The sequence below is a fragment of the Streptomyces sp. NPDC048436 genome, assembly GCF_043200355.1.
Classification (GTDB): domain Bacteria; phylum Actinomycetota; class Actinomycetes; order Streptomycetales; family Streptomycetaceae; genus Streptomyces.
In genome coordinates this window covers 412,515-525,054 of the sequence record NZ_JBICXP010000001.1, presented here as the reverse complement: position 1 = coordinate 525,054, position 112,540 = coordinate 412,515, and the positions used below count along the sequence as shown (strand labels likewise).

The 112,540-nt window shown below is 70.5% G+C and carries 104 protein-coding genes and 2 riboswitches (2 of these 106 only partly in view); of the genes, 56 read left to right on the top strand and 48 right to left on the bottom strand.

The annotated features are described in order from the left end of the window. The 3 genes from ACGFX9_RS02460 to ACGFX9_RS02450 form a co-directional block, all read right to left on the bottom strand. A protein-coding gene (locus ACGFX9_RS02460; protein WP_393463482.1) for a DUF1996 domain-containing protein crosses the window boundary here: on the bottom strand, positions 1–863 show its 5' portion. The gene continues 643 nt to the left of window position 1, outside the view; only the first 863 of its 1,506 coding nucleotides appear in the window; its start codon is at positions 861–863; its stop codon lies off the left edge, out of view. Positions 864–928: 65 nt separating this feature from the next. After that, entirely contained in the window at positions 929–1,579 is a 651-nt protein-coding gene (locus tag ACGFX9_RS02455; RefSeq protein WP_393463480.1) for a LuxR C-terminal-related transcriptional regulator, read from the bottom strand. Beyond that, positions 1,564–2,835, bottom strand: coding sequence for a sensor histidine kinase (locus tag ACGFX9_RS02450; protein WP_393463479.1), 1,272 nt, complete (start codon positions 2,833–2,835; stop codon positions 1,564–1,566). The genes ACGFX9_RS02455 and ACGFX9_RS02450 overlap by 16 nt, the downstream gene beginning before the upstream one ends. A 232-nt stretch (positions 2,836–3,067) precedes the next feature. On the opposite strand from ACGFX9_RS02450, the gene ACGFX9_RS02445 reads away from it, so the two are divergent. Beyond that, complete coding sequence (locus ACGFX9_RS02445; RefSeq protein WP_393463477.1) at positions 3,068–5,251, top strand: MMPL family transporter; 2,184 nt, start codon at positions 3,068–3,070, stop codon at positions 5,249–5,251. A gap of 103 nt (positions 5,252–5,354) precedes the next feature. On the opposite strand, the gene ACGFX9_RS02440 is transcribed toward ACGFX9_RS02445, so the two are convergent. The 4 genes from ACGFX9_RS02440 to ACGFX9_RS02425 all read right to left on the bottom strand — a co-directional run bounded on the left by ACGFX9_RS02440 (position 5,355) and on the right by ACGFX9_RS02425 (position 8,926). Further along, complete coding sequence (locus tag ACGFX9_RS02440; protein ID WP_393463475.1) at positions 5,355–6,359, bottom strand: NAD-dependent epimerase/dehydratase family protein; 1,005 nt, start codon at positions 6,357–6,359, stop codon at positions 5,355–5,357. A gap of 85 nt (positions 6,360–6,444) precedes the next feature. Next, positions 6,445–7,032, bottom strand: a complete 588-nt coding sequence (locus ACGFX9_RS02435; RefSeq protein ID WP_393463473.1) for a winged helix-turn-helix domain-containing protein — start codon at positions 7,030–7,032, stop codon at positions 6,445–6,447. A gap of 328 nt (positions 7,033–7,360) precedes the next feature. After that, positions 7,361–8,380, bottom strand: coding sequence for a glutamine synthetase (gene glnII / locus ACGFX9_RS02430; protein WP_393463471.1), 1,020 nt, complete (start codon positions 8,378–8,380; stop codon positions 7,361–7,363). Positions 8,381–8,551: 171 nt separating this feature from the next. Further along, on the bottom strand, positions 8,552–8,926 hold the full coding sequence (locus ACGFX9_RS02425) for an arsenate reductase family protein (protein ID WP_393463469.1): 375 nt from the start codon (positions 8,924–8,926) through the stop codon (positions 8,552–8,554). A 143-nt stretch (positions 8,927–9,069) separates the two neighbouring features. Between ACGFX9_RS02425 and ACGFX9_RS02420 the strand changes: the two genes are divergently transcribed. From ACGFX9_RS02420 to ACGFX9_RS02410, 3 genes are all read left to right on the top strand, one after another. Next, positions 9,070–9,375: a hypothetical protein gene (locus tag ACGFX9_RS02420; RefSeq protein ID WP_393463467.1), complete on the top strand. Its 306-nt coding sequence runs from the start codon at positions 9,070–9,072 to the stop codon at positions 9,373–9,375. 70 nt (positions 9,376–9,445) lie between these two features. Next, a complete protein-coding gene (locus tag ACGFX9_RS02415) occupies positions 9,446–10,366 on the top strand; it encodes an alpha/beta fold hydrolase (RefSeq protein ID WP_393463465.1) in 921 nt (306 codons plus the stop codon). 361 nt (positions 10,367–10,727) lie between these two features. Continuing rightward, positions 10,728–12,083, top strand: a complete 1,356-nt coding sequence (locus ACGFX9_RS02410) for a DUF2252 domain-containing protein (protein WP_393465556.1) — start codon at positions 10,728–10,730, stop codon at positions 12,081–12,083. A 37-nt stretch (positions 12,084–12,120) separates the two neighbouring features. On the opposite strand, the gene ACGFX9_RS02405 is transcribed toward ACGFX9_RS02410, so the two are convergent. After that, positions 12,121–13,263 (bottom strand): haloacid dehalogenase-like hydrolase, encoded by a 1,143-nt coding sequence (locus ACGFX9_RS02405; RefSeq protein WP_393463463.1) that lies wholly within the window; start codon positions 13,261–13,263, stop codon positions 12,121–12,123. Positions 13,264–13,451: 188 nt separating this feature from the next. On the opposite strand from ACGFX9_RS02405, the gene ACGFX9_RS02400 reads away from it, so the two are divergent. From ACGFX9_RS02400 to ACGFX9_RS02375, 6 genes are all read left to right on the top strand, one after another. Next, on the top strand, positions 13,452–14,312 hold the full coding sequence (locus tag ACGFX9_RS02400) for a helix-turn-helix domain-containing protein (RefSeq protein WP_393463462.1): 861 nt from the start codon (positions 13,452–13,454) through the stop codon (positions 14,310–14,312). Between the two features lie 5 nt (positions 14,313–14,317). Beyond that, positions 14,318–14,782, top strand: coding sequence for a VOC family protein (locus tag ACGFX9_RS02395; protein ID WP_393463461.1), 465 nt, complete (start codon positions 14,318–14,320; stop codon positions 14,780–14,782). A gap of 41 nt (positions 14,783–14,823) precedes the next feature. Further along, positions 14,824–15,011, top strand: a riboswitch (cobalamin riboswitch). Positions 15,012–15,103: 92 nt separating this feature from the next. Continuing rightward, complete coding sequence (locus ACGFX9_RS02390) at positions 15,104–16,120, top strand: ABC transporter substrate-binding protein (protein WP_393463460.1); 1,017 nt, start codon at positions 15,104–15,106, stop codon at positions 16,118–16,120. After that, a complete protein-coding gene (locus ACGFX9_RS02385) occupies positions 16,117–17,148 on the top strand; it encodes a FecCD family ABC transporter permease (protein WP_393463458.1) in 1,032 nt (343 codons plus the stop codon). The genes ACGFX9_RS02390 and ACGFX9_RS02385 overlap by 4 nt, the downstream gene beginning before the upstream one ends. Beyond that, a complete protein-coding gene (locus ACGFX9_RS02380; protein WP_393463457.1) occupies positions 17,145–17,930 on the top strand; it encodes an ABC transporter ATP-binding protein in 786 nt (261 codons plus the stop codon). Before ACGFX9_RS02385 ends, ACGFX9_RS02380 begins: the two co-directional genes overlap by 4 nt. Positions 17,931–18,085: 155 nt before the next feature. Continuing rightward, entirely contained in the window at positions 18,086–18,853 is a 768-nt protein-coding gene (locus tag ACGFX9_RS02375; RefSeq protein ID WP_393465553.1) for a GNAT family N-acetyltransferase, read from the top strand. A gap of 267 nt (positions 18,854–19,120) precedes the next feature. On the opposite strand, the gene ACGFX9_RS02370 is transcribed toward ACGFX9_RS02375, so the two are convergent. Further along, complete coding sequence (locus ACGFX9_RS02370; RefSeq protein ID WP_393463455.1) at positions 19,121–19,939, bottom strand: MBL fold metallo-hydrolase; 819 nt, start codon at positions 19,937–19,939, stop codon at positions 19,121–19,123. Positions 19,940–20,123: 184 nt separating this feature from the next. On the opposite strand from ACGFX9_RS02370, the gene ACGFX9_RS02365 reads away from it, so the two are divergent. Further along, positions 20,124–20,747, top strand: coding sequence for a CGNR zinc finger domain-containing protein (locus ACGFX9_RS02365; protein ID WP_393465550.1), 624 nt, complete (start codon positions 20,124–20,126; stop codon positions 20,745–20,747). Between the two features lie 118 nt (positions 20,748–20,865). On the opposite strand, the gene glnA is transcribed toward ACGFX9_RS02365, so the two are convergent. Continuing rightward, positions 20,866–22,275: a type I glutamate--ammonia ligase gene (gene glnA / locus ACGFX9_RS02360; protein WP_393463453.1), complete on the bottom strand. Its 1,410-nt coding sequence runs from the start codon at positions 22,273–22,275 to the stop codon at positions 20,866–20,868. Positions 22,276–22,535: 260 nt separating this feature from the next. On the opposite strand from glnA, the gene ACGFX9_RS02355 reads away from it, so the two are divergent. Continuing rightward, positions 22,536–23,003: an RDD family protein gene (locus ACGFX9_RS02355; protein WP_393463451.1), complete on the top strand. Its 468-nt coding sequence runs from the start codon at positions 22,536–22,538 to the stop codon at positions 23,001–23,003. Between the two features lie 146 nt (positions 23,004–23,149). On the opposite strand, the gene ACGFX9_RS02350 is transcribed toward ACGFX9_RS02355, so the two are convergent. From ACGFX9_RS02350 to lipB, 4 genes are all read right to left on the bottom strand, one after another. Next, complete coding sequence (locus ACGFX9_RS02350) at positions 23,150–23,854, bottom strand: DUF4191 domain-containing protein (protein ID WP_393463449.1); 705 nt, start codon at positions 23,852–23,854, stop codon at positions 23,150–23,152. Positions 23,855–23,884: 30 nt separating this feature from the next. Then, on the bottom strand, positions 23,885–24,088 hold the full coding sequence (locus ACGFX9_RS02345) for a hypothetical protein (RefSeq protein ID WP_160504648.1): 204 nt from the start codon (positions 24,086–24,088) through the stop codon (positions 23,885–23,887). A 281-nt stretch (positions 24,089–24,369) separates the two neighbouring features. Then, on the bottom strand, positions 24,370–25,335 hold the full coding sequence (locus tag ACGFX9_RS02340) for a lipoyl synthase (protein WP_160504647.1): 966 nt from the start codon (positions 25,333–25,335) through the stop codon (positions 24,370–24,372). Between the two features lie 160 nt (positions 25,336–25,495). Beyond that, positions 25,496–26,341: a lipoyl(octanoyl) transferase LipB gene (gene lipB / locus ACGFX9_RS02335; protein ID WP_393463448.1), complete on the bottom strand. Its 846-nt coding sequence runs from the start codon at positions 26,339–26,341 to the stop codon at positions 25,496–25,498. Between the two features lie 220 nt (positions 26,342–26,561). On the opposite strand from lipB, the gene ACGFX9_RS02330 reads away from it, so the two are divergent. Then, the gene (locus ACGFX9_RS02330; protein WP_393463446.1) at positions 26,562–28,007 is read left to right on the top strand and encodes a regulator; all 1,446 of its coding nucleotides are present in this window, start codon (positions 26,562–26,564) and stop codon (positions 28,005–28,007) included. Positions 28,008–28,084: 77 nt separating this feature from the next. On the opposite strand, the gene ACGFX9_RS02325 is transcribed toward ACGFX9_RS02330, so the two are convergent. The 3 genes from ACGFX9_RS02325 to ACGFX9_RS02315 all read right to left on the bottom strand — a co-directional run bounded on the left by ACGFX9_RS02325 (position 28,085) and on the right by ACGFX9_RS02315 (position 33,084). Then, the gene (locus ACGFX9_RS02325; RefSeq protein WP_393463444.1) at positions 28,085–30,265 is read right to left on the bottom strand and encodes a family 20 glycosylhydrolase; all 2,181 of its coding nucleotides are present in this window, start codon (positions 30,263–30,265) and stop codon (positions 28,085–28,087) included. A 255-nt stretch (positions 30,266–30,520) separates the two neighbouring features. After that, the gene (locus ACGFX9_RS02320; RefSeq protein ID WP_393463442.1) at positions 30,521–31,861 is read right to left on the bottom strand and encodes an NAD(P)/FAD-dependent oxidoreductase; all 1,341 of its coding nucleotides are present in this window, start codon (positions 31,859–31,861) and stop codon (positions 30,521–30,523) included. 287 nt (positions 31,862–32,148) lie between these two features. Then, positions 32,149–33,084 carry a TIGR01777 family oxidoreductase gene (locus ACGFX9_RS02315; protein ID WP_393463440.1) on the bottom strand — a complete coding sequence of 312 codons (936 nt, stop codon included), beginning with the start codon at positions 33,082–33,084 and terminating at the stop codon, positions 32,149–32,151. 62 nt (positions 33,085–33,146) lie between these two features. Between ACGFX9_RS02315 and ACGFX9_RS02310 the strand changes: the two genes are divergently transcribed. Both ACGFX9_RS02310 and ACGFX9_RS02305 read left to right on the top strand, forming a co-directional pair. After that, on the top strand, positions 33,147–33,635 hold the full coding sequence (locus tag ACGFX9_RS02310; RefSeq protein ID WP_393463438.1) for a GNAT family N-acetyltransferase: 489 nt from the start codon (positions 33,147–33,149) through the stop codon (positions 33,633–33,635). A gap of 107 nt (positions 33,636–33,742) precedes the next feature. Further along, positions 33,743–34,870: a PP2C family protein-serine/threonine phosphatase gene (locus ACGFX9_RS02305; RefSeq protein ID WP_393463436.1), complete on the top strand. Its 1,128-nt coding sequence runs from the start codon at positions 33,743–33,745 to the stop codon at positions 34,868–34,870. A gap of 8 nt (positions 34,871–34,878) precedes the next feature. On the opposite strand, the gene ACGFX9_RS02300 is transcribed toward ACGFX9_RS02305, so the two are convergent. Next, positions 34,879–35,562 (bottom strand): TetR family transcriptional regulator, encoded by a 684-nt coding sequence (locus ACGFX9_RS02300; RefSeq protein WP_393463434.1) that lies wholly within the window; start codon positions 35,560–35,562, stop codon positions 34,879–34,881. 145 nt (positions 35,563–35,707) lie between these two features. Here ACGFX9_RS02300 and ACGFX9_RS02295 point away from each other — a divergent pair, with 145 nt between their 5' ends. The 3 genes from ACGFX9_RS02295 to ACGFX9_RS02285 all read left to right on the top strand — a co-directional run bounded on the left by ACGFX9_RS02295 (position 35,708) and on the right by ACGFX9_RS02285 (position 38,130). Beyond that, on the top strand, positions 35,708–36,493 hold the full coding sequence (locus tag ACGFX9_RS02295) for an SDR family NAD(P)-dependent oxidoreductase (RefSeq protein WP_393463432.1): 786 nt from the start codon (positions 35,708–35,710) through the stop codon (positions 36,491–36,493). 222 nt (positions 36,494–36,715) lie between these two features. Further along, positions 36,716–37,045, top strand: a complete 330-nt coding sequence (locus ACGFX9_RS02290) for a hypothetical protein (RefSeq protein ID WP_393463430.1) — start codon at positions 36,716–36,718, stop codon at positions 37,043–37,045. A 308-nt stretch (positions 37,046–37,353) separates the two neighbouring features. Then, positions 37,354–38,130 (top strand): peptidoglycan recognition protein, encoded by a 777-nt coding sequence (locus ACGFX9_RS02285; protein WP_393463428.1) that lies wholly within the window; start codon positions 37,354–37,356, stop codon positions 38,128–38,130. 49 nt (positions 38,131–38,179) lie between these two features. On the opposite strand, the gene ACGFX9_RS02280 is transcribed toward ACGFX9_RS02285, so the two are convergent. Further along, positions 38,180–38,704 (bottom strand): DUF4240 domain-containing protein, encoded by a 525-nt coding sequence (locus ACGFX9_RS02280; RefSeq protein ID WP_393465548.1) that lies wholly within the window; start codon positions 38,702–38,704, stop codon positions 38,180–38,182. Between the two features lie 133 nt (positions 38,705–38,837). Here ACGFX9_RS02280 and ACGFX9_RS02275 point away from each other — a divergent pair, with 133 nt between their 5' ends. Together ACGFX9_RS02275 and ACGFX9_RS02270 are read left to right on the top strand one after the other, a co-directional pair. Further along, positions 38,838–39,833, top strand: a complete 996-nt coding sequence (locus ACGFX9_RS02275) for an SDR family oxidoreductase (protein WP_393463426.1) — start codon at positions 38,838–38,840, stop codon at positions 39,831–39,833. Positions 39,834–39,870: 37 nt separating this feature from the next. After that, positions 39,871–40,851 (top strand): helix-turn-helix transcriptional regulator, encoded by a 981-nt coding sequence (locus tag ACGFX9_RS02270; protein ID WP_393463425.1) that lies wholly within the window; start codon positions 39,871–39,873, stop codon positions 40,849–40,851. Between the two features lie 124 nt (positions 40,852–40,975). On the opposite strand, the gene aceE is transcribed toward ACGFX9_RS02270, so the two are convergent. From aceE to ACGFX9_RS02240, 6 genes are all read right to left on the bottom strand, one after another. Then, entirely contained in the window at positions 40,976–43,681 is a 2,706-nt protein-coding gene (gene aceE / locus ACGFX9_RS02265; RefSeq protein WP_393463423.1) for a pyruvate dehydrogenase (acetyl-transferring), homodimeric type, read from the bottom strand. A gap of 314 nt (positions 43,682–43,995) precedes the next feature. Further along, positions 43,996–44,619, bottom strand: a complete 624-nt coding sequence (locus ACGFX9_RS02260; protein WP_393463421.1) for a GntR family transcriptional regulator — start codon at positions 44,617–44,619, stop codon at positions 43,996–43,998. A 138-nt stretch (positions 44,620–44,757) separates the two neighbouring features. Further along, positions 44,758–46,548 (bottom strand): 2-oxoglutarate dehydrogenase, E2 component, dihydrolipoamide succinyltransferase, encoded by a 1,791-nt coding sequence (sucB, locus tag ACGFX9_RS02255; RefSeq protein ID WP_393463420.1) that lies wholly within the window; start codon positions 46,546–46,548, stop codon positions 44,758–44,760. A gap of 61 nt (positions 46,549–46,609) precedes the next feature. Continuing rightward, positions 46,610–47,998, bottom strand: coding sequence for a dihydrolipoyl dehydrogenase (gene lpdA, locus ACGFX9_RS02250; protein ID WP_393463418.1), 1,389 nt, complete (start codon positions 47,996–47,998; stop codon positions 46,610–46,612). Positions 47,999–48,312: 314 nt separating this feature from the next. Next, entirely contained in the window at positions 48,313–49,854 is a 1,542-nt protein-coding gene (locus ACGFX9_RS02245) for a leucyl aminopeptidase (protein WP_393463416.1), read from the bottom strand. A gap of 189 nt (positions 49,855–50,043) precedes the next feature. Continuing rightward, positions 50,044–50,826: an adenosylcobinamide-GDP ribazoletransferase gene (locus tag ACGFX9_RS02240; protein ID WP_393463414.1), complete on the bottom strand. Its 783-nt coding sequence runs from the start codon at positions 50,824–50,826 to the stop codon at positions 50,044–50,046. 76 nt (positions 50,827–50,902) lie between these two features. On the opposite strand from ACGFX9_RS02240, the gene ACGFX9_RS02235 reads away from it, so the two are divergent. Then, a complete protein-coding gene (locus tag ACGFX9_RS02235; protein ID WP_393463412.1) occupies positions 50,903–51,667 on the top strand; it encodes a hypothetical protein in 765 nt (254 codons plus the stop codon). On the opposite strand, the gene ACGFX9_RS02230 is transcribed toward ACGFX9_RS02235, so the two are convergent. Genes ACGFX9_RS02230 through cobT form a run of 3 tightly spaced genes read right to left on the bottom strand, consistent with a single transcriptional unit; the run spans position 51,607 to position 55,295 of the window. Beyond that, positions 51,607–52,329 carry a hypothetical protein gene (locus ACGFX9_RS02230; protein WP_393463410.1) on the bottom strand — a complete coding sequence of 241 codons (723 nt, stop codon included), beginning with the start codon at positions 52,327–52,329 and terminating at the stop codon, positions 51,607–51,609. The genes ACGFX9_RS02235 and ACGFX9_RS02230 overlap by 61 nt on opposite strands. Beyond that, entirely contained in the window at positions 52,326–54,074 is a 1,749-nt protein-coding gene (locus ACGFX9_RS02225; protein WP_393463408.1) for a phosphatidylglycerol lysyltransferase domain-containing protein, read from the bottom strand. The genes ACGFX9_RS02230 and ACGFX9_RS02225 overlap by 4 nt, the downstream gene beginning before the upstream one ends. Before the next feature lie 57 nt (positions 54,075–54,131). Continuing rightward, entirely contained in the window at positions 54,132–55,295 is a 1,164-nt protein-coding gene (gene cobT / locus ACGFX9_RS02220) for a nicotinate-nucleotide--dimethylbenzimidazole phosphoribosyltransferase (protein WP_393463406.1), read from the bottom strand. 202 nt (positions 55,296–55,497) lie between these two features. On the opposite strand from cobT, the gene ACGFX9_RS02215 reads away from it, so the two are divergent. Further along, entirely contained in the window at positions 55,498–56,256 is a 759-nt protein-coding gene (locus tag ACGFX9_RS02215; RefSeq protein WP_393463404.1) for a class I SAM-dependent methyltransferase, read from the top strand. A gap of 22 nt (positions 56,257–56,278) precedes the next feature. Here ACGFX9_RS02215 and ACGFX9_RS02210 read toward each other — a convergent pair whose 3' ends face one another. After that, positions 56,279–57,478, bottom strand: coding sequence for a bifunctional adenosylcobinamide kinase/adenosylcobinamide-phosphate guanylyltransferase (locus ACGFX9_RS02210; protein WP_393463402.1), 1,200 nt, complete (start codon positions 57,476–57,478; stop codon positions 56,279–56,281). A 90-nt stretch (positions 57,479–57,568) separates the two neighbouring features. Between ACGFX9_RS02210 and ACGFX9_RS02205 the strand changes: the two genes are divergently transcribed. Continuing rightward, positions 57,569–57,790: a hypothetical protein gene (locus ACGFX9_RS02205; protein WP_393463400.1), complete on the top strand. Its 222-nt coding sequence runs from the start codon at positions 57,569–57,571 to the stop codon at positions 57,788–57,790. 63 nt (positions 57,791–57,853) lie between these two features. Here ACGFX9_RS02205 and ACGFX9_RS02200 read toward each other — a convergent pair whose 3' ends face one another. The 3 genes from ACGFX9_RS02200 to ACGFX9_RS02190 all read right to left on the bottom strand — a co-directional run bounded on the left by ACGFX9_RS02200 (position 57,854) and on the right by ACGFX9_RS02190 (position 60,392). Next, positions 57,854–58,906, bottom strand: a complete 1,053-nt coding sequence (locus tag ACGFX9_RS02200; RefSeq protein WP_393463398.1) for a S1C family serine protease — start codon at positions 58,904–58,906, stop codon at positions 57,854–57,856. 113 nt (positions 58,907–59,019) lie between these two features. After that, on the bottom strand, positions 59,020–59,727 hold the full coding sequence (locus ACGFX9_RS02195) for a class I SAM-dependent methyltransferase (RefSeq protein WP_393465545.1): 708 nt from the start codon (positions 59,725–59,727) through the stop codon (positions 59,020–59,022). A 38-nt stretch (positions 59,728–59,765) separates the two neighbouring features. Further along, on the bottom strand, positions 59,766–60,392 hold the full coding sequence (locus tag ACGFX9_RS02190) for a DUF3043 domain-containing protein (protein WP_393463396.1): 627 nt from the start codon (positions 60,390–60,392) through the stop codon (positions 59,766–59,768). Between the two features lie 267 nt (positions 60,393–60,659). Here ACGFX9_RS02190 and ACGFX9_RS02185 point away from each other — a divergent pair, with 267 nt between their 5' ends. The 5 genes from ACGFX9_RS02185 (at position 60,660) to ACGFX9_RS02165 (ending at position 67,133) form a co-directional block, all read left to right on the top strand. Next, complete coding sequence (locus ACGFX9_RS02185; protein WP_393463394.1) at positions 60,660–61,451, top strand: PspA/IM30 family protein; 792 nt, start codon at positions 60,660–60,662, stop codon at positions 61,449–61,451. Between the two features lie 28 nt (positions 61,452–61,479). Next, a complete protein-coding gene (locus tag ACGFX9_RS02180; RefSeq protein WP_393463392.1) occupies positions 61,480–61,758 on the top strand; it encodes a hypothetical protein in 279 nt (92 codons plus the stop codon). A 161-nt stretch (positions 61,759–61,919) separates the two neighbouring features. Then, positions 61,920–63,164 carry a sensor histidine kinase gene (locus ACGFX9_RS02175; protein WP_393463389.1) on the top strand — a complete coding sequence of 415 codons (1,245 nt, stop codon included), beginning with the start codon at positions 61,920–61,922 and terminating at the stop codon, positions 63,162–63,164. Beyond that, positions 63,161–63,841, top strand: coding sequence for a response regulator (locus ACGFX9_RS02170; protein ID WP_393463387.1), 681 nt, complete (start codon positions 63,161–63,163; stop codon positions 63,839–63,841). The genes ACGFX9_RS02175 and ACGFX9_RS02170 overlap by 4 nt, the downstream gene beginning before the upstream one ends. Before the next feature lie 151 nt (positions 63,842–63,992). Next, positions 63,993–67,133, top strand: coding sequence for an efflux RND transporter permease subunit (locus tag ACGFX9_RS02165; protein WP_393463385.1), 3,141 nt, complete (start codon positions 63,993–63,995; stop codon positions 67,131–67,133). 70 nt (positions 67,134–67,203) lie between these two features. Here ACGFX9_RS02165 and nadA read toward each other — a convergent pair whose 3' ends face one another. Then, a complete protein-coding gene (gene nadA / locus ACGFX9_RS02160) occupies positions 67,204–68,400 on the bottom strand; it encodes a quinolinate synthase NadA (protein WP_393463384.1) in 1,197 nt (398 codons plus the stop codon). A 241-nt stretch (positions 68,401–68,641) separates the two neighbouring features. On the opposite strand from nadA, the gene ACGFX9_RS02155 reads away from it, so the two are divergent. After that, positions 68,642–68,998, top strand: coding sequence for an iron-sulfur cluster assembly accessory protein (locus tag ACGFX9_RS02155; protein WP_249590357.1), 357 nt, complete (start codon positions 68,642–68,644; stop codon positions 68,996–68,998). 71 nt (positions 68,999–69,069) lie between these two features. Here the strand turns inward: ACGFX9_RS02155 and ACGFX9_RS02150 are convergent, their stop codons facing one another. Next, positions 69,070–70,599 carry a hypothetical protein gene (locus ACGFX9_RS02150; protein WP_393463382.1) on the bottom strand — a complete coding sequence of 510 codons (1,530 nt, stop codon included), beginning with the start codon at positions 70,597–70,599 and terminating at the stop codon, positions 69,070–69,072. Positions 70,600–70,765: 166 nt separating this feature from the next. Continuing rightward, the gene (locus tag ACGFX9_RS02145) at positions 70,766–70,993 is read right to left on the bottom strand and encodes a hypothetical protein (RefSeq protein ID WP_393465708.1); all 228 of its coding nucleotides are present in this window, start codon (positions 70,991–70,993) and stop codon (positions 70,766–70,768) included. Positions 70,994–71,128: 135 nt separating this feature from the next. Here ACGFX9_RS02145 and ACGFX9_RS02140 point away from each other — a divergent pair, with 135 nt between their 5' ends. Then, positions 71,129–72,103 (top strand): carbohydrate kinase family protein, encoded by a 975-nt coding sequence (locus tag ACGFX9_RS02140; RefSeq protein WP_393463380.1) that lies wholly within the window; start codon positions 71,129–71,131, stop codon positions 72,101–72,103. A gap of 16 nt (positions 72,104–72,119) precedes the next feature. Here the strand turns inward: ACGFX9_RS02140 and ACGFX9_RS02135 are convergent, their stop codons facing one another. Beyond that, the gene (locus tag ACGFX9_RS02135; RefSeq protein ID WP_393463378.1) at positions 72,120–73,499 is read right to left on the bottom strand and encodes a cysteine desulfurase/sulfurtransferase TusA family protein; all 1,380 of its coding nucleotides are present in this window, start codon (positions 73,497–73,499) and stop codon (positions 72,120–72,122) included. A gap of 314 nt (positions 73,500–73,813) precedes the next feature. Between ACGFX9_RS02135 and coxB the strand changes: the two genes are divergently transcribed. From coxB to ACGFX9_RS02115, 4 genes are all read left to right on the top strand, one after another. Beyond that, positions 73,814–74,776, top strand: a complete 963-nt coding sequence (gene coxB / locus ACGFX9_RS02130) for a cytochrome c oxidase subunit II (RefSeq protein WP_393463376.1) — start codon at positions 73,814–73,816, stop codon at positions 74,774–74,776. Then, positions 74,773–76,512: a cytochrome c oxidase subunit I gene (gene ctaD, locus ACGFX9_RS02125; RefSeq protein WP_393463374.1), complete on the top strand. Its 1,740-nt coding sequence runs from the start codon at positions 74,773–74,775 to the stop codon at positions 76,510–76,512. Before coxB ends, ctaD begins: the two co-directional genes overlap by 4 nt. Next, positions 76,509–76,907, top strand: coding sequence for a cytochrome c oxidase subunit 4 (locus tag ACGFX9_RS02120; RefSeq protein ID WP_393463372.1), 399 nt, complete (start codon positions 76,509–76,511; stop codon positions 76,905–76,907). Before ctaD ends, ACGFX9_RS02120 begins: the two co-directional genes overlap by 4 nt. Before the next feature lie 133 nt (positions 76,908–77,040). Then, positions 77,041–78,288: an Ig-like domain-containing protein gene (locus ACGFX9_RS02115; RefSeq protein WP_393463370.1), complete on the top strand. Its 1,248-nt coding sequence runs from the start codon at positions 77,041–77,043 to the stop codon at positions 78,286–78,288. Between the two features lie 79 nt (positions 78,289–78,367). On the opposite strand, the gene ACGFX9_RS02110 is transcribed toward ACGFX9_RS02115, so the two are convergent. Beyond that, the gene (locus ACGFX9_RS02110; protein ID WP_393463368.1) at positions 78,368–78,769 is read right to left on the bottom strand and encodes a hypothetical protein; all 402 of its coding nucleotides are present in this window, start codon (positions 78,767–78,769) and stop codon (positions 78,368–78,370) included. A gap of 178 nt (positions 78,770–78,947) precedes the next feature. Between ACGFX9_RS02110 and ACGFX9_RS02105 the strand changes: the two genes are divergently transcribed. The 6 genes from ACGFX9_RS02105 (at position 78,948) to ACGFX9_RS02080 (ending at position 86,154) form a co-directional block, all read left to right on the top strand. Next, the gene (locus ACGFX9_RS02105) at positions 78,948–79,568 is read left to right on the top strand and encodes a heme-copper oxidase subunit III (RefSeq protein ID WP_393463366.1); all 621 of its coding nucleotides are present in this window, start codon (positions 78,948–78,950) and stop codon (positions 79,566–79,568) included. An 83-nt stretch (positions 79,569–79,651) separates the two neighbouring features. Continuing rightward, the gene (locus ACGFX9_RS02100) at positions 79,652–80,461 is read left to right on the top strand and encodes a c-type cytochrome (protein ID WP_393463364.1); all 810 of its coding nucleotides are present in this window, start codon (positions 79,652–79,654) and stop codon (positions 80,459–80,461) included. Continuing rightward, positions 80,458–81,513, top strand: a complete 1,056-nt coding sequence (locus tag ACGFX9_RS02095) for a Rieske 2Fe-2S domain-containing protein (RefSeq protein ID WP_393463363.1) — start codon at positions 80,458–80,460, stop codon at positions 81,511–81,513. The genes ACGFX9_RS02100 and ACGFX9_RS02095 overlap by 4 nt, the downstream gene beginning before the upstream one ends. After that, complete coding sequence (locus ACGFX9_RS02090; RefSeq protein WP_393463361.1) at positions 81,510–83,141, top strand: cytochrome bc complex cytochrome b subunit; 1,632 nt, start codon at positions 81,510–81,512, stop codon at positions 83,139–83,141. Before ACGFX9_RS02095 ends, ACGFX9_RS02090 begins: the two co-directional genes overlap by 4 nt. A 145-nt stretch (positions 83,142–83,286) precedes the next feature. Continuing rightward, on the top strand, positions 83,287–84,351 hold the full coding sequence (gene trpD, locus ACGFX9_RS02085; RefSeq protein WP_393463359.1) for an anthranilate phosphoribosyltransferase: 1,065 nt from the start codon (positions 83,287–83,289) through the stop codon (positions 84,349–84,351). An 85-nt stretch (positions 84,352–84,436) separates the two neighbouring features. Continuing rightward, a riboswitch (SAM riboswitch) is annotated at positions 84,437–84,553 on the top strand. 182 nt (positions 84,554–84,735) lie between these two features. Continuing rightward, positions 84,736–86,154 carry an aminotransferase class V-fold PLP-dependent enzyme gene (locus tag ACGFX9_RS02080; RefSeq protein WP_393463357.1) on the top strand — a complete coding sequence of 473 codons (1,419 nt, stop codon included), beginning with the start codon at positions 84,736–84,738 and terminating at the stop codon, positions 86,152–86,154. Here ACGFX9_RS02080 and ACGFX9_RS02075 read toward each other — a convergent pair. From ACGFX9_RS02075 to ACGFX9_RS02045, 7 genes are all read right to left on the bottom strand, one after another. Beyond that, positions 86,106–87,314: a glycerate kinase gene (locus tag ACGFX9_RS02075; protein ID WP_393463356.1), complete on the bottom strand. Its 1,209-nt coding sequence runs from the start codon at positions 87,312–87,314 to the stop codon at positions 86,106–86,108. The two genes, ACGFX9_RS02080 and ACGFX9_RS02075, sit on opposite strands and share 49 nt — an antisense overlap. 31 nt (positions 87,315–87,345) lie before the next feature. Then, a complete protein-coding gene (locus ACGFX9_RS02070) occupies positions 87,346–88,752 on the bottom strand; it encodes an SLC13 family permease (protein ID WP_393465542.1) in 1,407 nt (468 codons plus the stop codon). Between the two features lie 83 nt (positions 88,753–88,835). Further along, on the bottom strand, positions 88,836–89,498 hold the full coding sequence (locus ACGFX9_RS02065) for a response regulator transcription factor (RefSeq protein ID WP_393463354.1): 663 nt from the start codon (positions 89,496–89,498) through the stop codon (positions 88,836–88,838). Beyond that, the gene (locus tag ACGFX9_RS02060; RefSeq protein WP_393463352.1) at positions 89,495–90,988 is read right to left on the bottom strand and encodes an ATP-binding protein; all 1,494 of its coding nucleotides are present in this window, start codon (positions 90,986–90,988) and stop codon (positions 89,495–89,497) included. Before ACGFX9_RS02060 ends, ACGFX9_RS02065 begins: the two co-directional genes overlap by 4 nt. After that, positions 90,927–91,217, bottom strand: a complete 291-nt coding sequence (locus ACGFX9_RS02055) for a small secreted hydrophilic protein (protein WP_393463350.1) — start codon at positions 91,215–91,217, stop codon at positions 90,927–90,929. The genes ACGFX9_RS02060 and ACGFX9_RS02055 overlap by 62 nt, the downstream gene beginning before the upstream one ends. Positions 91,218–91,305: 88 nt before the next feature. Then, positions 91,306–91,587 (bottom strand): Lrp/AsnC family transcriptional regulator, encoded by a 282-nt coding sequence (locus tag ACGFX9_RS02050; protein ID WP_393463349.1) that lies wholly within the window; start codon positions 91,585–91,587, stop codon positions 91,306–91,308. Beyond that, a complete protein-coding gene (locus ACGFX9_RS02045) occupies positions 91,584–92,315 on the bottom strand; it encodes a rhomboid family intramembrane serine protease (RefSeq protein WP_393463347.1) in 732 nt (243 codons plus the stop codon). Before ACGFX9_RS02045 ends, ACGFX9_RS02050 begins: the two co-directional genes overlap by 4 nt. A 138-nt stretch (positions 92,316–92,453) precedes the next feature. Here ACGFX9_RS02045 and ACGFX9_RS02040 point away from each other — a divergent pair, with 138 nt between their 5' ends. From ACGFX9_RS02040 to ACGFX9_RS02020, 5 genes are all read left to right on the top strand, one after another. Continuing rightward, a complete protein-coding gene (locus tag ACGFX9_RS02040) occupies positions 92,454–92,693 on the top strand; it encodes a hypothetical protein (protein ID WP_190081342.1) in 240 nt (79 codons plus the stop codon). A gap of 34 nt (positions 92,694–92,727) precedes the next feature. After that, positions 92,728–94,077 carry an NYN domain-containing protein gene (locus ACGFX9_RS02035; protein WP_393463345.1) on the top strand — a complete coding sequence of 450 codons (1,350 nt, stop codon included), beginning with the start codon at positions 92,728–92,730 and terminating at the stop codon, positions 94,075–94,077. 293 nt (positions 94,078–94,370) lie between these two features. Next, positions 94,371–95,402: a C40 family peptidase gene (locus ACGFX9_RS02030; protein ID WP_393463343.1), complete on the top strand. Its 1,032-nt coding sequence runs from the start codon at positions 94,371–94,373 to the stop codon at positions 95,400–95,402. Between the two features lie 228 nt (positions 95,403–95,630). After that, positions 95,631–96,665, top strand: a complete 1,035-nt coding sequence (locus ACGFX9_RS02025) for an NlpC/P60 family protein (protein WP_393463341.1) — start codon at positions 95,631–95,633, stop codon at positions 96,663–96,665. Positions 96,666–96,703: 38 nt separating this feature from the next. Next, positions 96,704–97,900: a hypothetical protein gene (locus ACGFX9_RS02020; protein WP_393463339.1), complete on the top strand. Its 1,197-nt coding sequence runs from the start codon at positions 96,704–96,706 to the stop codon at positions 97,898–97,900. On the opposite strand, the gene ACGFX9_RS02015 is transcribed toward ACGFX9_RS02020, so the two are convergent. After that, the gene (locus ACGFX9_RS02015; RefSeq protein ID WP_393465539.1) at positions 97,857–99,095 is read right to left on the bottom strand and encodes a glycosyltransferase 87 family protein; all 1,239 of its coding nucleotides are present in this window, start codon (positions 99,093–99,095) and stop codon (positions 97,857–97,859) included. The two genes, ACGFX9_RS02020 and ACGFX9_RS02015, sit on opposite strands and share 44 nt — an antisense overlap. Before the next feature lie 144 nt (positions 99,096–99,239). Between ACGFX9_RS02015 and ACGFX9_RS02010 the strand changes: the two genes are divergently transcribed. Continuing rightward, on the top strand, positions 99,240–100,382 hold the full coding sequence (locus tag ACGFX9_RS02010) for a glycosyltransferase family 4 protein (protein ID WP_393463337.1): 1,143 nt from the start codon (positions 99,240–99,242) through the stop codon (positions 100,380–100,382). Between the two features lie 171 nt (positions 100,383–100,553). On the opposite strand, the gene ACGFX9_RS02005 is transcribed toward ACGFX9_RS02010, so the two are convergent. Then, positions 100,554–102,350: an AMP-dependent synthetase/ligase gene (locus tag ACGFX9_RS02005; RefSeq protein WP_393463335.1), complete on the bottom strand. Its 1,797-nt coding sequence runs from the start codon at positions 102,348–102,350 to the stop codon at positions 100,554–100,556. A gap of 330 nt (positions 102,351–102,680) precedes the next feature. On the opposite strand from ACGFX9_RS02005, the gene ACGFX9_RS02000 reads away from it, so the two are divergent. The 6 genes from ACGFX9_RS02000 (at position 102,681) to ACGFX9_RS01975 (ending at position 107,492) form a co-directional block, all read left to right on the top strand. Continuing rightward, positions 102,681–103,430, top strand: coding sequence for a metallophosphoesterase (locus tag ACGFX9_RS02000; RefSeq protein ID WP_393465535.1), 750 nt, complete (start codon positions 102,681–102,683; stop codon positions 103,428–103,430). A gap of 90 nt (positions 103,431–103,520) precedes the next feature. Next, on the top strand, positions 103,521–103,964 hold the full coding sequence (locus ACGFX9_RS01995) for an SRPBCC family protein (RefSeq protein WP_393463333.1): 444 nt from the start codon (positions 103,521–103,523) through the stop codon (positions 103,962–103,964). A 5-nt stretch (positions 103,965–103,969) separates the two neighbouring features. Further along, positions 103,970–105,106, top strand: coding sequence for an ArsA family ATPase (locus tag ACGFX9_RS01990; RefSeq protein ID WP_393463331.1), 1,137 nt, complete (start codon positions 103,970–103,972; stop codon positions 105,104–105,106). 71 nt (positions 105,107–105,177) lie between these two features. Further along, positions 105,178–105,642 (top strand): DUF5304 domain-containing protein, encoded by a 465-nt coding sequence (locus ACGFX9_RS01985; RefSeq protein ID WP_393463329.1) that lies wholly within the window; start codon positions 105,178–105,180, stop codon positions 105,640–105,642. A 54-nt stretch (positions 105,643–105,696) separates the two neighbouring features. After that, positions 105,697–106,638 (top strand): ROK family glucokinase, encoded by a 942-nt coding sequence (locus ACGFX9_RS01980; protein WP_393463327.1) that lies wholly within the window; start codon positions 105,697–105,699, stop codon positions 106,636–106,638. Between the two features lie 101 nt (positions 106,639–106,739). Further along, a complete protein-coding gene (locus ACGFX9_RS01975; protein ID WP_393463325.1) occupies positions 106,740–107,492 on the top strand; it encodes an endonuclease/exonuclease/phosphatase family protein in 753 nt (250 codons plus the stop codon). A gap of 11 nt (positions 107,493–107,503) precedes the next feature. Here ACGFX9_RS01975 and ACGFX9_RS01970 read toward each other — a convergent pair whose 3' ends face one another. Next, positions 107,504–108,172, bottom strand: a complete 669-nt coding sequence (locus ACGFX9_RS01970) for a hypothetical protein (protein WP_393463323.1) — start codon at positions 108,170–108,172, stop codon at positions 107,504–107,506. After that, positions 108,165–108,944 carry an alpha/beta hydrolase gene (locus ACGFX9_RS01965; RefSeq protein WP_393463321.1) on the bottom strand — a complete coding sequence of 260 codons (780 nt, stop codon included), beginning with the start codon at positions 108,942–108,944 and terminating at the stop codon, positions 108,165–108,167. Before ACGFX9_RS01965 ends, ACGFX9_RS01970 begins: the two co-directional genes overlap by 8 nt. Positions 108,945–109,124: 180 nt before the next feature. Here ACGFX9_RS01965 and ACGFX9_RS01960 point away from each other — a divergent pair, with 180 nt between their 5' ends. The 4 genes from ACGFX9_RS01960 to ACGFX9_RS01945 all read left to right on the top strand — a co-directional run. After that, a complete protein-coding gene (locus ACGFX9_RS01960; protein ID WP_393465531.1) occupies positions 109,125–109,871 on the top strand; it encodes a lysophospholipid acyltransferase family protein in 747 nt (248 codons plus the stop codon). Positions 109,872–109,935: 64 nt separating this feature from the next. Further along, positions 109,936–111,192 (top strand): MacS family sensor histidine kinase, encoded by a 1,257-nt coding sequence (gene macS, locus ACGFX9_RS01955; RefSeq protein WP_393463319.1) that lies wholly within the window; start codon positions 109,936–109,938, stop codon positions 111,190–111,192. Next, the gene (locus ACGFX9_RS01950) at positions 111,189–111,887 is read left to right on the top strand and encodes a response regulator (RefSeq protein WP_393463317.1); all 699 of its coding nucleotides are present in this window, start codon (positions 111,189–111,191) and stop codon (positions 111,885–111,887) included. Before macS ends, ACGFX9_RS01950 begins: the two co-directional genes overlap by 4 nt. A 145-nt stretch (positions 111,888–112,032) precedes the next feature. After that, positions 112,033–112,540: the 5' portion of a 6-phosphofructokinase gene (locus tag ACGFX9_RS01945; protein WP_393463315.1), read on the top strand. The gene runs 521 nt beyond the window's last position; only the first 508 of its 1,029 coding nucleotides appear in the window; it begins with the start codon at positions 112,033–112,035; the stop codon falls past the right edge of the window.

Genomic DNA, 112,540 nt, shown 5'->3' with positions numbered 1-112,540 from the left:
TTCGCGAGATCGTCATCACTGGCGAAGGCGTCATTGGCCTGATTTCCGACGTAGTCGTGCATATGGTGGGCGCCATTGCTCACACCGGGCGCGACAATGACATTGTCCGGATTGAACTTGCCGTTCTTGTTCGTCCCGCATTTCGTGGTGAAGGTCCCGCGCGACGCGCCGCGCTGCTTGGCGGGGCGGTTGACGTTGGGCTGGACGGAATTGATGTCGACGAAGTCGCTCGCGTCGGGCCCATTGCCGTTCTGCTGGTCCGGCGGCTGCTCGGCGCCGCCGTCCGGCGGCTGCTCACCCCCGTCGTCCGGCGGCTGTTCGCCGTCCTGCGGAGGCTGCTGGGCGCCGTCCGCCGGAGGCTGCTGACCGGCCGAGTCGTCGGCCCGCATGGTGCAGGGTGCCATGCCGTCGAGCCCCTGGGGCGGCTGGCCGCCCGCCTGGTCGATCGCGGAGCCGATGCCGTCGATGGTCGGCCGCCGCTGCTCCTCCAGCGGGTCGAGCACGGCCTCGGCCTGCCCGGCGTCCTTGGCCTCGGCGAACTTCTCGTACGCGGCCGTGATCTGAGTGTCCAGCTCCGCCAATTGCCGGTCGACGTCCGCGCGGGCGCCGTCCGGCACGTCCGGCAGCTGATTGCCGACGTCGGGGCAGCTGATGGTCGCGAGCCCCTGCCCGGCACCCTGGTCGCCGGACTGCCGGCCGGACTGGGTCGTGGCGGACGGCGAACCGTTGCTTTCCTCGGCGTTCGCGTAGACATTCACCGCGACCATTCCGCCGCCGCCCAGGATGAGCGCGGCCGACGCGGCGATCGCGCGCCCGGCCAGCTTTGATCGTTTTCGTGATGTGCGTCGTGGTGTGCGTCCCATGGGACTACGTACGCAACAGGAGTCCGGCCCGTTCAATCACGCGCGGAATTCCTCACGCGGAACCCTCAGCGTTCTTGATCCAGATAGGCGAGTACGGCGAGAACCCGCCGGTTGTCGTCGTCGGAGACCGAAAGGTCCAGCTTCCCGAAGATATTCGAGGTGTGCTTGGCGATCGCCCGTTCCGTGACGACGAGTTCCCCCGCGATCGCCGCGTTCGACCGTCCCTGCGCCATGAGTTCGAGCACCTCGCGCTCGCGCGGCGTCAGCTTGCCGAGCGGCTCCTCCGCCGAGCGCCGCGACAGGAGCTGCTGGATCACCTGCGGGTCCATCGCGGTACCGCCCGCCGCGACCCGGCGTACGGCGTCGATGAACTGTTCGGCGTCGAAGACCCGGTCCTTCAGGAGATAGCCCACCCCGCCGTTCCCGTCGGCCAGCAACTCGCGCGCGTACAACTGCTCCACGTGCTGGGAGAGCACGAGGACCGGAAGGCCCGGCCGTGCCCGCCGCGCGGCGAGCGCGCACTGCAGTCCCTCGTCCGTGTGGGACGGCGGAAGCCGGACGTCCACGACAGCGACGTCCGGCTCCAACTCCGCCAGGGCCTTGGTGAGTTCGGGCCCGGTCTCGACAGCGGCGGCGATCTCGAAGTCGAATGCCTCAAGCATCCGGACCAGACCGTCACGCAGCAGGAAGAGATCTTCGGCTAGGACAACTCGCAAGGGATCTCCATGGTCACCATGGTCGGGCCGCCCGCGGGACTGCTGACGGCCAGTACGCCGTCGAATGTACCGAGTCGGCGTTCGATCCCGCTCAGCCCCGACCCCGCCCCGATGGAGGCGCCGCCCTTGCCGTTGTCGGTGACCGCGATCCGCAGCATGCCGCCCGCGTGGTGCACGTCCACCCAGACACGGTCCGCGCCCGCGTGCTTGATGGTGTTCGTCAGGGCCTCACTCACCGCGAAGTACGCGGCCGACTCGACCGGGGCATCGGGCCGGCCGTAGAGCTCCACGTCGACCTCGGTCTGCACCGGGAGGCGCAGCGCCAGCGCCTTCACCGCGTCACCGAAGCCGCGCTCGGCGAGCACCGGCGGGTGGATGCCGCGCACCAGGTCACGCAGTTCGGTCAGCGCCTCACCGGAGTTCTGCCGGGCCTTGGAGATCAGCTGCTTGGCCTTGGCCGGGTCCTTCTCGATCATGGCTTCGATGGTGCCGAGGTCCATGCCCATCGCGACCAGGCGGGCCTGCGCCCCGTCGTGCAGATCCCGCTCGATGCGGCGCAGTTCGGCGGCGGAGGAGTCCACCGCGTCATGCCGGGTCTCGGTCAACCGGTCGACACGCTGGGCGAGTTCACGTTCCCGCATGGAGGAGGTGGGGGCGAGCATCGTCCTGGCCAGGAGGAAGTGGCCGCGCAGGATCGAGGGACTGGCGAAGACGCCGACGACGCCGAGGGCGGTGCCGAGCAGGGCCGCCAGGTTGGCGTCGGTCTGCGAGGTGACGTGGATGAAGCCGTACCACTCGCCGCCGCCCGCGCTGTAGATCGGCCGCCAGACGCCGAGGGCCAGGACATAGCCGTACAGCGGGTAGAGGAGCAGGGCCGGGGCGAAGATCACCGTGACGTAACCGGCGGTCATGTCGACGAGCAGCCACTGCAGATCACGCCAGGTCGCCGGGTCCTTCAGCATCAGGGTGGTGCGCTCCACCTGCCCGGTGATGCCGCCGCGCAGGTCCGCCGGGAAGGGGCGGTAGGGACGCGGGATGTGTACGTCCGACCACGCGGCGCCCTGGGCGCGGCGCAGGTCGGCCCACTTGCGTACGGCGGTCAGCAGCAGCGGCGTCGTGAAGACGCCGATCCCCAGCGTGATGAAGGCGATGGACAGGACCGACAGCACGAAGAGGGTGATCGAACCGGCGAGCATGATGACCGAAAGGAAGAGCCCCCTGGCCCCCGCGATCACTGCTTCACGAACCCTCGTCATTTTCTGATCCCCATCTCTTCCAGCGGCATGGACACATTCTCGTCGCACACATCGCCGCCGGTCACTGGGTTTCGCACCCGAGCAGGGGGTGTACCTGACGACACCCCCATAGGTCGCCCTGTGCTTCTGACAGTGGGGTGTTCGGCGGCTGGGTGGGACGCCCCCGGATTTCTAGCGTTGTCCTCGTCATCAGCACGGCTTATCCGACGCTTATTTATGGGGGCGAAACGCCATGAGGCCAAACCTCGCGGCACGACTCGGTGTGTGGAGCGCACACCATCGCAAGACGGCCATCCTCGGCTGGCTGCTCTTCGTCGTGCTTGCCACGACCATCGGCGGGGCCTCGGGCATGGTCACCGCGTCCGACGAGGAGATGGAGGTCGGCGACTCGGCACGGGCCGCGGTGATCCTCAAGGACGCGGGCGTCGTAGAGCCCGCCGGCGAGCTCGTCATGGTCAGCTCGAAGACGCCGGACGGCTGGCGGGACGCGGCGAGCGACCTCTCCAAGGCGCTGACCGCGACCGGCGAGACCCGCGCCATCCAGGCGCCGCTGCCCTCCGAGGACGGCAGGGACGCGCTGCTGCGCTTCAAGATGAAGGGCGCGTCCGACGACGCCGCCGACCGCGTCCAGCCGGTGCTCGACGCCGTGCAGAAGGCGAAGGACGACGGCGCGCACAACGGCATAGCCGTCTACCAGTTCGGCGACGCCAGCTCCGAGAAGCACCTCGGCGACCTGCTCGCGGACGACCTCACCAGGGCCGAGTTCACCGCCGTACCACTCGCGCTCGGCATTCTCCTGGTCGCCTTCGGTGCCGTGGTCGCGGCGCTGCTCCCGGTCGGCCTCGCGCTGACCGCGTGCGTGGGCGCCTTCGGACTGCTCTCGCTCGCCAGCCATCAGCTGCACCTCTTCGAGACGACGTACTCGGTGATGTTCCTGATGGGCCTCGCGGTCGGCGTCGACTACTGCCTCTTCTACCTGCGGCGCGAGCGGGACGAGAGGGCGGCGGGACGTGACGCCGAGACCGCGCTGCGGATCGCGGCGGCCACCAGCGGGCGGGCCGTGCTGGTCTCCGGGCTCACCGTGATGGTCGCGATGGCGGGCATGTTCCTGTCCGGGCTCCTGCTCTTCAAGGGCTTCGCCATGGCCACGATCCTGGTGGTGTGCGTGGCGATGCTGGGATCGGTGACCGTGCTGCCCGCGCTGCTCTCCGCGCTCGGCGACCGGATCAACGCGGGACGCATCCCCTTCCTCAGCCGCAAGGGCAAGAAGGGCGCGCACGTCAGCGGCGGCATCGCGGGCAAGCTGCTGCGCCCCGTACTCGCCAAGCCGAAGCTCTTCGCCATCGGCTCCGCGGTCCTGCTCCTCGCGCTTGCCGCGCCCGCACTCGGCATGAAGACCGAACAGCTGGGCCTGGAGAAGCAGTTCGGCTCCGACGCGCCCCTTTCGGTCTCCTTCCGGAAGATCACCGAGGAGTTCCCGGGCGGCCCCGCGCCGGCCCAGGTGGTCGTCAAGGCCGACGACATCGAGTCGAAGCAGATCAAGGACGCGCTGGCCGCGGTGGTGCGGGACGCGGGCAAGGGCGCCGAACTCACCGTCCACAAGAAGGCGGGCGTAGCCGAGATCGACATACCGCTGCCCGGTGACGGCAGTGACGCGAAGTCGAAGAAGGCGCTCGACGAGCTGCGGGACGACGTGGTCCCCGCGGCCTTCGACGGCCTGGACGCCGATGCGTACGTGGGCGGCGACCTCGCCTCGTCACAGGACTTCAGCGCCCAGCTCAGCAAGGGCATCGTGCCGGTGTTCGCCTTCATCGCGGCGGTGACGTTCCTGCTGATGCTGTTCAGCTTCCGCTCGGTGGTGATCGCGGTGACGTCCATCGCGCTCAACCTGCTCTCGGTGGGCGCCGCCTACGGCGTGATGACCGCGGTCTTCCAGCACGGCTGGGGCGCGGAACTCATCGGCTCGGAGAAGGTGGGCGCGATCGAGAACTGGATGCCGCTGTTCGTCCTCGTGGTCCTGTTCGGCCTGTCGATGGACTACCACGTCTTCGTCGTCTCGCGGATCCGCGAGGCACGCGACCGGGGCCTGGACAACCGCGCGGCGATCCGCGAGGGCATCACGCGGACCGCGGGCGCGGTGACCGGAGCGGCCGTGATCATGGTGGCGGTCTTCGGTGTGTTCGGCACGCTGTCCATGCAGGACATGCAGCAGATGGGCGTGGGCCTCGGGGTGGCGGTCCTGTTGGACGCGACCGTGGTGCGGATGGTCCTTCTGCCCTCGCTGATGTCGCTCCTGGGGGAGCGGAACTGGCGTACGCCGCGGTTCCTCTCGTGGCTGCCGGAGATCTCGCACAGCGAGGAGCGGGTAGCGCCTGCCGCGCGGCCGGTGCCGAGTGCTCCGCAGGGGGTGGGGTGATCGCTCTGCGGGCCGGTGGGGGCTGGTCGCGCAGCTCCCCGCGCCCCTGACGGGGCGGCGGCCTGGCTGGAGACTCCAGCCAGGCCGCCGCCCCGTTCCCCCGTCACAGGCCGAGGGCGCCCACCACCTTCGCCTCACGCTCGGGGTCGAGCCCCTTGGCCCCCCGGTCGGGGCGCTGCGGGGCCACCCCGCCGAGGGACTGGAGCCAGGCCCACGTGTCCGCGACCGTCTCCGCGACGGGGCGGGCCCGCAACCCGGCGGCCGCCGCCTTCTCCGTGGAGGTGCGGTGCATGGTGTCGTGCAGCTCGCCCGGCGGGAGCCACACCGGCAGCTCCGACCACGGTTCGATGCCGTGCTCGGCGATCACCGAGGGGTCGGTCCAGCGGAGTTCGGTGTCGGGCGCCCCCGCCGCGGACACGCACGCCGTGAGGAACTCCTCCGTCGTGGTGTGCGCGACGGGGGAGATGATGTTGTACGGGCCGTGCAGCCCCGCGGAGGCCGCGTCGAGGGCCCACTCCGCGAGGTCCCGCACGTCGATGTACTGAAGGTCCAACTCCCGTGGTCCCGGGGCCAGTACGGGCCCGCCGCGAGCGACCCGGTTGAGCCACCACGGCAGCCGCCCGACGTTCTCGTACGGTCCGAGGATCAGCCCCGCGCGGGCGAGCACCGTACGCTCCGCCCCGAACTCAGCGACGGCGGCGAGTTCCCCGCCCCGCTTGTCCTCCGCGTACGCCACCGAATCCGCGTCGGGATCCCCCTCGACCAGGGGAAAGTCCTCGTCGGAGCCCGCGACACCCGGATACCGGTACACCGACACACTCGACACATACACGTACCGCTCCGCCCGCCCCGCGAGCAGCCGGGCCGCCTCACGCACGACACGCGGCGCCCCGGACCACGTGTCCACGACGAAGTCCCAGCTCTCATCGGACTCGGCGAGCGCGGCGAGGCCGCCCTCGGCCGTGCGGTCACCGAGCAGCGACACCACACCCTCGGGCGCCTCACTCCGCCCGCGGTGGAAGACCGTCACTTCCCAGCCACGCGCAAGCGCCGCCTCGACGACGGCCCGCCCCACGAACTGCGTACCACCCAGCATCAGAAGTCTCATGCCGACGACTCTGCACGCTCACCTCCGGCAGGGGAACCGGGTTCTGCTGGTGGCAGAGCCCGGTCCCGCCCGGAGAAGCCCGAGGTCAGCGAGTCGCGGGCGGCGCGTACTTGTAGCCCACCCGCCGCACCGTCTGGATCGTCCGGCGGTGCTCGGCCCCCAGCTTGCGCCGCAGGCGCGCGATGTGGACGTCGACGGTGCGCCCGTCGCCCACGTGTCCGTAGCCCCACACCGTGGTCACCAACTGGTCGCGCGTGTGCACCCGGTGGGGATGGGCGACGAGATGCGCGAGCAGCTCGAACTCCAGATAGGTGAGGTCGAGCTGCCGGCCGTCGACCTGCGCGGCACGCTGCACGGTGTCGATCCACACGGGCCCCTTGGACGCCGACGGAGACGACGACACCTGCGGCCGCGGCTCGGGCTCAACGGCTACGGGCTCCTGCCCGGCCGGTACGAGCACCAGGTAGCCGATCATCGGCGGCTGCCCCGGCAGGGTGGGCAGCGTGTGCTGGGGTGCGGGCAGCCAGGTCGCGCCCGGCGGAAGGAAGTCGGTGATCTGCACCACTTCGTCCGGGGCGACGGCCCGCAGGCGGCCCCGGCCGGGGCCGGTCGGCGGCGCGGTGGCGGCGGCGGTGGAAGCGGTGGACGCCGAGAAGGAACGGGAGTTCGCCATGAGGTCAGCTCTTTCGCGCGAAGGAGAGGTAAGTCGTCGAGGACGTACGTACGTCGTGCGCGTCAGGCGAAGGCCGGGTGAACGGCTTTAGAGGGCCCGCGCGTTCATCGCGCGGCAACACACCCGGTCGAAGTCATGGTGCTGACGGGAAGGCCAGAACGGCTCAAGGTCGTGATGACGACCTGTCGCGGTGTTCCCGTAGCTGCCCATGGACCCATTGAATCAGATGGCAGATGGGAGCGGCAGCGGTCTCCCATGCCGAAGGGGGCGCCCACCGTTTCGGCGGGCGCCCCCTTCAGGAACGTACGAAATCATTCCAGGACCGGGATCAGACCTGCCCGGCCTTCTCCAGGGCGGTGCAGCACGTGTCGACGATCAGGCGCGTCACGACGTACGGGTCGACGTTCGCGTTCGGGCGGCGGTCCTCGATGTAGCCCTTCTGCTCCACCTCGACCTGCCACGGGATGCGGACCGAGGCGCCGCGGTCGGAGACGCCGTAGCTGTACTCGTTCCACGGGGCGGTCTCGTGCAGGCCGGTGAGGCGGTCGTCGATGCCCGCGCCGTAGTTCTTGACGTGGTCCATCGGCTTGGAGCCCTCGCCGAGGGACTCGGCGGCGGTGATGATCGCCTCGTAGCCCTCGCGCATCGCCTTCGTCGAGAAGTTCGTGTGCGCGCCCGCGCCGTTCCAGTCGCCCTTCACCGGCTTCGGGTCGAGCGTGGCCGACACCTTGAAGTCCTCGGCGGTGCGGTAGAGCAGCCAGCGGGCGACCCAGAGCTGGTCGGAGACCTCCAGCGGCGCGAGCGGGCCGACCTGGAACTCCCACTGGCCCGGCATGACCTCGGCGTTGATGCCGGAGATGCCGAGGCCCGCCTTCAGACAGTTCTCCAGGTGCGCCTCGACGACGTCACGGCCGAAGATCTCGTCGGCGCCGACGCCGCAGTAGTAGCCGCCCTGCGCGGCGGGGAAGCCGCCGACGGGGAAGCCGAGCGGGCGGTCGCCCTCGAAGAAGGTGTACTCCTGCTCGATGCCGAAGATCGGCTCCTGCGAGCCGAAGCGCTCCTCGACCTCGGCGAGCGCGGCACGGGTGTTGGACTCGTGCGGCGTCATGTCCGTGTTCAGGACCTCGCACATGACGAGTACGTCGTCGCCGCCACGGATCGGGTCCGGGCAGGTGAAGACGGGCTTCAGTACGCGGTCGGAGGCGTGACCCTTGGCCTGGTTGGTGCTGGATCCGTCGAAGCCCCAGTTGGGGAGCTCCGCGCCGTCCGCCATTATCTTCGTCTTCGAGCGGAGCTTGGCGGTCGGCTCGGTGCCGTCGATCCAGATGTACTCAGCCTTGAAGGTCACGGGGTCATCCTTTAAACGCTCGGTACGGCGCAGAACGTGCGGGTGCTGCGGAGCCGTGGTGATGCGGGGCAGCCTGCCAACGGGCGATTTCCCGGCCATTGCTCGAATGTGAACCCCGTGTTACCGGCGGTGGATGTGGCCCACTTCACGCCGGAGCGCCATGGGTTGCCGCTACCGCTGCCGGGACAGCGCGTCGCGTACCGCCTCCTCCGTGCGGGCCACCACCGCCGTGCCGTCGTCGGCGGTGATGATCGGCCGCTGGATGAGCTTCGGATGCTCGGCGAGCGCCTTGATCCAGCGGTCGCGTCCGGAGGCGTCGCGCGGCCAGGCCTCGCGGTCCTTCAGGTTCAGGTCCTTGGCGTCCTGCTCCCCGGTCCGCGTGATGTCCCACGGCTCCAGACCGAGCCGCCCGAGCACGGCGCGGATCTCGTCCTCGGTGGGTACGTCGTCGAGGTAGCGGCGGACGGTGTAGTCGGCGCCCTCCGCGTCGAGCAGCGTCAGCGCGCCACGGCACTTCGAGCACGCGGGATTGATCCAGATCTCCATGCCGCACAGGCTACCCGCGACACTCCCGTCACACCCCCTCAAAGCCCGTCTGGCCAGCGGCGATTGTCAGTGCCGAGCAGTAAACTAGAAGCAGTGTTCGAGGGTTCCCGACGGGGGGTCCTGACCGCGACAGGAGGATGCCTGTGCCCGCTGCCGCTCTCACATCGAAGTCGAAGCGCAACGCTTCCCGGCCCGTGCTGATCGACGTGACATACGCACCACTGGAGAAGCGGCCACTCCCGGCCGGACGGCCGCGTGAGTGGTACATCACGCACAACCGGCGCCTGAAGGCCATGCGCCTGGCGATAGCCCTCCTTGACTCGGGCGTCTATCTGCCGAACCAAGCGAACAACACCAGGATCCGGAGCATGGCGGAGGACGTGGGAATCCATCCGCCGTCGGACATCACCTGCCATATGGTGCGCGCGCTGATGCGGTACAGCCGCTGAGGCCTCGCACGATTGTGTACGGGCGGGGGCCACGCGGCTCCCGCCCGTACGCGTGGTCCATGCTGACCGCATGACTCAGCAGGAATCCGCCCCCGTCCAGGAGCCCGTCGGCGAGCTGCCGCTGCTCACCACCGCTCAACTCCCGGACGGGGCACGGTTTCCGGTCCGTGCGCTGCGTACGGCGAACGGGGCCGACGCGACCCCCGCGCCGGCCGTCCTGATCCTCCCCGCCATGGGGACCCCCGCCCGCTACTACCGCGCGTTCGCCCGCCAGTTGCACGCCGAGGGGCTGACCGCCCTGACCGTGGACCTGCGGGGGCAGGGGGAGAGCACCCCGCTGGTGACGGACCCCGGCGCGGGTGACCACGGCTACCGCACGATCGTGGAGCAGGACCTCGTGGCGGTCATCGAAGCCGTACGCGCCGAACTGGGGCCGGAGCCCGCCCTGTACCTCCTCGGGCACAGCCTCGGCGGTCAACTGGGCCTTGTGTACGCCGCGTTGAGGATCGGGCCCGGCGTGGACGGGGTCGCGCTTGTGGCCGCCGGTTCCGTGTGGTTTCGCGCGTACGGTCCCCTGCGCGGTCCCCTGCTGCTCCTCTTCGAGGTGTTCGCCGCGGCGACGTCGACGCTGCTCGGCCGCTGGCCGGGCGTCCGGCTGGGCTTCGGCGGCAACCAGTCCAAGGGCGTCATGCGCGACTGGGCGCGCCAGGGCCGCACGGGCCGCTACTCCGCCAAGGGCTCCGCCCACGACTACGAGTCCGCCCTGCGCACCCTCGATCTCCCGGTCCTCGCGGTCACCGTCGACCACGACAACCTGGCCCCCGCACCCGCCCTCGACCACCTGCTCGACAAGACGCCGGAAGCCCGCGTCACGCGCCGCCACTACTCCACGCAGGAGGCGGGCGGCCGACTCGACCACTTCGCGTGGACGCGGGCGGGCGGCGCGCTGGCCAAGACGGTGGCGGCGTGGGCGGCCCCGGGCGGGAAGTGACCTCCAAAAGCCGCTTGCCCTCAGGGGGGTGCGTCACCCATTTGCCGTATCCGGCATGCGTACGCACCCGTGGCGGCATTGGCTGCCCCTGAGGGGAGGCTGTTGCCGGGAGAGCTGCCGAGGGCGAGGGGAGTAGCGCCGTGACTGCTTCGGCCGAGGGTGCGGCGGGGCTGGGCGGGGTGCGCCTCGACGGCGTGGGGCTGTACTGGGTGAGCCTGCGCCATGCGGGGTTGTGCGCCGGGGGGCTGCGCGATGCGGGGCTGTGCCACGCAGGGGCGGCCCAATCATCGCTGCGCCCGGCGAGGCCGTGCCACGCACCCCCGTGGCCCCCGCCGCCGAGCGGAGCTCTGCCATGAGTGCCATGAGTACCCCCGGTGAGCGTGCCGCGCAGGGCAAGCTCGCTCGCAAGCGTGCCTCCCGTTCCTCCCACGGTGCCTGGATCCCCTCCGCGGACCGGCCCGATCCGGTGGCCGTCCTGGAGCGGCAGGGCGTGGACCGCGTCCAGGAGCTCCTGCCCGTCCGTTACGCCCGCATGGCCGACTCTCCCTTCGCCTTCCTGCGCGGCGCAGCCGCCGTCATGGCGGGTGACCTCGCCGTCCAGTGGCACACCGGCCTGACGGTCCAACTCTGCGGCGACGCCCACCTGTTGAACTTCGGCCTCTTCGCCTCGCCGGAACGCGCCCTGCTCTTCGGGCTCGACGACTTCGACGAGACCTGCCCAGGCCCCTTCGAGTGGGACGTCAAACGCCTGGCCGCCAGCGTCGCCGTGGCGTCGCGCGACAACGGCCACACCGAGGGCGGCGCCCATGACGCGTGCCTCGCGGCCGTGGCGGCGTACCGCACGTCGATGAGACGCCTGGCGGGCCTCGGCGAACTGGCGGTCTGGTACGAACGCACGGACACCCACGACCTGTTGCCCCTCGTCCGCTCCGCCCGCGCCCGCAAGCGCGTGACGGCCACCCTCGACCGCGACCGGGCCCGCCACCGCACCAGCCTCCAGGCGCTCGGCAAGCTGACGGAAGTCGTGGACGGCGAGCGCCGCATCATCCACGATCCGCCACTCCTCGAACCGGCGGGCGCGGAGCTGACGGCCGTACGCAAGATCTTCGGCGACTACCGCTCCACGCTCTCCGAGGAACGCCGACTCCTCCTGGACCGCTACCACTTCGTGGACGCCGCGCGGAAAGCGGCCGGGGTGGGGAGCGTCGGCACCCGCTGCTTCGTCGTGCTGCTCGCCGGGCGCGACATCGACGACCCGCTCTTCCTGCAGATCAAGGAAGCGGACCGGTCGGTCCTTGAGCAGCATCTTCCGGCGGGCCCGTACGTGCATCCCGGCCACCGGGTGGTCGCGGGCCAGCGGCTGCTCCAGGCGGCGGGCGACATCTTCCTCGGCTGGATGACGGGCCCCCAGGGCCGCGCCTACTACTGGCGCCGGCTCCGCGACATGAAGGGCTCGGCGGACGTGGAGGCCATGTCCCCCAAGGAACTGCGCTCCTACGCCCGGCTCTGCGGCACCGCCCTGGCCCTGGCCCACGCCCGCTCAGGCGACCGCATCGCGATAGCCGCCTACTTGGGCGGCTCCGACACGTTCGACCGGGCCATCGCGGACTTCGCGCTGCGCTACGCCGTGCAGAACGCGGCGGACCACGCGGCGCTCGGCGAGGCGATCGCCGCGGGCCTGGTGAGCGCGTCCGACGCTTCCGCCGGGCCACGGTGAGGCCCGGCGGAAGCGAGGGGGAGGGGAAGCGCGGTTTCTAGCGGATCTCGTCCGGGACCACCGTCAGCCACCGCTTGTCCGCGGTCACCTTCTGCCCCAACTCCCGCTGCCGGTCGGCGTTCTCGCGCTTCATCCCGTCCAGCTCCTTCATGTACGAGTCCTTGCGGTTGACCCAGACCCGCACCCCGCCGTGCGACACGTCTGCCGAGTGGAACAGCATCGGGCCATCGCTCTTCGGGGTGTCGCCCGCCACCAGGACGGGCTTCTTCCACTCGTCGATGTACGTGTTGATGGCCGCGGGCTTGCCCTGGTACCACGTCAGCGGCGCCCACAGGTTCGGCGTCAGTTCGTGCTTGGCGAGCTTCTTCTCGTCGAAGCGGCCCTCCGCGATCTCCTTGCGGGAGCTGGTGACCTCACCGGTCTTGCGGTCCTTGAGCTGCAGGCCGACGCCGATGACGTTCTCGGGCTTCACGTTGTAGCCGTACTTGGGGTCGGAGAGGACCATGCGTACGAGGTCCTCGCTGGCCGCGCTGACGACGTACACCTCGATGCCGTGCGCGCGCAGCGACTTGTAGAGCTCCTGCATGCCGGTGAAGAACTCGGGAGCCTTGACCTCGGTCTTGGTCAGCTTCCCGTCCTCGTAGTACTCGGCCGGGATCGGCTTGTCGTAGGCGAGGAGTTCGTCGACGTACTTCTTGAGCTCCTTGAGCGTGAAGCCGGAGAAGATCTGCGCGGCCCACGGATAACAGACCTGGTCGTCGACCTCGCAGAGCCGGTTGTAGTAGCTGTAGAGGCTCTCCTTGTGCTTCGCGGTGTCCTTGAAGGGGATGATCTTCAGCGACGGGTCCATCGACTTGCGGGTCAGCACCCCCTTCATCTCCAGGAAGGGGAGGAGGGATTCCTCCAGGTCGTTGCGGTACGTCGTGTTGTCCGCGTCGAAGACGGCGTACGCGCCCTTGTGACCGTTCTTCGCGATGACCTTGCCCAGCTTCGTCGCGACCGGCTTGGGCCAGTGCGGCAGCTCGGTGGCGGTCTTCGCGGCGGTTTTCGCGGTTTTCGCGGAGGCGTCCGCCGCCGTGGCGTCCGTGCTCGGCCACAGGGCCGTCCCCGCGAGTACGGCCGCGGTGAGCGCGCCCGCCGTGCCGAGGACGGCGAGCTTGCCCTTTGCCTTTACTGCCATGGTTCTGCCCCCTGAGAGCGGTCTGCGCCCCGTCCGGAGCGGCGGGTCATCGTACGAGGTCGGGCCGCGGATTCCCATGATCGACGTCACCGGACGCGGGGGGCATGGGACGCCAGGGGGTGGGTAAGCACGTCAGGCAGCGCGGCCAGGGCAGCGCGGCAAGGTGTGCCCGCCGCATACTGGAAGGCATGGAGAGCGTCTCCCGGGAGTTCGTGCGGGCCTCCCCGCGGCTCGACGGCATGGTGGCGTCCGCGGTCGGCTACCGCACTACGGGGGAGCGGCCAGGACTGCACCGCGGCCTGCCGTCCCCGTACCTGACGCTGATCTTCTCGCTGGACGGTCCCGTCGTCACCGGGTCCACCCCCGAGCAGGCGGGCGGCGCGGGCGCGTCCCGCACGGACATCGTCCTCGGCGGCCTGCACCAGTCCCCGGCGTACGTCGTCAGGCCCGAGCACGAGGCGGGCATCCAGCTCGCCGTGCACCCGCTCGCCGCCCGCGCCCTGTTCGGCGTACCCGCGGCGGAACTGGCCCGCGACCTGGTGACACCCGGTGCCGATGTGATGGGGCGCCGCGCCACCGACGTACGGGAGCTGCTGTGCGAGCAGGAGACCTGGGAGGAGCGGTTCGCCTCCCTGTCCGCCTACTTGAGGCAGCGCGCGGCCGACTCCAGCGGGGCGGTGCGCCCCGAGGTCGCCGAGGCCTGGGCCTGGCTGGCCCGGCACCGGGGCGTGGGAACCCTGCGCGGGCTCTCCCGGCACGTGGCGCTCAGCGAGCGCCGCCTGACCACGCTCTTCCGCGCCGAGACGGGCCTGAGCCCCAAGCAGGCCGGCCGTCTGATGCGCTTCCAGCGCGCGCGGAACGCCGTCGTACGACCTGTCGCAGCGGGCGCCGCCCCCGACCTGGCCCGGATCGCCGCCGACTGCGGCTACTGCGACCACTCCCACCTGGTGCGGGACTTCCGGCAGTACACGGGGGTCAGCCCCAGCGGCTGGATGGCCGAAGAGTGCCGGAATATCCAAGCCGGGAGCCATGGCGGGGGCGAAGAGTAGGAGCCATGAACACAACCGAGAACATGAACGCGACCGAGAACCAGCAGCCTCAGCCGTCCGGCACGAACCGCGCTCCCGACGTCTGGCCGTCCCTCCAGGCCAACGACGCCCACGCCCTGATCGACTTCCTCGTCGGCACGGTCGGCTTCCTGCGCACCGCCGTCTACGAGGACGGCGACCGCGTGGCCCACGCGGAGCTGGACTGGCCCGAGGGTGGTGCCATCATGCTCGGCTCGTACGACGAGAAGTCCCAGGAGTGGTGCCTGAAGCCGGGCACCTTCGGGGCGTACGTCGTCACCGACCACGTGGACGACCTCTACCAGCGGCTCACCACCGCCGGGGTCAAGATCATCCGCGAGATCGAGGACCAGCCGTACGGCAGCCGGGAGTTCGGGATCGCCGACCCCGAGGGCAACAAGTGGTCGTTCGGCACGTATCGCGGTGCGCCGCGTCCGGAGCGGGGGGCGTAGCAGTAGGCGTAGGCCGCCCGGCAGGGTGTTCGAGGGTCGCGTGATAACTTGCGCAAGCCAGTCAAACCCACACCTGGGCCAGGGAATCCGGTGCGAATCCGGAACTGACGCGCAGCGGTGAGGGAGAACGGGCGGGGCCACGGCCACTGGGCGTCCACGGACGCCTGGGAAGGCGTCCCGCCCGGTCGATCCCCGAGTCCGAAGACCTGCTGGCACCTTCGCCCGCGCACCGAGCGGCGGAGGTGACGAAGCAGGCCAGGCTCCGCGTATGAGCCGTGAGACTCAAGGGATCGTGTGTCCTCCACAGCCCGTCGTGCACGCATGTCCGTTCTCCTCGCCGCGGCTGCGGCCCTCACCCTGACCTCCTGCGGCGGCGGCTCGTCGGCCACCTCCACGGCAAGCAAGAAGGTGGACGGCTATCCGCTGACCCTCACTTCCTGCGGCAAGAAGGCGGAGATCAAGGCGCCGCCCAAGCGGGCCGTCTCCCTGGACCAGGGCTCCACCGAGATCCTGCTCTCCCTGGGCCTCGCCGACCGCATGGCGGGCACCGGCACCTGGACCGACCCGGTGCTGGGGAGCCTGAGGAAGGACAACGCCAAGGTCGAGCGCCTCGCCGACCGATACCCCTCCTTCGAGAAGGTCCTCGCCCAGGAGCCGGACTTCGTCACCGCCTCCTTCCTGGCCACGGTCAGCAAGGGCGGCGTCGCCGATCGCGCCAAGTTCGCCGAACTCGGCGTACCCGCCTATGTCTCGCCCTCCGACTGCGCGGGCAAGGACAACAGCGGTGACGGCGACGGCAGCCGGGTCAAGACGCTGACGATGGACACGGTGTACGGCGAAGTGCGCGACCTGGCACGGGCGTTCGGCGTGCGGGAGCGGGGCGAACGGCTGGTGTCCGAGCTGAAGGGCCGGGTGGCGAAGGCGACGAAGGACATCCACGCCTCCGACGCGACGCTCCTCTACTGGTTCGCCAACTCCGACGCCCCCTACATAGCGGGCTGCTGCGGGGCCCCCGGCATCATCACCCGCGAACTGGGCGCGAAGAACGTCTTCGACGACACCCGCGAGGAGTGGCCCCAGATCAACTGGGAGACGGTGGCGGACCGCGACCCGGACGTCCTGGTCATCGGCGACCTCACCCGCAAGTCGCAGACGGCCGAGAGCGCGAAGAAGAAGATCGAGTTCCTGGAGTCCAACCCGGTCACGAAGAACCTGACCGCGGTGAAGAAGAAGCGGTACGTGCTGCTGAGCGGCCAGGCGATGAACCCGACGATCCGTACGGTTGACGGTGTGGAGCAAGTCGCGGACGCGTTGCGCGAGTTCGGTTTCGCCAAGTGAGGGGAGCCGCCCCGGGCGGCATACGTTCCGCCCTGCTCTGGACGGTGGCCCTGGCCGCCCTGGCCCTCTCCGTGGCGGTGGCTGTCACCATCGGCCCCGCGGACATCTCCGTACCGGACGTCTGGTCGGCGGTGGCGGCCCATCTCGGCTGGGGCGAGGCGGAGTTGACGCCGATCAGGGATGGCATCGTCTGGAACCTGCGGATGCCGCGCACGCTCCTCGCGGCGGTCTGCGGCGCGGGCCTCGCGGTCTGCGGAACCGTCCTCCAATCCCTCCTGCGCAACCCGCTCGCGGACCCCTTCGTACTCGGCGTCTCCTCGGGAGCGTCCACGGGGGCGGTCGCGATCGTGGTCCTGGGGGTCGGCGGGGGAGCGGTGTCGGTGTCGGCGGGGGCGTTCGCGGGGGCCGTCTGCTCCTTCGCGCTCGTGCTGCTGCTCAGCCACACGCTGGGCGGGAGCGCGGACAGGGTGGTGCTGTCAGGGGTGGCGGCGATGCAGCTGTTCTCCGCGCTCACCTCGTTCGTGATCCTCACGGCGGGCGACGCGGAGACGACGCGGGGGGTCCTGTTCTGGCTGCTCGGTTCGCTGAGCGGGGTGGGCTGGACGGACGTATGGCTGTGCGCGGCGGTCCTTGTCGGGGCCCTCACGATCTGCCTGACGCAGGCCCGCACCCTGGACGCGTTCGCGTTCGGCCAGGACGCGGCGGCGACGCTGGGCGTCCACGTGGCCCGCACCCGGCTGCTCCTGCTCTCCGTCACGGCCCTCCTGACGGCGGCGCTGGTCAGCAGCGCGGGAGCCATCGGCTTCGTGGGCCTGGTCCTGCCGCACGCGGCCCGCGCCCTGGTCGGCTCCGGGCACGCGCGCCTGCTCCCGGTGACGGCGCTGGCGGGCGCGGTGTTCCTGGTGTGGGTGGACACGCTGGCCCGTACGGTCCTCGACCCGCAGGAGGTCCCGGTGGGGGTCGTCACGTCCCTCATCGGGGTCCCGGCGTTCGTCCTGGTCCTCTACCGCACCCGGAAGACGACATGACCCCGCCGTACGCCGCCCCGGGCCTACGAGCCGACCGGGTGAGCAGAACAGCCGCCGGCCGCCTGATAGTCGACGGGGTGAGCCTGGCCCCGCCCCCGGGAGCGATGGTCGGCCTCCTGGGCCCCAACGGCTCGGGCAAGTCGACCCTCCTGCGCATCTTGGCGGGCGTCCTGGCCCCGACGTCGGGAGTGGTCACGCTGGACGGCGACCCACTGCGGGACGCGGGCCGCCGCAGGGTGGCACGAAGGGTGGCGGTGGTGGACCAGGACGCCACGACGCAGGTGGAGCTGACGGTGGAGGAGGTCGTACGCCTGGGCCGCATCCCGCACCGCAGGGCGTGGTCGCCGCCGACGACGGAGGACGAAGAGGCGGTAGGGGAGGCACTGACCCGCACAGGCCTGACTGACCGCGCAGCCCAGTCCTGGCACACCCTGTCGGGCGGCGAACGCCAACGGGTCCAAATAGCAAGGGCATTGGCCCAGACCCCCCGAGAACTACTCCTCGACGAACCCACCAACCACCTGGACATCCAACACCAACTGGACCTCCTCGCCTTGGTGGCGGACCTCCCCCTGACCAGCGTCATAGCCCTGCACGACCTCAACCTGGCGGCGATGTTCTGCGACCACGTGCTGGTACTGAGCGAGGGAACGGCGTACGCGTCGGGCACGCCGACGGAGGTGATCACGGAGGAACTGATAGCGAAGGTGTACGGGGTACGAGCACTGGTGACGCAACACCCGACGGAGCCCCACCCGTCGATCCGCTTCCTGCGCGGATAGGCCACAACTGGCCCACCCAGAACTGAGAACACAGGCTCCGAACCGCAATCCCCAAAACCAGATGACGGCGCGGACCCGGACTGCTGCAATAGAACCCCATGAATGCCTCACAGCAGCCGATCACGGGCAACGATGAAGCCGACCTGCGGGCGAGGATCGAACTGAACCTCGCCGAGCACGCCTGCCACCTCCACCGGCAGCTGGCGGACGCGGCGATCATCGAGGCGGATGACCTCCTGGTGGCCGACAGCGGCCTGGACGACGACACGTTCAACATCGTCGCGGCGGCCCGCTTCACCGAGGAATCCGCGCCGCGGCGCGTCTCCGAGACCGTCCAGAGGCTGACCGCCACCGGCCGCCCCTTCTCCTGGTGGGTGGGTCCGGCCTCGACGCCGGCGAACCTGGGCACACTCCTGGAGGCCGCCGGGATCAAGGCCGCGGAGACCGAGGCGGCAATGTGGAAGGACCTGAGCGGCACGCTGCCGGGGCCACGACGGGCCAACGGCCTGGACATCCGCAGGGTGACAAGCCGCGAGCAGCTCGCCGACTACGCCGCCGTACTGGCCGAGAACTGGGATCCGCCGTCCCCCACGGTCCTCCGCTTCTTCACCGAGACCGCGGAACAGGCCCTCGACGCCACCTGCCCGGCCCGCTACCTGGTCGGCTATGCGGCGGGCCGCCCGGTCTGCACGGCGGAGGTCTTCCTCCACGCGGGCGTGGCAGGCATCTACAACATCTCCACCCTCGCGACGCACCGCCGACGAGGCTACGGGAGCGCCATGACGCTCACGACGCTCCGGGCCGCGCGAGACGAGGGCTACGGGACGGCGGTCCTACAGGCCTCACCAGAAGGCGAGCCGGTCTACTGCCGGTTGGGCTTCAACATCTGCGGCCAGTTCACCGAGTACGCCATCGGCCACTGAGTCGCGGATGTACGGGGTACGGGCGGTGGTGACCACTCTCGCGGACGAGGATGCCTCCGGACGCGCGCCCTCGGTCCGGTGCCTGCACCGGTACTGCCGGACCGGGACGCGAAACGCCCCGCCCTCTCGGTACAGGAGAGGGCGGGGGTGCCTAGGCCCATCGCCGGAGTTTCCCGTCCTCGTCGTCCAACAGGCCGACAGCAGCCCGCAGTTGGGCCTCGCCTTCACCGGCGGTCAGTGACCGGAACGCGGGCGAGTCGGGGCTTCTCAGGCCAGTTCGAGACGATCGGCCAAGCCCGCATCGGTGAACGCCGATACGAGATCGTCGCGCCCCTCGGTGAAGTGCGCCCAGCTGTCGAAGTGGACGGGGACGACCCGGCGTGCGTCGAGGATCCGGGTGGCTTCGGCGGCCTGGACGCTGTCGAGGACCAGCAGTTCGCCGTCGAAGAGGAAGGGGAAGCGGGGCGCCCCGGCGAAGAGGATTGCGGTGTCCACCGGGCCGAAGCGGTCGGCTATGTCCTTGACCGCGGTGAGCGAGGCGTTGTCGCCGCTGACGTAGACCGTGGGCAGGCCGTCCCCGGTCAGTACGAACCCGACGACCTCCCCGACGACCCTTTCGACCTCCGCGCGCTCCCCGGGGCCATGGACGGCGGGCACGCCCGTCACGGTCACGCGGCCGCCGCCGGGCCGGTCGAGCTCGACGGACTCCCAGTCCTCCAGGCCCTTCACCCTGTCGCCCAGGCTGTCGCCGAGGCGGCTCCCACCACCGGGGGTGGTGAGGGTGAGCGGTACGTCGGCGAGCAGGGCCCGGCCGGAGGCGTCGAGGTTGTCGGGGTGCTCGTCGTGCGAGAGCAGGACCACGTCGACGGGGCCGAGGTCGGCGGGGGAGCCGGTGGCGGGCGCGGTCTTGGTCAGGCCGGTGCCGCCCGGCGCCGGGTAGTCGCCGGGTGCGTCGAAGGTGGGGTCGGTGAGGAACCTCAGTCCGCCGTACTCGAAGAGGGCGGTGGGGCCGCCGAAGACGCGGACGGGGAACTGGTTGTCGCTCGGGCCGGAAGCAGCCGGGGAAGCAGCGGGGGTAGCGGTCATGACGGAACACACCTCACGGATGGTAGTCGAGTTATCCGTGAGGAACCGTAGTCGTGTCTCACGGATGAAAGCAAGACGTACCATGAGGACCGTGAAGGAGACCGTGACCGCCGAGCCATCCGCACCGTCCGTACCAGGAGCGGCCGAGCCGCCATCCCCCGCGTCAGGAGCGCCCGAGCCGCCCGTGCCAGGGGCCCCCGAGCCGCTCCCCGCCCCCGCAGCGCCCGACCCGCCCCCACCCCCGCCACCCGCGCCCGGAGCCGGCCAATACCCCGCCCTGGACCTCGCCAACAGCGCCATCGCCCTGCCCGGCGGCCAGTTCAGCGACCTGCTCGGCAGCCCCGCGGCCGCGAACCGGTGGCTCACCGAGCGCGACCTCGCCCCGCCCGACGCCGGTCTGCAGGAGATGTGCACCGCACAGCTGCGGGCCCTGCGCGAACAGATCCGGGTGCTGTTCGCCTCCCGGATCGACGGCTGCCCCGCTCCGTCCAGCGCGCTCGACGCCGTCAACGAGGCCATGACCAGGGCCCCCGCGGCGGCCCCCCTGCACTGGGACACCACCCGCGGCCTCCACCGCACCGCCTGCCACCCCACCACGCGGATCGTCGAGCACGCCCTGGCGAGCCTCGCGTCGGACGCCGCCGACCTGCTCACAGGTCCCGACGCCGACCGCCTCACGGCCTGCGGCTCCGCCCCCTGCAACCGCTACCTCCTGCGCCACGGCCGCCGCCACTGGTGCTCGACCCGCTGCGGCGACCGCGCCCGCGCCGCCCGCGCCTACGCCCGACGCTCCCGCCCGGCTTCCTGAAGGCCCGGCTCCCTGAAGCCGAACAGCACAACAGCGAGGGCCGCCGCCCCGAATCCGGGGCAGCGGCCCTCGCTGCTGTGTCTGACAGACACCGGCCGGGGGTGACCCGGCCTGCTTTCTAGATGTCGAAGTAGAGCTCGAACTCATGCGGGTGCGGCCGCAGCTGGATCGGGGCGATCTCGTTCGTCCGCTTGTAGTCGATCCACGTCTCGATCAGGTCGGGGGTGAAGACACCGCCGGCCAGGAGGTACTCGTGGTCCGCCTCGAGGGCGTCGAGGACGGCCGGGAGGGAGGTCGGGACCTGGGCGACGCCCGCGTGCTCCTCGGGGGCCAGCTCGTAGAGGTCCTTGTCGATCGGCTCCGGCGGCTCGATCTTGTTCTTCACGCCGTCAAGGCCGGCCATCAGCAGCGCCGAGAACGCCAGATACGGGTTCGACGACGGGTCCGGCGCGCGGAACTCGACGCGCTTGGCCTTCGGGTTGGAGCCCGTGATCGGGATACGCATGGCAGCCGAGCGGTTGCGCTGCGAGTACACCATGTTGACCGGAGCCTCGAAGCCCGGAACCAGGCGGTGGTAGGAGTTCACCGTCGGGTTCGTGAAGGCGAGGAGCGACGGGGCGTGCTTGAGGATGCCGCCGATGTAGTAGCGGGCGATGTCCGAGAGACCGGCGTAGCCCTGCTCGTCGTAGAACAGCGGGTCACCGTTCGCCCACAGCGACTGGTGCACGTGCATGCCCGAGCCGTTGTCGCCGAAGATCGGCTTCGGCATGAAGGTCGCGGTCTTCTCGTTGCGCCAGGCGACGTTCTTCACGATGTACTTGAAGAGCATCAGGTCGTCGGCCGCGGCGAGCAGCGTGTTGAACTTGTAGTTGATCTCCGCCTGGCCGGCCGTGCCGACCTCGTGGTGCTGGCGCTCGACCTGGAGGCCGTTCTTGTCCAGCTCCAGGGAGATCTCCGCGCGCAGGTCCGCGAAGTGGTCGACCGGCGGGGCCGGGAAGTAACCACCCTTGTAGCGGACCTTGTAGCCGCGGTTGTTCTCGACCGCACCGGTGTTCCAGGCGCCTGCCTCGGAGTCGATGTGGTAGAAGCTCTCGTTCGCCGACGTCTGGAAGCGGACGTTGTCGAAGACGTAGAACTCCGCCTCGGGACCGAAGTACGCCGTGTCCGCGATGCCGGTGGAGGCCAGGTACGCCTCGGCCTTCTTGGCGATGTTGCGCGGGTCGCGGCTGTACTGCTCGCCCGTGATCGGGTCGTGGATGAAGAAGTTGATGTTGACGGTCTTGTCGCGGCGGAAGGGATCGACCCGGGCGGTCGACAGGTCCGCGCGCAGCGCCATGTCCGACTCGTGGATGGCCTGGAAGCCGCGGATCGACGAACCGTCGAAGGCGAGCTCCTCGTCAGGGTCGAACGCCGCTGCCGGGATCGTGAAGTGCTGCATCACTCCGGGCAGGTCGCAGAACCGGACATCTACGAACTTCACGTCCTCGTCCGCGATGAACTTCTTTGCGTCGTCGGCGTTCTGGAACATCCAACTCCTCCTACTCCCGGCCCCCAGGCGGGGACGGGGTTGCAGCTCGTTGTGCGGCCAGTGCGGTGGCACACGCTGGGACCCGACCATAGGGACGGGGGATTTCTCAAGCATGACCCATTTGTTTCGCGGAAGTTAACCGAGCCGGGTTCGCGCCGGGTGTCATTCGCCCTACCCCGCCCGTTCTCCCCCCGCCTCGGCCGTCCTGCGCCCCACCCCCGCCCGTCCTCGTACGAAATCGGGCGCAGTACCGTGGACGGGTGGACAACAGGCAAGCAATCGGTTCGTGGCTCTCCGGCCCGCGTGCGGCAGCAGAGGACGCGGGCGTCGACTTCGGTTACCGGGGTGAGCAGCTCGGCCTGCCGGAGGAGGGGCCGGGCTCGATCGCGCGGCCCGGGCGGCGCATCGGCGCCATCGCCGTCGACTGGGCCCTGTGCATGCTCATCGCATACGGCCTGTTCGCTCGCGGTGACCAGCAGGCGATGGGCAACTGGGCGCTCGGCATCTTCTTCGTCATGGCCGTCCTGACGGTCGGCACGGTCGGCTGCACCCCCGGCAAGGCCCTCTTCAGGCTGCGCGTCATCGCCGAGGGCGGCGGCCGGCTCGGCTTCGGCCGGGTCCTCGTCCGCGGCGTGCTGCTCTGTGTGGCCGTCCCGGCGCTGATCTGGGACCGCGACGGCCGCGGCCTGCACGACCGCCTCGCCCGCGCCGTCCAGGTGCGGATCTGACCGCCTGCGCCGCCGACCCCCGTCGAACGCCGTATACGTACGACGACGAAGGCCCCGGAACCGATCGGTTCCGGGGCCTTCGTCCACGTAGAGAAATCCTCCAGGCAGCGCCTGTAGGGAAAGCCTGCCCGAGTGCTGCCCGAGCGTCAGCTGCGCGGCATGCGCGGAGTGCGACCGCGTCCCGCGCCCTTCGGCATCGGACCCTTCGGCAACGGCATGTTGCTCATCAGGTCGCCCATCGCGCGCAGCCGGTCGTTCGTGGCCGTGACCTGCGGGCCCTGGAGGACGCGTGGCAGCTTCAGAAGCGTCGTACGCAGCTTCTTCAGCGGAACCTCGCCCTCGCCGGTGCCGACGATGACGTCATGCACCGGGACGTCCGAGACGACGCGCGCCATCTTGCGCTTCTCGGCGGCCAGCAGGCTCTTCACCCGGTTCGGGTTGCCCTCGGCGACGAGCACGATGCCCGCCTTGCCGACCGTGCGGTGTACGACGTCCTGGCTGCGGTTCATCGCCACCGCCGGAGTCGTCGTCCAGCCACGGCCGATCTTGTCGAGCACCGCGGCGGCCGCACCAGGCTGGCCTTCCATCTGCCCGAAGGCCGCACGCTCTGCCCTGCGCCCGAAGACGATCGCCATCGCGAGGAAGGCGAGCACAAAGCCGAGAATGCCGAGATAGATCGGGTGACCGATCAAGAAGCCGATCGCGAGGAAGACACCGAAGGTGACGATTCCCACAGCCGCGATGACAAGCCCGATCCGCGGATCGGCCTTGCGGGTCATCTTGTAGGTCAGGGCAATCTGCTTGAGTCGCCCGGGGTTCGCGGCGTCCGCCGCGGTTTCCTTCCTCGCCATGTCGTGAAGTCTACGTGCCCCAGGGGGCGACTACGACGTGCGGGTTGTCATCGCCTCTTCGAGTACGCGCAGAGCCTCGGCCCGGTCCTTGGCACGGCGCCGGTCGTCGAGCACGGACGTCCAGGCATTGCGGCGTGCGGTGCGCTGGCCGCTGCTCATGAGGAGCGACTCGACGGCACGCAGTGCGTCGGTGACGGACGGGATGGCGGTGGCGCGTACGGGCGCGGCCTGCATGGTGGGGCCCTCCTGGGCGGCTGTCACGGCTACGGCTATGACTAAGGCTGTACGTGGGGTGATTCCACGGTCACTGATTGGTGTTACCAGGGCGTGACCGAGGGGTCAAACACGGATGAAGCCTTGACGCTGGGCCGCCAAACACTGACGCGGCCCTTACGGCCCCGCTCACCTGCGGGGACCGTCCGAGCCGCGTCATCCTGGCCATTACTGGCCGGTAGTCACTTGTGCGCCGATTCACACAGGTTCACGGGCGCTTCACGCCAAGCAGGCCGCGATGCTCACACCGCCTGCGAAGCGACGTACGCCCCGCGCTTCTCGATCGCCATCTGGTAGAGACGCCCCGCGCGGTACGAGGAGCGGACCAGCGGCCCGGACATGACGCCGGAGAAGCCGATCTCCTCGGCCTCCTCCTTCAGCTCCACGAACTCCTGCGGCTTGGCCCAGCGCTCCACGGGGTGGTGGCGCGGCGTCGGGCGCAGGTACTGCGTGATCGTGATGAGCTCGCAGCCCGCGTCGTGCAGCGCGTGCAGCGCCTCGCTGATCTCCTCGCGCTCCTCGCCCATGCCGAGGATGAGGTTCGACTTGGTGACCAGGCCGGCCTCGCGGGCGCGGGTGATGACCTCGAGCGAGCGCTCGAAGCGGAAGCCGGGGCGGATCCGCTTGAAGATGCGCGGCACGGTCTCCACGTTGTGACCGAGGACCTCGGGGCGGGAGGAGAAGACCTCGGCCAGCTGGTCGGGGTCCGCGTTGAAGTCGGGGATGAGGAGCTCGACCTTGGTCTTGCCCTCGGCGCGCTCCGCCGTCATCGCGTGGATCTGGCGCACGGTCTCCGCGTACAGCCAGGCGCCGCCGTCGTCCAGGTCGTCGCGGGCGACGCCGGTGATCGTGGCGTAGTTCAGGTCCATCGTCACGACGGACTCACCTACGCGGCGCGGCTCGTCGCGGTCGAGTGCCTGCGGCTTGCCCGTGTCGATCTGGCAGAAGTCGCAGCGCCGGGTGCACTGGTCGCCGCCGATGAGGAAGGTGGCCTCGCGGTCTTCCCAGCACTCGTAGATGTTGGGACAGCCCGCCTCCTGGCAGACCGTGTGCAGGCCCTCGCTCTTCACGAGGTTCTGCATCTTCGTGTACTCGGGGCCCATTTTCGCCCGGGTCTTGATCCACTCGGGCTTGCGCTCGATGGGGGTCTGGGCGTTCCGGACCTCCAGGCGCAGCATCTTGCGTCCGTCGGGTGCGACTGCGGACACATCGGCTCCCTGTAGCTTCGATTCTTCGGCGCACACCAGGGTACGCCCGTGATGTCGTTGGGCTGACGTCCGGCCAACCTCCGGCCGACGGGGTGCATTCCCCGGAGCCCCGGTTGTCCCCAGTTGTCTCCCGCTGTCTCTCCTGGAGGTCGTCGGTCGTCTACACGGTCGCCTTCTCCGCTTCCGGGTGCTCAACCGTCTTCTCGGCCGCCTTTTCCACGGCCCGCGGCTTGAGCTCCGCGTTCTCCAGGATCTCCCGCAGGTGCTTCTCCGCGACGGGCAGGACGTCGGCGATCGTGACCTCGCGGCCCAGTTCGTACGAGATCGACGTCACGCCCGCGTCGCGGATTCCGCACGGGATGATCTTGTCGAACCCGGTGTTGTCCGGGTTCACGTTCAGCGCGAAGCCATGCATCGTCACGCCCTTGGCGACGCGGATGCCGATCGCCGCGATCTTGCGGTCCTCGCGGCGCTGGCCCGCGTTGGAGGGGGCGTACCCCGGGCCGTTGAACCGGGCGTCGAACTCGTCGTCCTGGAGTCGCGGATCGAAGTCGAGGTCCAGGCCGCCGAGCGCCGGACGCTTCTCTGTTGCCTGACGTGCGTCACCGAGCACCCATACGCCGCTGCGGCCCTCGACCCGGGACGTCTCCAGGCCGAATTCCGCACACGTACGGATAAGTGCCTCTTCCAGGCGGCGCACATGTGCTACGACGTCCACCGGTCGCGGCAGCTTCTGGATCGGGTAGCCCACGAGCTGGCCGGGGCCGTGCCAGGTGATCTTGCCGCCGCGGTCCACGTCGACGACGGGAGTGCCGTCCAGCGGGCGCTCGTTCTCGGCGGTGCGGCGGCCCGCCGTATAGACCGGCGGGTGCTCGAGCAGCAGACATGTGTCCGGGAGTTCGTCGGCGAAGCGGGCGGCGTGCACGCGGCGCTGCTCGTCCCAGGCTTCCTGATACTCGACGGCGTCCGGGCCGAAGCCAAGACGGACGAACTCAAACTCACTCACGGCAAGTGCCTCCCTAGAACCTGCACCCTGCACACATCGCGCCCCCAGCCACTGTACGGGCAGCGGAATCCCGTCAGTCCTCCGGTCAATCCTCACACGATCGGATGAACGAGGGTCGAAGGCCGCTATGAGGGCGGTGAGGGCCGCTACATTCACGCCGTTCACAGAGCCATAAGGGCTGCTCAAGGCAACGCCCGAAAGGCAGGAGACCGCACAGCTGATGACGGAACGACCTCCGCAGCGCACCCCCAACCGCCAGCTAGCCGCGCTCATCTCAGAAGCCGGTTTCTCCAATGCGGGGCTCGCGCGCCGCGTCGATCAGCTGGGGCTCGAGCACGGTCTCGATCTGCGGTACGACAAGACATCGGTGACCCGCTGGCTGCGCGGGCAGCAGCCGCGCGGCACCACCCCCGCCCTCATCGCCGAGGTCTTCACCCGGCGGTTAGGCCGCCGTCTCTCCGCGCAGGACCTCGGCCTCGACGCGTGTGCGCCGGTGTACGCCGGTCTCGAGTTCGCGGCCAGCCCCGAGGAGGCCATCGACATCGTCGGCGGCCTCTGGCGCAAGGACTCCGGGAGCCACGCCGAGCTGCGGAAGATCGCCTTCACCCCGGCAGGACTCGTCGTCCCCAGCAGGGACTGGCTGATCGGCCGCGCCGACGACCGGGTGGGCCGCGGCGACCACGGCCCGAACGGCGGCCGGGTGCCCATCCAGGGCCGCCCCGTCATGCCCCGCCAGCGCAAGGAGCCCGAGCGGGGCGTCGGGGCGAAGGTGACGAGCGGCGACATCTCCGCCCTGCGCTCCGTCGGCGAACTCTTCCGCGCGCTCGACCACGCGTACGGCGGTGGGCACGCCCGGCAGGCGCTCGTGCGCTATCTGGAGCACGAGGCCGAGCCGATGCTGCGCGGCACCTACGGCGAGCAGGCAGGGCGGCGGCTCTTCGCGGCCGCCGCCGATCTGACCCGGCTCGCGGGCTGGACCTCGTACGACATCGCGGCGCACGGCCTCGCCCAGCGCTACTACGTCCAGGCGCTGCGCCTCTCGCAGGCGGCGGGCGATCGCGCGTACGGCTCGTACGTCCTGGTCACGATGAGCCGCCAGGCCGTCTACCTCGGGCACGGCAGAGAGGCGGTGCAGCTGGCCCGGGTGGCTCAGCAGGGCGTCGGGTCGTCGGCCCCGCCCGTCGTCCAGGCGCTGCTGCACTCGGTCGAGGCACGCGGGCACGGGGTGATCGGCGAGGTGCGGGCGTGCACGGCTTCGATGGTGCGCGCCGAGCGGGCCCTGGAGACGGCCCGGCCAGGCGACGAAGTGCCCTACTGGGCGCGGTTCTTCGACGAGGCACAGCTCTCGGACGAGTTCGGGCACTGCCACCGGGACCTCCAGCAGTACCGCGTGGCCGCCCAGCACGCGGAGCGCTCGCTCCAGCTGCGCGCCCCCGGGTACGCCCGCAGCCGCCTGTTCTGCCGTGTGGTGCTGGCCACCGCGCGCCTGGGCCTCGGCGAGCTGGAGCAGGCCTGTCAGCTGGGCGCGGAGGCGGCGCAGGCGGCGGGGGAGATGCGGTCGGTGCGGGCCATCGAGTACGTACGCGACTTCGAGCGGCGGCTTGAGCCGTACCGCGACGCGGCGCCGGTGCGGGGGTATCGGGACCGGGTGGCGGCGCTGGGCTGAAACGCGCCACCCGGGTGGGCGATGTAAGGGGCGGGCCTGCGCAGGCCCGCCCCTTACACATGGCCGTTCCGGTCGGCTCAGCGCAATCGCGCGACCTTCTCGGGGGTCAAGGCCTCGTCCCACGTGGTGAGTTCGTCGAGGTCGCCCCGCAGGCTCGCCTTCTCCGTCCCGATGGACCGCAGCGGGAGGGGGATCGACGCGGCGACCGACCCGACCCGCTTTCCGTCGGCGTACAAAGTGGTGTGTCCCAAAGTGGTCACCCAGGTCAGCCGCGTCCAGCGGTCGAGCGGCACTGTGTAGTCGAAGGAGAAGTCGGCCGCGCCGTACCGCGTGAAGCCGACCTTTCCGGTGCCGTGCTGCATCAGCTTCAGTGCGCCCGCCTTGGAGCTGAGCAGTACCTGATCCCCGGTCCTGGCCGTCGGCCGGACCTGCACCGAGACCGACCACGGCTCGGCGACGTCGAGACCGCCGAAGCCCACGCCGTCCCGGTCGGAGTCGAAGCGCCAGGCCTGGCCGCGCACGCCGTCGCCGCCGTCCCTGCCGTCCACGGGAGTGGGGTTGTTGATGATGTACGAGGTGCCGGAGAGGTCACCTGCCACATCCTCGGCGATGATCGTGTTCCCGGGGCTGCCCGCGTACGTCCAGCCACTGGGGTACGACGCGTTGTCGAACGTCCAGTGGTGGCTAGGACGCCCCTCGACCCGTGGTGGCACCGGTGCGGGCGTCGTGCCCGGAGGGTCGCCGATGCGGGCGGCGCGGGCCCTGAAGTCGGCGAGCGTGTCCGGTGTCGCCGACTTGTTCCAGGCGCGGTCGGCGAGGATCGCGCGGGCGCCGGCCATGCTCTGTTCGAAGTAGCCGTCATCCGCCCAGAAGTTGTAGTCGGCCCAGTTGGTGACGCCGGAGCCGAGCATGTCGGGGTCGGTGTTCGGGGCCCAGCTGTCGTACATCCAGGGCTCGTCCGGATACAGGTGGTGGTAGTTGTTCGGGGTGTCGTAGAACGGGCCGATGGCGATCTCGTCGTGACCGGGGATCTCCGGCTCGGCGCCCGTGCCCTCCCAGGTGAGGAAGACGACCGGGGCGTGGACCTTCTGCTGGGGCGCGGTCAGGTGTTCGGATCCGTTGTATACGGCCGTGCGCTTGCCGTGCGAAGTGACCACGTCGTCAAGGGTGTTGATGTAGCGGTTGAGGAGGTCGCCGAGCGTCGACACGTCGGGCGATGCCGCCAGATGGTTCTTCACGCGCGGGCACTGCGCGAGCTGTCCGGGAACTTCCTCCGCGCCGATCGAGAACAGCGGCGCGTCGAACCAGCCCGCGAACTCGTCCACGATCTCCTTCGACTTCTCGATCGCCTTGTCGCTGGTCATGTCGATGATCCAGTCGGGCGTGAGGTGCGAGTGCGTGTGCTCGCCGGTGCACGCGCCCTCGCCGGACCCGAAGCCGATGCCGAAGGCGTCGCTGATCGCGGTGGCGTGACCGGGGAGTTCGAGGCCGGGCATCAACTGGACGTGATGGCGCGCGGCGAAGGCCTTCAGGTGTTCGATGTCGGCGCGGGAGTAGCTGTGGCCGGGGTCGGCCAGGCCCGGGAACTTCGGGCTGTAGAGGCGGAATCCCTCGGACTCGGAGAGGTGCAGGAAGAGGGTGTTGAGCTTCTGGTCGCCCATCCTGCGGATCAGGTTCTCCAGGTAGGGCATCTTCCAGTACTTACGGCCCGCGTCGAGGTGGACCATGCGGACGGCCTGCGCGGGGCGGTCGGTGGAGCGGGCGCGGGGGACGGCGCGGCGGTCGTCGGCCGTGGAGCGCAGGAGCTGGAGGAGGGTGCGGGTGCCGTAGTAGAGGCCGTGGGTGGAGGCGGCTTCGACGCGGATCGGGCCCGCGCTGTCGAAGCGGTAGCCCTCGGCGCCCAGTTGTCCCTCGGCGGTCAGAGCGAGCGTGATGTCGTCGGCGTCGGCCGGGCGGTCCGTGGTGCTGCCGCTGATCCGGGGGGTGATGCCGGTGATCTGCTTGATCTCCGTACGGAGTTGGGTGGCGAGCTTGTGTACGGACTGCCGTGCGGGGCCCGGGAATTCACTGCGGCCCGAGGGGAGCGCGGTGGTGGATCCGGCGCGCGGGTCGATGAGGATGCGGGTGCGCTCGGTGAGCTTCGTACGGCCGTCGAGTGCGGTCCAGTCGGTGGGGCGGGGGATGACGGACGGGACTTCGGAGGCTGGGGCGGCGTCGGTGGCGGTTGTGGCGGTTGCGGCGGCTGTTGCGGTGGGCAAAGACAGACCTCCTATGAATAGGCCGAGGATGAGCGATACCACCGGCATGGTGCGACGCACTGAGTCCTCCCGCGGCTTGGCGATCCGGTGGGACCGTAGCTGTGGGATACCGGTGTGGCAAGGGGGGTTGCAGGGTGCGATGAGGTGCTCCGGGAAGGGGGAAGCCCCCGCGTGGGGGCGCGGGGGCTTCCAGGGGGTTGGCATATAGGTCGGATGGATCAGCCGGGGCGTTGGCCTGCTGTCGGCCCGGTGGTGTCAGGCCGCCATCGGCAGTCGGCCCGTCCCGTCCGCGGGCTTCACCCCGAAGTCCGCGAGCGCGGCCCGCGCCGCGCGGCGGCCCGAGTACAGCGCCCCCTGCACCGTGCTGGTGTCCCGGTGGTCCCCGCACACGTAAAGCCCCGAGAGCAGCCGCACCGGGCGGCGCAGATCGTGCGGGGGCGGCATCGCGGGCACCGCCTCGCGGGTGTGGTGGACGGCGAGGGACTCCCAGCGGGCGGTCGATGTGCCGTACAACTCGGCGAGGTGGGTGAGGACGGCGCGTTCGTCCGGCGGCGGACCGAGGACCGTGGACGAGATGAGCGCCCGGCCCGCGGGCGCGCGCGAGGGGTCGACATGGCTGATGACGGCCGTGTGCGCGACCGGACCCGAACGGTCGGCGTCCAGCAGCAGGGCGGGCTCGGCGAGCGGCGGCTCGGGGGCCGCGTGGTGCAGCACGGTCACCGGGTGGAAGGACGGCACACGGAGGCCGGGCAACAGGCCGGCGGCGGCGCGGGCGTCGGTGGCGAGCAGCACGGCGCTGCAGCCCAGTTCGCCGTGGTCCGCGGTCGTGACCGAGGTCGTGGAGACGCCCGTGACGCGTACGCCGGTGCGCACCGTCCCCGGCGGCAGCGCGCCCGCCAGGAGCTCGGGCAGCACCTCGGCGCCGCCCTCCGGCAGGCACAGGCGCCCGCGCGCGAAGGAGCGCAGGGCGAGGTCGGCGCAGCGGCTCGACGTCGTCAGATCCGGGTCGCAGAGCAGCGCCGAGAGCAGTGGGCGCAGGAAGCCGTTGACGGTGCGCGAGGGCAGGCCGCGGGTGAAGAGGGCTTCGGCCGCGGGGAGTTCGGGGCGAGTGAGGAGGCGCTCGGGGGGCGTCGCCGCGAGCCGGGCGAGTGCCGCGCCGAGGCGGGCCTGGTCGAGCGCGCCGCCGAGCGGCGCGGGGCGGGGAGCGGTGCGTGCCGCGCGCGGAACCCGGGGGGCGCTTGCCAGGGCGCGCGCCGCGGTGAGTGCGCCCCTTGCGCGCCGGGCGCTCGTGGGTTCGACGGCGCGGTGGTGCCGGCCGTCGCTGTGCACCAGGACGCCGGGTACGAAGGGGCGCAGGACGAGTGCGTCGAGACCCGGCGTACGGCGCAGTTCGGGGTACGACGTGGTGAGCAGTTGCCCGATCCTGTCGAGCCGGAACCCGTCGACCTTCTCGGTCGACATGCGCCCGCCGACGTAAGGGGCGGCTTCCAGGACGACGGTCGTTACACCGGCGCTGGTCAGCTGGTGGGCGGCCGACAGTCCCGCGACCCCCGCTCCCACGATGACGACATCCGCATGGTGCGCAGGCTCTAGCACGTGCCCCTCCCCGAGGTTTGCGCGGCTGCTGGGGACGTCATGCCCTCAACAGGGCTCCGGAATCACCGAGTTCCGGACGAGGGTAGGAGCCGAAACGGTCGGAGGCAGTCGCGCATCGACCGAGCACGGTCGCACGGCGGTCGCACGGCGATCGCAGACGCGAAGAAGACGATCGCGGGCGGCCTTCGGCTGCCCGCCGTGCGACGGAGGGAGGGCTCGGGGGAGGGCTCCCTGATGCCGTGCCCGTCGCCGGGGCGGCGGCCGGCGCGACACCCCCGAGGCGTCGTCTAGCGCAACGCCGCGCGGATCGACTCCTCGATGCCCGGGAACGCGAACGAGAACCCCGACTCAAGGAGCCGGGTCGGCAGCACCCGCTGGCTGCCGAGTACGTCACCGGCCATCTCGCCGAGCACGACGCGCAGCGCGGGCGACGGCGCCGTGAAGAGGGTGGGCCGGTGCAGCACCCGCCCCATAGCGGCCGTCACCTCACGGTTGGTGAGCGGATCGGGCGCCGTCAGATTGACCGGCCCCGACAGCGACTCCGTGTCGAGCAGATGCCGCAGCGCGGCGACCTCGTCGTGCAGCGAGATGTGGCTCCAGTACTGGCGGCCGTTGCCGAGGCGTCCGCCGAGCCCCGCCTTGAAGAGCGGGAACAGCCGCCCCCAGGCTCCGCCCTCGCGCGCCACGACCAGGCCGTTGCGCGCGAAGACCGTCCGGATACCGGCTTCCCGCGCTGCGGCAGCCGCGCCCTCCCACTCCACGCACAGGGAGGGCAGAAAGCCCTCCCCGGGAGGCGCGCTTTCGTCAACCGCGCGTTGACCGGTGTCTCCGTAGTAACCGATCGCACTCGCGCACAGGAACACCCCGGGCGGCTCGTCCAGGGAAGCCACCGCGGTCGCCAGCGCCCGGGTACCGAGCACCCTGCTGTCCCGGAGCTCCTGCTTGTAGGCGGCCGTCCAGCGGTGGTCGCCGATCCCGGCTCCCGCCAGGTTGACGAGCGCGTCGCAGCCCGCGAGGCCCGCCGTGTCGACGTACTCCTTCTTGGGATCCCACCGCACTTCGTCCTTCGTACGAGGCGCCCGCCGCACGAGCCGCACCACCTCGTGGCCGTCGTCGGCGAGGGCGCGTGTCAACGCCGTCCCGATGAGGCCGGACGCGCCGGCCACGGCGATGCGGGACCGTCGCGGGGACGGGGCTGACTGCTCGGGCTCGATGGGCTGCATGACGCCATCCTGCCGCGAAAACCCGCCCGGGGGCTTCAGGAGGCCGTCGTACAGTGACGCCCATGCCGGACACGCACATACGCAACGCCCTGCCGGACGACGAGGAAGCCCTCGGCCGCATAGACCGTGCCACCTGGTCCACGCTGCACGCGGTCCAGCCGGCTCCGTGGCCGCCGTATCCGCCCTTCTTCAGTGAACGCTTCGGCCCCCGCGACCACTTGGTCGCCGAGCAGAACGGCCGCGTCGTCGGCTACATAAGGCTCGGTTTCCCCACGTCCCTCCTCGCCAACGCCCACGTACGCCAGATCCTGGGCTTCGCCGTCGCGGACGAGGCGCGCGGCAAGGGCGTCGGCCGCCTGCTGGTCAGGGCGGCGATCGAGGAGGCCCGCCGACAGGGCGCGCGTCGCATCACGCTCCGGGTGCTCGGCCACAACACTCCGGCCCGGACGCTCTACGCCTCCGAGGGCTTCGTGGTCGAAGGGGTGCTACCGGGTGAGTTCTTCCTTGACGGCTCGTACGTGGACGATGTGCTGATGGGGCGCGCGCTCTGACACTTCCAGCACTTCCAGCACTTCAGGCACCCGACGGACCTGCCCGGCGTGCGGTGGGCACGCGCGCGTAGGAGCGTGGAGAGGGTCAGCTGGAGGGAGCGCTACCCATGTTCAGGGCCGCTGCTGCCGCCCGCCGGGACCCGGACGGTCCGGCCTGGCTACGCGGTGCGCCGCCGCCCCCGTGGGTGCGCTGGCCCCCGCCCGTGCTCCTGGTAGTGATCTGCGTCGTCCAGCTGTCCACTCCGGAGACACTCGACCTCAGCTTCCTGCTGGCGGCGGTGCCGCCGCTGGCCGCGCTGTCGTACGGCGCCTCCGTCACGGCGATCTTCGGCGGCACCGTGGTGGTGCTGCTCTCCCTGCCGGACTTCGGGCTCGGCCGACCCGGGAACAGCGATCTGCTGACGATCGCCTTCGTGGCGGTCCTGAGCGTCGTCTTCTCCTGGGTACGCTGCCGGCGCGACGCCCAGCTCGTCACCGTCCGCACCGTCGCCGAGGCCGCCCAGTTCGCCGTCCTTCCGCCGCTGCCGGACCGTGTGGGCCCGGTGCGCTGCGCGGGCCTCTACCGCGCGGCTCAGCACGGCACGCTGGTGGGCGGTGACCTCTTCGACGTACGCAAGGGCCCCTCGTGCGTGCGCGCGCTGGTGGGCGATGTGCAGGGGCACGGGCTCGCGGCCGTGGGTACGGTCGCCGCGCTGCTCGGCGCGTTCCGCGAGGCGGTGCTCGACCAGCCGGGCCTGGAGGGGGTCGCCGCCCGGCTCGACCGCCGTCTGGTGGTCGACTCCGAGCAGGCCGGTCATGTCGAACTCTTCGCCACCGCCGTGCTCCTGGAGTTCCGGGGCGACGCCGCTGAGCTGCGGATCGTCTCCTGCGGCCACCCGCTCCCGCTGCTGCTGCGCGACGGCACCGTCGAGGAGCTCGCCGTGGCGCCGGGCCCTCCGCTGGGCCTGGGGATCGCCGGTATCGACCCGCCCGAGGAGGTGACGGTGGGTCTGCGCCCCGGTGACCGGCTACTTGTGGTGACCGACGGGGTGACCGAGGCGCGGGACGCGTCCGGCGCCTTCTACCCGCTGGCCGAGCGCCTCTCGGTGCTCTCCGCCGACGTACTGGCCGACCCGGCGGCGCTGACCTCGGCGATCTGGAGCGACCTGAGGCGGTTCTGTGGCGGGGCCAAGGATGACGTGGCGCTGCTGGCGTTCTCGCTGGACACGGGGCCGGAGAGGGAGGGGCAGGCGTAGGCCGGCCGTCACCGCGTCGGGTCCAGCAGCCGCAGGCCGCCCGCCAGCTCGCGCAGGCAGCGCACCGCCAGAGCGGCGGGAGAACCGGGCCCCTCGGTGGGCGCGTCCGTGGCGGCCCAGGTCTCCAGGGCGAGACGGATGGCGTCGGTGGCGGCCGCGGCGGCCAGGCGCACATCCAGCGCGTCGGTGTCGGCGCTCTCCCCGGCCAGCCGGGCGAGCACGGGGACGAGCTGCTCCTCGGACTCCTGGTTCACGCGGTACCAGACGGCGCGCAGGGCCGGATCGTCCTGTGCGGCGCGCAGCAGGCCGCGGGTCCACTCCAGGGACTCGGCGGCGCGGTCGTCCGTCGCGGTGAGCGCGTCGGCGATGGACTGCTCCAGGGCGGTCGGGACGCCGGCGGCCGGGTCGAGATCCGCCAGGTGGGCCCGCCACTCGGCGGCGCCGCCCGCGAGGAGCGGTGCGACGGCGTCCTGCTTGTTGCGGAAGTACCGGTAGAAGGTCCGCAGCGCCACTCCGGCCCGGCCCGCGATCTCCTCGGCTGTGGTGCCGTCGGGCCCGCGCTCGGCGAAGAGTTCGGCCGCGGCGCGGGCGATGTCGAGCTGCGTGGCCGCTTTGCGGCGCTCGGTCAGGGAGGGCTGCGGGGGCTGCGGGGGCTGCGAAGGGGGCGATGCCTGCGGCGGTTGCGTGCTCACCCTCGCAGCCTACGCGCGTTCACCACCCTGATACATGAATTGTCGCCGTGACAAAACGTGCCAGAGAGGCGTACATTGAAATCAGATCGGGAGAGCCGGGGTCCATGGGCGGGTCCGGGAGCCCGAAGTTGATCGGAGGCATTTCATGAACCGTTACGCAGGCCGTCGTGCACTCATCACCGGCGGTGGCTCGGGCATCGGGCAGGCGACCGTCCTGCGGATCCTCGCGGAGGGCGGCAGGGTCGTGGCCGCCGATGTCAGCGAGGCGGGCCTGAAGGACACCTCCGAGAAGGCGGGCGCGGATGCGGACCGCCTCACCACTCTCGTGGTCGACATCTCGGAGGAGACTTCGGTGCGTGAGGGTGTCGCCGCCGCCGTCAGCGCGCTGGGCGGCCTGGACGTCCTGGTGAACGCGGCGGGCGTGCTCCGCTCCTCGCACACGCATGAGACGAGCCTGGATTCCTTCAATCGCGTCATCCAGGTCAACCTGGTCGGCACGTTCCTGGTGATCCGCGAAGCCATCCCCGCGCTGCTGAAGGGCGAGGACGCCGCGGTCGTGAACTTCAGCTCCACCTCCGCGATGTTCGCGCACCCGTACATGGCGGCGTACGCGGCGAGCAAGGGCGGCATCCAGTCCATGACGCACGCGCTGGCCGCCGAGTACGGCAAGCAGGGCATCCGCTTCAACTCGGTCCAGCCCGGTTCCATATCCAGCGGCATGACGGACGGCAGCGGTGCCAGCAAGCAGAGCGTGGGCCCCGGCCTGCCCGAGGACGCCGACATGACCCTGTTCACGAAGCTGGCCCCGGCCATCGGCCAGGGCTTCGCGGGCCCGGAGTCCGTGGCCTCGGTGGTTGCCCTGCTCGGCTCACAGGACGGCAAGTTCATCACCGGCACCGAGGTCAGGGTCGACGGCGGCACGCACTTCTGACGGCGGGGCCGGTTCACCCATCCGGCGGACCGCGGATCGCGGCCGGCGCGGGCGGGCCGGAGGGTCGGACCATGCGCGTCTTCCGTGGAGCCTCCGCGGCGCGCGTACCGGCGGCGGTGCGCGCGGTAAGCCGTGCGGTCCGCGGGCAAGCCGCGCGCAGGTCCGAAGCGACTCGCGCCGCCGAAGCCACCCGGGCCGCCCGTGCTGCCGAGGGCGCTCGCGGTGCCCGTGCTGCCGAGAGTGCTGGCGGTGCCCGTGCTGCCGAGAGTGCTCGTGGTGCCCGTGCTGCCGAGAGTGCCCGCAGGTCCAAAGCTGCGCGCACAGCCGAGGCCGCCGCTGCCGAAGCCGCCCCCGCTCGCTCTGGCAGAGACCCTCGCGCTGTCCAAGAGGCCCGAGCCGCCGAGGCTGCCCGAACGGAACGTGCTGCTGAGGCTTCCCGAGTGGCCGAAGCCCATCGGGTTGCTCGTGCTGCTGAGGCTTCCCGTGTCGCCGAAGCCCATCGGGTTGCTCGTGCTGCGGAGGCTTCCCGAGTGGCCGAAGCCCACCGAGTAGCTCGCGCCGCCGAAGCCGCCCGCGCAGCCAAAGCTGCCCGAGACGCCGCAGCCGCCCAAGAGGCCCGCGCAGCCGAAGCCCCCCGCACCCCCCGTGCGCCCCGCACCTCAGGAGCGTCCCGGACCCAAGGGGTGCCCCAACCCACCGGCGCACCCCTGCCCACAAGCTCCCCCCGCCCCGTAAGCGCCCCACGGCCTGCCCGTGCTCCCCAACCGGGCCGAGCTTCCTGCACCGCCCCCACCCCCACTCCCATATCCCGCGCTGTCCGCCGAGCGCTCTGCTGTGTCCCCGGGGCTGTGGCTGTAGGGATGCTCGTGGCGTGTGCGGTGTTTGTGGGGGACGGGGTGTCGGGGGAGCGGGAGCCCGGGGGTGAGGGAGCGTTCGCGGGGGTGGGGGAGCGGGCAGGGGTCGGCGTTACCGGGCGGCGGGGTTTGATGCCGGCGGCTGCCGCACCGGTGCGGCGGGCCGCGGGGTATCCGGCGGCGCGGCCACGCATCGTACGGCGTGAACGGTGGATGGCCGAGGGGGAGCCGGTTCCGCCGCCCGCCCGGTACGCGGGCCGGGTCCAGGCGGTGTTCGTGCACCACACGGACTCCCCGAACAGCTACGACTGCGCCGACGCCCCGCGCATCATCCGCTACCTGTACGCCGGTCAGACCGAGGGCAGGCACTGGGACGACATCGGCTACAACTTCCTCGTCGACCGGTGCGGGACCATCTACGAAGGGCGTGCGGGCGGTATCGACCGGCCCGTGATCGGGGCGCACACGCAGGGCTTCAACAAGGGGACGGCGGGGGTCGCGGCGATCGGGACGTTCACGGCGGGAGTGCCTGTTCCGAAGGCGATGACTGACGCCCTGGCGGCGCTGTCCGCCTGGAAGCTGGGGCTCGCGGGCCTGGACCCGCGTGCCGAGGTGCGGTTGGCGTCGTCGAACAGCCTCAGCAAGTATCCGGCGGGGACGAGCGGTCGGTTCGATGCCGTCTCGGGGCACAACGACGGCTACTACACCCAGTGCCCGGGCGCGGCGCTGTCGGCCGAGCTTCCCGCGATCAGGGAGAGGGCAGCCCGGCTACAAGGCAGGTAGAGGCAGGTAGAGCGAGGCTAAGGCAGGGTGGAGGGAGGCGGTTTCGGCCTCAGCCGCCACCGCCGAAACGTTCCCACAACTGCGGATAGCGCTCGGCCATCGCCGTGTCGTTCTCGAAGTCGAGCGGTGTCCCAGCCGGCTCCGTAGGGGCGGGAGCGATGCCGAGGTCGGGGGTGACCGCGCCGGTGAGCTGTTCGTATGCCTCGTCGGCCGCGTAACCGAGCTCCTCGCCGTCCCCGTCGATCTCCTCGTCGAAGTCGTCGAGGAGCTCCGCGAGCGCGTCGGGGTCGTGCAGGGCACCCTCGAAGACCTCACGCCCCTGGCCGATCAGCCAGCAGCGGAAGTAGTCGAAGACGTCGTCGCTCGCCCCGTCGAGCAGGATCCAGGCGGCGCCCCAAAGATCCCAGCGGTACGCGCGGTTGTAGCGCGCCTCGAAGTGACGGGCGAAGTCGAGCACCAGGTCCGGCTCGAGTTCGAGGAGTCTCTCGGTGAGCAGGTCGGCGTGGTCCTCGGGGTCGCCCTCGGCGGCCACGCGGGTGCGGTCCACGATCTCCCAGAACTCCGTCTCGTCCATCACGGGACAAGCATCGGTCCTGGGGGGTGGGTACGCACGCGGAGTGCGGCGGATGCGACTGTCTCGTTATGCGTGCACATGCCCATGGAAAACCCGACAGCAGATGTCGGCATTGGGTGGCAGCCTCGATGGCATGGACGTCACAGAGACCACGAACAGCACGAACAGCACGGACAGCGCACGCGCGCTCCCGCACCAGCATCCCCTGGCCGGAAAGATTGCCCTCGTCGCCGGCGCCACCCGCGGCGCGGGCCGGGCCATGGCGGTGGAGCTCGGCCGTGCCGGAGCCACCGTGTACGCGACGGGCCGGACGACCCGCGCGCGCACCAGCGAGGTCGGCCGCACCACCGAGACCATCGAGGAGACCGCGGAGCTGATCACCGCGGCCGGACAGGAGTCGGAGTCGGGCGGCGCCGGTATCGCCGTACCCACGGACCACCTGGACCCGGAGCAGGTCGAGGCGCTCGTCGAACGGATCGACCGTGAGCAGGGCCGTCTTGACCTCCTCGTCAACGACATCTGGGGCGGCGATGTCCACGTCGAGTGGGACAAGAAGATGTGGGAGCACGACCTCGACAAGGGCCTGCGCCTGATGCGCCTCGGCATCGAGACCCACATCGTCACCAGCCGGTACGCGCTGCCGCTGCTCATCAAGAACCCCGGCGGCCTGGTCGTCGAGGTGACCGACGGCACCGATGAGTACAACCAGCGCTACCGCAAGCCCTTCTACTACGACCTCGCCAAGGCCGCCCCCCTCCGCATGGCCCGCGCCCTCGCGGAGGAGATCGGGGAGTACGGCTGCACGGCGCTCTGCCTCACCCCCGGCTGGCTGCGCTCCGAAGCCATGCTCGACACCCACTTCAAGGTGACCGAGGACAACTGGCAGGCGGGCTGCGAGCAGAACCCGCACTTCGCGATCTCCGAGACCCCGACGTTCGTGGGCCGGGCCCTCGTCGCCCTCGCCTCCGACCCCGAAGTGGCCCGCTGGAACGGCACGTCGCTCTCCAGCGGCGGACTCGCCAAGGAGTACGGCTTCACCGACGTGGACGGCTCGGCCCCCGACGCCTGGCGCTACATCACGGAGGTCGAACAGGAGGGCAAAACCGCGGACGTCACCGGCTACCGCTGAGGGACGAGGCCCGCCCGGCGCGCGGCATCATAGGCACATGCGCGCTGCACGCCTCATCAAGATGGTGCTTCTGCTCCAGGCCCGCCCCTCCATGACCGCCGCCGAACTCGCGAGCGAGCTCGAAGTGTCCGAGCGCACCATCACGCGGGACGCGCAGGCGCTCTCGGAGGCGGGGGTCCCGGTGTACGCGGACCGGGGGCGCACCGGCGGCTACCGCCTCATCGGCGGCTACCGCACCCGCCTCACCGGCCTCGGCCGTAGCGAGGCCGAGGCCCTGTTCCTCTCCGGAGTGCCGGGCGCGCTGCGGGAGATGGGTCTTGAGGACGCGGCGTCGGCGGCCCGCCTGAAGGTGTCGGCGGCGCTGATGCCCTCGCTGCGGGATGCCTCTCAGAACGCCTCGCAGCGGTTCCACCTAGACGCACCGGGGTGGTTCAAGGAGACGCCCGCGCCCGAACTGCTGCCCCCGCTGGCCGACGCCGTGTGGGACGACCGGCGCGTCACCGCCCGCTACCGGCGCCAGGACACCGAGGTGGAACGGGAGTTGGAGCCCTATGGGCTCGTGCTGAAGGCCGGTGTCTGGTACCTGTGCGCGCGGGTGCCCGACACGGTCGGCACGGGGGCGTTCCGGGTGTACCGCATCGACCGGTTCACCGCGATCGCCGCCGACGAGGACCGTTTCGTACGCGACGAGGAATTCGATCTGCCGGGCTTCTGGGACGAGCGGGCCGCACAGTTCACGCGGGCACTCCTGCGCTCCGAGGTCGTGGTGCGGGTCTCGGAGGACGGCATACGGCAGCTTCCGTACGCCACGGATGCCGTGTCCGTGCGCGAGGCGATGGAAGAGGCGGGCGAGCCGGACGACGAGGGCTGGGTGACGCTGACCCTCCCGGTCGAGAACGAGGCCGTCGCGTACACCCAGCTCATGGCGCTGGGCCCAGAGCTGGAGGTCCTGGAACCGGCGGCACTGAGAGAGCGATTCGCCCGGGCGGCAAGCCAGATGGCCCGCCACTACGAGTAACCCGACTACGAGTAACCCCGCTACAGGTATCCCGACTACGAGTAACCCCCACAACCGAAAGCGGGCCCCCACCCCCCCCCGGAGGGAAAGCAGGGACCCGCATCAAGCCGAAGGCCACAGAAAGCTACAGACCGTACTTCGCCCGAGCTTCCTTCACCGCGGACGCCGGCACCTCGCCCCGGCGAGCAAGCTGCGCGAGCGAGGCCACCACGATGGACTCCGCGTCGATCCCGAAGTGGCGTCGCGCCGCGTCACGCGTGTCGGAGAGGCCGAAGCCGTCCGCGCCGAGCGAGGAGTAGTCCTGCTCGACCCACTGCGCGATCTGGTCCGGGACCTGGCGCATGTAGTCGGAGACCGCGAGCACAGGACCCTGCGCACCCTCAAGTGCCGTACGCACGTAGGGAATCCGCTCCTCGCCGCGCAGAATCGCCTCGTCCGCCTCCAGGGCGTCGCGGCGCAGCTCGGTCCAGGAGGTCGCGGACCACACGTCGGCGGCCACACCCCACTCCTCGGCGAGCATCTTCTGCGCGGAGAGGGTCCAGTGGATGGCCGTGCCGGAGCCGATCAGCTGGATGCGCGAGGCGTTGGCGGCGGGGGAGAGGCCCGCCGTCTCGGCCGTGTTGAAGCGGTACAGGCCCTTGAGGATGCCCTCGTCGACACCCGCGGGCTTCGCGGGCTGCGGCATCGGCTCGTTGTAGACGGTGAGGTAGTAGAAGACGTTCTGGTCCTCACCCGGGGCCGCCTCGCCGTACATCTTGCGCAGACCGTCCTTGACGATCGCCGCGACCTCGTAGGCGAAGGCCGGGTCGTACGACAGCGCGGCGGGGTTCGTCGCGGCGATCACCGGCGAGTGACCGTCCGCGTGCTGCAGACCCTCACCCGTCAGCGTCGTACGACCGGCGGTGGCGCCGACGAGGAAGCCGCGGCCGAGCTGGTCGCCGAGCTGCCACATCTGGTCGGCGGTCCGCTGCCAGCCGAACATCGAGTAGAAGATGTAGAACGGGATCATGGCTTCGCCGTGCGTCGCGTACGACGTCGAAGCGGCGATGAAGTCCGCCATCGAACCGGCCTCGGTGATCCCCTCGTTGAGGATCTGGCCGTCCTTGGCTTCCTTGTAGTACATCAGCTGGTCGCGGTCGACCGGCTCGTACGTCTGGCCCTTGGGCGAGTAGATGCCGAGCGAGGGGAAGAGCGACTCCATGCCGAAGGTGCGCGCCTCGTCGGGGACGATCGGCACCCAGCGCTTGCCGGTCTGCTTGTCGCGTACGAGGTCCTTGACCAGGCGTACGAAGGCCATGGTCGTCGCCATCGACTGGCTGCCGGAGCCCTTGTCGAACGCGGCGAACGACTTGTCGGCCGGGGCGGGCAGCGGCGCGAGCGGCTGCGTGCGGCGGGCCGGGGCCGGACCGCCGAGCGCGGCACGGCGCTCCTGGAGGTAGCGGACCTCCGGAGAGTCGGCGCCGGGGTGGCCGTAAGGCACCACGCCGTCGACGAACTCGCTGTCCGAGATCGGCAGCTCAAGGAGGTCACGCATGTCCTTGAACTCGTCCACCGTCAGCTTCTTCATCTGGTGGTTGGCGTTCTTGGACTCGAAGCCCTTGCCGAGCGTGAAGCCCTTGACCGTCTGCGCGAGGATCACGGTCGGCGCGCCCTTGTGGGTGAGCGCCGCACGGTAGGCGGCGTAGACCTTGCGGGCCTCGTGGCCGCCGCGCGAGAGGTGGAAACACTCGCTGATCTTGTCGTCGCTCAGCAGCTTGCCGAGCTCGACGAGCGCGGGCTCGGAGCCGAAGAAGTGCTCGCGGATGTAGGCGGCGTCGCGCGTCGCGTACGTCTGGAACTGCGCGTCCGGCACCTCACGCAGGCGGCGGACGAGCGCGCCCGTGGTGTCGAGCTGGAACAGCTCGTCCCAGGCGTTGCCCCACAGGACCTTGATGACGTTCCAGCCGGCGCCGCGGAACTGGGCCTCCAGCTCCTGCACCACGCGGAAGTTGGCGCGGACGGGACCGTCGAGGCGCTGCAGGTTGCAGTTGATGACGTACGTGAGGTTGTCGAGACCCTCACGCGCGGCGAGCGCGAGGGCTGCCGTCGACTCGGGCTCGTCCATCTCGCCGTCACCGAGGAACGCCCACACGTGCGAGGCGGAGACGTCCTTGATGCCGCGGTTGGAGAGATAGCGGTTGAAGCGCGCCTGGTAGATCGCCGACAGCGGGCCGAGGCCCATGGAGACGGTCGGGAACTCCCACAGCCAGGGCAGGCGGCGCGGGTGCGGGTAGGACGGCAGGCCGTTGCCACCCGCCTCCTGGCGGAAGTTGTCGAGCTGCGTCTCGTTCAGACGGCCGTCGAGGAAGGCTCGGGCGTAGATGCCGGGGGAGGCGTGGCCCTGGATGTAGAGCTGGTCGCCGGAGCCGGGGGACTCCTGGGATTCCTTGCCCTTGAAGAAGTGGTTGAAGCCCGTCTCGTACAGCCAGGCGGCGGAGGCGAAGGTGGCGATGTGGCCGCCGACGCCGTGTTTGCTGCCCCGGGTCACCATCGCGGCCGCGTTCCAGCGGTTCCACGCGGCGATCCGCTGCTCCATCTCCTCGTCGCCCTCGACGGCGGGCTCGGCGGAGGTGGGGATGGTGTTGACGTAATCGGTCTCAAGGAGCTTGGGCAGCGCCAGGCCCGCGCCCTCGGCGCGCTCCAGCGTTCGCCGCATGAGGTACGCGGCACGGTGCGGCCCGGCCGCCTGGGTAACGGCGTCCAGGGAGGCCTGCCATTCGGCGGTCTCCTCGGGGTCGCGGTCCGGGAGCTGGTCGAGCTCGCTCGGCTGGATTGCGGAGGGGTCGGTCATGTCGCCGCCTTCCTGAGTCGGAGGGGGTCCCCTGTTCGGTAAGGGGTGGGGGTGCCCTAGGTCTATGGCAGGACAGGGCGTGAGGCTCTGGTACGGAGTCGTTTGTGCGGCTCCGCCACAACCCCGTCGAAGACTGTAACTCCGTGATCGATGATCGATCAAAGGGTTGAAGGCGAAAACTCCTTCATATTCAGAAAGTAGGCATCCGGTGCCAAAGAATCGGGCACGCGGTGCCTTCGATTTAAAGGATCGCCGCAGGTGAGAGCACGTATGAGCGCCCTCATGCTCCTACGGTGTCCGGGTGCTCGGGGGTGTCAGGCGCGGGGCGCGCAGCCGAGGACGTGGGCCTTCACCAGCTCGGCGATGGCCGGATCGCGCCGCCGGAACGCCGAGACCAGGGCTTCGTGCTCCTCCGCGTACGACTGCTGCACGGTCCCCAGCCACCGGATCGAAAGCGCGGTGAAGACCTCGATGCCCAGGCCCTCCCAGGTGTGCAGCAGCACGGAGTTGTGCGCGGCCCGCACCAGCTCCCGGTGGAAACCGACCGTGTGCCGCACCTGGGAGGTCCCGTCGGCGGCCCGGTCGGCCTCGTACAGGGCGGCGACGTGGGGCTCCAGGGCCGAGCAGTCCTCGGCCAGGCTCTCGGCCGCCAGCTCGGCGGCGATGGCCTCAAGGCCCGCACGGACCGGATAGCTCTCCTCCAGGTCCGCCGCGGTCAAGTTCCGCACCCGCACACCCTTGTTGGGCGCCGACTCGATGAGCCGCAGCGTCTCCAGCTCCCGCAGCGCCTCGCGCACGGGCGTCTGCGAGACCTCCAGCTCCACGGCGATGCGTCGCTCCACGATCCGCTCGCCCGGCTGCCAGCGCCCGCTGACGATCCCCTCCACGATGTGCTCGCGGATCTGTTCGCGCAGCGAGTGAACGACGGGCGCGCTCATGTGGGCTCCTCCGGCGGGGGCAGCGCCCCCAGGGCGTTGTGACCCCTAGACAATACGGCGACGCCCCCGTCCGGAAACCTCCGAACGGGGGCGTACGCGCTGATGAGACGAGTGTTACAGCCGCACAGGGCGCTGGAACTACAGGCCGAGCTCGACCTCGAACTCGCCGGCCTCAAGGATCGCCTTGACCGTGGTCAGGTAACGGGCGGCGTCCGCGCCGTCCACCAGACGGTGGTCGTAGGAGAGCGACAGGTACGTCATGTCCCGCACCGCGATGGTCTCGCCGAGGTCGGGGTGGTTGATGACGACCGGACGCTTGACCGTGGCACCGATGCCCAGGATCGCGGCCTGGTTCGGCGGCACGATGACCGTGTCGAACAGGGCACCGCGCGAACCGGTGTTGGAGACCGTGAAGGTGGCACCGGACATGTCGTCCGGGGTGAGGCCACCGCCACGGGCCTTGCCCGCGAGCTCGGCGGTCTTCTTGGAGATACCGGCGATGTTCAGGTCGCCCGCACCCTTGATGACCGGCGTCATCAGACCCTTCTCGGCGTCAACGGCGATGCCGATGTTCTCCGAGTCGAAGTACGTGATGGTGCCCTCGTCGTCGTTGATCCGGGCGTTGACGACCGGGTGGGCCTTCAGCGCCTGGGCGGCGGCCTTGACGAAGAACGGCATCGGGGAGAGCTTGACGCCCTCGCGGGCCGCGAACCCGTCCTTGGCCTTGGCGCGCAGCTTCATCAGCTTCGTGATGTCGACCTCGACGACCGAGGTCAGCTGGGCCTGCGAGTGCAGCGCCTTCATCATGTTGTCGCCGATGACCTTGCGCATGCGGGTCATCTTGACCGTCTGGCCACGGAGGGGAGAGACCTCCAGGGCCGGGGCCTTCGACGCGGCGGCCGGAGCGGCAGCGGCAGGGGCCGGGGCGGACTTCTTGGCCTCGGCGGCGGCGATGACGTCCTGCTTGCGGATGCGGCCACCGACGCCGGTGCCCTTGACGTCCGCCAGGTTCACGCTGTGCTCGCCCGCCAGCTTGCGGACCAGCGGCGTGACGTACGCGCCCTCGTCCGCGGGGGAAGCCGGGGCAGCCGGAGCGGCCGGAGCCGGGGCGGCGGCCTTGGCCGGGGCGGGCGCGGGCGCGGCGGGAGCCGGGGCAGCGGGAGCCGGAGCGGCCGGAGCGGCCGGAGCCGCGGGCTGAGCCGGAGCCGGGGCGGCAGCGGCCGGGGCGGCCGGAGCCGCGGGGGCAGCCGGAGCGGCCGGGGCCTCGGCGGGAGCGGCCGGGGCAGCCGGAGCGGCGGCGGCCGGAGCAGCGCCGGGAGCGCCGATGACGGCGAGCTTGGCGCCGACCTCAGCGGTCTCGTCCTCGCCCACGACGATCTCCAGCAGCACGCCCGCGGCCGGGGAGGGGATCTCGGTGTCGACCTTGTCCGTGGAGACCTCGAGCAGGGGCTCGTCCTCCGCGACCTCCTCGCCGACCTCCTTCAGCCAACGGGTGACGGTGCCCTCGGTGACCGACTCGCCCAGTGCGGGCAGCGTGACGTCGGTACCGGAGGCGCCACCGGCCGGGGCGGCGGGGGCTTCAGCGGCGGGAGCCGGAGCTGCCGGGGCCGCGGGGGCCTCGGCAGCCGGGGCCGGAGCCTCGGCCTGCGCGGGCTCGGCGGCCGGGGCGGACTCGGCAGCGGGGGCGCCGCTGCCGTCGTCGATGACGGCCAGCTCGGCGCCGACCTCGACCGTCTCGTCCTCGGCGACCTTGATGGAGGCCAGGATGCCTGCGGCCGGGGAAGGGATCTCGGTGTCAACCTTGTCGGTCGAGACCTCGAGCAGCGGCTCGTCGGCCTCGACGCGCTCGCCTTCGGCCTTCAGCCAACGGGTGACAGTGCCCTCGGTGACGCTCTCGCCGAGCGCCGGAAGGGATACGGAAACCGCCATGGTTTCAGTTGCTCCTTACGAAATGGGGAAGTCTGTGGTCGTCGCGCCCGATAACTGAAGGTCAGTCGTGGGAGTGCAGCGGCTTGCCCGCGAGGGCCAGGTGCGCCTCGCCCATCGCCTCGTTCTGCGTCGGGTGGGCGTGGATGAGCTGGGCGACCTCGGCGGGCAGCGCCTCCCAGTTGTAGATCAGCTGGGCTTCGCCGACCTGCTCGCCCATGCGGTCGCCCACCATGTGGACGCCGACCACGGCACCGTCCTTGACCTGGACGAGCTTGATCTCGCCCGCGGTCTTGAGGATCTTGCTCTTGCCGTTGCCCGCCAGGCTGTACTTGAGGGCGACGACCTTGTCCGCGCCGTAGATCTCCTTGGCCTTGGCCTCGGTGATGCCCACGGAGGCGACCTCGGGGTGGCAGTACGTCACCTTCGGCACGCCGTCGTAGTCGATCGGGACGGTCTTGAGACCGGCCAGACGCTCCGCCACCAGGATGCCCTCGGCGAAGCCGACGTGCGCGAGCTGGAGGGTCGGCACCAGGTCGCCCACGGCCGAGACGGTCGGGACGTTGGTCTGCATGTACTCGTCGACCAGGACGTACCCGCGGTCCATCGCGACGCCCTGCTCCTCGTAGCCGAGGCCGGCGGAGACGGGGCCACGGCCGATGGCGACCAGGAGCACCTCGGCGTCGAAGGTCTTGCCGTCGGCGAGGGTCACGCGGACGCCGTCCTGCGTGTACTCGGCCTTCTCGAAGAAGGTGCCGAGGTTGAACTTGATGCCGCGCTTGCGGAACGCGCGCTCAAGAAGCTTCGAGGAGTTCTCGTCCTCGACCGGCACGAGGTGCTTGAGGCCCTCGACGACGGTCACCTCGGATCCGAAGGACTTCCACGCCGAGGCGAACTCGACGCCGATGACGCCGCCGCCCAGGATGATCGCGGACTTCGGCACGCGGTCCAGGGTCAGCGCGTGGTCCGAGGAGATGATGCGGTTGCCGTCGATCTCCAGGCCCGGCAGCGACTTCGGCACGGAGCCGGTCGCGAGCAGCACGTGGCGGCCCTGGACACGCCGGCCATCCACGTCCACGGAGGTCGGGGAGGAAAGCTTGCCCTCGCCCTCGATGTACGTCACCTTGCGCGAGGCGATGAGTCCCTGCAGGCCCTTGTAGAGGCCCGAGATCACGTCGTCCTTGTACTTGTGGACGGCCGCCATGTCGATGCCCTCGAAGGTGGCCTTCACACCGAACTGGTCGGCCTCGCGAGCCTGGTCGGCGATCTCACCGGCGTGCAGCAGCGCCTTCGTGGGGATGCAGCCGTTGTGCAGGCAGGTACCGCCGACCTTGCCCTTCTCGATCAGGGCGACGTCCAGGCCCAGCTGCGACGCGCGCAGTGCCGCGGCATAACCGCCGCTACCGCCGCCGAGGATCACTAGGTCGAAAACGGTGCTGGCGTCGTTCGCCACGTCACGTCCTCCATGCATGTGCGCCGTACGCCGGACCGCTCTTCCCGGGGGACGACCGGTCGGTCGGCTGGTATTCGGCCGCTCTTGTTTCGGCCCTGTGGTGGGGGCCCTGTCCTGCCGAGAACCCATCTTCGCACTTGTCGGCGGGAGGTGGGACGGCGGGCCGGGCTGTGAGACGTCTGATTCGCCACGTCGGGGCGGTACCCAGGCGTATGAACGTACGGATTTCGTTGCGTTTTCGTTGAGGGCGAAATCAGGCAGGGCCCGGACATCTGGACGTCCGGGCCCTGCCCCGCGTACGACAGATCAGCTGGTCAGCCGAGGTCGCCCGCGGCCGTGCGCTCGGCGAGGCGGACCAGGGTACGGACCGCGGTGCCGGTGCCGCCCTTGGGCGTGTAGCCGAACGGGCCGCCCTCGTTGTAGGCCGGGCCCGCGATGTCCAGGTGCGCCCAGGTGATGCCCTCGCCGACGAACTCCTTCAGGAAGAGACCGGCCACCAGGCCGCCGCCCATGCGCTCGCCCATGTTGGCGATGTCGGCGGTGGGGGAGTCCATGCCCTTCTTCAGGTGCTCGGGAAGCGGCATCGGCCAGGAGGGCTCGCCCGCCTCCTCGGAGGCGTCGTGGATCGCGGCGCGGAACGCGTCGTCGTTGGCCATGATGCCGAAGGTGCGGCTGCCGAGCGCCATCATCATCGCGCCGGTCAGCGTCGCCACGTCGACGATCGCGTCGGGCTTGTCCTCGGAGGCCTTGGCGATCGCGTCGGCCAGGACGAGGCGGCCCTCGGCGTCCGTGTTCAGGACCTCGACGGTCTTGCCGCTGTACATCCGCAGGACGTCGCCGGGGCGGGTCGCGGAGCCGGACGGCATGTTCTCGGCGAGCGCCAGCCAGCCGGTGACGTTCACCTCGAGGCCCAGGCGCGCGGCGGAGACGACGGCGGCGAAGACGGCGGCGGCACCGGCCATGTCGCACTTCATCGTCTCGTTGTGACCGGCGGGCTTCAGCGAGATGCCGCCCGAGTCGTACGTGATGCCCTTGCCGACGAAGGCGAGGTGCTTCTTCGCCTTGGAGGAGGTGTACGAGAGCTTCACCAGGCGCGGCGGGGCCTCGGAGCCGACACCGACGCCGAGGATGCCGCCGTAGCCGCCCTTGGCCAGTGCCTTCTCGTCCAGGACCTGGACCTTGATGCCGTGCTCCTTGGCGGCCGCGGTGGCGACCGCGGCGAAGGCCTCGGGGTTCAGGTCGTTCGGCGGGGTGTTGATGAGGTCGCGGGCGCGGTTGAGCTCCTCGGACACGGCGATGGCGCGCTCGACGGCGGCCTTGTACGCCTTGTCGCGGGGCTTGCCGCCGAGCAGGGCGATCTCGGCGAGGGGGCCCTTGGCGTCCTTGGCGGACTTCGCGTCCTTGCCCTTCGCGGAGCCGTTGTCCTTGTAGGCGTCGAAGGAGTACGCGCCGAGCAGCGCGCCCTCGGCGATCGCACCGGCGTCCTCGGCGTCCTCGGCGGGCAGTGCGAACGCGGCCTTCTTCGAGCCGGACAGGGCGCGCGCGGCGGTGCCGGCGGCGCGGCGCAGGGCGTCCGTGCCGTACGTCTCGTCCTTCTCCGGCACCGTGCCGAGGCCGACCGCGACGACGACCGGCGCCTTGAAGCCGGAGGGCGCGGGCAGCTTCGTCACCTCGCCCTCGGCGCCCGTGGCACCGAGGGTCTCCAGGACGGACGCGAGCTTTCCGTCGTAAGCCTTGTCCACGGCCTCGGCGCCGGGCGCGACAACCGGTCCCTTGGCGCCCTTGGCGACGCCGACGACGATCGCGTCGGCACGGAGGCCGGACGCGGCGGCGGTGCTGAGAGTCAGAGCAGTCACGGTGGTGAATTCTCGCTTCCGTTGAGTTCTTTGGCCGATGGGTGGGTCGACCGGGCCCGGCGCCAGCCTAGAACCGGCCGGAAAGGCGCCGAACATGAGCCTACGCGCGTCGCGCCCGTTCGATCGTGCCGAGAGAGATTCATCCTTTCGTGGCGACGCTTTCATGTTTCAGCCAGGAACATCCGCGGTTCAGTCAAGGGCGAGGACAACCAGGGCCGTTGTGGCCGCCGTCTCGGCGAGCGCGCCGAAGACGTCCCCGGTGATGCCGCCGAACCGGCGGACGCAGTGCCGCAGGAGAAGTTCGGCGGCGCAGAGGGCCGCCACGACGGCGGCGGCGTACTGGACGGCTCCGTACGTTCCCAGGGGCGCGGCGGCAACCGCGGCGACGCCGGTGACGAGGGCCGCCGCGAGCAGGGCGGAGCCGCGCGGGACTGTCCCGGCCACCGCGGCTCCGAGCCCCCCGGGGCGGGCCGGGGGGACGCCGTCGCGTGCCGCCAGGGTGAGGGCGAGGCGGGCGGTGGTCGCCGAGACGACGGCGGCGAGGGCTCCGCGCTGCCAGGAGGCGTCGTACAACTCGAAGAGAACGGCCACTTGGGCGATCAGGACGAAGAGAAGGGTGATGACGCCGAAGGGCCCGACGTCGGACTGCTTCATGATGCGCAGCGCGTCCTCGGCGGGCTTGGCACTGCCGAGGCCGTCGGCGGTGTCGGCGAGGCCGTCGAGATGAAGCCCCCGGGTGAGCGCGGCGGGGGCCGCCGCGGTCGCCGTGGCGGCGAGCAGCGGGCCCGCCCCGAGCGCCATGAGCGCGGCTCCGAGCGCGGCGGCGCACAGGCCGACCACCAGACCGGCGAGGGGAGCGCACAGCATTCCCCCGCGGGCGGCCTCGCGGTCCCAGCGGGTGACCTTGACCGGGAGCGCGGTGAGGGTGCCGAAGGCGAAACGTATGCCGTCACCAGCAGTTTTTCTGACCACCACAAGAGGCTACCCGCGGCCCCTGCGCCCGCCGCCCCGACCTGCGCCCACACTCCCCGCCCCGCAGGATGGCCCCATGGGTGACTGGTGGTACCGGAACATCGAGGAGCCGGGGAAGCTCCCGCTGTTGCTCGCGTTGCTCTCGTTCGTGGCGGCCTTTCTCATCACCCGCACGATCACCCGCCTCATCCGCGCAGGCAAAGGCCCCTTCCGGAACATCAGTACGGGAGAGGTCCACATCCACCACGTCGTACCGGGCATCTTCCTCATGCTCGTCGGCGGATTCTGGGCCGTCGCGGCAGGACAGCACAGCCTGGGCGCTTCGTTCGCGGCGGTCTTCTTCGGGGCGGGCGCCGGTCTCGTATTGGACGAGTTCGCGCTGATCCTCTACCTCGACGACGTCTACTGGAGCGAGCGGGGACGCAAGAGCGTGGAAGTCGTGATGCTCACCGCGGCCCTGGTCGTGCTCATCCTGACCGGCTTCACCCCGTTCGGCGTGGACGACCTGACGCCCGAGGAGCGGAGCAACCGCGCGGGCCTCGCCCTGAACGTCGCCGTCAACTGCTGCTTCGCCCTGGTGGCGCTGGCCAAGGGCAAGCTGCGTACCGCGCTGATCGGCATGGTGATCCCGCTCGTCGCCCTGATCGGCGCCGTCCGCCTGGCCCGCCCGGGATCTGCCTGGGCCAGACGCTTCTACCGCAAGCGGCACCGCGCCCGGGCCCGCGCCGCCCTGCGCGCCTTCCACCACGACCGCCGCTGGTCGGGCCCGCGCCGCAAGGTTCAGGACTGGATCGGCGGCAGACCGGACCCCGAACTGACGCGCCCCCGGCCCCGCCGCTGAAGCCGCCGCTCGCGCACCGCCGAGAACAGGCAGAGCACAAGCACCGCGGCGATCGCCGCCAGATGCTCCTTGCCCGCGAGGTTGTCCTTGACCAACACCTCGATGACCATCACGGCGATCACGAGCCCGGCGGTGAACCAGGCCCGGTAACGCCAGCACACGTACACCGCGAGCCCGACCACCGCGGCGGACGGCCCGGTGTCGACGACCTGAGCGTCCGACACCGGGAGCCCGAGCGGGTTCCCGGGCCCCCATGCGATGCCCACGCGCGCGTAGAGCGTGCCGGCGAGGGTCGCCGCGTAGCCGACGACGAGCGTGCGCCACCAGCCGACACAGATCTCCGCGACGCCGAACACCAGCAGGATCTGCGCGAGCGCGCCCCAGACGGGCAGGTCGAGGGCGGGCACGAAGAGGGAGAGCGGGGTACGCAGCAGGGCGAGCCGGAGCGGCTCCTCGGCCCGTACGGAGCCGATGTTCTGGACGAACTGATAGCCCCAGGGCTGGTTCTGCACGTACTGCAGGAGGGCGGTGAGGCAGACGGCGGCCAACGTCATGGGCGCCGCCCGCCACTGCCGTCCGGCGACGCCGCACCGCACAGCGGCGTACAGCGCGCCCCACTCGCCGCGGGCCAGCCGGGCGAGGCGGGGGGCCAGGGTGTTCATCGTCTGGACTCCAGGTGCTTGCGGTGCAGCCACTTCGGCAGGCCCGGCGCTTCAAGGAAGCCCTCCGCGCGGGCCGACGCGAGGCCGATGCGTGGCAGGTCACCGCTCTTCTCGAAGAGAAGGAAGCGGGGCTCCCAGATCGGCCGGTACTTCGCGTTGGCTCGGTAGAGCGACTCGATCTGCCACCACCGGGAGAAGAAGGTGAGCAGTGAGCGCCACAGCCGCAGGACCGGGCCCGCGCCGAGCCGCGAGCCACGTTCGAAGACCGAACGGAACATCGCGAAGTTGAGAGAGACCTGAGTGATCTTGATCTCGGAGGCGCGCCGGAGCAGCTCGATGACCATGAACTCCATCAGCCCGTTGTCGGAGTCGCGGTCACGCCGCATCAGATCGAGGGAGAGCCCCCGCGGCCCCCAGGGCACGAAGGAGAGGACGGCCCTCAACTCCCCGTCCCCGTCCCGGCATTCGAGCATCACGCACCGCCCGTCCGCGGGGTCGCCGAGCCGCCCGAGCGCCATCGAGAAGCCCCGCTCGGTGGCCCCGTCACGCCAGTCGTCGGCCCGCCCGATGAGGTACGCCATCTCGTCGGCCGGGATGTCCTCGTGGCGCCGGATCCGCACCTCGTGCCCGGCCCGCTTGACCCGGTTGTACGCCTGACGGACCGTCCGCATGGCCCGCCCCTCCAGCGTGAACTCATCCGTCTCGACGATGGCTTCGTCGCCCAGCTCCAGGGCGTCGAGGCCGTGCCGGGCGTAGATCGTGCCCGCCTCCTCGCTCGCGCCCATCACGGCCGGGAGCCAGCCGTGCTCGCGGGCGTCGGCGAGCCAGGGCTCGATGGCGCCGGGCCAGGCCTCCGGATCGCCGATGGGGTCACCGGAAGCCAGCGAGACGCCCCCGATCACCCGGTAGACGACCGCCGCCTTGCCGCTCTGCGACCACACGACGCTCTTCTCGCGGCGCAGCGCGAAGTAGCCGAGCGAGTCGCGCTCGCCGTACTTGTCGAGCAGCGCGTGCAGCTTGTGCTCGTCGTCCTCGGTGAGCGGGTCGACGGCCTTGCGCGAGCGGAACGCGGCGTACAGGACGGCCAACAGGAGCAGCGTGCTGAGCACGTTGACGGAGACGTTGACCCAGCCTGGCGTGGTGATGCCCTCGAACCGCTCGTCGTCGGCGGCCAGCGAGACCAGGCGCATCGTGCCGTAGCGCCAGCGGTCGAGGAAGGTCGAACGGTAGTCGTCGTGCGCGCGGTTGGTGACGGTGACCAGGAGCGCGGCGATCAGCGAGGTCACGAGCAGCCCGCCGACGGCGACGACCGCCGCGAGCTTCGGATTGGAGCGGTCGCCCTTGGCGTAGAACTCCCGCCGCCCGACGGTCAGCGAGGCGACGAAGGCCGCGGTCAGGGCGAGGGAGATCCAGTTCTGCGGATACTGGCGGATCTCCGGAAAGAACATCGCGAACGCGAAGAGCAGCAGAAAGAGCCCGCTGAGTACGAAGTTGAGAATCCAGGCGGCACGTTTGCGGCGGCGCATCGTGATCGCCAGGAACATCGTGAACGCGCCGGAGGCGAAGCCCGCGGTGAGGAGGTACGGCGTGAAGTAGTTCTCGGTGTTGTGCCGTCGCAGGTCCTGGCCCAGGGAGACCCAGACCGCGCTCAGGAAGTTGATGAAGGTGACGGCGCGGAGGTACCAGACGCTGAAGGCCGCGGCGAGACGCTGACGGCGCCCGGCGGCAGATTGCTCATCTCCCATGAAAAGGGATCATATGGGCCATGCCGGGCCGTCCTCGGCTGCGCGCAGCCGCGCCGCCTATTCCACTCCGGGGTCCCCGGCCCTGGGTGGGACCGCGGAGCCCGTCTTGGTTCCCGACTGCGGCTCGGGCTCCGGTTCCGGCTCGGGCTCCGGTTCCGGCTCGGTCTCAGGCTCCGGCTTCCGCTCCGGCAGCTCCGCCGAGAGCGCCGCCGCGGCGCGCACCATCGGCAGCGACAGGAGCGCGCCCACGCCCTCGCCCACCCGTACGCCCTGCTCGAGCACGGGATCGAGCGCCATCCGGTCCAGGGCCTTGGCCTGCGCCGGCTCCCCGCTGCTGTGCCCCGCGAGCCACCAGTCCGGCGCCCGGAAGGCGACCCGCTGGGCCACCAGCGCCGCAGCCGAAGCCACCACGCCGTCCAGGATGACCGGCGTACGACGCACCGCGCACTGCAGCAGGAACCCGGTCATGGCGGCGATGTCCGCACCGCCCACGGCCGCGAGCAGCTCCAGCTGATCCCCGAGGACCGGCCTGGCCCGCCGCAGGGAATCCCGTACCGCCGCGCACTTGCGCATCCACGCCAGGTCGTCGATCGGCGCCCCGCCCCGCCCGGTCACCACGGACGCGTCGGTCCCGCACAGCGCGGCGACCAGCGTCGCAGCGGGCGTCGTGCCGCCGACGCTCACATCGCCGAGCACGACCAGGTCGGTCCCGGAGTCCGCCTCCTCGTCGGCGACGGCCATCCCGGCCCGCACCGCGGCCTCGGCCTCCTCGGCCGTCAGCGCGTCCTCGATGTCGACGCGACCCGAACCGCGCCGCACCCGGTACCCCGCCACCTGCGCGGGGAGCTCGGCCGGGTCGCAGTCCAGGGCCATGTCGACGACCCGGACGGGCACGTCGAGGCGGCGTGCGAGGACGGCGACGGGGCTTGCGCCGGAGAGCACGGAACGTACGAGGTCGGCCGCGCCGCCCGCGGGCCGCGCGGACACGTCGAGGCGGGCCACCCCGTGGTCGCCCGCGAAGAGCACCACGCGCGGTCGCTCGATCGGCTTGACCGGCACCGATGACTGGGCCGCGGACAGCCACTCGCCGAGCTCGTCCAGGCGGCCGAGCGCGCCGGGCGGCACGCTCTGCCGCTCCCTGCGCTCCTCGGCGTCGCGGCGCACCCCGCCGTCGGGGCGCTCGATCAGGTCGGTGAAGTCGTCGAGATTCAGCGAGCTCATTCGCCGAACAGTACCGGCAGGGCCCGGGCCCGGATCGGACGGCCCGGCAGCGGACACCGCCCCGGGCGGCGGACCGTGTGACGCGCCCTCTCCACGGTGTCGCTGCGCCGGTACCGATGGCCCCTTACGTACCGTTTGCACCGGTTTGTCACACAGACTCGCTTCCGTACCGCCCGCACCGACAGAGGAGCCTGCCACGCCCATGGACGCCGCCCAGGCCGCCGCCGCCCAGGCCCGGAAGATCTTCGCTGCCCCGAACTCCCCGCGCCGCCACCGCGCCCGCGCCCGCGCCATGGGCCGCTTCATCGAACCCGAGAGCTGGCTGGACCTCGACACCGGGCGCGGGCTCTTCCCCGCCGCCGCCCAGCAGGTGCACCCGTACACCGCCTTCGACGGGCTCGACGCGTCCGAGCAGGTCGAGGAAGGCCGCAAGGCGGGCCGGATCGAGGAGGCCCACCGCGGGTTCCTCGCCGACCTCGCGCCGCGGCTCGCGGGGCGCTACGACGCGATGAGCATGTTCCACTACCTGGAGCACAGCGCCGATCCGCGCATCGAACTCATCGCCGCCCGGCGGGTGTTGCGCCCCGGCGGCCATCTGATGATCGAGATCCCCGCCCCGGAGAGCCGGTACGCGCGGCTCCTCGGCAAGGCACGGGTGCCGTACGTCAGGGCGCGGTACACGCACCGCATCCCGCTCACCGCGCTCCGCCGCGAGCTGGAGAGCCTCGGCTACACCGTCGTGGCCACCGAACGCCGCGAAGCGCACGTCCCGCTCGCCCTGGCCGCGGGCCTCGCCATGGCCCTCGGCCGCGTCCGGCTCACGCAGGAGGCGCTCGTGTACGTCGCGGCTCCGCTGCTGATCGCCGCATCCCTCGTCGACCGGCTGCTCGCCCCCCTGGTCAGCCGCACCCGGTTCGCCAACGCCGTCCGGGTCATCGCCCGCAGGAACGCTGACGCGTGAGCGGCGCCCTGGACCTGCGAGTTCAGCTCCGCAGGACGAGTGCCTGGCCCGCCACGACCATCAGGACGTGCTCGCACTCCGCCGCGAACGCCGCGTTCAGGCGGCCCAGTTCATCGCGGTAGCGGCGGCCCGACGCGGTCGCGGGGACGATGCCGGAGCCGACCTCGTTCGAGACGGCGACGACCGTACGCCGCGTCGCGCGCACCGCGTCCGTGAGCTCGGCGACCCGCTTGCGCAGCGCCCGCTCGCCACCGCCCGCCCATTCGTCGTCGTCCCACGCGTTCACCCCGTCCATGGCGTACGTCAGCCACAGCGACAGGCAGTCGATGAGCAGGGGAGCCCCCTTCTCGGTGAGCAGCGGCACGAGATCGCAGGTCTCGGTGGTGCTCCACGACCCCGGCCGCCGCTCGCGATGGGCGCTCACCCGGTCCGCCCACTCGGAGTCGCCGCCCCGGGTCCCGCCCGTCGCCACGTACAGCACCTCGGGGAAGGCCTCCAGGCGCCGCTCGGCCTCCACCGACTTGCCCGACCGCGCGCCGCCGAGGACGAGGGTGCGGCGCGGCACGTCCGGTACGTCCTCATAGGCGCCGACCACCAGCGTCGTCCCGTCCGGCACGGCCCGCGCACCCGCGGCGGCGAGCCTGCGGACCAGCTCCGCGCCCGGCGGCACGTCATGGCCCAGGTGGACGGCGAGTACGTCCGTGGCGGGCCCGATGGCCCCTGCCGCCCGCAGCCTCGCGAGCGCGTCGGGGCGCCCGACCACATCGGCGAGGACCATCTCGTACGCGGGAAGCTCGTCCCAAAGCCCCGCGGGCGCACCGCCCGGCGGCAGATACAGCAGCCGCTCCCCGTCCGGTCCGCTCACCTCGTACCCCGTGCCCGGGGCGTCCATCGCCACCGCCCGCACCCGGTGACCCGTGAGCAGCGCGAGCTCCCGCCCGTCGGGCACCCGGCCCGGCTGCGGAAGGCCCGCGGGGACCTCGACGGAAGGCCCGTCGTGCGGGTGGGAGAGGAGAACCTGGCGCACGCCGCCGAGCGAGTGCCCGGAGCGGGCGGCGGCGAGGGCGGCGCCGGGGGTGAGGTCGAGCAGCAGGACGCCGTCCACCAGGAGGGCCGTGGCGGCGCGCGCGGCGCCGCCGAGCGCGGTCGCGCAGGCCGCGCAGGGGCAGCCGGGGTGGGGCAGGCCTTCGGGGGCGCCGGTGCCGAGCAGAGTCAGTTCCACAGGAAGATCCTCCCGCGTCACCGCGAGAGCCGCGCGCCCGGCTAGGCTTCCAAGGGCTTCACTCAGCTGTCGGACCATCGGGAGGCTGGCATGGCGGCATGGACGTGGCGGTTCGAGAAGGCGGACGGGACGGAGGTCCAGCCCGCGCTGACGCCCGAGGAGTTCACGACTCAGGGGGACGCGGAGTCGTGGGTCGGCGAGTTCTGGAAAGAGCTCGCCGAGGGCGGCGCCGACCAGGTGTCGCTCTTCGAGGACGCGAACAAGATCTATGGGCCGATGAGCCTGCACGCGCAGGACACGGCGCAGGGGTGAGCGACGCCTGAACGCGAGGGGGGTGGCCGCACACGCGGCCACCCCCCTCGCGTTCGCCCGCGCCTAGATCTCGCCGAGCGTGACGTCGACGGTCTTCTCGGAGCCGCCCCGTACGTACGTCACCTTCGTCTTGTCGCCCGGCTTCTCCCCGGCGAGGACCTCGGAGAGCGAGGTGATGGTGGTGATCTCGGAGCCGCCAAGGCCGGTGATGATGTCGCCGTCCTCAAGGCCGGCCTTGGCCGCGCCGCCGCCCTTCTGCGCGTCGACGACGGCGACGCCCGCGGGCTTGTAGTCGTCGCCGAGGACCGTGCGTCCGGTGATGCCGAGCGCCGCCCGGCCCGAGTCGGTGACCCGGCCGTCCTTGATGATCTGGTCGGCGACGGTCTTCACCATCGCGGACGGGATCGCGAACCCGATGCCGGGCGCCGCGCTGTCGCCCATCTGCGGATCGGTCGCGGCCAGCGTCGGGATACCGATGACCTCGCTGTCGAGGGTGACCAGGGCGCCCCCGCTGTTGCCCGGGTTGATCGCGGCGGACGTCTGCACCATGTTCGCGATGGTGGCGCCGGGGGCGCCCTCCGTGCGGGGCTCGCTGACGGTCCGTCCGGTGGCGGAGATGATGCCCTGCGTGACGCTGGACGACAGGCCGAGCGGTGAGCCCATGGCGAGCACGATCTGCCCGACCTCGGCCTTGGTGGAGTCGGCGAACTTCGCGGCCTTGAGCCCGTCCGGCACCTTGTCGAGCTTGATGACGGCGAGGTCCTGCTCGGGGTAGGCGGCGACGAGCTTCGCGCCGAGTGCCTGCTCGCCGGTGGCCGTCGTCACCTTGAAGGTCTTCTCCTTGCCCACGACATGGGCGTTGGTGACGATGTGGCCCTTGCCGTCGTAGACGACGCCGGAGCCCAGGCTGTTGGAGGCGTCGATCTGCACGACCGACGGCAGGACGTCCTTGATCACCTTCTGGTAGTCGCCCTGGAGGTCGCCCTGCGCCATGGGCGCGGCCTGAGTGGTGGATTCACCGGAATTCCCTGAACCGGAGCCTGAGCAGCCCGCGACGAGGAGTACGGCGGCGAGGGAGGCGGTCACGGTGACGGCACGGGTACGCGAGACATTCATGCCCCGAGTGTCCCGTTCACCCCGGTATGCCACCCTGAAATACAGGGCCGATCAGGGGTGCGGAGGCGGGGTACTCCAGAGGCGGCGTACTCCGCGCTACCCCTCGCTACCCCTCAGTCCCGTACGCCGCAGACATGCAGCAACGCCGCGACCCGGCGATAGGGATCCGTACGCCCGGCCCGCTCCTCGGCGGCGAGCAGCGCCGCCAACTCCGCGTCCTGGGGAGCAGCCGCGTCTTCCGGCACGGTGTCGGTGAAGACCCGCACCCCGTACCAGGCGTGCAACGGCGCCGCGATCCCCGCCAGGGACGCCTTCACCGCGTCGAGCCGATCCGCGCGAGCCTCCTGGCCGAGCCGGTCGCGGTACAGGGTGGAGTCGAAGGCGGCCAGCGCCCCCGGCCAGTCCCCGCCGAGCCCCGGCCCCATCGCCAGCGACTCCGCGTTGCGGACGACCAGCGAGAGGAGCCCCCCGTGCGCCAGCATCCTGGCGAGCCCCGCGAGCAGGGCGTCCGGCTCCTCCACGTGCATCAGCACGCCATGGCAGAGGACGACATCGAAGCTGCCGGGCAGGAAGTGGACTCCCGTGTCCCGGCCGTCGCCCTCGATGATGCGCACCCGCCCCCGGATCCCCTCGGGCTCCGCGGCGAGCGCGGCGCGGGCCGCGGCCACCAGCGAAGGGTGTTGCTCGACGCCGGTCACCTTGTGCCCGGCACGGGCGAGCCGCAGCGCCTGCGCGCCCCGCTCCATGCCGACATCCAGCACCCGCAGCCGCTGCCCCACAGGGAAGCGCGCGGCTATCTGCTCGTCGAGCTGCCGGGCCACAAGCTCCTGACGCACCACGTCGCGCAGGCGCGGACGGCTCAGGGCCGCTCTCCGCGCTTGACCTGCGGCTTGGGCAGCCGCAGCCGGCGCATCTGGAGCGTACGCATCAGGGCGTAGGCGACGGCGCCCTTCTTGCTCTCGCTCGGGAAGCGCTCGTTCAGGCGCTTCTTCAGGCGGATCGCGGTCGCCACGGAGTCCACGATGATCAAAACGATCACGAAGAGCCAGAGCAGCAGCGCGATGTTCTGCAGCTGCGGGATGCGGACCATGCTCAGTACGAGGATGATCACCGCGAGCGGCAGGAAGAACTCGGCGATGCAGAACCGCGAGTCCACGAAGTCACGCGCGAACTTGCGCACGGGACCCTTGTCGCGGGCGGGCAGATAACGCTCGTCACCGCTGGCGAGAGCCTGGCGCTGCTTGTCCATCTGGACGCGGCGTTCACTGCGCTGCCGCTTCGCAGCCTCCTTGCGCGTCACAGGCGTGTTGGCCACGCTGCGGCGCTGGGTCTGGGCCTCACTGCGCTTGGGCGTGGGGCGGCCCTTCGGGGCCTGCGGGTCACGGGGCTGCTGGGAGTCGGTCACCGGGGCCTTGCTCGCCGGGGCCTTCTCGTCCTTGGATCGGCTACGGAACACAAAACCCAAGGGTACGGGGTGCTGGTGCATGGACCTCCGCCGGATGGGGAACGATCCGGCAACACCGGGCGTCTTGATTATGTGCCTAAGAGGACGTTCCGTGCGGTTTGAAGGTGGTTTCCGGGCCGTTCCCGGGGGTGCACCTACTCCCTACGCCGGAGCGGAGCCGGACGCAGTCGTCCTTGGGGATGAGCGCATCCGCTCGCGAACAGTGCGGTAATGGATGCAGGGCCCGTACTGTGGGTTCTGTTGCAGGACCTGGAGCTGAAGTCCGTCAGAAGGGGGCGCGCGAAGCCCATGAGCGGTGTCATGAAGCGTATGGGGATGATCTTCCGCGCGAAGGCGAACAAGGCCCTTGACCGGGCCGAGGACCCGCGCGAAACCCTCGATTACTCGTACCAGAAACAGCTTGAGCTGCTGCAGAAGGTGCGCCGCGGTGTCGCCGACGTGGCGACCTCGCGCAAGCGCCTGGAGTTGCAGCTGAGCCAGCTGCAGAAGCAGTCCTCCACCCTTGAGGACCAGGGCCGCAAGGCCCTCGCCCTCGGCCGTGAGGACCTGGCCCGCGAGGCGCTCTCGCGCCGTGCGGCCCTGCAGCAGCAGGTGACCGACCTGGAGACGCAGCACCAGACGCTCCAGGGCGAGGAGGAGAAGCTCACCCTCGCGGCGCAGCGCCTCCAGGCCAAGGTCGACGCCTTCCGTACGAAGAAGGAGACCATCAAGGCCACGTACACCGCCGCGCAGGCGCAGACCCGGATCGGCGAGGCCTTCTCCGGCATCTCCGAGGAGATGGGCGACGTCGGCATGGCGATCCAGCGCGCCGAGGACAAGACCGCGCAGCTCCAGGCGCGGGCCGGCGCGATCGACGAGCTCCTTGCCTCCGGCGCCCTCGACGACTCCTCCGGGCTCGCGAAGGACGACATCCAGACCGAGCTGGATCGCCTCTCCGGTGGTACTGATGTAGAGCTGGAACTGCAGCGGATGAAGGCGGAACTGGCCGGGGGCTCGACGTCGAAGCAGGCCATCGAGCCGGGTCAGGGGCAGCCCCAGGCTCAGCAGCCGCAGGACACCCCGCGCTTCGACAAGCAGTAGTACATCGCTCACGTCCGAGGAGGGCGACATGATCGTACGGATCATGGGGGAGGGGCAGGTGAGGCTGGCCGACGGCCACTTCACCGAACTGAACAAGCTGGACGACGAGTTGCTCTCCGAGATGGAGAGCGGCGACGAGTCCGGCTTCCGCCGGACGCTGGCCGCGCTCCTGGACAAGGTCCGCGAGCTGGGCGAACCCCTCCCGGACGACGCCCTTGAGCCCTCGGAACTGATCCTCCCGGGGCCGGACGCGACCCTGGACGAGGTCCGCCAGATGCTGAGCGACGACGGCTTGATCCCGGGCTAGACGCGGGGCGATCGGGTGGGTGGGCGGGAAAGATTCCGGCGCGAAGCGCCGGTACAGGCCACCCGCGAAGACGGAGCGAGGCAAGGACCCGCGACAGCCCCGCAGGGGCGAGCGAAGAGACCCGGCCCCAGCAGCCCGCAGGGCCCCGTACCGTTTAGCGCGTGACCACTCTCGTGCGAGGCCGCTGCTGGGCCAAGGCGCACCCCCTCGCTGTGGACGCCGCCCTGGCGGCGGCCGTCCTCGTATGCATGGTCATCGGCTCCTTCGTCGAGCCGTACGGCCAGAACGGCGGCCCCACCTGGGGCACCCACACGCCGGGCACGCTCAGCCTCGTCCTGATGCTGCTCAGCTCCACCGCGCTGGTCTTCCGCCGCCGCGCCCCCTGGATCGTGCTCGCGGCGACCTGCGCCTTCACCGTCGTCGACCTGGTCACCGGCGAGTTCCGCGGAAGCGTCGTCATGAGCGCGGTCATCGCGCTCTACACCGTCGCCGCCACCACCAACCGCCCCACCACCTGGCGCGTCGGCGTGGTCACCATCACCAGCCTCACCGGCGTCGCGATGCTCACGGGCCCGCTGCCCTGGTACGCCCAGGAGAACCTCGGCATCTTCGCCTGGACCGGCATGGCCGCGGCGGCGGGCGACGCCGTCCGCAGCCGCCGGGCCTTCGTGGACGCCATCCGTGAGCGGGCCGAGCGCGCCGAGCGGACCCGCGAGGAGGAGGCCAGGCGCCGCGTCGCCGAGGAGCGGCTGCGCATCGCCCGCGATCTGCACGACGTGGTCGCCCACCACATCGCCCTCGTCAACGTCCAGGCGGGGGTCGCCGCCCACGTCATGGACAAGCGGCCCGACCAGGCCAAGGAAGCCCTCTCCCATGTGCGTGACGCCAGCCGCTCGGCGCTCAACGAACTCCGTGCCACCGTCGGCCTGTTGCGGCAGAGCGGCGACCCCGAGGCGCCCACCGAGCCGGCCCCGGGCCTGGCAAGGCTCGACGAACTCGTCGACACCTTCCGGCATGCCGGGCTCCCGGTGGAGGTGGCCGTCGGCGACACCGTGGAGAACCTGCCCGCCGGGGTCGACCTGGCCGCCTACCGCATCATCCAGGAAGCCCTCACGAACGTGCGGAAGCACGCGGGGGGCGGCGCCAAGGCCGAGGTCAGCGTCATCCGCGTAGGACCGAACGTCGAGGTCACGATCCTGGACGACGGCCTCGGCGACAAGAGCGCGAAGCCCCCGGAGAGCGCGGACGGCGGCGGGCACGGTCTCCTCGGCATGCGCGAGCGCGTCAGCGCCGTCAACGGCCGCTGTACCGCGGGACCCCGCTACGGAGGCGGCTTCCGCGTCCATGCGATCCTGCCCGTCACGGCCAAGCCGGTCACCCCGGCAGAGGGAGGAACCACCGCGTGACGATCCGGGTGCTGCTCGCCGACGACCAGGCACTGCTGCGCAGCGCGTTCAAGGTGCTCGTGGACTCCGAGCCCGACATGGAGGTCGTCGCCGAGGCGTCGGACGGCGCGGAGGCCGTCGAGCTCGCCAAATCAAGCGCCGCCGACGTCGTCCTGATGGACATCCGCATGCCCGGCACGGACGGTCTGGCCGCCACCCGTCTGATCAGCGCCGACCCCGCCCTGGCCCACGTACGCGTGGTGATGCTGACGACCTTCGAGGTCGACGAGTACGTGGTGCAGTCGCTGCGCGCCGGTGCCTCCGGCTTCCTCGGCAAGGGCGCGGAGCCCGACGAACTGCTCGGCGCGATCCGGATCGCGGCGGCCGGTGACGCACTGCTCTCCCCGGTGGCCACCAAGGGTCTGATCGCCAAGTTCCTCGCGCAGGGAGACGGTTCGGACGACGACGGCGCGGTGCGCGGCGAACGGCTCGACGCGCTCACGGGGCGCGAGCGCGAGGTCCTCGTCCAGGTCGCGGGCGGGCACTCCAACGACGAGATCGCCGAGCGTCTCGAGGTCAGCCCGCTCACCGTGAAGACCCATGTGAACCGCGCGATGGCAAAGCTGGGCGCCCGTGACCGGGCGCAACTCGTCGTCATTGCCTACGAATCGGGCCTGGTACGTCCAAGGGTGGAGTGATTGCGGGCGCGATCTACTGCGCCCGCAGTATGCGCCGCATAAGAACGGGTCCTCGGAGTGACGTTTCCCGCTCTGGACATGGCAGATCGTGTAGGGGGCACCGGCCTGCCGGTGCCCGTTCCTGCGCAGTACGCCACAGAGAGAGACCACCATGTCCTGGCTGTCCCGGTTCAGCCTCGCCCAACGGGCCCTGATCGGGCTGATATCCATCATCGCGCTGGTTTTCGGCGCGATCGCGATCCCTCAGCTCAAGCAGCAGCTGCTGCCCTCCATCGAACTGCCGATGGTGTCCGTCCTGGCCCCCTATCAGGGCGCGTCCCCCGATGTGGTGGAGAAGCAGGTCGTCGAGCCCCTCGAGTCCTCGATCGACGCGGTCGAGGGCATCACCGGCATCACCTCCACGGCGAGCGAGGGCAACGCCGTGATCATGGCCCAGTTCGACTACGGCAGCGGCTCCAAGCAGCTCGTCGCCGATGTCCAGCAGGCCGTGAACCGCGCCGGGGCCCAGCTCCCCGACGACGTCGACCCGCAGGTCATCGCGGGCTCCACGGACGACATCCCCACCGTGGTCCTCTCCGTCACCTCCGACAAGGACCAGCAGGCACTCTCCGACCGGCTCGACCGCACCGTCGTCCCCGCCCTGGAGGACATCGACGGCGTCGGCCAGGTCAGCGTCGACGGCGTACGCGATCTCCAGGTCGACGTCACCCCCGACACCAAGAAGCTGGCGAAGGCGGGCCTGACCCGGGCCGCGCTCGGCCAGGCGCTCCAGGCCGGCGGCGCCACGCTCCCCGCGGGCTCCTTCGACGAGGACGGCAAGAACCGCACCGTCCAGGTCGGCGGCGGCTACACCTCCCTGAAGCAGATCCAGGACCTGATGGTCACCCCCGAGGCCAAGCCGGGGGAGCGTCCGGGCAAGCCGGTGCGCCTCGGTGACCTCGCCACGGTGAAGCAGCAGCCCTCGGACGCCACGTCCATCACGCGCACCAACGGCAAGCCCAGCCTCGCCGTCGCGATCACGATGGACCAGGACGGCAGCGCCGTCGCCATCTCCGACGCGGTCAAGGACAAGCTGCCCGACCTGCGCAAGGACCTCGGCGCGGGCTCCGACCTGACGGTCGCGAGCGACCAGGGTCCGGCCGTCTCCAAGTCCATCGACGGCCTCACCACCGAGGGCGCGCTCGGCCTGGTCTTCGCGGTCCTGGTCATCCTGGTCTTCCTCGCGTCGATCCGCTCGACGCTGGTCACCGCGGTCTCCATCCCGCTCTCGGTCGTGCTCGCCCTGATCGTGCTCTGGACGCGGGACCTCTCCCTCAACATGCTCACGCTCGGCGCGCTGACCATCGCGATCGGCCGCGTCGTCGACGACTCGATCGTGGTCCTGGAGAACATCAAGCGCCACCTCGGCTACGGCGAGGAGCGCGAGGCCGCGATCATCACGGCGGTCAAGGAGGTCGCGGGCGCCGTGACGTCCTCGACCCTGACGACCGTCGCCGTCTTCCTCCCCATCGGTCTGACCGGCGGCATGGTGGGCGAGCTCTTCGGCTCCTTCTCGCTGACGGTCACGGCGGCGCTCCTGGCCTCCCTGCTCGTCTCGCTGACGGTCGTGCCGGTCCTCTCGTACTGGTTCCTGCGTCCCCCCAAGGACGTGCGCGGCGCCGACCCCGAGGAGGCCCGCCGCAAGGCCGAGGAGAAGGAGGCCAAGAGCAGGCTGCAGCGCTTCTACGTCCCCGTCCTGCGCTTCGCGACCCGTCGCCGCTTCACCAGCCTCGCCCTCGCGATCGTGATCCTCGTGGGTACGTTCGGCATGGCGCCGCTCCTGAAGACCAACTTCTTCGACCAGGGCGAGCAGGAAGTCCTGACCATCAAGCAGGAGTTGAAGCCGGGCACCAGCCTGGCGGCGTCCGACGCATCGGCGAAGAAGATCGAGACGATGCTGGACGGCCTCGACGAGATCAAGGACTACCAGGTCACGGTCGGCTCCTCCGGTTTCATGGCGGCCTTCGGCGGCTCCACGGACACCAACCAGGCCTCGTACACCCTGACGCTCAAGGACAAGGCGGCGTACGACACGACGCAGGACAAGGTCGAGGAGGAGCTCGGCAAGCTCTCGGGCATCGGCCAGACGTCCATCGCGGCCGGTGACGGCTTCGGCAGCCAGGACCTGAGCGTGGTCGTCAAGGCCGCCGACGGTGACGTGCTGCGCAAGGCGTCCGACGAGGTGCGGGACGAGGTCGCGAAGATCGACGACGTCACGGACGTCCAGAGCGACCTGTCGCAGAGCGTTCCGCGGATCTCGGTCAAGGCCAACTCCAAGGCCGCGGCGGCCGGGTTCAACGACACCACCCTCGGCCAGGCCGTCGCCCAGGCGGTCCGCGGCACCGAGAGCGGCAAGGCGATCCTGGACGACACCGAGCGCGACGTCGTGGTGAAGTCGGCGCAGCCGGCGAAGACGCTGGCCGAGCTGCGGAAGCTGAACCTCGGCGCCGTGAAGCTGGGAGAGATCGCCGACGTCGAACTGGTCGACGGGCCGGTCTCCATGACCCGCATCGACGGCGCCCGCGCCGCGACGATCACCGCGAAGCCGACCGGCGAGAACACGGGCGCGGTCAGCGCCGACCTCACCAAGAAGCTCGACGCGCTGAACCTGCCGGACGGCGCCACGGCGTCCATCGGCGGTGTCTCCGAGGACCAGGACGAGGCGTTCGCCTCGCTGGGCCTCGCGATGCTGGCGGCGATCGCGATCGTCTTCATGCTGCTCGTGGCGACGTTCCGCTCGCTCGTCCAGCCGCTGATCCTGCTGGTCTCGATCCCGTTCGCGGCCACGGGCGCGATCGGCCTTCTGATCGCCACCGACACCCCCATGGGCGTCCCGGCGATGATCGGCATGCTGATGCTCATCGGCATCGTGGTGACGAACGCGATCGTCCTGATCGACCTGATCAACCAGTACCGCAGGCAGGGTTACGGCGTCGTCGAGGCGGTCGTCGAAGGTGGCCGCCACCGGCTGCGCCCGATCCTGATGACGGCCCTGGCGACGATCTTCGCCCTGCTCCCGATGGCCATGGGCGTCACGGGCGAGGGCGGCTTCATCGCCCAGCCGCTCGCGGTGGTCGTCATCGGCGGCCTGATCACGTCGACGCTCCTCACCCTCCTGCTCGTCCCGACGCTGTACGCGATGGTGGAGCTCCGCAAGGAGAAGAGGCGTACGAAGCGCGAGGCGAAGCGGGCCCGGAAGGCGGGGGTCCCTGCGGAGACGTCCTCCGATGACCAGGAGCCCGCCCAGGTCTAGCCGTTCCCGTAGAACGCCGTAAGGGGCGCCCGCAGTAGCGGACGCCCCTTACGTGACTCTCTACGGAGGCCTACGGCAATGCCAGCATCCGCTCAAGCGCCAGCTTTGCGAACTGCTCGGTCTCCCGGTCGACCTCGATCTGGTTGACCAGCTTGCCATCGGCGAGGGACTCCAGGGCCCAGACCAGGTGCGGCAGGTCGATGCGGTTCATGGTCGAGCAGAAGCAGACCGTCTTGTCGAGGAAGACGATCTCCTTGTCCTCGGCGGCGAAACGGTTCGCCAGGCGGCGTACGAGATTCAGCTCGGTCCCGATCGCCCACTTGGAACCGGCCGGAGCCGCCTCCAGGGTCTGGATGATGTGCTCGGTGGAGCCCACGTGGTCGGCCGCGGCCACGACCTCGTGCTTGCACTCCGGGTGCACCAGGACGTTGACGCCCGGAATCCGCGCGCGCACGTCCGCCACGGACTCCAGCGAGAAGCGCCCGTGCACCGAGCAGTGCCCGCGCCACAGGATCATCTTCGCGTCGCGCAGCTGCTCCGGCGTCAGGCCGCCGTTGGGCTTGTGCGGGTTGTAGAGGACGCAGTCCTCCAGCGTGAGGCCCATGTCGCGGACCGCGGTGTTGCGGCCCAGGTGCTGGTCGGGCAGGAAGAGGATCTTCTCGCCCTGCTCGAAGGCCCACTCAAGGGCGCGCTTGGCGTTGGACGAGGTGCAGATCGTCCCGCCGTGCTTGCCGGTGAAGGCCTTGATGTCGGCCGAGGAGTTCATGTACGAGACGGGCACGACCTGCTCGGCTATCCCGGCCTCGGCCAGCACGTCCCAGCACTCCGCGACCTGCTCGGCGGTGGCCATGTCGGCCATCGAGCAGCCGGCGGCCAGGTCGGGCAGGACGACCTTCTGGTCGTCGCTCGTCAGGATGTCGGCGGACTCGGCCATGAAGTGCACACCGCAGAAGACGATGTACTCGGCCTCCGGCCTGGCGGCCGCGTCCTTGGCCAGCTTGAAGGAGTCGCCGGTCACATCCGCGAACTGGATGACCTCGTCGCGCTGGTAGTGGTGGCCGAGAACGAAGACCTTGTCCCCGAGCTTCTCCTTGGCGGCGCGTGCGCGCTCCACCAGGTCAGGGTCGGAGGGGGACGGCAGATCGCCGGGGCACTCCACGCCGCGCTCGCTCTTGGGGTCGGCTTCGCGGCCGAGCAGCAGGAGAGCGAGGGGCGTGGGCTGGACATCGAGGTCCACGGGGGACTGGGCGGTGGTCACGACACGCACCCTTTCTTCTCTGCAGACGACTTTTCGTCTAATTGACGTTATCTATCATAGCTCCTTCATGTCAGTTTGACGATGGCCATAGTGTCGATGTGACGCGTTCGCCTCCGACGGGCCCGTGCCCCACGGGTCGGCATGTGCGAGCATGAAGGGAAAGACAGAACACCTGGCCCGGAATGAATCCGCGGCCTTGCCGGTTGCAATCGTCGGCAAGCAGTCTCCGTACAACCCGGGAGAGAAGCAGATGTCCGTATCGGACGAGACCACCACCGTGAGCGACGGCATCCTCCTGTCCGACGCCGCCGCGGGCAAGGTCAAGGGCCTTCTTGAGCAGGAGGGCCGGGACGACCTGGCGCTGCGCGTCGCCGTTCAGCCCGGCGGCTGCTCCGGCCTTCGCTACCAGCTGTTCTTCGACGAGCGCTCGCTGGACGGCGACGTCGTCAAGGACTTCGACGGCGTGAAGGTCGTCACCGACCGGATGAGCGCTCCGTACCTGGGCGGCGCCTCCATCGACTTCGTCGACACCATCGAGAAGCAGGGCTTCACGATCGACAACCCGAACGCCACGGGCTCCTGCGCCTGCGGCGACTCGTTCAGCTAAATCCGAGTACGCGAAAGGCGGCCCCCGGAGTTCTTCGGGGGCCGCCTTCGTGTGTACGCGCCGTGCCGGGGCTACTTCCGCGGCACCGTCTTGCCGCCCTCCGCGTCCACGACCTTCCGGTCGCCGAGCGGCTGGTCCAGGGTCACGGTCTCCGTGAACTCCTTGGCGATCGCGACGCAGACCTCGCCCTTCTTGTGCGTCTCGGTCACCTTCACGCGCACGCTGTCCTTGCTCTCGTCGGCCGACGCCGCGTAGTCGCTGCACACGCCGCCCCAGAAGCTCACCGTCAGCGACTTACCGTCCGCGCTGTAGGACTTGACGTGGATGGCGGGGTCCGAGCTCGTGCCCGGCTTCTCGGTGGGCCCAGGTGTGGCGGACGAGGAGCTCGGCGAGGTCAGGAACTTGGGCTCCACCGCCGGGTGCGTCACCGTGAAGCTCTCCTGCGCGCCCTGCGGCTTCACGTCGAACAGCCAGGAGGGCACGAGAGTCTGGCGCCCGTCCACGAAGTGCACGGCGAGCCCGAACGTGGCGCCCTTCACCGTGATCGGCTGCGGCTTCGGAGGCGCGGAGGAGGGCTCGCACGGCGCCTGCGTGGTGTCGTCGGCCGCGCCGTCCGCCGAGTCGCCCTTGGTGCCGTCCGCCGAGGCGCCTTCAGGGACCGGTGTGGCGCAGCCGCCGATGCCGACGCGGCCGTTGCCGCCGCCCGACTTGTTGAGCTGGTCCAGGGTCTCCTGAGCGCTGATCACCGGGTACGTGGCGCCCTTCTCCGGAGGCTTCAACTGGCCGCTGCCGCCGACCACTTCGCCGTCGGAGCCGACCTGGACGCCGGTCGACCAGCCGTACGTCGGGAGGCCGCCCACCTTCGGGTCGGCGTTCACCACCCGTACGGCGCCCATGAGCTGGCCCGCGTCCAGCTTCGCGTCGTCCTGGCCGACCGCCTTCAGGACCGGCGCAGCCGCCTTCTTCGCCGCGCTCTCGCCGACCGCGTCGCCCTCGCCGTTCGGGGCGGTGGACGACTCCGAACAGGGCTTGCCCTTCTGGCAGTTGTCGCTGCCACCGGTGGTGTACCGCGAGAACGTCCAGGTGCCCGGCGCCTGCTTGCTCACCTGGAGCGTGGGTCCGGAACCGTCCTTGGCGGGGCCGATCTTCCAGGCGCCGTCCTGCGTGGTGGGCCTGCCCTTGACGCCGAGGGCCTTGGCCAGTTCGGTGACCTTGTCCTCGGTGACGGTGCCCCGTGCGTGGTAGACGGCCGCCGATTCCGGGCCGCCGGGCAGCTTGCCCTCGGCGCGGTAGGTCGCGCCGCTCGGGTCGGGCTCTCCGGGGGCGATCCCTTCGGTGCCGCCGGTGTCCCCGGTGCCTCCGGTGCCGCCCTCCTGCCGGTCGCCGTCCGTGTATCCGTCGAGGGCGAGGGGCGGAGGCGGGCCGCCGTCCCCGGCGGGGGAACTCCCGTTGGCGCTGCCGCCGTCCGATGACGCCGTCGCGGCGAAGTAGGCGCCGCCGCCACCGACGAGCAGCACCGTGGCCGCCACCGACGCGACGGCAAGGCGGGAACGCCGCCGGTGCTGCTCGGCCGCGTCATGAACGGATCGCTCGGTGCTCACCGCATCGCTCCTTCGACTGCACTGCTGTCCCTGGAGACCCGTGGGTGGGCCTCGTTCGTATCCCGCGTCCCTTTGACGGGGGACAGCGGTGGGACGCAGCGGGGGAGCGCGCGGTTCCCTCGGCGCGCGCCGATGCCCCGCGCCGGTCTTCCGGCCGGCCCCCGCCTCAGTCGCCGTACTCGGACATGCCGTCGATCAGTCGTGCGGAGGCGGGCGGGACGCTGATGCCATGGATCAGCGCGGGCGACACCGGGGCGGTCGCGACCGCGGCGGGGGCCACCCAGTGCGGGGCCATGCGGGCGCAGTCGCCGCGCAGCGTCTCCATGTTCTCCGCGGGGTCGGAGGGCAGCTCGACGGGACGTGCGGTGACGACATGCTTCGAGATAACGGCCATAACGGAACCGTACGCACCGCGGACCTCGCGAAAAAAGACCTACTAACGGGTAGTTTGGCCTCTTCAGCAAGGGTGTCCCGACCCGATAGCGTGAACCGTCAACCCCTTGCCTCTCCTCCACAGGAGCATGCCGTCGTGCGTATCGCAGTCACCGGCTCCATCGCCACCGACCACCTGATGACCTTCCCCGGCCGCTTCGCCGACCAACTGGTCGCGGATCAGCTGCACACGGTTTCTCTCTCCTTCCTGGTCGACGCCCTAGACGTACGCAGGGGAGGTGTGGCCGCCAACATCTGCTTCGGCATGGGCCAGCTCGGCACGGGACCGATCCTGGTCGGCGCCGCCGGCTCGGACTTCGACGAGTACCGCGCCTGGCTCGACCGGCACGGCGTGGACACCGCCTCGGTCCGCATCTCCGAGACGCTGCACACCGCCCGCTTCGTGTGCACCACGGACGCCGACCACAACCAGATCGGCTCCTTCTACACGGGCGCGATGAGCGAGGCCCGCCTCATCGAACTCAAGGCGGTCGCCGACCGCGTGGACGGGCTCGACCTCGTCCTGATCGGCGCCGACGACCCGGAGGCGATGCTCCGCCACACCGAGGAGTGCCGCTCCCGCAAGATCCCCTTCGCCGCCGACTTCTCGCAGCAGATCGCGCGGATGGACGGCGACGAGATCCGCACCCTCCTGGAGGGCGCGACGTACCTCTTCTCCAATGAGTACGAGAAGGGGCTCATCGAGTCCAAGACCGGCTGGACCGACGCCGAGATCCTCTCGAAGGTCGGCCACCGCGTCACGACCCTCGGCGCGCGCGGCGTCCGTATCGAGTCCGTGGGCCAGGACCCGATCGAGGTCGGGGTGCCCGAGGAGAAGGCGAAGGTCGAGCCGACCGGCGTGGGCGACGCGTTCCGCGCGGGCTTCCTCTCGGGCCTGTCCTGGGGCGTCTCGCACGAGCGCGCGGCGCAGCTCGGCTGCATGCTCGCCACCCTGGTCATCGAGAGCGTCGGCACCCAGGAGTACGAGCTGCACCGCAGCGACTTCATGGACCGCTTCACCAAGGCGTACGGCGATGAGGCGGCGTCCGAGGTCCAGGCCCGCCTGGGCTAGGTCTGCCCAAGCCCCCTCATGAGATCCGGCGGACCACATAAGCGGCACCGTGGTCCGCCGGCTCCTCGCCCAGGTACTCCTGCCCCCGCATCTCGCACCACGCCGGGATGTCGAGCCGTGCCGCCTCGTCGTCGGCGAGGACCGTGACGGTGCCGCCGACCGGCACGTCCCCGATGACCTTCGCCAGCTCGATGACGGGGAGCGGGCAGCGCTTGCCGAGCGCGTCGACGACGAGGGAGGCCGACTCCGCGCCCCTCACGGGCGCCACCGGCGCTCCCAGCTGCTCGCGGACCTCGGCCACCACACCCGGCAGCACGTCCAGGAAGCGCTCCACCTCCGCTTCCTCCGTCCCCCGTGGGAGTGACACGCGGACGTTGCCCTCGCTCAGTACGCCCATCGCCTTCAGTACGTGGCTGGGGGTCAGCGTCGAGCTGGTGCAGGAAGAGCCGGATGAGACCGAGAAGCCGGCCCGGTCCAGCTCGTGCAGGACTGTCTCCCCGTCGACATAGAGACAGGAGAAGGTGACGAGGTGGGGCAGGCGCCGCACCGGATCGCCCACCACCTCCACGTCCGGCACGCTCCCGGGCACCCGCGCCCGGATCCGCTCGGTCAACTCGCGCAGCCGTGCGTCCTCCGCGGCGGCCTCGGCCTGCACCGCGCGCAGCGAAGCAGCGGCGGCGACCACCGCCGGGATGTTCTCGAAGCCGGGGGAGCGGCCCGACTCCCGCTCGTCGGCGGGGCCTTGCGCGGCGAACCGCACCCCCTTGCGTACGACGAGCAGCCCCGCACCCGCGGGCCCGCCCCACTTGTGGGCACTGGCGGCCAGCAGCGACCAGTCACCGCCGACCGGCCCCCACGGCAGCGACTGCGCCGCGTCCACGAGCAGCGGCACCCCGGCGGCGCGGCACGCCGAGGCGACGTCGGCCACCGGCTGCTCGGTGCCCACCTCGTGGTTGGCGGACTGGAGGCAGGCCAGCGCCGTGTCGGGGCGCAGTCCGGCGGCGTACGCGGCCGGGGAGACCGCACCGCTCCGGTCCACCGGGATCTCCGTCACCGTTCCCCCGTCGGCTTCGAGCGCCGCCGCCGCGTGGAGTACCGAAGAGTGTTCGACCGCCGACACCACCAGATGCCGCCCGACACGCCGACGCCCGGCGAGCGCGCCCGCGATCCCGGAGTGCACGGCCTGGGTGCCCGAAGCGGTGAAGGAGAGCTCGTCGGGGCGGCACCCCACCGCCTCCGCGGCTGCCTCCCGCGCCGCGTCGAGCAACAGCCTGGCCCGCCGCCCCTCGCGATAGAGCCGAGCGGGATCGGCCCACCCCTCGTCCAACGAGGCCTGCAAGGCCTGCCGGGCCACGGGATGGAGGGGAGCGGACGAAGCCGCGTCGAAGTAGGACACGGGGCAACGCTAAGCGCCCGGAAGGGGCGCGGGGAACTGCGCGAGAAACCACGACGGCCCCGCAGTCGCGGACGGCGAGGTTCCGCCGAGCTGCTGGGCGCCCCGACCCCCCGTCAGAAGCCCCCGCGGGCAGGGGCCCCCACCCTTCGGAGTGACCCGCGGCGCGTTAGGCACCCTCCCCGCGCGACCCCAAATAGCGTCCAGTAAGGTTTGGCCCGCATAAACATCCAAACCCCTGCCCGCCGCAGGGCGGCGACCGACCACCGAGAAGGCCGCAGCCGAAGCGCGGGCCGAGACTCTCGGGAAGGCGCTACGTGAGTCCCAACGGCTCCGACCGCTCGTCGCGGCGCCCGATGCGGCGGAAGCTGCCGCAGGTGCTGACTGCGGGCCTGATCCTTGCAACCGCCACCGGTTGCACATACAAGGACTTTCCCCGCCTTGGTATGCCCACCCCCGTAACGGAAGAGGCTCCGCGGATCCTCTCCCTCTGGCAGGGCTCGTGGGCGGCAGCGCTCGCCACGGGCGTGCTGGTCTGGGGTCTGATCCTGTGGAGTGTCATCTTCCACCGGCGCAGCCGCACCAAGGTGGAGGTACCTCCACAGACGCGTTACAACATGCCCATCGAGGCGCTCTACACGGTGGTTCCCCTCATCATCGTCTCGGTGCTCTTCTACTTCACGGCACGTGATGAGTCGAAGCTCCTCCACCTCGACGAAAAGCCCGCCCACACGGTCAACGTGGTCGGCTACCAGTGGAGCTGGGGCTTCAACTACGTCGAGGACGTGAAGGGTTCCAACAAGGGCGACGCGAAGACGGCCAAGGAGCTGGAGGCCATCCCGGACAAGTTCCGTGATGCGTTCCCGTCCAACGCCGGTGGCGTCTACGACGTCGGCACGCCCGGCCAGCGGAACCCTCAGAACGGCAACCCCGGTCCGACCCTCTGGCTCCCCAAGGGCGAGAAGGTCCGCTTCGTACTGACTTCGCGTGACGTCATCCACTCCTTCTGGGTGGTGCCGTTCCTCATGAAGCAGGACGTGATCCCGGGCCACACCAACGCCTTCGAGGTGACTCCCAACAAGGAGGGCACCTTCATGGGCAAGTGCGCCGAGCTCTGCGGTGTCGACCACTCCCGGATGCTCTTCAACGTGAAGGTCGTTTCCCCCGAGCGCTACCAGAAGCACCTCGAGGAACTCGCGAAGAAGAACCAGACCGGATACATCCCGGCCGGCATCGAGCAGACGAGCCACGAGAAGAACCGGGAGACGAACAACCTGTGAGCATCCTCAACGAACCTCAGGGTGCCGCGGCAGCGGAAGACTCGTACGAGAACGAGCTGCCGGTACGGCGCAAGCAGCCGGGCAACGTCGTGATCAAGTGGTTGACCACCACCGACCACAAGACGATCGGCACGCTCTACCTGGTCACGTCGTTCGCGTTCTTCTGCATCGGCGGCGTCATGGCGCTCTTCATGCGCGCCGAACTCGCTCGTCCCGGCTCGCAGCTGATGTCGAACGAGCAGTTCAACCAGGCGTTCACGATGCACGGCACGATCATGCTGCTGATGTTCGCGACGCCGCTGTTCGCCGGATTCGCGAACTGGATCATGCCGCTGCAGATCGGCGCGCCCGACGTGGCGTTCCCGCGGCTGAACATGTTCGCCTACTGGCTGTACCTCTTCGGCTCGCTGATCGCGGTGGCCGGCTTCCTCACCCCGCAGGGTGCGGCCGACTTCGGCTGGTTCGCCTACTCCCCGCTGTCGGACGCCGTCCGCTCGCCGGGTGTCGGCGCCGACATGTGGATCATGGGTCTGGCCTTCTCCGGCTTCGGCACGATCCTCGGCTCGGTCAACTTCATCACCACGATCATCTGCATGCGCGCACCCGGCATGACGATGTTCCGGATGCCGATCTTCGTGTGGAACGTCCTGCTGACCGCCGTTCTGGTCCTGCTGGCCTTCCCGGTCCTGGCCGCCGCGCTGTTCGCCCTGGAGGCGGACCGTAAATTCGGCGCCCATGTCTTCGACGCGTCCAACGGCGGCGCGCTGCTATGGCAACACCTCTTCTGGTTCTTCGGCCATCCAGAGGTGTACATCATCGCGCTACCATTCTTCGGAATCATTTCCGAGGTCATCCCGGTCTTCTCCCGCAAGCCGATGTTCGGCTACATGGGCCTGATCGGCGCGACGATCGCGATCGCGGGTCTCTCCGTGACCGTGTGGGCGCACCACATGTACGTCACCGGTGGCGTGCTCCTACCGTTCTTCTCCTTCATGACGTTCCTGATCGCCGTACCGACGGGCGTGAAGTTCTTCAACTGGATCGGAACGATGTGGAAGGGCTCACTGAGTTTCGAGACACCGATGCTCTGGGCAGTCGGCTTCCTGATCACCTTCACCTTCGGTGGTCTGACCGGCGTCATCCTGGCCTCGCCGCCGATGGACTTCCACGTCTCCGACTCGTACTTCGTGGTCGCGCACTTCCACTACGTCGTCTTCGGCACCGTGGTCTTCGCGATGTTCTCCGGCTTCCACTTCTGGTGGCCGAAGATGACCGGCAAGATGCTCGACGAGCGCCTGGGCAAGATCACCTTCTGGACGCTGTTCGTGGGCTTCCACGGCACGTTCCTGGTGCAGCACTGGCTGGGCGCCGAGGGCATGCCGCGTCGTTACGCGGACTACCTCGCGGCCGACGGCTTCACCGCGCTCAACACGATCTCGACGATCAGCTCGTTCCTGCTCGGCCTGTCGATGCTGCCGTTCCTCTACAACGTGTGGAAGACCGCCAAGTACGGCAAGAAGGTCGAGGTCGACGACCCGTGGGGCTACGGCCGTTCGCTGGAGTGGGCGACGTCCTGCCCGCCGCCGCGGCACAACTTCCTCACGCTGCCGCGCATCCGCAGTGAATCGCCTGCCTTCGACCTGCATCACCCGGAGATCGCCGCCATCGGCCAGCTCGAGAACGACGGTCAGAAGGACACCGCGCTGTTCGGTGGCGACAAGGAGGCCGCCAAGTGAAGATCCAGGGCAAGATGTTCATCTGGCTGAGCGTCTTCGTGCTCGCCATGGCGATCGTCTACGGCGTGTGGTCGAAGGAGCCGGCCGGTACGACCGCGCTCTTCCTGGCCTTCGGCCTGTGCATCATGATCGGCTACTACCTGGCCTTCACGGCCCGGCGTGTCGACGCGTCCGCACAGGACAACAAGGAAGCCGATGTCGCGGACGAGGCCGGCGAGGTGGGCTTCTTCAGCCCGCACAGCTGGCAGCCGCTCTCACTGGCCATCGGTGGCGCGCTCGCCTTCATGGGCGTCGTCTTCGGCTGGTGGCTGCTGTACTTCTCGTTCCCGGTCCTGATGATCGGCCTGTTCGGCTGGGTCTTCGAGTACTACCGGGGCGAGAACCAGACCCAGTGAGTCTGTGATTCCCGTTTCACCGAGGGGCCCGGACACTCCTGACGGAGCGTCCGGGCCCCTCGGCGTGTCGCGTCCGCCCCTCGTACGGGTCACTCGGCGCGCCGTTACCGGTAAACGTTCATAACGTGTGCATATGAGCCACTCACCGCGAATCCGCACGGTACTGAGCTGCACCTTGCTGGTGGCCGCCCTCGGGGTGGGAACCACGGCCTGTGGCGGCTCCGACGGCCATCCGCTCTCGGCGAAGCCGTACGACGCGGCGGGCCAGATCGCCTTCAACGGCCCTGTGGGCACCCAGAAGGCGGATCCCGACAAGCCCCTTGAGGTCACCGCCCAGGGCGAGGACGGGCGCATCACCGACGTGACGGCCACCGACGCGATGGGGCGGTACGTGGCCGGTGAACTCGGCGCCGACGGCGCCCGCTGGCACAGCACGTCGCCACTGGCGGCAGGCACGCACTACACCGTGCGGGTGAGCACCGAGGACGACGAAGGCTCGCCGGGCCGCAAGGTCATGAACTTCGACACGAACGCCCCGGCCAAGAAGAGGCGCCTCGACGTCACGTTCGGCCCCGAGTCGGGCAAGTACGGCGTCGGACAGCCCGTCACGGCCGAACTCAGCGCCAAGGTGAAGGACAAGAAGGCCCGGGCCGTCGTGGAGCGCGCGCTGAAGGTCGAGACGCAGCCCGCCACGGAGGGCGCCTGGCACTGGGTGGACAGCAAGACGCTGCACTACCGCCCCAAGGAGTACTGGCCCGCGGGCGCGCACATCCACGTACGGAGCAACCTCGAAGGCATCAAGGTCCGCGACAAGCTCTGGGGCGGCGAGTCCAAGCCGCTGAAGCTCACCATCGGCGACCGCATCGAGGCCGTGACGGACGCCGGGTCGCACTACATGACGGTCTACCGCAACGGCGAGGAGATCAACTCCATGCCGGTGACCACGGGCAAGCCCGGCTACTCCACGCGCAACGGCGTCAAGGTGGTGCTGGGCAAGGAGTACTCCGTACGCATGACCAGTGCCAGCATCGGCTCTTCGGACTTCTACGACAAGATGGTCTATTACGCGACGCGGGTCACCGACTCCGGTGAGTACGTGCACGCCGCGCCCTGGTCGGTCGGCTCACAGGGTTACGAGAACACCAGCCACGGCTGCACCGGCATGAGCACGGACGACGCCGCGTGGTTCTACGACACCGTCCGGCAGGGCGACATCGTCAAGGTCGTCAACAGTGCCGGCGCGGACATGGATCCGTTCGGCAACGGCTACGGCGACTGGAACCTCGACTGGAAGAAGTGGCGCAAGGGCAGCGAACTCGTCGGCGGCGCCAAGGAGGGCCCGACGGCGGTCGATGCGGCCCGGCTGCGGCCGCAGGTCTGATCGGCCGGGACACGCCCGGGAAGCGGCGAGAGGGGCCCGCACACACGCGCGGGCCCCTCTCGTATGCCCAAGTGCCGCGTCAGGCCTGGACGGCCAGCCTGGCGCGCAGCAGAGCGGCCAGAGAGTCCGCGAACTCCACCGGGTCGACCGGAAGGGTCACCGCGGACTCCGCACGGCTCCAGGTGGCCAGCCAGGCGTCCTGCGGGCGCCCCATGAGCAGGAGCACGGGCGGGCAGCGGAAGATCTCGTCCTTGAGCTGGCGGCAGACCCCCATGCCGCCCACCGGCTGCGCCTCGCCGTCCAGGACGCAGACGTCGACGCCGCCCCGCTCGAGCTCCTTCAGGACGGCGGGCAGGGTCGCGCACTCGATGAACTCGACCGGGGGGACGTCCGCCGCCGGCCTGCGTCCGGTGGCCAACCGGACCTGCTCGCGGGTGCTCGCGTTGTCGCTGTAGACCAGCACCGTGGCGGTCGGCTGCATTGTTCCTCCGCTTCGTTGAGGGCGTTCGGCCGGGAACCGATGCGCGGATGCTACTCCTCCGGACACCCCGTCAACAGCGGTTCGGACAGCCCTTCGATGGGCCATACGGGCAGGACACACCCCGCAGACACTCCGAACGGCACCCCCCGGGGTGAGGGCGGGATAAGCGACCGACATAATGTCGGTCGTGGCGACAGCAACGACAGTAGATACCGGGCACGCGCACCCGCCGGTCAATCGGCCGAACCTCACCAGCGTCGGAACCATCATTTGGCTGAGTTCCGAGCTGATGTTCTTCGCGGCCCTCTTCGCGATGTACTTCACCCTGCGATCGGTGACAGGTCCTGATCACTGGAAGGAAATGGCGTCCGCGCTGAACTTCCCGTTCTCAGCGACGAACACCACGATCCTGGTGCTCTCCTCCCTCACCTGTCAGCTAGGCGTGTTCGCCGCTGAACGTGGTGACGTGAAGAAGCTCCGGATGTGGTTCATCGTCACCTTCATCATGGGTGCGGTCTTCATCGGCGGTCAGGTCTTCGAGTACACCGAGCTGGTCAAGCACGAGGGTCTCTCGCTCTCGTCCGACCCGTACGGATCCGTGTTCTACCTGACCACCGGCTTCCACGGCATGCATGTGACAGGCGGTCTCATCGCCTTCCTGCTGGTACTCGGCAGGACATACGCGGCCAAGAGGTTCACCCATGAGCAGGCGACCGCAGCCATCGTCGTGTCCTACTACTGGCACTTCGTCGATGTTGTCTGGATCGGTCTCTTTGCCACGATCTACATGATCAAGTAACCGGGGCCGGCCTCGCGAAGGGCCCGACGTTCCGACTCATTCCAGAAGCATCGACGCTGAAGATCCTGACACCGGGGTAATCCGTGAAAAAGCTCTCCGCACGACGACGCCACCCGTTGGCGGCGGTCGTCGTCCTACTCCTCGCGCTGGCGGCCACCGGGGGGCTGTACGCCGCGTTCGCACCCGCGGACAAGGCGCAGGCCGACGACACCGCCCAGTCACTTGCCATCGACGAAGGCAAGAAGCTCTACTCCGTGGGCTGCTCCAGCTGCCACGGAACCGGCGGTCAGGGGTCCACCGACGGTCCTAGCCTGGTGGGCGTCGGCGCAGCCGCCGTCGACTTCCAGGTCAGCACCGGCCGTATGCCGCTCCAGCAGCCGGGCGCCCAGGCGCCGAAGAAGAAGGCCATCTACAACCAGGCACAGGTCGACCAGCTCGCGGCGTACATCGCCTCGCTGGGCGCGGGGCCGACCGTTCCCACCGAGAAGCAGTACAGCCCGGACGGGGCGGACATCGCCAAGGGTGGCGAACTGTTCCGCACCAACTGCGCGCAGTGCCACAACTTCACCGGTGAGGGCGGCGCGTTGACGAAGGGCAAGTTCGCCCCTTCGTTGGAGGATGTCTCCCCGAAGCACATCTACGAGGCCATGCAGACCGGCCCGCAGAACATGCCGTCCTTCCCCGACACGACGATGCCGGAGAAGAACAAGAAGGACATCATCGCGTACCTCGACGCGGTCAACGGCGAGCAGACCGAGAGCCCTGGCGGTCTGAAGCTGGGTGGACTGGGTCCGGTCAGTGAAGGCCTCTTCGGCTGGATCTTCGGTCTCGGCACGCTGATCGCGGTCGCCGTGTGGGTCGCCGCTCGGACCGCAAAGGCCAAGAAGTCATGAGTAGCCAAGAGAATCCAGAAGAGACCCTGCCCAGCGTGCAGGAGACCGAGCACGGCTCGGTAGCTGTCGCGGACGAGAACCCGTTCGCGGACCCGGGGCTTCCGCCCCACCAGCATCGTGTCCAGGACATCGACGAGCGGGCCGCCAGGCGTTCCGAGCGTGCGATCGCCTTCCTGTTCACCCTGTCGATGCTGGCCACGGTCGCCTTCATCGCCTCGTACGTGGCCTTCCCGGTCGACAAGCGCGTCTACATCTTCCCCATCGGCCACATCAGTGCGCTGAACTTCTCGCTGGGAATGACGCTCGGCATCGCCCTCTTCTGCATCGGAGCGGGCGCGGTCCACTGGGCCCGCACCCTGATGTCCGACGTGGAGGTCGCCGACGACCGGCACGCCATCGAGGCCGAGCCCGAGGTCAAGGCCAAGGTCATGGCCGACTTCAAGGCCGGTGCCGCGGAGTCGCAGTTCGGACGGCGCAAGCTGATCCGCAACACGATGTTCGGCGCGATGGCCCTGGTGCCGCTCTCCGGCGTCGTCCTCCTGCGTGACCTCGGTCCGCTGCCCGAGGACAAGCTCCGGCACACGCTCTGGGGCAAGGGCAAGCTGCTCGTGAACATGAACACGAACGAGCCGCTGCGCCCCTCGGACGTCCAGGTCGGTTCGCTGACCTTCGCCAAGCCCGAGGGCCTGGAGGAGCACGACCACGACTTCCAGAAGGAGATCGCCAAGGCGGCCCTGATGATCGTCCGGATCCAGCCGGACAACATCAAGGACAAGCGCGAACTCGAGTGGTCGCACGACGGCGTCGTCGCGTACTCCAAGATCTGCACCCACGTGGGCTGCCCGATCTCCCTGTACGAGCAGCAGACGCACCACGTCCTCTGCCCGTGCCACCAGTCCACCTTCGACCTCTCCGACGGTGCCCGAGTGATCTTCGGCCCGGCCGGTCACGCACTGCCGCAGCTGCGCATCGGCGTGAACGACGAGGGCTACCTCGAGGCGCTCGGCGACTTCGAAGAGCCCGTCGGTCCTGCTTTCTGGGAGCGCGGATGAGCACTACGACGACCGATACGCGTAAGAAGGAGGCGCCCGCCGGTGAGCGGGTCGCCGACTGGGCCGACGGCCGCCTGGGGATCTACTCCCTGGCCAAGGCCAACATGCGCAAGATCTTCCCGGACCACTGGTCCTTCATGCTCGGTGAGATCTGCCTCTACAGCTTCATCATCATCATCCTCACGGGTGTGTACCTGACCCTGTTCTTCCACCCCTCGATGAACGAGGTGGAGTACAGCGGCAGTTACATCCCGCTGCAGGGCCAGCTGATGTCCGAGGCGTTCAACTCGACCATGCACATCAGCTTCGATGTGCGCGGTGGTCTGCTGATCCGGCAGATCCACCACTGGGCGGCGCTGATCTTCCTCGCCGGCATGTTCGTGCACATGATGCGCGTCTTCTTCACGGGTGCGTTCCGCAAGCCGCGTGAGGTCAACTGGCTGTTCGGCTTCCTGCTGTTCGTCCTCGGCATGTTCACCGGTTTCACCGGTTACTCGCTCCCGGACGACCTGCTCTCCGGCACCGGTGTCCGCTTCATGCAGGGCGCGATCCTGTCCGTGCCCGTCGTGGGTACGTACCTCTCGATGTTCCTGTTCGGCGGAGAGTTCCCCGGCGGCGACTTCGTGGCCCGGTTCTACTCGGTGCACATCCTGCTGCTGCCGGGCATCATGCTCGGCCTGGTGGTGGCGCACCTGATCCTGGTCTTCTACCACAAGCACACGCAGTTCGCGGGCCCCGGCAAGACGAACAAGAACGTCGTCGGCATGCCGTTGCTCCCGGTCTACATGGCCAAGGCCGGAGGCTTCTTCTTCCTGGTCTTCGGTGTCATCGCGGTGGTCTCGGCGATCGCCACGATCAACCCGATCTGGGCGATCGGCCCCTACCGTCCGGACCAGGTCTCCACCGGAGCCCAGCCCGACTGGTACATGGGCTTCTCCGAAGGCCTGATCCGTGTCATGCCGGGCTGGGAGATCAACGCCTGGGGTCACACGCTCGTCCTGGGTGTGTTCGTCCCGCTGATCATCTTCCCGCTGGTCCTGGTCGCGATCGCGGTCTACCCGTTCATCGAGTCCTGGGTCACCGGGGACAAGCGCGAGCACCACATCCTGGACCGCCCGCGCAACGTCCCGACCCGGACGGCGTTCGGTGTCGCGTGGATCACCTGGTACATGGTGCTGCTCATCGGTGGTGGAAACGACCTCTGGGCCACGCACTTCCACCTGTCGATCAACGCGATCACCTGGTTCGTGCGCATCGCCTTCTTCGTCGCGCCGGTCATCGCCTTCGTCATCACCAAGCGGATCTGTCTGGGTCTGCAGCGGCGTGACAGGGACAAGGTGCTGCACGGACGCGAGTCCGGCATCATCAAGCGCCTGCCGCACGGTGAGTTCATCGAGGTCCACGAGCCGCTCGACCAGGGGCAGCTGCACACGCTCACCGCGCACGAGCAGTACGCGCCGGTCGAGATCGGTCCGTCGGTCGACGAGAACGGTGTCGAGCGCAAGGTGTCCGGCTCGCAGAAGCTCAGGGCCAAGCTCTCCAAGGGCTACTACGGGGAGGACAACCAGATCCCCAAGCCCACCACCGAGGAGTACAAGGAGATCACCAGCGGCCACGGCCACCACTGATCCCCTGAAGCTCTGACTCAAGGTCGCCACGGCGAGAGCCCCGTCCATGCGTTCCACTGCATGGACGGGGCTCTTTGCCGCTCTCCGCGCTGGATAAGGTGGTCCCATCCCTACGCCACGAACGCTGACGAACCCAGGAGCGGCCATGAACGCTGTGACCACCGCAGGAGGCAACACCGCGGCGGCCCGTTCCTGGCCCGGTGTGCTGAACGGCCTGCTGGACGGCAACGACCAGAGCGCCGACGACACCGCCTGGGCGATGGACCGCATCATGCGGGGCGAGGCCACCGACGCGCAGATCGCGGGCTTCGTCGTGGCGCTGCGGGCCAAGGGCGAGACCGTGGAGGAGATCTCCGGTCTCGTACGCACCATGTACGAACACGCCAACGTGATCGAGGTGCCGGGGGCGACGGTCGACATCGTCGGCACCGGTGGTGACGGCGCCAAGACCGTCAACATCTCCACGATGTCCGCGATCGTCATCGCCGGAGCGGGCGCGAAGGTCGTCAAGCACGGCAACCGCGCCGCCTCATCGGCCAGCGGCGCCTCCGACGTCCTCGAAAAGCTCGGCGTGAACCTGGAGCTCACCCCGCGGCGGGTCGTCGAGGTCGCGGAGGAGGCGGGGATCACCTTCTGTTTCGCGGTGAAGTTCCACCCCGCGCTGCGGCACGCGGGGACCGCGCGCAGCCAGTTGGGGATCCGGACCGTCTTCAACCTCCTCGGTCCGCTCACCAACCCGGCCCGGGTGCGGGCCCAGGCCGTCGGGGTCGCCGACGCGCGGATGGCGCCCATCGTGGCCGGGGTCTTCGCCGAGCGCGGGCACTCGTCCCTGGTCTTCCGCGGTGACGACGGCCTGGACGAGCTGACGACCACGGCCACCTCCCGGGTCTGGGTCGTACGGGACGGCACCGTGCGCGAGGAGTCCTTCGACCCGCGGGACGCCGGCATCGACCTGGTCCCCGTGGAGGCGCTGCGCGGCGCCGACGCCTCGTACAACGCGGAGGTGGCGCGCCGCCTCCTGGACGGCGAGAAGGGCCCGGTACGGGACGCCGTGCTGCTCAACTCCGCGGCGGCCCTCGTGGCCCTGACGCCGGGCGAGGGGAGCCTGACCGAGCAGATCCGCGGGGGCATCGCCCGGGCGGCCGAATCGATCGACTCGGGGGCCGCGAAGCAGGCCCTGGAGCGGTGGGTGGCGGCCAGCAACCGCTGAGAGCGACCCGAGTGTGACGCGAGGCGCAGTCCGGATTCTGGACTGCGCCTTGCGCGTCGAAGATCGTATGGCAGGATGCTGCACAGGTCATGAGTGACAGCGATTAGGCCCCGGCTCGCTGTCCGGCAACCCTCCGTCCGTGGCGGGGTGCCCCGGGTGAAGACCAGGCCGTACGCAGCAAGGCGTATGGCAAGCGCGGACCCCTGCGCACTCGATGAGTGTCGTACCCCTGGGGTCCTGGTCCTCAAGGGAGCAGTCTCGTGAGCAAGCGAATGCGATAGGGCTTCCCGGCCCCTTTTCCGCAACCCTCTTTTCTCTTCGTCACTGCGGCGCCGCACGGGCGCTCTCGCAGTGAACTCGCCTGCCTTCCCACGGGAGTTCGCCATGTCCGCACGCTCTGTCGCCACCACCGAAGCCTCCGCCTCCGCCTCCGCCTCCGCCTCCGCCGAGTCCGCCGACCCCTGCTGCGCGGCCCCGCTGCCGGTGCTCGGCCGTGACGTCACCGTGCCGCTCGTCACCGGCGGCGAGGTGACCTACGCCGCGCTCGACTACGCGGCGAGCGCCCCGGCGCTGCAGCGGGTCTGGGACGACGTGGCCGCTTACGCGCCCTACTACGGCAGCGTGCACCGCGGCGCCGGGTACCTCTCGCAGCTCTCCACCGACCTCTTCGAGAACAGCCGCGTCGCCGTCGCCGAGTTCCTCGGCTGCCGCGAGGACGACCAGGTCGTCTTCACCCGTTCGACCACCGACTCGCTGAACCTGCTCGCCGCCGCGCTGCCCGCCGACTGCCAGGTCTTCGTCTTCGAGACCGAGCACCACGCCTCGCTGCTTCCCTGGCGCGACGCCCGCGTGACGTACCTGAACGCCCCGCGCACCGCCGAGCAGGCCGTCGCCACCCTGGAGCGCGCCCTCGCCGACCGCGACCCCTACGGGCCCGCCCTGGTCTGCGTGACCGGCGCCTCGAACGTCACCGGTGAGCTGTGGCCGGTCAAGGAGCTCGCCGCCGCCGCGCACGCGCACGGCGCCCGCATCGTCCTGGACGCCGCGCAGCTCGCGCCGCACCACCCGGTCTCCATCAGCGAGCTCGACGTCGACTGGGTGGCCTTCTCGGGCCACAAGCTGTACGCGCCCTTCGGCTCGGGCGTCCTCGCGGGCCGCTCCGACTGGCTGCGGGCAGCCGAGCCCTACCTCGCGGGCGGCGGTGCCTCGCGGAAGGTCGCGCGGCGCACGGACGGCGGCGTGGACGTCGAGTGGCACGACACCGCGGCGCGGCACGAGGCCGGTTCGCCGAACGTCATCGGCGTGTACTCGATCGCCTCCGCCTGCAAGGCGCTGACCGAGGCGGGCTTCGACGAGCTCGTCGCCCGCGAGCGCCACCTCATCGCGAAGGTCCGCGAGGGCCTCGCCGATGTGCCCGCGGTGAGGGTGCTCTCGCTCTTCGGTGACGACGCGCCGCGCGTGGGCGTCATCTCCTTCGTCGTCGACGGCTGGAACAGCTCGCACTTCGCCGCCGCGCTCTCCGCCGAGTACGGCATCGGCGTACGCGACGGCCTCTTCTGCGCCCACCCGCTGGTGCGCACCCTGCTCGGCAGCGACCCGCAGACCCAGGGCGAGTGCGGCGCGCCCGAGGCGGCGCCCGGCGAGAAGTCCCTGAACGCGATCCGCGTCAGCTTCGGCGCGGGCACCCCCGATGAGCACGTGGAGCGTTTCGTGCGCGCCGTCAAGGAGCTCGTGGCGGACGGCGCGCGGTGGAACTACCGTACGGAGGACGGGCGTTGCGTGCCGGACACCAACGCCGCCTGAGCCTTGGTCCGTCCCTTCAGACGTGACCCCAGAAGGATCATCCGCAGGGCCCGCTCGGTCGCGTCGGTGAGGAACTCGGCCCCACGGCCGAGCGCCTCGGTGAGCGAGACCGGCGCGGGCAGGATCGCGCTGTAGGCGTCCACGCCCGCCGCCCGTACGTGGTGCGCGCCCTGGCCGATCGTGCCCGCGAGGACCAGGACGGGGCGGCCGAACCGCTTGGCGCGCCTGGCCACTTCGGCGGGGACCTTGCCGCGCGGCGTCTGGTGGTCGAGGGCGCCCTCGGCGGTGACGACGAGGTCGGCGCGGGCCAGGCGCGCGTCCAGGTCCAGGTGGTCGAGCAGCACGTCGAAGCGGGGGAGCAGCTCGGCGCCGAGTGCGGCGAGGCCCGCGCCCAGGCCGCCGGAGGCGCCTGTTCCGGGGCCGAGGGCGAGGTCCTGCGTGGCGCGAAGGTCGCGGGTGAGGACGCGCGCCCAGTGTTCGAGGCCCGCCGCCAGCTGTTCGACCTGGGCCGGTGTCGCGCCCTTCTGGGGGCCGAAGACGCGGGCGACCCCTTGCTCGCCGGTCAGGACGTTGAAGGGGTTGCACGCGACCCGGATCTCGGTGTCCGCGAGGCGGGGGTCGAGGCCTGCGGGGTCGACGCGGCTCAGTCGGGTCAACTCGCCGCCGCCGAGCGGGAGTTCCCAGCCGTCCACGTCCAGGAGCCGGGCGCCGAGTGCTTGCAGGGCGCCCGCGCCGCCATCCGATGTGCCGGAGTCGCCGCAGCCGACCAGGATGCGGCGGGCGCCCGCGTCGAGTGCGGCGCGGATCAGCTCGCCGACGCCGTACGTCGTCGTCGCGCCCGGGTCGCGCAGTCCGCGCGGGACCAGGGAGAGCCCGGCCACGGCCGCCATCTCCACGATCGCCGTCCCGTCGGGCAGCAGGGCGAAGTGCGTGCCGATCCGCTGGCCGACGGGGCCGGTGGCGGGCAGCGCGACCAGGCGGCCGCCGCCCGTGGTGGCCAGGGCGCGCGCGGTGCCCTCGCCGCCGTCCACCAGGGGGATCAGGTCGGTGGTGGCGCGGGGGACGACGCGGCGCACTCCCTCGGCGATGGCCTCGGCGGCGGACTGCGCGGACAGGGACTCCTTGAAGCCGCTGGGGGCGATGGCGAAGTGGGTCAGCACGTGGGTCTCCAGAGTGGATTCAAGGGCGGGTTCAGCGGACGGGCACACCGAGCAGCGGCCAGAGCGTGACGGCGAAGAGCAGGACGAGCGCGGCGGTCAGCGGTGCCAGGACCGCGGAGAGTCGCAGCAGGTCGCGCGGGGTGTAGGTGGGGGTGCCGGGGATGTCGGCGAAGAGCGTGACGGGCTTGGCGGACGCGGGCAGGGTGTGGCAGAACCCGGCCGCCGCGGTGGAGGCGAGGGCCGCGGCCACCGGGTTGACGCCCGCTCCGACGGCCGCCGCGACGACCAGCGGGACCAGGACGGACGAGCGGGCCGAGCGGGATTGCAGGACCAGGTGGGCGGCCGTGCTGACCGCCACGACGACGGCCAGGAAGAGCCAAGGCGGCACATCCAGGGGAACCCCGCCCACCAGCCACTTCGCCGCCCCCGATTCGGCGAGCGCGACCCCCATCGCCATCGTCGCCGCCATGAACAGCAGCAGCGACCAGGGCACCGTCTTCAGGGCGTCCTTCAGTCGTACGGTGCCCAGAGCGGGGGACGAGGCGACGACCGCGCCGATCAACGCGACGACGGCGGGCGGAACTTGGTGCAGCGGCTCGCTGCACCAGAGCGCGACGACCGTGGCGAGCAACAGCGCGCAGCGGGTCTCGGCGGGCTCCCAGGCTCCGGTGACCGGCTGCTCGCTGTGCTCCTGGAGCTGCTCGACGGAGATGTGGACGGGGCCTTCGCGGTCCGCGCGCCGCGTGGTCGTCAACAGGACGGCCTCCGCGGCCAGATGGGACGAGGCGACAGCCAGCGGCAGGCCGAGCAGCATCCACTGCGTGAAGCCGATCCGCTCCCCGGTGGCCTCCCACAGCACGGACACCGTGATCAGGTGGGCGCCCGCGCCGATCAGGGTCGCGACCGCGGACAGCAGGATCACGGTCGGGAACAGCAGCGCGAGCATCACCACGAGGCGCTTCCGGTCGGCGAGGACCTTGGCGAGAGCGAGGAAGACGGGGAGCGCCAGCGCGGCGCGGCCGGACGTCGCCGGTACCGCGAAGGCCGTCACGACCAGGGCCGCCGTCGTCAGATGCGTCAACTGCCGTACGCTGCGCGCCCCGCTGACGAGAAAGGCCGCCGCCCGGCCCGCGAGACCACTGCGTGCCACCGCTGCCGCGAGCACGAAGGCGCAGATCAGCAGCCAGACCGTCTCGTCACCGAGGGTCCCGAAGAGAGTGTCGCTGCTGATCACCCCGGTCGCGGTGAGCGCGAGCCCGGCGCCGAGCGCGATGTACGTGTCGTCGACCGGCGTACCGATCCACGCGCAGGTCGCCAGGGTGAACACGGCGAGGGTGAGCCGCGCGTCGCCGCTCAGACCGGGGAAGTTGCCCGGCACCAGAAGCAGCGCGCACAGGCTCAGCGCCAGGCAGAGGGTGATGGCTCGGCGGGGATTCAGGGTCACGCGTCGAGCCTCGGGCCCTGCTGTGAGCCTTCAATTAGCCGCGGATGAAAGGAAGTTCACCGTGACTCCGGCGAGGCTCATCCCGGCAGCCGGTACCCCATCCCGCGTACCGTCTCCACCCGCTCGGCCCCCAGCTTCTTGCGCAGCGCCCGTACGTACACGTCCACGATGTTGGACCCCGGGTCGAAGTCGTACCCCCACACGTGCGACAGGATCTGCTCCCGCGAGAGCACCTGGCCCGGATGGCGCAGGAACAGTTCGAGCAGCACGAACTCACGTGCCGTCAGGTCCACCGTCCGCTCGCCCGAACGCGCTCTGCGCGTGCGCAGATCCAGCGTCAGCTCCCCGCCGCGCAGCACCGTCACCTCCGGCGCCCCCGTCGCCGTACGCAGCCGCAGGCGCACCCGCGCGAGCAGTTCCTCGAAGCGGAACGGCTTGGTCATCCAGTCGTCGGCGCCGCCTTCGAGGCCCGCCACCGTGTCCCGGACCGAGTCGCGCGCGGTCAGCACGATGACCGGTGTGCTCACGCGTGCCTCGCGCAGCTGGCGCAGGACCGTGAAGCCGTCCTTGCCGGGCAGCCCGATGTCCAGGACGACCAGGTCGAAGCCGCCGGTCAGGGCGTAGTCGTAGGCCGCTTCGCCGTCGCCGACGACGCTGGTGGTGAAGCCGTTGGCGCGCAGGCCCTTCTCGACGAAGGACGCGATGCGTTCCTCGTCCTCGACGATGAGTATCCGGTTCATTGCTGCCCCGATTCCTGTTCCGGCAGTACGAGTACGAAGGTGGCGCCGCCGCCCTCGGTGGGCCGCAGCTCGACGCGCCCGCCGTGTCCTTCGGCGATGGCCCGCACGATGGCGAGGCCGAGCCCGGCGCCGGTGGCGCGGGAGCCGCGCCGTGCGGTGCCGCGCCGGAACCGCTCGAAGATCACCGCGGCGTCCTGCGCCTGGACGCCGGGCCCGCTGTCGGCGACGTACAACTCGATCTCCCCGGCCGAACCGCGCGAGCCGATGCTGACGCGCTGCCCGGTGACGGTGTGCTGCACGGCGTTCTGGGCCAGCTGCACCATCGCCTGGGTGATGCGCTGCGGGTCGAGGGCGGCTTCGCCGTCGGCCACTTCGGCAAGCTGCCAGTCGCGGTCGCCCAGCGCCCGCGCCTTGACGAAGACGTCCGCGGTCAGCTCGGCGAGCTGCACCGGCTCCGGGGTGACGAAGTCGGGGCGTTCGGCCTTGGCGAGCAGGAGGAGGTCCTCGACGATGCGGCTCATCCGGTCGAGTTCCTCCATCACGATCCGGGTCGTCTCCTCGCGCTCGCCCGGGTTGTCGCCCATCAGCTCCAGGTGGCCGCGGACGATGGTGATGGGCGTACGCAGCTCGTGGCCCGCGTCGTCGACGAACTCGCGCTGCGCGGCGAACGCCCGTTCAAGGCGGTCGAGCATGCCGTTGAACGTCTCGGCGAGCGCCGCGATGTCGTCCCGGCCCTGCACCGGGATGCGCCGGGTCAGGTCCTGCTCGGTGAGCTGCGCGGCGGTCGTACGCACCAGGCGTACGGGCTTGAGGATGCGCCCGGCGACGGCCCAGCCGATGCCGGTCGTCATCAGGAGCGCGACCCCGGAGATGGCGAGCAGCATCGTGAACACGTCGTCCGCCTTGGCCTGTTCGCCCGCCGGGTGGAAGGCGACGACGAACGCTGCCGCCGGCCGGCCGCCACTCGCCCCGATGGCCACCTTCGCCCAGCGGACCTCGCCCTGGGCGCGGTGCAGGGTGCCGGTGGCGGCGGAGGAGCCGAAGACCTCGGACAGTGCGGCGGTGTCCTTGGCGAGCGGGTGCTCGATGCGCAGCTCGCGGGACTGCTCCTTCTTGGCGGGGGCCTTGCCGGGGCGTTCGACCAGGCCGAGGAGCTCCTCGTCGGGGTCGGCGTACTGCCGCTCAAGGAAGAGGCGAAGCAGCGGGTCCGGGTCGGTGAACTTCTTTCCGGTGTGCGGGTCGACGCCCTGGTCCACGAAGTTGGTGAACTCGCCGGTCTCCTGCGCGAGCAGCCGGTCGATGCGTTCGTCCACGTCGCGCAGGAGCACCGAGCGGGTGGTGGCGGCCACCGCGGCGAGCGCGACGGCCATCACGAGGAGCAGCCACAGGAGGATGCGGACGCGGGCGGAGACCCAGCGGCGCGCGGACTCAGCCGTCTTCACCGGGGCCGTCGTCGTCGTTGCCGTTGTCGTCCCTGCCGTCGTCGTCATCGTCTTCGCCCGAAGGGTTCTCGCTGACCGGCGGAGGCGACACCGTCTCGTCGCTCGGCGTCGGCCGGGGGGAGGCGGGCTTCGTGGAGGGTGAGCCGCTCTCCAGCTCCACCTTGGGCGGCACCTTGGGGGGCTCGGGGCTGTCGGTCAGGGCGTAGCTGGTGGCGGCGATGCCGAGGGGTATCGCGACGACGGCGGCCAGGGCGGCCATGCGGTGGGAGAAGACCATGGGAGGGAGCGTGCGGGGCGCGGGGCGGCGGCAGCATGAGCCGCGGATGAGGAAACACTCATCCGGCGCCCACGGGTGCGCAGGGGACCTACGAGTCGAGGCCGATCGCGAACGCCGCTTCCAGGTCGTGCTGGGAGTACGTACGGAACGCGACATGCGTGTCCGTGCCCTCCACGCCCGGGATCTTGCTGATCTTGCCGGGGATGATGTCGGCCAGGTCGTCGTGGCGCCCGACGCGCACCATGGCGATCAGGTCGTACGTCCCGGTCACGGAGAAGACCTCGCTGACGCAGTCGAGGGCGGCGATCGACTCGGCGATCTCCGGGATCCGGTCCACGCTGGTCTTGATGAGCACGATCGCGGTGATCACGGCTGGCTGTCTCCCTCGGTAACCGGTGCTGGCATCTTCACTTTAGCCGTCCGTCTGTAGCGGCCCCACGCGTAGAGAAAGCCCAGCGAGAAGCCCACGATATGGGCCAGATACGCCACCCCCGGCCCCTGCCCGCCCTGGAGGGCCGCAAGCCACTGCAGCGCCACCCAGAACGGCAGCACCACCCACGCGGGAAAGCGCAGCGGCAGGAAGAAGAGGAACGGGAAGAGGCTCGTGACCCGGGCCTTGGGGAAGAGGCGCAGACACGCTCCGAGCACCGCGGAGATCGCGCCCGACGCGCCCACCAGGGTCTGGTCGGAGCCCGCGTGCGCGATCGCGTAGGCGAACAGGGCGAGATAGCCGCAGCCGAGGTAGAAGAGCGCGAACTGGATGTGACCCATCCGTTCTTCGACCATCGCCCCGAAGACGTACAAGAAGAGCATGTTGCCCAGGAGATGCAGCCAGGTGCCGTGCACGAAGAGCGCGGTGGCCGGGGAGAGCAGGGCTCGCGGATCGCCGCTGAACAGCTCGGAGGGGACCACGCCCCAGCGCTCGAAGTAGGCCTGCTGGGCGGCCAGTAGCCCATCGCCCCTGCCGTACACGGGGTTGAACCCGGACACCGGGGAGATCAGGAAGACCAGAGAGCATGCGGCGATCAGGCCGTACGTCACCGGGGCGGACTGGCCTCTGATCAGCCGGCCCGCCGTCGCGCCCCATGTGTTGATCATGCACAGAGCATGACGTAAGGGCAGCAAATCGTACAGAGCGCCCCGCCGCGTGAGAGGCCGCCGCATGGAGACCCTTACAGGCCTTAGGGTTACGGGCACCACGCACCATGGAATTCCGAAGGAAAGCGAACAGCCACGATGACGGTTCCTCTGCCGACCGACACCACCCGGTGGCGTTGCACGCTCTGCGGCAATCTCACGCGTTTCGACGTCACCCGCACGTCGAAGGTCGTCGAGTATGTGCACCTCGACCTGGCCGGTGAGTCGAACGTCGAGGAACGCGAGGTGGTCAGTGAGACCATCGAGTCGGTGCGCTGCCGCTGGTGCAACGCGGTGGACCAGGTGGAACTCGTGGACAGGCCGGGCGCCGGCTCCTGACGGAGCGGGCCCCGCACAGCTAGTGGGGTGACGGATGGTGGAGAGCGCGAGCGGGGAGCCGGACGACGGCGCCGCTGAGGTGCTCGACCGCCCGCTGCCCGACGGAGTGCGACGGCGGGTCGTCCAGATCGTCTCGGACGGCTTCGGCGGCCTCACGGTCGGCGAACTTCCCGCACAGCTGAGACAGTACGCCCGCTTCACGCCGACCCGGCGCACGAAGTTCGCGGGCAACGCGATGGCGACCGCCCTGGAGGGCGACGCCCTCTTCCGGCAGCGCATCGGCGAACGCCTCAGAGAGGCGCAGCCCGAGCTCACCGGCGCCCTGGACGCGGGCTCCCCGCCCCCGGCCGCGGACCCGCTCGACGTGGCGGCCGCGGCCTATGTGCTGCGCCCCACCGGCTGGGTGAAGCTGGTGACCGCCGCGGGCGAGGAGGCCCTGCGGGCGGACGCCGAGCGCGTCGAGGAGGAGAACCGCGCCGAGCTCGAACGGCTGCGCGAGGAGCTGGCCGCGGCGCGCGGCCAGACGAAGGCCGAGACCGAACGGCTGCGCACGGAACTCGAATCGGCGAAGAAGGAAGCCGAATCGATGCATCGCAAGCTGCGCGGCGCCCTCAGTGACGTCAAGCGCGGCGAGGCGGCCCTGCGTAAAGCCGCCGCCGAGTCCGATGCCGCACGCGCCGAGGGCCAGGCGCAGCTGTCCGCCGCCGAGAGCGAGACCCGGCGGCTCAAGGCCCGGCTCAGTGAGACCGAGGCGGCCCTCGAAGCCAGCCGCAGGGCGGCGCGCGAGGGCCGCAGTGTCGAGGACATGCGGGTGCGGCTGCTGCTCGACACGGTCCTGGAGTCGGCGCAGGGGCTGCGCCGCGAGCTCGCGCTGCCGCCCGTCTCCGTGCGGCCCGCCGAGACCGTGGACGCCGTCGAGCCGGGGCGGATGACGCCGAAGGACATCGCGGCCCGCGCGCTCTCCGAGAACGATCCGGCGATCCTCGACCAACTGCTCGCCCTTCCGCAGGCGCACATGGTCGTCGACGGCTACAACGTCACCAAGACCGGCTATCCGACGATGCCCCTGGAGAAGCAGCGGCTGCGGCTGCTCGGCTCGCTCTCGCAGCTCGCCGCGCAGACCGGCGCCGAGATGACCTGCGTCTTCGACGGGGCCGAACTCGCCGCCCCGGTACTGCTCGCGCCGCCGCGCGGGGTGCGGGTGCTGTTCTCCAAGCCGGGCGTCACGGCCGATGAGCTCATCCGCCAGCTGGTGCGCGCCGAGCCTCCGGGGCGTCCCGTGGTCGTCGTATCGACCGACCGCGAAGTGGCCGACGGGATCGCGAAGGCGGGTGCGCGGCCGGTCGCTTCGGTCGTCCTCCTGAAGCGGCTTTCGCGGGGCTGACGTACGCCGCTTTCGCGGGGCTAAAGGTGCCTCGGTAACTCCTGTTCGCTATGCCCGAATTGGGGCCTCGGCTGCGCGACGTAGCGTCAATCGACCATCACCGCCTGTGCGTTATCGGTAAAATATGCGTCCCGCACCCCACTTTTTGCCGGTCAGGATTTGAACTGATCACAAGAAGGTCACTAAGGTCACGCCTCGAACCTCCGCTCGGTTGATCACCCATCCGGGGTGACAGCGGTGGTACCCGCCGACCGGGTCTCGGTAGGCGGCTGGAGGAAGAAGGAGCCGCCTTCGTGGCGTCCCACCGTCGACCCAAGCAGCCGAGCCGCGCCCGCGTGACTGTGCTCACCGCGACCGCCGCCGCTGCCGTGGCGCTCACCTCCCAGGCGGCCAACGCGGCGCCGAGCGAGAAGCCGAGCAAGGACGAGGTCAAGTCCAAGGTTGACAAGCTCTACGAGGACGCCGGCCGGGCCACCGACCGGTACAACGGCGCCAAGGAGAAGCAGGAGAAGCTCGAGAAGGAGATAGGCGAGCTTCAGGACAAGGTCGCCGGCGGCCAGGAGGACCTCAACGACCTGCGTGACGGTCTCGGTTCGATGGCCAGCGCGCAGTACCGCTCCGGCGGGATCGACCCCTCCGTCCAGCTCTTCCTCTCCTCCGACCCGGACGACTACCTCGACAAGGCGTCCACCATGGACCAGTTGAGCAGTCAGCAGGTCGAGGCGCTCAAGAAGGTCCAGGAGAAGCAGCGGACCCTCGCGCAGGAGCGCAAGGAGGCTTCCGACAAGCTCAAGGACCTCGCCGACACGCGCAAGGAACTGGGCAAGAAGAAGAAGGAAGTCCAGAGCAAGCTCGGCGCCGCCCAGAAGCTGCTCAACACCCTGACCGCCAAGGAGAAGGCGGACCTCGCCGCCAAGGAGCAGCGCGCGAGCCGCAGCGCAGGCGACCGCGTGGACCTCGGCAAGGAGGTCCCGGCCTCGCAGCGCGGCCAGGCCGCCCTGAGCGCCGCCGCGACGCAGATCGGCAAGCCCTACGTCTCCGGCGGCAGCGGCCCCAACTCCTACGACTGCTCCGGCCTCACGCAGTGGGCGTACAACCAGGCCGGTGTGCAGATCACCCGCACCACGTACACCCAGCAGAACGACGGCACGAAGATCGGCCGCGGCGAGCTGAAGCCCGGCGACCTGGTCTTCTTCAACAGCCTCGCGCACGTCGGCTTCTACGCGGGCAACGGCCAGATCCTGCACGCACCGAAGCCCGGTGCCGTGGTGCGCTACGAGTCGATGTCCACCGTCGGCTCCTTCCAGTTCGGCGTCCGCATCTGAATCGACCGGAGCGCCGCCCGCACGGGTGAATTCCGGTAACTCCCGCTGACTCAACGCCCCGTCCTCGACCTGCGTCGATGGCGGGGCGTCCGGCTGTGCGCGGGCGATCACCGTCGCGCTGCGTGATAGCTTGCGCGCTGTCCGTCAGGCCCCGGCCGTCGGGCACGTCAGTCTCGCGCGCATTCCCCGACCGTCGGGGGCGCCGGCGGTAGAGGAGAGCGGCTTCCCTTGGGATCCCATCGTCGTCCCGCAGATTCCGGACCCGACCGGGGTGCGCGTGGCACCCGGGTCACCGTGCTTTCCGTCGCGGCGGCCACCGCTGCCGCCGCCTTCACCGCACCGGCCGGGGCGGCGCCGCACGACACCCCGGCCGAGACCAAGGCCAAGGTGGACCGCCTCTTCGAGCAGGCCGAGAAGGCCACCGAGTCGTACAACAAGGCCGATGAGCGCGCGGACACCCTGCGCGAGCAGGTCAGGCTGGCCACGGACAGCGTCGCCCGCGGCCAGGAGCGCATCAACACGATGCGCGGCGCGCTCGGTTCGCTCGCCGGGGCCCAGTACCGCTCGGGCGGCATCGACCCCTCGCTGTCCCTGCTGCTCTCCTCCGACCCGGACGGCTATCTGGACAAGGTGGCGACGCTCGACCGCATCGGCGCCCGGCAGGCCGGTGAACTGACGGATCTGCGAAAGGCCCAGCGCCGCCTCTCCCAGGAACGCGCGGAGGCCGGTCACAAACTCGCGGAGCTGGAGAAGAGCCGCACCGCCGTGGCCCGCCACAAGCGCAGCGTGGAGCACAAGCTCGCCGCCGCGCGCCGCCTCCTCAACTCGCTGCCCTCGCAGGACCGTGAGGCCTACGACAGGGCGTCGCGCTCGGGACGCGGCGGGCTGCCGGATCTCGGGAGCGCGGCGCCGTCCTCGCCGCGGGCCGCAGCCGCCATCGCCGCGGCGCGCTCGGTGGTCGGCCGGCCCTACGTGTGGGGCGCCAACGGGCCCTCCGCCTTCGACTGTTCGGGCCTCACCCAGTGGTCGTACGCGCAGGCGGGCGTAGGACTGCCGCGCACCTCCCAGGCCCAGCGGTACGCCGGGCGGCAGGTGCCCCTCTCCCAGGCCAGGCCCGGTGACCTCGTGGCCTACCGCGACGACGCCAGTCATATCGGGATGTACATGGGCAACGGCCAGGTCGTGCACGCGCCTTACCCGGGAGCGCCCGTGCGCTACGACCCGGTGGGCATGATGCCGGTGTCGTCCGTGACGCGGATCTGACCGGCGCCCCGCCGCCCGCTGCCCGTACGATCTGAAACGTGGCTGGTCGCGGGCGTGGGTCGGGGGTGCTGGGGATCTGTGTCGCCCTGCTCGTGGGGTGCGGCGGTCCCTCGGCGCCCGATGCCGCGCCCGGCGACGTGCGCAGGCTGCTCGACCGGCGAGCTGAGGCGGTGCTCGACCGGGACGCGAAGGAGTACCGCGAGACGGGCCGGTCGGCCAAGGCCTACGACAACCTCCGTGAGGTGCCGCTCCAGTCCTGGCAGTACCGCCTGACCGCCTTCGACCGCGACGGCGAGCGGGCCACGGCGACCGCCGACCTCCGCTACCGCATCAAGGGCTACGACAGCGAGCCGCTCACCACGTCCCTCGCGCTCACGCTGGAGGAACGCGAGGGGCGTTGGTACGTCACCGCTGAGAGGCCCGCCAGGAAGGCCACGGAGCAACTCTGGGACCAGGGACCCGTCGAGGCCGTACGGGGCGCTCACAGCCTCGTGCTGGGGGTCGGACGGGGCCAGGGGGACCGGCGGGACGACGAGACGCTGCGCGAGTACGCGGATCTCGCCGACCGCGCGGTGCCCCTGGTGCGGGACGCCTGGCACGGGAAGTGGCCGGAGCGGGTCGTCGTCCTGGTGCCCAAGTCCCTGGACGGGATGGCCGGGCTCCTCGGTGCTCCGGCGTCCGGGTACCAGGGGATCGCGGCGGTGACCACGGGGGAGACGGGCGGCTCCGGGAAAGCCCCGGCCGACCGGATCATCGTCAACCCCGAGGCGTACGGCGTGCTCGGCGACTTCGGCAAGCAGGTCGTCCTCACCCACGAGACGACCCACGTCGCGACCCGCGCGCACACCTCCCCCGCGACCCCGCTGTGGCTCTCCGAAGGCTTCGCCGACTGGGTGGGCTACCGCGGGACGGGCCGCACCGCCGCGCAGGCCGCCCCCGAGCTGCGGCGCGCGCTCCAGCGTGAGCAGCCGCCCGGCGCGCTCCCCGAGGACGACGATTTCGGCTTCAGCGGTGACGCGGGGAAGCTCGCCGAGGCCTATGAAGGGGCGTGGCTCGCCTGCCGGATGGTCGCGGACCAGTGGGGCGAGGCGAAGCTGACGGCCTTCTACGAAGCGGTCGGTGTGCACAAGAAGAGGCCCGGTGCAGTGGAGGACGCGATGAGGGAGGTCCTGGACACCACTCCGGAGGAGTTCACGGCGCGGTGGCGTACGTATCTGCGCACGGAGCTCGGCTGACCCCTCCGGGCGCCGAATCGCGCTCACGGGCCCGGGGTTCGGACACCGTCCGCCGCCACAGATTCCGGCAGGCGAGCACGGCCGCCGCGACGAGCAGACCATTGCGTACGAAGAGCAGGGCGATGCCCAGTGGATCGCTCCGCACCACGTGCGAGAACCAGATGGGGAACTCCAGGAACGTGACGAACGTGGCCGCGAGCACCAGACGCACGGGCAGCAGCATGCGGCTCGCGCGGAACGCCAGGCACACGGCGGCGACCCCGACCAGCCACAGTAGGTACTGCGGGCTGATCACCCGGCTCGTCGTCGTGAACAGCAGCACGGCGACGAAGGCCGCGTCCGCGACGGTGCCCGGCGACCAGACACGCGCGCGCAGCCGCCACACGAGCAGCCAGCAGAAGGCCGCCGCCGAAAGCCCCTGGGCCACCGTGCTGACCAGCGGGACACAGGGGCCGAGGAACTCCACCGAGCCGTAGTTGAGCTGTACGTCGCCCTGCCAGCCGAGGTGGCGCGCGACATGGAAGACGAGCGCGCCGAGCGACTCGACCTCGGTGCCGCGGTCGCGCTGGAAGGTCAGGAAGGCGAGCGCGCCGGGCATGGTCACCAGGAAGGCCAGGGCGAGGCCGAAGGCGGTGACGGCCGCCGCGCCCCACGCACTGCGCGTGACGCGTCCGCGTGGAGTTCCGACGAGGAGCAGTACGGGCCACACCTTGAGCAGCGCGCCGAACCCCGCGAGCGCCCCCATCACACGGGGGCGGCGGCCCCCGGCGAGCAGCGCGGCGACCGCCACGGCCGTCACCATCACGTCGTAGCGGGCGTACACCGTGGGCCCGAGCAGCGCCACGCCCGCGACCCACACCCAGGCGCCACGCGGCGACTTGCCGGGCCGACCTCCCGCGTACAGGAGCAGTCCCAGGACCAGGGCGTCGGCGATGAGGGCGAGTACGAAGAACGCCGAGGCGTAGTCCAGGAAGGGCAGCAGGGCGGGGGAGAGGACCGGGAGGGCGGCGGCGGGCGGGTACTGCCAGGTGACGTCGTCGAGCGGGAAGGTGCCGGTGCGCAGGACCTCGTACCAGCCGTGGTAGATGACGGTGACGTCGCTGGTCACGTCGGGGCCGGGGGCGGTGAGCACCTTGAAGACGCAGAGCAGCAGGACGGTCCTGGTCAGGACCCACACGGTCAGGATCCGCGCCATGCGCACCACGCCCCATTTCGGCTGTTTCATCGTGATTCGGTCAGCCATGATGCCGGGCCCGGCTGTGGATGGGCCAAGAGGCGGGGCCGTTCGGAGGGCGGGGCCGTGCCGCGCTTCGCCGGGCTTTCGGTACTGTCGGCGACGATGCACAAGACCTTGATCGTCACGAACGACTTCCCGCCCAGGCCCGGTGGCATCCAGGCGTTCCTGCACAACATGGCGCTGCGCCTGGACCCCGAGCAGCTCGTCGTCTACGCCTCCACATGGAAGCGGGGGCGCGAGGGCGCGGAGGCGACGGCCGCCTTCGACGCGGAGCAGCCCTTCACCGTCGTACGCGACTCCACGACGATGCTTCTGCCGACCCCGCGGGTCACCGGGCGCGCTGTCTCGCTCCTGCGGGAACACGGCTGCGAGTCGGTGTGGTTCGGGGCGGCGGCGCCCCTGGGGCTGATGGCGCCGGCGCTGCGGAAGGCCGGGGCGCGGCGGCTCGTCGCCACGACGCACGGCCACGAGGCGGGGTGGGCGCAGCTGCCCGCCGCACGCCAACTCCTGCGCCGGATCGGCGACTCGACGGACACGATCACCTATCTGGGCGAGTACACCCGCTCCCGGATCGCCGCCGCGCTGACGCCCGAGGCCGCGGGGCGGATGGTCCAACTGCCGCCGGGCGTCGACGAGAAGACCTTCCACCCGGGCTCGGGCGGTGACGCGGTCCGTGCCCGCCTCGGGCTTAGCGACCGGCCGGTCGTGGTGTGCGTCTCACGGCTGGTGCCGCGCAAGGGGCAGGACACGCTGATTCTCGCGATGCCGCGGATTCTGGCGGGGGCGCCTGAGGCGGTGCTGCTGATCGTCGGGGGCGGCCCTTATGAGAAGGAACTGCGGAAGCTGGCGGCCGAGACGGGTGTCTCGGACTCCGTGCGGTTCACGGGGGCCGTGCCGTGGGCGGAGCTGCCCGCGCACTATGGCGCCGGGGACGTCTTCGCCATGCCGTGCAGGACGCGGCGGGGCGGGCTTGATGTGGAGGGCCTCGGGATCGTGTACCTGGAGGCTTCGGCGACCGGCCTTCCCGTGGTCGCGGGTGACTCCGGCGGGGCGCCGGACGCGGTGCTGGACGGGGAGACCGGGTGGGTGGTCCGGGGCGGCTCCCCGGAGGACGCGGCGGACCGGATCGTCACCCTGCTGGGCGACGCGGAGCTGCGGGCGCGGATGGGGGAGCGGGGCCGGGAGTGGGTGGAGGAACGGTGGCGCTGGGATCTCCTGGCGGAGAGGCTGCGGGAGTTGCTTTAGCGCCTGATGGGGTGCCGCTGGGGGTTGTTGCGCGACTGACCGCCGCCGTCGGCTGAGCGCGCAGTTCCCCGCGCCCCTTAAGGGGCGCGGGGAACTGCGCGAGCAACCAGCCACGACCGCAAGTCGCCAACGAACATGGCCCCCCACGGCGAGTGGGCGACCCCGCAAACGCTACCCGCGGTAAATTGCCTCGATCTCGTCCGCGTAGTCCTTGGCGACAACATTCCGCTTCAGCTTCAGAGACGGCGTCAAATGCCCCGACTCCTCCGTGAACTGGGAGGACAGGACACGGAACTTCCGCACCGACTCCGCCTTGGAGACGGCCGCGTTGCCATCGTCCACCGCGCTCTGGATCTCCGCGAGGAAGTCCACGTCCTCCCGCAGTGACGCAGCCGTGGAGCCCGCCGGCTTCCCGTGGTCCGAGGCCCAGCGGCCCACGAACTCGTCGTCCACCGTGACGAGCGCGCCCACGAAGGGCCGCCCGTCGCCCACGACCATGCACTCCGCGACCAGCGCATGCGCGCGGATACGGTCCTCGATCACCGCGGGAGCGACGTTCTTGCCGCCCGCCGTCACGATGATCTCCTTCTTGCGGCCGGTGATCTGGAGGTAGCCGTCCTCGTCGAGCGTGCCGATGTCACCGGTGTGGAACCAGCCGTCGGCAAGCGCCTCTTCGGTCGCGCCCTCGTTGTTCCAGTACTCCGTGAACAGGTGCTCGCCGTGCAGCAGCACCTCGCCGTCGTCGGCGATCCGGACGACCGAACCGGGCAGCGGCTGGCCGACCGTGCCGATCTTCTGGCGGTCCCAGGGGTTGAAGGCGGTGGCCGCGCAGGACTCGGTGAGGCCGTAGCCCTCAAGGACCGTGAAGCCGATGCCGCGGAAGAAGTGGCCCAGGCGCTCGCCGAGCGGCGCGCCGCCCGAGATCGCGTACTCGCCGCGACCGCCGAGTACGGCCCGCAGCTTGCTGTAGACCAGCTTGTCGAACGTCTTGTACTTGATCTTCAGGCCGAGCGAGGGGCCGCTCGGGGTGTCGAGCGCGCGGCTGTACGCGATCGCCGTCTCCGCTGCCTTGTCGAAGATCTTGCCCTTGCCGTCGGCCTGCGCCTTGGCGCGCGCCGAGTTGTAGACCTTCTCGAAGACGCGCGGGACGCCCAGGATCATGGTCGGCCTGAACGACGCCAGCTCGTCCGTGAGGTTCTTGACGTCGGGCGCGTGGCCCAGCTTGATCGGCGCCATCAGCGCGGCGACCTCGACCAGCCGCCCGAAGACGTGCGCGACGGGGAGGAAGAGGAGCACCGAACACTCGCCGGTGCGGAAGAGCGGCTTCAGGCGCTCCACCACGTTGCCGCACTCCGCGAAGAAGCTGCGGTGCGTGAGGACACAGCCCTTGGGGCGGCCGGTGGTGCCCGAGGTGTAGACGATGGTGGCCGGGTCGTCGGCTCCCGCGACCGCGCTGCGCTCGTCGACGGTCTCCTCGGAGACGTCGGCGCCCGCGCGGTTCAGCTCCTCGACGCCACCGCGGTCGATCTGCCAGATGTTGACCAGGTCGGGAAGCCGGTCGCGCACGGAGTCGACGGCCGCGGTGTGCACGTCCAGTTCGACGACGATGCCCACGGCGCCGGAGTCGCCGAGGATCCACTGGATCTGCTCGGCCGAGCTCGTCTCGTACACCGGCACGGTGACCGCGCCCGCGCTCCAGATCGCGAAGTCGAGGAGCGTCCACTCGTAGCGGGTGCGGGACATCAGGGCGACACGGTCACCGGGGCGCACACCGGAGGCGATGAGCCCCTTCGCGGCGGCGCGGACCTCGGCGAGGAAGGTCTTGGCGGTGACGTCCTGCCAGGTGCCGTTCACCTTGCGGCCGATGACGGCGACATCCGGATGCTGCGTGGCGTTTCTGCGGACGATGTCGGTCAGATTGCCGTCCGTGGGGACCTCGTACAGGGCCGGAAGGCTGAACTCGCGCAAGACTGCTGCTCCTACATAGGGCGCCGGCGCCACGACGTTGTGCGATGCGACGGTGCGGTCCAAGATCGGGCAGGTGCTCCGGGGAATATGGGGGGAGAGACAGCTGGAGCACTACTGGACTGCCCGGACGTTACCCATGGGTATGGCTTGTTCGGTAGGGGGTCCGGGCCAGATGTTCGGTGCGTCACACGACGTTGTGGTCTGAACCGCACAGTACGCCACGCCATTCCCGACTCGGAAGTAACCGCAGGTCCGCCCCCTTCTCGATGCCTCTACCCACCTTTGCCCGCTCGTTCTAGGGTGATCGGCATGCCAGGATTCCGGGTCAACGTGGTCAGCGACGTGCACGGCAACACCAAGGACCTCGCCCGCGCGGGCGAGGGAGCCGACGCGCTCATCTGTCTCGGTGACCTGGTGCTTTTTCTTGACTACGCCGACCACTCGCGCGGCATCTTCCCCGACCTCTTCGGTACGGAGAACGCCGACCGTCTCGTGGAACTGCGCACCGCCCGCCGCTTCGAGGAGGCCAGGGAGCTGGGCGCCCGGCTGTGGGCGGGCATAGACCGCGGGCCCGCCATCGAGCGGGCGGTCCGCAAGCAGTACGCCGAGCTCTTCGCCGCCTTCCCCACACCGACGTACGCCACCTACGGCAATGTCGACATGCCGACCCTGTGGTCCGAGTACGCGGGCCCGGGCACCACGGTCCTGGACGGCACGCGGGCCGAGATCGGCGGCCGTGTCTTCGGGTTCGTCGGCGGCGGCCTTCGTACGCCCATGCGGACGCCCTACGAGATCAGCGACGAGGAGTACGCGGCCAAGATCGAGGCCGTCGGCGAGGTCGACGTGCTCTGCACGCACATCCCGCCGGACGTCCCCGAGCTGGTGTACGACACCGTCGCCCGCCGCTTCGAGCGGGGCAGCCGGGCGCTGCTGGCCGCCATTCACAAGACCCGCCCGCGATACGCACTTTTCGGCCACGTCCATCAGCCGCTGACCCGGCGGATGAGGATCGGCGCGACGGAGTGTGTGAACGTGGGGCACTTCGCGAGCTCGGGCAGGCCATGGGCCCTGGAGTGGTGAAAGCCGCGCGGCCCGTGCGCGGTAGCCTTCACGCGGCACACACGTAGAGAACGATCCCCGCACCTGACCGCATCTGGAGGAGCCACAGCGATGGCGGAACACACCAGCTCGAGCATCACGATCGAGGCGGCACCGGCCGAGGTGATGGGGGTGATCGCCGACTTCGCGCGCTACCCCGACTGGACGGGCGAGGTGAAGGAGGCCCAGGTCCTCGACACCGACGACCAGGGCCGCGCCAAGCAGGTCCGCCTCGTCATGGACGCGGGCGCCATCAAGGACGACCAGACGCTCGGCTACACCTGGACCGGCGACAACGAGGTCAGCTGGACCCTCGTGAAGTCCCAGATGCTGCGGTCGCTCGACGGCTCGTACTTCCTGCAGCCCGCGGGCACGGGGACCGAGGTCACCTACCAGCTGACGGTCGACGTCAAGATCCCCATGCTCGGGATGATCAAGCGCAAGGCGGAGAAGGTCATCACCGACCGGGCGCTTGCGGGCTTGAAGAAGCGAGTGGAGTCGGGCGCTCAGGCCTGACCCTTATGCGCACCCTTCTGCTGGTCGGCCCCGGCGGCTCAGGCCGAACCACTGTCGCCGCGGCCACCGCGCTGTCCGCCGCCCGCGAGGGGCGCCGCATTCTGCTCATCTCCGCCGGCGGCACGGGCCCTCTCGGCGGTGAAGAGCCGGGCCTCACCGTCCAGCGGCTGACCCCCGGCGACGAGTTCCGCGACGACCTCCTCTCCCTGCAGAAGCGCGCGGGGTCCGCGCTCGACCTGCTCGGCGCCGGGCGCCTGGAGGGCGAGGAGCTCACCCCGCTGCCCGGCAGCGACGAACTGGCCCTGCTGCGGGCCCTGCGCGACGCGGGACAGGGCGCGTACGACACCGTCGTCGTGGACCTGCCCCCGACGCCCCGTGCCCTCGCACTGCTCGCCCTCCCTGAGCAGCTCCGCCGCTATCTGCGCAGGCTGCTTCCGCCCGAGCGGCAGGCGGCCCGCGCCCTGCGCCCCATGCTCGGGCGCATCGCGGGCGTCCCGATGCCCGCCGCCTGGCTGTACGAGACCGCCGCCCGCTGGGACTCCGAACTCGCCGCCGCCCAGGCCGTGATCGAAGCCCCGGGCACGACGGTCCGCCTGGTCGCCGAGCCGGGACCCGCGGGCGCCGAAGCCGTGCGCGCCGCCGCCACCGGCCTCGCCCTGCAGGGCCTGCGCGTCGACGCCGTGAGCGCCAACAAGGTCCTCCCGGACGACACCGCCGACATCTGGCTCTCCGGGCTCGTCGCCCAGCAGCGCAAGACGCTGACCGAGTGGGCACAGACGTACGGAGACACCTTCGGCACGCTCCCGCACCTGGGACGCGACCCACGCGGCGCCGACGACCTGGCCGCTCTGGGCGTGCCCGCCCCCGCCGCGGCGCCGGAGCCCGTCCGGTGGCCGGTCCGTGACGCCCTCGCCGACGAGGGCGTACTGATCTGGCACATCCCGCTCCCCGGAGCCGTACGCGAAGAGCTCTCACTGATCCGGCGCGGTGACGAACTGGTCGTCGGCACGGGCCCTTTCCGGCGCATCGTCACGCTGCCGTCGGCCCTGCGCCGCTGCACGGTCGAGGGGGCCGGGCTGCGCGAGGGCGAGCTGCGGGTGCGGTTCGCGCCGGACCCGGATCTGTGGCCGCGGACACGGTGAACGTGCCACCGCCATTCGGGTAACGTCGAGAGTACGAATCCATAGGCCGCCTGCGCAGGAGTCTGACCGTCATGAGCGATGCCACCGAGCGCGAAGTGCCCGAACCGGCCGACACCGACGCCGACGCGTGGGCGAAGGCGTGCGCCGAGGATCTCGCCGCGGAGAAGGCCCGGCGCCGCGCCCAGTACGGGCCGCAGCCCGGATCCGCCGGTGAGGAACTGCGCAAGCTCATGGACGCCGTGTCCCAGAAGCTGTCCGGGCTCCAGACGCCGCTGCTCGGCGCGGTCGCGCAGGGCGCCGTGGAGCAGACCGTGAAGCAGGTCGTCCAGCAGGCGAAGGCGGCCGTCGAACCGGTCATCGAGCGCAACCCCGACGTCTTCGACCATCTCGCCGCCGCCGGCAGCGAACTGCTCGCCGCCTACCGCTCCGCCGTCGAGAGCCAGGAAGGCCGCTGGACCCGCGGCGGCGACGCGGCGAAGGGCCCCGATCCCCGCGACGAGGGCCCCGGTCCCGCCGAACACATCGACCTGGACTGAACACCCCTCGGGTACGGTTGCCCGTAGCGGGGCTCGACCGAAACTGAGGGACACATGGGACTCACCATCGGCGTCGATATCGGCGGCACGAAGATCGCGGCCGGAGTGGTCGACGAAGAGGGCACCATTCTCGACACGCACACGGTGCCCACGCCGCCGACCGCCGAAGGCATCGTGGACGCGATCTGTGCCGCCGTCTCCGGCGCCGGCAAGGGGAACGACGTGGAGGCCGTCGGCATCGGCGCCGCCGGTTACGTCGACGACAAGCGCGCCACCGTTCTCTTCGCACCGAACATCGACTGGCGCCACGAGCCGCTCAAGGACAAGGTCGAGCAGCGGGTCGGCATGCCGGTCGTCGTCGAGAACGACGCGAACGCCGCGGCCTGGGGCGAGTACCGCTTCGGCGCGGGCCAAGGCCACGAGGACGTCATCGTCATCACCCTGGGCACGGGCCTGGGCGGCGGCATCATCATCGGCAACAAGCTGCGGCGCGGACGCTTCGGTGTGGCCGCCGAGTTCGGTCACATCCGGGTCGTCCCGGACGGCCTGCTGTGCGGCTGCGGAAGCCAGGGCTGCTGGGAGCAGTACGCCTCAGGGCGTGCCCTCCTGCGCTACGGACGCCAGCGCGCCAACGCGACGCCCGAGGCCGCGGAGATCCTGCTCGGCCTCGGCGACGGCTCGGTGGACGGCATCGAGGGCAAGCACATCAGCGAGGCGGCGCGCCAGGGCGACCCGGTCGCCGTCGACTCCTACCGCGAGCTGGCCCGCTGGGTCGGTGCCGGCCTCGCCGACCTGGCCTCGCTCTTCGACCCCTCCGCCTTCATCGTCGGCGGCGGCCTCTCGGACGAGGGCGAGCTCGTGCTCGACCCGATCCGGAAGTCGTTCCGGCGGTGGCTCATCGGCGGCCAGTGGCGTCCGCACGCGCAGGTGCTCGCGGCGCAGCTCGGCAACAAGGCGGGGCTCGTGGGAGCCGCCGACCTGGCACGGCAGGGCTAGTCCCCGCTGATCTGCTGCTGATCTCGAACGAGGCCCGCTGTCCCCTTCCGGGGCGGCGGGCCTCGTCGTGACACCACCTCGCAGCGCGTATCTTGATCCCCATGGTGACGCTGCCCAACTCCCGGACCGAAGACGACGGTTCAGCCGTGATCCGGGTGCTCAGTTACAACATCCGGTCCATGCGGGACGACACCGACGCACTGGCCCGCGTGATCGCCGCCTGCGCGCCCGACCTCGTACTCGTCCAGGAGGCGCCCCGCTTCTTCCGGTGGCGCAAGAAACTGGCGCGGCTCGCCCGCGCCGCCGATCTGGTGGTGCTCTCGGGCGGGGCCACCGCTTCGGGGCCCGCGCTGCTCTGCTCGCTGCGGGCGACCGTCGAGCGGACCGAGGACGTGCTGCTTCCGCTGACGCCCGGTCTGCACCGGCGCGGCTTCGCGACCGCCGTCGTACGGTTCGGGGGCGCCAGGCTCGGCGTGCTGAGCTGCCATCTGAGCCTGCAGACCGACGAGCGGTACGCGCAGGGCGGGATGCTGCTCGACCGGCTCGCCGGGATGGGCGTCGAGCACGCCGTCGCGGGCGGTGACCTCAACGAGCGCCCCAAGGGCCGTACGTTCGACAGGCTCGCCACGGAGCTGCGGGACTGCTGGGCGACGGCGCCCTGGGGTGGCGAGAACACCTCGACGCCGGGTGACCCGCATCAGCGCATCGACGCGATCTTCGCCACCTCGGGCATCGAAGTCATCGGCTGCGGAGTGCCGTTGGAGCTCGACGGGGTGAGCGAGGCCGATCTGCGGGCGGCGACCGATCATCTGCCGGTGCTCGCCGCCCTCAGGATTCCTGCCGCCGCTCTTTAGCGGGACGTCACTCAGACCACCGCGCCGCGGCCCGGATCGTCGTGTTCCTCGTCGTCGTCGCCCTTCATGCGCGCCACCAGCGTGGCGAAGCCGCCGAGGAAGCCGCCGATGCTGACCGTCGCGAGCCACCACGTCATCTGCCAGCCAAGGAGCACGGTGAGCAGCATAAGGAGCGGGCCGCCGAGCACGGCGAGCCAGGCGAACTTCGCCGTGACGTCCCCGTCGGGCAGCGGCGGCGGCTCAGGCGGGACGAAGTGGCCCTCGTCGTCCGCGTCCAGGTCGTCGTCGGACGGCTCGGGCGCGGTGTAGTCACGCGGGCCGCCCACGCCGGGGGCGAAGGAGACGGAGCCGCCGAGCGACTTCTTGGACCCGGAGTCGTCCGGGTCCTCGGGGGCCGTCAGGTTCTTGGCACCCTTGTCGCTCTCGGCGCCCTCGCTGCCCGCGCCACCCTTGCCGCCAGGCCCCGCCGCCCCGTTCGTCTCCGGTTCGAGCAGCGCCAGATCCTCGATGGACTTGAACGGCTTGGCGCCGGGCGGGTCCGCGGGTTCCTGGCCGTACCCCGCGACGATCGCCTGCCAGGCCGCGTCCTCGTCCAGCGGCACGCCCTCGCCGGGCGTCTTGCGCTCATCGGGCTCGCGGCTCTCGTCGCCGTCGGGTTCGATTCGGTCCTGCTCAGCCACCGGTGGCCGTCCCTTCCTTACCGACACTGGGGGCGAGCCGGCCGATGAACGCGTAGCTCTCCTCGAAGATCCGGTCCGCATCGTGGTCCAACGTCGCGACGTGGTAGCTCTGTTCCAGGAGGATCTCGGTGACGTCCGTGGACGACACCCGGCTGAGGATCCTGGCCGAGTCGGCAGGAGGCACCACATGGTCCTGCGGGCTGTGCAGCAGCAGCAACGGCTGCGTCACCTGCGGCAGTTCACCGTCGACCCGGTGGAAGAACCGGCGCAGGGAGTGCGCCGCGTGCAACGGAATCCGGTGGTAGCCGACCTCCTGAGAGCCCTCGAGGGCGATGTCGCTCACGATGCCCTTCGTCGAGGGCACCAGATGCCGGGCGACCGGCAGCGCGTGCGCCGCCAGGCCGTGCACCTTGTTCCCCGGGTTCACCAGGGCGACGCCGCGCACCGCGTCGCCGTGCTTCGCGGCGAGCCGCAGCGCGAGCGCGCCGCCCATGGAGAGGCCGAAGACGAAGACCTCCGTGCACCGCTCCAGGAGTCCGCGCAGCTCGCGGTCCACCTCCGCGTACCAGTCCTGCCAGCCGGTGACCTGGAGGTCTTCCCAGCGTGTGCCGTGCCCGGGCAGCAGCGGGAGCGAGACGGTCAGACCGCGGTCCGCGAGGTACTCGGCCCAGGGGCGCAGGGACTGGGGGGTTCCGGTGAAACCGTGACAGAGGAGGACGCCGACCTCGCCGCCCTCGTGGCGGTACGGCTCGGCTCCGGGGAGGACCGGCACTTCGGTCTCCTTCGTGAGATGTGGCAGCGGGGTTGCGAGGAGATTCGCGGAGTTTCGAGGAGTACTTCACCGTACGCGACCGGACTGACACCGACCAGGGCCGTCGGGCCCTTTGGCCTTACTGCGGGTTAAGGTCTGATCCACACGTAACAGGAGGCATTCGGTTTGATCTACGGCGCAATGAAGGTCGCCATCGGAGGGCCCCTGAAGCTCGGCTTCAGGCCCTGGGTGGAAGGCCTTGAGAACGTACCCGCCGACGGCCCGGCCATCCTGGCGAGCAACCATCTGTCCTTCTCGGACTCCTTTTTCCTGCCCGCGGTCCTGGACCGCAAGGTCACCTTCATCGCCAAGGCGGAGTACTTCACGTCGCCGGGCGTGAAGGGCAAGCTCACGGCGGCCTTCTTCAAGGGTGTCGGCCAGCTGCCCGTGGACCGTTCCGGCGGACGTGGTGCGGGCGAGGCGGCCATCAAGAGCGGCATCGAGGTCCTGGAGCGCGGTGAGCTCTTCGGTATCTACCCGGAGGGCACGCGTTCGCCCGACGCCAGGCTCTACCGTGGCAAGCCGGGTGGCCTCGCGCGCGTGGCGCTCGCCACCGGGGCGCCCGTGCTCCCGGTGGCGATGATCGACACCGAGAAGATCCAGCCGCCCGGCAAGGTGATGCCGAAGCTCATGCGGCCCGGCATCAAGATCGGTAAGCCGCTCGACTTCAGCCGGTACCACGGCATGGAGCACGACCGGTTCGTCCTGCGCGCGGTGACCGACGAGGTCATGTACGAGATCATGAAGCTGTCCGGCCAGGAGTACGTCGACGAGTACGCGACCGCCGCGAAGCGCAGGATGGCGGACGCCGCGAAGGCCGAGAAGGAAGCCGAGAAGAAGGCGGAGAAGGCAGCCGCGGCGGCCGAGAAGGAACGGTCCGGCGGGTAATCGCGTCGCTCAAGGGTGAGCGGTGCAAGGGGGAGCCGACGGGGGTCCTCAAGGGGTGGGGGAGATGGCCAAGCGCGTACGCGTCATGAGGATGTCGGTCGAGCAGCCGCTGTGGCGTGCGCTGACCGGCTACCGCGTGCTGACGATGCTGTACGCGATCGGCCTCTTCGTGGCCGCGCGCGAGAACTTCGACCGCCCCTTGGTGGCCGTCGCGTACTACGTGGTGCTCGCTGGCTGGACCCTGGCCACGCTGCCCAAGGTCGCGAACGCCGCGAGCTGCACCAAGCGGTTCCTGGTCACCGACCTGACCGTCGCCCTGGTCGGCATCCTGCTCACGCCGGTCGCCGACTCGCACCAGCGCATCGTCCACGACGGCCCCACGCTGCCGTCGATATGGACGGCGGGTGCGGTCCTCGCGTTCGCGATCAAGGGCGGCTGGCGGTGGGCGGCCTTCGCGTCGGCGCTCGTCGGCGTCGCCAACATCGCGCAGCGCGGCAGGCCCACCCAGGACACCCTGCACAACGTCCTGCTCGTCTGCATCGCGTCCATCGCCATCGGATACGTCGTCGAGGTGGCCCGCGCCTCCGAGCGCACCCTGGCCCGCGCCCTGGAGATCGAGGCCGCCACCCGCGAGCGCGAACGCCTCGCCCGCGACATCCACGACAGCGTGCTCCAGGTCCTTGCGATGGTGCAGCGGCGCGGCAGCGCGCTCGGCGGCGAGGCGGCGGAGCTGGGCAGGATGGCGGGGGAGCAGGAGGTCGCGCTGCGCACGCTGGTGGCGGGCGGCCTGGTCCGCACGTCGCACGAGTCGGAGGACGCCTCGCTCGGAGCCGTCGTCCGCGCGGTGGAGGAACCCGACGCGGCCGTGGACGACGGTGAGCTCTGTGACCTGCGGTCGCTGCTCTTCCCGTACGCGGGCGCGAAGGTGACCGTCTCGGAGCCCGGCGCCCCGGTCGGCCTCGCGCCGAAGGCGGCCCGTGAGCTGGCCGCCGCGGTCGGCGCCGCCCTGGACAACGTCCACCGGCACGCGGGCCCGGACGCCGGGGCCTGGATCCTGGTCGAGGACGAGCCCGACGCGGTGATCGTGACGGTACGGGACGACGGCCCCGGCATCCCCGAGGGCCGTCTCGCGGAGGCCGAGGGTGAGGGGCGGCTCGGTGTCGCCCTGTCCATCCGGGGGCGGCTTCGGGACATCGGGGGCACGGCCGAACTGATCTCGGTGCCGGGTCAGGGCACGGAGGTCGAACTGAGGGTCCCGCGCGGCCCAGGGGACTCGATGAACGTACGCAGCACACGGGGGAAGGCAGGCAGGGAACGATGAACGAGCCACACCAGCAGCACCAGCAGGACGGCGACGGCCAGGTCAGGGTCATGGTCGTCGACGACCACCCGATGTGGCGGGACGCCGTCGCCCGCGACCTCGCGGAGGCCGGTTTCGACGTGGTCGCCACGGCCGGTGACGGTGAACAGGCCGTACGCCGCGCACAGGCCGCGGCGCCCGACGTCCTCGTACTCGATCTGAACCTGCCCCTGAAGCCGGGCGTCCAGGTCTGCAAGGAGCTCGTCGCCGCCAACCCGGCCCTGCGCGTGCTCGTCCTGTCGGCCAGCGGTGAGCACGCCGACGTCCTTGAGGCGGTCAAGTCCGGCGCCACCGGCTATCTCCTGAAGTCGGCCTCCACCGCCGAGCTGACCGACGCGGTGCGCCGCACGGCCGTCGGCGACACGGTCTTCACGCCGGGCCTCGCGGGCCTGGTCCTCGGTGAGTACCGCCGCCTTGCGTCCGATCCGGCGCCCGGCACCCCGGACGAGCCGAAGGCGCCGCAGCTCACCGACCGCGAGACCGAGGTGCTCCGCCTGGTCGCCAAGGGACTGAGCTACAAGCAGATCGCCGAGCGCCTGGTCATCTCGCACCGCACCGTGCAGAACCACGTGCAGAACACCCTGGGCAAGCTCCAGCTGCACAACCGCGTGGAGCTCGTGCGGTACGCGATAGAGCGGGGTCTCGACGACGAGTGACCCTGCGGGAGACCCTCGTACGGGTGAACCCGCGTGATCAACTCCCCTTTTCCGGACAGGAATTGACCATCCGGACCGTCCCTGAGTGACCTGGATCACCATTAGCGTGACTCGCATACAGGTCACTGAGGGAAGGGACGTTTTCATGCGGGTCGGAGTACTGACCGGAGGCGGCGACTGCCCCGGGCTCAACGCCGTCATCCGGGGCGTCGTCCGCAAGGGCGTGCAGGAGTACGGCTATGACTTCGTCGGCTTCCGGGACGGCTGGCGCGGTCCCCTGGAGGGCGACACCGTCCAGCTCGACATCCCGGCCGTGCGGGGCATCCTGCCCCGTGGCGGCACCATCCTCGGCTCCTCGCGCACCAACCCGCTCAAGGCGGAGAACGGTGTCCGCCGGATCAAGGAGAACCTCGCCAAGTGCGAGGTCGACGCCCTCATCGCGATCGGGGGCGAGGACACGCTCGGCGTCGCGGCGCGGCTCACCGACGAGTACGGCATCAATGTCGTCGGCGTACCGAAGACCATCGACAACGACCTGTCCGCCACGGACTACACCTTCGGGTTCGACACCGCGGTCGGCATCGCCACCGAGGCGATCGACCGGCTCCACACCACCGCCGAGTCGCACATGCGGGTCCTGGTCTGCGAGGTGA

What these genes read in the sequence shown, in the direction of transcription:
- ACGFX9_RS02405 (WP_393463463.1), bottom strand. Translation starts at nt 13,263, where the DNA reads ATGGCAGTAAAGGCAAAGGGCAAGCTCGCCGTCCTCGGCACGGCGGGC.
- ACGFX9_RS02315 (WP_393463440.1), bottom strand. Translation starts at nt 33,084, where the DNA reads ATGCAGCCCATCGAGCCCGAGCAGTCAGCCCCGTCCCCGCGACGGTCC.
- ACGFX9_RS01985 (WP_393463329.1), top strand. Translation starts at nt 105,178, where the DNA reads ATGAGCGATGCCACCGAGCGCGAAGTGCCCGAACCGGCCGACACCGAC.
- ACGFX9_RS02045 (WP_393463347.1), bottom strand. Translation starts at nt 92,315, where the DNA reads ATGATCAACACATGGGGCGCGACGGCGGGCCGGCTGATCAGAGGCCAG.
- ACGFX9_RS02425 (WP_393463469.1), bottom strand. Translation starts at nt 8,926, where the DNA reads ATGGAGATCTGGATCAATCCCGCGTGCTCGAAGTGCCGTGGCGCGCTG.
- ACGFX9_RS02205 (WP_393463400.1), top strand. Translation starts at nt 57,569, where the DNA reads ATGGCGGCATGGACGTGGCGGTTCGAGAAGGCGGACGGGACGGAGGTC.
- ACGFX9_RS02440 (WP_393463475.1), bottom strand. Translation starts at nt 6,359, where the DNA reads ATGAGACTTCTGATGCTGGGTGGTACGCAGTTCGTGGGGCGGGCCGTC.
- ACGFX9_RS02185 (WP_393463394.1), top strand. Translation starts at nt 60,660, where the DNA reads ATGAGCGGTGTCATGAAGCGTATGGGGATGATCTTCCGCGCGAAGGCG.
- glnA (WP_393463453.1), bottom strand. Translation starts at nt 22,275, where the DNA reads ATGTTCCAGAACGCCGACGACGCAAAGAAGTTCATCGCGGACGAGGAC.
- ACGFX9_RS02090 (WP_393463361.1), top strand. Translation starts at nt 81,510, where the DNA reads ATGAGCACTACGACGACCGATACGCGTAAGAAGGAGGCGCCCGCCGGT.
- ACGFX9_RS02310 (WP_393463438.1), top strand. Translation starts at nt 33,147, where the DNA reads ATGCCGGACACGCACATACGCAACGCCCTGCCGGACGACGAGGAAGCC.
- ACGFX9_RS02110 (WP_393463368.1), bottom strand. Translation starts at nt 78,769, where the DNA reads ATGCAGCCGACCGCCACGGTGCTGGTCTACAGCGACAACGCGAGCACC.
- macS (WP_393463319.1), top strand. Translation starts at nt 109,936, where the DNA reads ATGGCCAAGCGCGTACGCGTCATGAGGATGTCGGTCGAGCAGCCGCTG.
- ACGFX9_RS02225 (WP_393463408.1), bottom strand. Translation starts at nt 54,074, where the DNA reads ATGGGAGATGAGCAATCTGCCGCCGGGCGCCGTCAGCGTCTCGCCGCG.
- sucB (WP_393463420.1), bottom strand. Translation starts at nt 46,548, where the DNA reads ATGGCGGTTTCCGTATCCCTTCCGGCGCTCGGCGAGAGCGTCACCGAG.
- ACGFX9_RS02445 (WP_393463477.1), top strand. Translation starts at nt 3,068, where the DNA reads ATGAGGCCAAACCTCGCGGCACGACTCGGTGTGTGGAGCGCACACCAT.
- ACGFX9_RS02105 (WP_393463366.1), top strand. Translation starts at nt 78,948, where the DNA reads ATGTCGGTCGTGGCGACAGCAACGACAGTAGATACCGGGCACGCGCAC.
- ACGFX9_RS02330 (WP_393463446.1), top strand. Translation starts at nt 26,562, where the DNA reads ATGACGGAACGACCTCCGCAGCGCACCCCCAACCGCCAGCTAGCCGCG.
- ACGFX9_RS02115 (WP_393463370.1), top strand. Translation starts at nt 77,041, where the DNA reads ATGAGCCACTCACCGCGAATCCGCACGGTACTGAGCTGCACCTTGCTG.
- ACGFX9_RS01995 (WP_393463333.1), top strand. Translation starts at nt 103,521, where the DNA reads ATGGCGGAACACACCAGCTCGAGCATCACGATCGAGGCGGCACCGGCC.
- ACGFX9_RS02215 (WP_393463404.1), top strand. Translation starts at nt 55,498, where the DNA reads ATGGACGCCGCCCAGGCCGCCGCCGCCCAGGCCCGGAAGATCTTCGCT.
- ACGFX9_RS02095 (WP_393463363.1), top strand. Translation starts at nt 80,458, where the DNA reads ATGAGTAGCCAAGAGAATCCAGAAGAGACCCTGCCCAGCGTGCAGGAG.
- ACGFX9_RS02260 (WP_393463421.1), bottom strand. Translation starts at nt 44,619, where the DNA reads ATGAGCGCGCCCGTCGTTCACTCGCTGCGCGAACAGATCCGCGAGCAC.
- aceE (WP_393463423.1), bottom strand. Translation starts at nt 43,681, where the DNA reads ATGACCGACCCCTCCGCAATCCAGCCGAGCGAGCTCGACCAGCTCCCG.
- ACGFX9_RS02345 (WP_160504648.1), bottom strand. Translation starts at nt 24,088, where the DNA reads ATGCAGGCCGCGCCCGTACGCGCCACCGCCATCCCGTCCGTCACCGAC.
- ACGFX9_RS02145 (WP_393465708.1), bottom strand. Translation starts at nt 70,993, where the DNA reads ATGGCCGTTATCTCGAAGCATGTCGTCACCGCACGTCCCGTCGAGCTG.
- ACGFX9_RS02040 (WP_190081342.1), top strand. Translation starts at nt 92,454, where the DNA reads ATGACGGTTCCTCTGCCGACCGACACCACCCGGTGGCGTTGCACGCTC.
- ACGFX9_RS02350 (WP_393463449.1), bottom strand. Translation starts at nt 23,854, where the DNA reads ATGGCGAGGAAGGAAACCGCGGCGGACGCCGCGAACCCCGGGCGACTC.
- ACGFX9_RS02060 (WP_393463352.1), bottom strand. Translation starts at nt 90,988, where the DNA reads ATGACGACGACGGCAGGGACGACAACGGCAACGACGACGACGGCCCCG.
- ACGFX9_RS02390 (WP_393463460.1), top strand. Translation starts at nt 15,104, where the DNA reads ATGTCCGTTCTCCTCGCCGCGGCTGCGGCCCTCACCCTGACCTCCTGC.
- ACGFX9_RS02010 (WP_393463337.1), top strand. Translation starts at nt 99,240, where the DNA reads ATGCACAAGACCTTGATCGTCACGAACGACTTCCCGCCCAGGCCCGGT.
- ACGFX9_RS02015 (WP_393465539.1), bottom strand. Translation starts at nt 99,095, where the DNA reads ATGGCGCGGATCCTGACCGTGTGGGTCCTGACCAGGACCGTCCTGCTG.
- ACGFX9_RS02370 (WP_393463455.1), bottom strand. Translation starts at nt 19,939, where the DNA reads ATGACCGCTACCCCCGCTGCTTCCCCGGCTGCTTCCGGCCCGAGCGAC.
- ACGFX9_RS01950 (WP_393463317.1), top strand. Translation starts at nt 111,189, where the DNA reads ATGAACGAGCCACACCAGCAGCACCAGCAGGACGGCGACGGCCAGGTC.
- ACGFX9_RS02155 (WP_249590357.1), top strand. Translation starts at nt 68,642, where the DNA reads ATGTCCGTATCGGACGAGACCACCACCGTGAGCGACGGCATCCTCCTG.
- ACGFX9_RS02415 (WP_393463465.1), top strand. Translation starts at nt 9,446, where the DNA reads ATGACTCAGCAGGAATCCGCCCCCGTCCAGGAGCCCGTCGGCGAGCTG.
- ACGFX9_RS02230 (WP_393463410.1), bottom strand. Translation starts at nt 52,329, where the DNA reads ATGAACACCCTGGCCCCCCGCCTCGCCCGGCTGGCCCGCGGCGAGTGG.
- ACGFX9_RS02295 (WP_393463432.1), top strand. Translation starts at nt 35,708, where the DNA reads ATGAACCGTTACGCAGGCCGTCGTGCACTCATCACCGGCGGTGGCTCG.
- ACGFX9_RS02410 (WP_393465556.1), top strand. Translation starts at nt 10,728, where the DNA reads ATGAGTACCCCCGGTGAGCGTGCCGCGCAGGGCAAGCTCGCTCGCAAG.
- ACGFX9_RS02275 (WP_393463426.1), top strand. Translation starts at nt 38,838, where the DNA reads ATGGACGTCACAGAGACCACGAACAGCACGAACAGCACGGACAGCGCA.
- ACGFX9_RS02400 (WP_393463462.1), top strand. Translation starts at nt 13,452, where the DNA reads ATGGAGAGCGTCTCCCGGGAGTTCGTGCGGGCCTCCCCGCGGCTCGAC.
- cobT (WP_393463406.1), bottom strand. Translation starts at nt 55,295, where the DNA reads ATGAGCTCGCTGAATCTCGACGACTTCACCGACCTGATCGAGCGCCCC.
- ACGFX9_RS02285 (WP_393463428.1), top strand. Translation starts at nt 37,354, where the DNA reads ATGCTCGTGGCGTGTGCGGTGTTTGTGGGGGACGGGGTGTCGGGGGAG.
- ACGFX9_RS02065 (WP_393463354.1), bottom strand. Translation starts at nt 89,498, where the DNA reads ATGAACCGGATACTCATCGTCGAGGACGAGGAACGCATCGCGTCCTTC.
- ACGFX9_RS02380 (WP_393463457.1), top strand. Translation starts at nt 17,145, where the DNA reads ATGACCCCGCCGTACGCCGCCCCGGGCCTACGAGCCGACCGGGTGAGC.
- ACGFX9_RS02165 (WP_393463385.1), top strand. Translation starts at nt 63,993, where the DNA reads ATGTCCTGGCTGTCCCGGTTCAGCCTCGCCCAACGGGCCCTGATCGGG.
- ACGFX9_RS01975 (WP_393463325.1), top strand. Translation starts at nt 106,740, where the DNA reads ATGGTGACGCTGCCCAACTCCCGGACCGAAGACGACGGTTCAGCCGTG.
- ACGFX9_RS02055 (WP_393463350.1), bottom strand. Translation starts at nt 91,217, where the DNA reads ATGGTCTTCTCCCACCGCATGGCCGCCCTGGCCGCCGTCGTCGCGATA.
- ACGFX9_RS02190 (WP_393463396.1), bottom strand. Translation starts at nt 60,392, where the DNA reads ATGCACCAGCACCCCGTACCCTTGGGTTTTGTGTTCCGTAGCCGATCC.
- ACGFX9_RS02450 (WP_393463479.1), bottom strand. Translation starts at nt 2,835, where the DNA reads ATGACGAGGGTTCGTGAAGCAGTGATCGCGGGGGCCAGGGGGCTCTTC.
- ACGFX9_RS02235 (WP_393463412.1), top strand. Translation starts at nt 50,903, where the DNA reads ATGGGTGACTGGTGGTACCGGAACATCGAGGAGCCGGGGAAGCTCCCG.
- trpD (WP_393463359.1), top strand. Translation starts at nt 83,287, where the DNA reads ATGAACGCTGTGACCACCGCAGGAGGCAACACCGCGGCGGCCCGTTCC.
- ACGFX9_RS02280 (WP_393465548.1), bottom strand. Translation starts at nt 38,704, where the DNA reads ATGGACGAGACGGAGTTCTGGGAGATCGTGGACCGCACCCGCGTGGCC.
- ACGFX9_RS02035 (WP_393463345.1), top strand. Translation starts at nt 92,728, where the DNA reads ATGGTGGAGAGCGCGAGCGGGGAGCCGGACGACGGCGCCGCTGAGGTG.
- ACGFX9_RS02200 (WP_393463398.1), bottom strand. Translation starts at nt 58,906, where the DNA reads ATGAATGTCTCGCGTACCCGTGCCGTCACCGTGACCGCCTCCCTCGCC.
- ACGFX9_RS01960 (WP_393465531.1), top strand. Translation starts at nt 109,125, where the DNA reads ATGAAGGTCGCCATCGGAGGGCCCCTGAAGCTCGGCTTCAGGCCCTGG.
- ACGFX9_RS02180 (WP_393463392.1), top strand. Translation starts at nt 61,480, where the DNA reads ATGATCGTACGGATCATGGGGGAGGGGCAGGTGAGGCTGGCCGACGGC.
- ACGFX9_RS02395 (WP_393463461.1), top strand. Translation starts at nt 14,318, where the DNA reads ATGAACACAACCGAGAACATGAACGCGACCGAGAACCAGCAGCCTCAG.
- ACGFX9_RS01980 (WP_393463327.1), top strand. Translation starts at nt 105,697, where the DNA reads ATGGGACTCACCATCGGCGTCGATATCGGCGGCACGAAGATCGCGGCC.
- ACGFX9_RS01990 (WP_393463331.1), top strand. Translation starts at nt 103,970, where the DNA reads ATGCGCACCCTTCTGCTGGTCGGCCCCGGCGGCTCAGGCCGAACCACT.
- ACGFX9_RS02305 (WP_393463436.1), top strand. Translation starts at nt 33,743, where the DNA reads ATGTTCAGGGCCGCTGCTGCCGCCCGCCGGGACCCGGACGGTCCGGCC.
- ACGFX9_RS02080 (WP_393463357.1), top strand. Translation starts at nt 84,736, where the DNA reads ATGTCCGCACGCTCTGTCGCCACCACCGAAGCCTCCGCCTCCGCCTCC.
- ACGFX9_RS02270 (WP_393463425.1), top strand. Translation starts at nt 39,871, where the DNA reads ATGCGCGCTGCACGCCTCATCAAGATGGTGCTTCTGCTCCAGGCCCGC.
- ACGFX9_RS02435 (WP_393463473.1), bottom strand. Translation starts at nt 7,032, where the DNA reads ATGGCGAACTCCCGTTCCTTCTCGGCGTCCACCGCTTCCACCGCCGCC.